The sequence below is a fragment of the Herbaspirillum sp. GCM10030257 genome, assembly GCF_042666555.1.
Lineage (GTDB): Bacteria > Pseudomonadota > Gammaproteobacteria > Burkholderiales > Burkholderiaceae_D > Noviherbaspirillum.
The window spans coordinates 1-115,343 of sequence record NZ_JBHTDH010000013.1 but is presented as its reverse complement, the minus strand read 5'-3'; the positions used below and the strand labels follow the sequence as shown (position 1 = coordinate 115,343).

The following is a 115,343-nucleotide window of genomic DNA, read 5'->3' as shown; positions in this document are numbered from 1 at the left end:
GCCTGTAAAAAATGCCAACAGCAGCATGACCAACGGTCCGCGCAATTCGTAGTCGAAGAAAAAGCGTAATGCGACTTCCTGCGTATTCTTCAGTGCAAAGCCAAAGAAAACGATAAAGAGGATAACCGCGACAATGCGAAAAAGAATTTTCATGCCGCAATGCCTTGTCTGGGCTGTAAAACACGCAATGTAGTCATGGGAGTAAAACTTGCCGAACCGTGTAGAGGAAATTGAAATTGTACGTGAAAAAAAACGGCACCCTAGGATGCCGTTTTGATTTCGTGCGAATTTGCATGACGACTGCAGCGTAGAGCTGCGAACGCGAACTTGATTTCGACGACCCTTCTGGAAATACCACCGAAATTTCCGCCTGGCTGAAGTAAAGCCTGCGAATTTTTAGGATATACCTCACCAGATACGTGCCGTCGCCGCCGGCATGTGCCAGCGACAACGCTGCAAGATCGCGATTCAGTCTTCCTTGATCGGCTGTCCGACCATGGCGTCGACCCGCTCCCGCAATTCCTTGCCCGGTTTGAAGTGCGGAACCCGTTTTTCCGGGACCATCACTTTGTCACCTGACTTGGGATTACGACCAATCCGCGGCGGCCTGCTATTTAAGGCAAAGCTGCCAAATCCGCGAATTTCAATGCGCTGACCGTTCGACAGGGCGTCGGCCATTGCATCAAGTATGGTTTTGACCGCGTAATCCGCATCCTTTGCAACCAGTTGCGGATAACGCTCGGCCAGACGGGCAATCAGCTCCGACTTCGTCATGTATTACTCTCGATGCTTACTGCTTGTTGTCGAGTTTTGCCTTCAGCAGTGCACCCAGGCTGGTAGTGCCGGAAGCCGCGTTGGAGTCAGCAGACATCTTCTGCATGGCTTCTTGCGTTTCGGCATTGTCCTTCGCCTTGATGGACAGCTGGATGCTGCGTGCCTTGCGGTCAATGTTGATGACCAGAGCTTCGACCTTGTCGCCGACCTTCAGGTGCGTACCGGCATCTTCCACGCGATCACGGGAGATTTCGGAAGCGCGCAGGTAGCCTTCAACTTCATCGGACAACTGGATCACAGCGCCCTTCGGCTCAACCGACTTGACGGTACCGGTCACAATCGCGCCCTTGTCGTTCATGGCTGCGTAGTTGTTGAACGGGTCACCTTCCAGCTGCTTGACGCCCAGGGAAACACGCTCACGCTCGACATCGATTGCCAGCACGACAGCTTCGAGTTCGTCGCCCTTCTTGAACTTGCGGACGGCTTCTTCGCCGGCTTCAGTCCAGGACAGGTCGGACAGGTGAACCAGACCATCGATGTTGCCCGGCAGGCCGATGAACACGCCAAAGTCGGTGATCGACTTGATTGCACCACGGACCTTGTCGCCCTTCTTGTGCGACATCGCGAAATCATCCCAAGGATTCGGCTTGCACTGCTTCATGCCGAGGGAGATACGACGACGCTCTTCGTCGATTTCCAGAACCATGACTTCGACTTCGTCGCCCAGCTGGACAACTTTGTTCGGAGCAACGTTCTTGTTGGTCCAGTCCATTTCGGAAACGTGGACCAGGCCTTCGATACCCTGCTCGACTTCAACGAATGCGCCGTAGTCTGTCAGGTTGGTGACCTTGCCGAACAGGCGTGTGCCTTGCGGGTAACGACGGGACAGACCTGTCCACGGATCATCGCCCAGCTGCTTGACGCCCAGCGAAACGCGGTTCTTTTCCTGATCGTACTTGAGAACCTTGGCGGTGATTTCCTGGCCAACGGACAGGACTTCCGACGGGTGACGCACACGACGCCATGCCAGGTCGGTGATGTGCAGCAGGCCGTCGATGCCGCCGAGGTCAACGAACGCACCGTAGTCGGTGATGTTCTTGACGATACCGGTAACGACAGTACCTTCCTTCAGGGTTTCCATCAGCTTGGCGCGCTCTTCGCCCATTGATGCTTCGATGACGGCGCGGCGGGACAGCACAACGTTGTTGCGCTTGCGGTCCAGCTTGATGACCTTGAACTCCATGGTCTTGCCTTCGTACGGCGTAGTGTCCTTGACCGGACGGGTATCGACCAGCGAACCCGGGAGGAAGGCACGGATGCCGTTAGTCAGAACGGTCAGGCCGCCCTTGACCTTGCCGTTGACGGTGCCGGTAACGATCTCGCCAGACTCCATCGCTTTTTCGAGCGAGAGCCACGATGCCAGACGTTTGGCCTTGTCGCGCGACAGGATGGTGTCGCCAAAGCCGTTTTCCAGCGATTCGATCGCAACGGAAATGAAGTCGCCAACCTGGACTTCGAGTTCGCCGTTGTCGTTCTTGAATTCTTCGATGGGGATGAAAGCTTCGGATTTCAGGCCGGCGTTAACGATCACGAAGTTGTGGTCGAGACGAACGACTTCAGCAGAAATCACTTCACCGGAACGCATGTCCTGACGGGAGAGCGACTCCTCGAACAGGGCTGCAAAGCTTTCCATACCGGTTGATTCTTGTTGCGCAGTAGACATAAATTAGAAAAGAGGGGTTAGCCAGTCATAATCGGTTCTAGTCGATTACATACTGGGTTAAGTTCATCAACACCCGCCAAGGCCTTGCGCCAGAACGGGCACCAATCGCACTACAAAAGCAGCGTACGGTTACGCGTGTTTCTTTACCGCTGCGTACCACTGGAGCACTTGATCGACCGCTTGATCTGCAGTCATATCCGACGTATCCAATATGTGCGCCCCTTCCGCCGGTTTCAATGGTGCGATGGCACGACTTGAATCACGCGCGTCTCGCTCCCTCAAATCTTTGAGAAGGTCTTCCATATTAGCAGGAAAACCCTTGTCAATCAATTGCTTATATCGTCGATATGCACGCGCTTCGACACTTGCTGTCAGGAAGATTTTCAGGGTGGCATGGGGGAAGATTACGGTGCCCATGTCGCGTCCGTCGGCCACCAGTCCGGGCGGCGCGCGAAAGCCCAGTTGCAGGCCAACCAAGGCACGGCGCACTGTCGGCAGAACCGCAATTTTAGATGCAGTATTGCCAACTTCTTCCGCTCGAATAGCGGAAGTGACATTTTCATTAGCAAGCCAGACCTGATCGCCAATGAACTTGCATGGCAGCTTTTCCGCGGCCTTGGCCAATGCATGCTCGTCATTCAGGGCGATACTGTGACGCAGCGCGCTCAATGCGGTGAGGCGATAGAGGGCACCCGAATCAAGATAATGAAAACCGAGTTGCTCAGCCGCGCGATGCGCAACAGTGCCTTTGCCGGACGCGGTTGGCCCATCAATGGTGATGACGGGAATCGGGTGGGTTTGCATCGTATGGTGTTCCGATGGCGCGGTCGGCGCTCAGCTCAGTTAAAGGTCAGATGAGTTCGCCGCGGGTAATTGCGGCAAACTCATCAAAGTAGTCTGGAAACGTCTTGGCAACGCATTTCGGGTCATTGATCCGGATTGCCGCACCCTTTCGCGCAGCGCCATCCAGTGACGCGAGTGAAAAGCACATCGCCATTCGATGGTCATCGTACGTATCAATTGCCGCAGCGAGAATCTTGGCCGGCGGCGTAATGCGCAGATAATCCGCACCCTCATCAACAATGGCTCCGACTTTGCGCAATTCTGTTGCCATTGCGGCAATCCTGTCGGTTTCCTTCACGCGCCAGCTACCGATGTTGCGCAATATGCTGGGACCGTCGGCATACAGTGCGGCAACCGCGATTGTCATCGCGGCATCAGGTATATGGTTGAAGTCCGCATCGATCGCCTTCAGGACGCCATTTGATGTGGCTTCAATCCAGTTGTCGCCCATGGTAATCGTCGCCCCCATCTGCTCCAGCGCTTCAACAAACCGTACATCGCCTTGAATGCTGTTGCGGCCGACGCCTTCCACGCGCACCGGACCGCCCGCAATCGCGCCGGCAGCAAGAAAGTACGACGCGGACGATGCATCGCCCTCGACATGGATACTCCCCGGGCTGGCATAGCGCTGGCCGGCAGCAATGGTGAATGACTGCCAGCCCTGGCGCTGCACCTCGACACCGAACCGGCGCATGAGATTGAGCGTGATCTCGATATAAGGCTTCGAGATCAGATCACCGATAACGTCGATCACGACAGGCTCCTCGCGCGCAATCAATGGCGAGGCCATCAGAAGCGCTGTCAGAAACTGGCTGGAAACGTTACCCCTGACCTGCATGCGGCGCGAATGAATCTGGCCGCGGCGGATATGCAACGGCGGATATCCCGGCTGACCGGTGTATTCAATACGCATCCCGACCGCGTTGAGGGCGTCGACCAGATCGCCGATGGGCCGCTCATGCATGCGCGATACGCCATGCAAGGTATAGTCGCCGCCGATCGCGGCAAGAGCCGCTGTCAGTGGCCGGATGGCTGTACCGGCATTGCCCATGAACAGATCCGCCTGATGCACCGGCAACACGCCGTCGACGCCGTGCACAATATATTCCTGCGACTCGCCAACCTGCTCCCAGCGCACGCCTAGTTTTTGCAGCGCCATCAGCATGACATGCGTGTCATCCGACGCCAGCAAGTCGTGGATCCGGGTGGTTCCCCGTGCCAGTGCGGCCAGCAGCAAGGTGCGGTTGGAAATGCTTTTCGAGCCTGGCAGACGAACCGTGCCTTGGGCGCGAATTGCTGGTTGCAAGTCTAAATGATGCGGATGGTTCTTCATTAGTCGCCGCCCTGTTTGTTCTGCTGTTCAGCTGCCTCGATTGTCTTGATCCAGTTATGGCGTGCACGCTGCGCATTGGCATAGACCGATTCAAGCGATTTACCGTCACGCTCCGCGAGTAGAGCGCGCAGGCTTGCCAGTTGTTCCATGTAAGCGTCCAGCTCGCCCAGCAAAGCAGTCTGGTTCGCCAGGGAAATATCGCGCCACATTTCAGGCGACGAACCGGCAATCCGGGTGAAGTCACGAAATCCGCTCGCCGCATACTGAAACAGCAAGTCCGCATGCGGTTTGCGCGCGATGTCGTCGACCAGCGCATAGGCCAGCAGATGCGGCAAGTGGCTGACCGCGGCGAAGACGCGGTCATGCTCTTCGGCGGTCAGTCGATGAATGATGGCGCCGCAACGCTTCCAGGCGCCCGCCACACGCTCGACGTCTTCCGCGATGTTTTCGGGAAGCGGCGCAAGCACCGTCTTTTTGCCGACGTACAAGTCTACAATCGCTGCGTCGGGGCCATTCTGCTCCCTGCCTGCGATTGGATGACCAGGAACGAACTGACCGATTTTGTCGCCGAGCGCTTTGCGGGCAGCGACCACGACGTCGGACTTGGTGCTGCCGGCGTCAGTGACGACCGTTCCAGGCTGCAGGTGCGGCGCAATTGACGCCAGGATCGCTTCCGTTTGCGCCACCGGGGCGGCTATCAGGATCAGGTCCGCCCCGATTACGGCGTCCGCGACGATATCGCAGGCGGTGTCAATGATGCCAAGTTCTTTGGCGCGCGCCAGCGTCTCCATGCGGCGACCGACACCGACTACTTCCTGTACGGCTTCAGCCTTTTTTAACGCAAGCGCAAACGAACCGCCGATCAGGCCGACGCCAAAGATAGAGATTTTTCTAAACACAATGATCCGCCAGCAAAAAAAGTCGCATCAGGACAGAACGCTTTTCAGGGCATCGATAAATGCGGCATTTTCTTCCGGCAAACCGATCGAAATGCGTAACCATTGCGGCAAACCGTAATTGCCGACTGGCCGCACGATGACACCTTTCTTCAGCAACTCAAGATTCACGCGCGCACCTGCGCCATCGTCATTGCCGACACGCACCAATACGAAGTTGCCATACGACTGAACGTACTCGAGATTCATTGCGTCAAACGCCCCTGTCAGCTGCTTGTATCCGTCAGCATTCAGTCGCGCGCTCTTTTGCAGGAAGGCGCTGTCATTCAATGCGGCAATCGCTGCGGCCTGGGCGGCGGAATTGACGTTGAACGGCTGGCGGATACGGTTCAGCAGATCAGTGATCGCCGGTTGGGCAATGCCGAAGCCGATACGCAGTCCGGCCAGACCGTAAGCTTTCGACAGTGTGCGCGATACCAGCAGGTTGGGATACTGACGCACCCACGCGATCGATTCGTATTGCAGTTCAGGTGCGAGATATTCGTTATAGGCTTCGTCGAGGACGACCACGACGTCCTGCGGCACCTTGGCGAGGAAGGCTGCGATATCGGCCGCCGGAATGAAAGTTCCGGTCGGATTGTTGGGATTGGCAATGAAAACCAGGCGCGTATCGGCCGTGATTGCCTTGGCCATTGCATCCAGGTCATGTCCGTAATCCCTGGCGGCGACCACGATCGCGCGTGCGCCTACTGCCTGCGTGGCAAGCGCGTAGACCGCGAAGGAGAATTCCGCATACACCACCGATTGACCGGGCTGCACGAACGCGTGCGCCGCCAGTTCAAGAATGTCATTGCTGCCATTGCCGAGGGTGATCCATTCGGCAGGTACATCGTACTTTTTGGTAATCGCTTGTTTCAGCTCGAATCCGTTGGCATCCGGATAACGACCGAGGTCGGCCATGGCGCCGAGCATCGCCTGCTTTGCCGACTCCGGCATGCCGAGCGGGTTTTCGTTGGAGGCGAGCTTGATGATCTTTGCTTCGTCCAGGCCAAATTCACGCGCCACTTCGGCGATGGGTTTGCCTCCCTGGTAAGGGGCAATGGCACGAACGTAATCGGGACCGAATTGAATAGACATGATGGCTTCCAAAAAAGGCGCCTCGCCGCCGCCACGGAGAATTGTGTTCCCCATGCAGCGAACGGGCAATCAATAAAGACTGAAAGGATAGGAACCGAGCACCTTGAAGAACGCGGCGTTATGCTTGAGTTCGGCGAGCGCGTCAGCGACTTTTTGCTCCTGCGCATGGCCTTCCACATCAACGTAGAAGTAATATTCCCAGGTACCGATCCGGGCCGGTCGCGATTCGAAGCGAGTCATCGACACACCATGCTTTGCCAGCGGCGCCAGCAGGTTGTACACGGCGCCGGCTTTGTTTGGCACGGCGAGCACCAGTGAAGTCTGGTCTTTGCCGCTGGGCGAAGGTTGAAGACGACCGACAACAGCAAAACGTGTGCGGTTGTGCGGATCATCCTGGACATGGGCTTTCACCACGCCAAGGTTGTAGCGCTGACCGGCGATTTCGCCTGCGATTGCAGCGGTCGTCGGGTCTTCGCTGGCCAGCCTTGCCGCTTCACCGTTCGACGCGACAGCCTGCCGCTCAATCTGGGGATAATTCTGGTTAAGCCATGTCTGGCACTGCGCCAGGGCTTGCGAATGCGCGCAGATACGGGTTATACCCGTCATGCTGCCGGTCTTGGTCATCAGACTGTGGTGGACCGGGATTGACAATTCGCCGCTGATCGTCAGTGTGGTTTGCAGCAACAGATCAAGCGTACGGTTGATCGCACCTTCCGAGGAGTTCTCAACCGGGACAACGCCGAAGTCAGCCGTGCCGGCTTCCGCTGCGCGGAATACTTCATCAATCGAGGTACATGGCACGCCTTCGACGGCGTGGCCGAACTGCTGATACACAGCTTGTTCGCTGAAGGTACCTGCCGGCCCGAGATAGGCAACGTTCACACGTCGTTCCAGCGCTCGGCAGGAAGACATGATCTCGCGGAAAATGGTTTGCACATCGCCGCTGTCGAGCGGCCCGGGATTGCGGGTCGCGACTTTCTGCAGGACCTGAGCTTCGCGCTCCGGGCGGAATACCGGGGCGTTGGTTTCCGCCTTGACGTGCCCCACTTCTTGCGCAATACGCGCACGACGATTGAGGAGGTCGAGCAATTGTGCGTCGATCGCATCGATCTGTTCACGCAGGGGTTTGAGTTTGTCGTCCGTCATAGTATCTGTCATCGAGGCGCCGGGCAGTAGCCGGCGGGGTCGCAGGAAGCGTCCGCCTGAGCACGGACGCCTGGCTGCTGCAACGTCATTCCTGGAGTCGCCGCAACGGTTTTAACCGTGCTTCTTTTCGAACTCTTTCAGGTATTCGACCAGTGCCTGCACACCCTCAACTGGCATCGCGTTGTAAATCGATGCGCGCATGCCGCCGACAGACTTGTGGCCCTTCAGCTGCAGCAGGTTGCGTTCCTTCGCACCGGCGAGGAATGCGTCGTTCAGGGACTCGTCCCTCAGGAAGAAAGGCACGTTCATACGTGAACGGCAGTCCTTCGCAATCTTGTTACTGTAAAAATCGGTTGCATCGAGATAGTCGTACAGCAATGCCGCCTTAGCAATATTACGCTGCTCCATGGCCGCAACACCACCCTGCCTCTTCAGCCACTGGAATACCAGGCCAGCGATATAGATCGAGTAGGTCGGCGGCGTGTTGTACATCGAATGATTGTCGGCGACCAGTTTCCAGTCGAATGCCGACGGACAGATCGGCAATGCGTGGCCGATGAGGTCTTCGCGTACCACCACCAGGGTCAGGCCTGCCGGCCCGATGTTCTTCTGCGCGCCACCAAAAATCACGCCGTACTTCGACACATCAATAGCCCGCGACAGGATATGCGAGGACATATCCGCAACGAGCGGTGCATTGTTGGTGTCGGCGCTGACGTCGGGCGTGTACTGAAATTCGACGCCATCAATGGTTTCATTGGTGCAGATGTGCACGTACGCCGCATCCTTCGACAGCTTCCAGCTATCTCTTGGCGGAATAGTGGTGAATTTCTGCGCCTCTGACGATGCAGCCACATTGACGTTGCAGTATTTTTGCGCTTCCTTGATCGATTTGGACGACCACGATCCGGTGTTCACGAAGTCGACTACGGAGGGTTGCGACTTGCGGCCGATGAGGTTCAGCGGGACGATCGCGTTTTCGCCAATGCCGCCACCCTGCAGAAACAGAATCTTGTAATTGGCCGGCACGCCGAGCAGTTCGCGGAAATCACGCTCCGCCGCTTCGTAGATGGAAATGAACTCCTTGCCGCGATGGCTCATTTCCATCACGGACATGCCGCTGCCATGCCAGTCGAGCATTTCTTCGGCCGCCTGCTGCAGCACTTCCTGCGGCAGCACCGCAGGACCTGCGGAGAAGTTATAGACCCGCGTCATTCTTCCTCCGTGCCGCCACCGTTTTCTTCTTCCACATCCGTCTCGAGAATACGCTGCAAGCCGCTCAGCTTGGTACCGTCTTCGACGGCGATCAGCGTCACGCCCTGGGTTGCGCGACCCATTTCGCGGATCTCGGAAACGCGGGTGCGAATCAGCACGCCGCCAGTGGTGATCAGCATGATTTCATCGTTCGGCTCGACCAGGGTCGCAGCAACCACCTTGCCGTTGCGTTCGCTGGTCGAGATCGCGATCATGCCCTTGGTGCCGCGGCCATGGCGAGTGTATTCGGTAATCGGCGTACGTTTGCCGAAGCCGTTTTCGGTCGCGGTGAGCACCGACTGCTGCTCATTCTCCGCCACCAGCAGAGCGATAACCTGCTGCCCTTCTTCCAGGCTCATCCCACGCACACCGCGTGCATTGCGGCCCATTGGTCGCACATCGTTCTCATCGAAGCGAACTGCCTTGCCTGAATCAGAGAACAGCATCACATCATGCTTGCCGTCGGTCAGCGCTGCACCGATCAGGAAGTCACCTTCGTCGAGGTCGACTGCAATGATGCCGGCCTTGCGCGGATTGCTGAACTCGGTCAGCGGCGTTTTCTTGACCGTGCCGAGGCTGGTCGACATGAACACGTAACGATCTTCCGGGAAGGTCCGGTTCTCGCCAGACAGCGGTAGAACCACGGTAATCTTTTCGCCATCCTGCAACGGGAACATATTGACGATCGGCTTGCCGCGCGAATTGCGCGAGCCTTGCGGCACTTCCCAGACCTTCAGCCAGTACAATCGCCCACGGTTGGAGAAGCACAGGATGTAATCATGCGTATTGGCAATGAAGAGCTGATCGATCCAGTCGTCTTCTTTCGTCGCCATCGCTTGCTTGCCACGTCCGCCGCGCTTCTGGGCACGGTATTCGGATACCGGCTGCGACTTCATGTAACCGGTATGCGACAGAGTGACCACCATATCCTGCGGCGTGATGAGGTCTTCCGTGCCAAGGTCGGTGGCATTGAGCTCGATCTGCGAACGGCGCACATCCTTGCTGCCTGCGCCGTATTCGTTCATCGCGGCGTTCAGTTCGTCGGTGATGATGGCTGTGACGCGCTCCGGCTTGGACAAAATGTCCAGCAGGTCGGCGATCTGTGCCATCACTTCCTTGTACTCGTTGACGATCTTGTCCTGCTCGAGACCAGTCAGGCGCTGCAAACGCATCTGCAGGATTTCCTGCGCCTGTTCATCGGACAGCTTGTACAGTCCGTCCGACTGGATACCATAGTGCCTAGGGAGATTCTCTGGACGGAATGCCTCGATGCCGCCGGCGTTTTCCGCGCCGGTACGTGCCAGCATTTCACGCACCAGGGACGAGTCCCAGGCGCGCGCCATTAATTCGGACTTCGCAATCGGCGGTGTCGGCGCGGCCTTGATGATGGCAATGAAGTCATCGATGTTGGCCAGGGCAACCGCCAGACCTTCCAGCACATGGCCGCGCTCGCGTGCCTTGCGCAGTTCGAATACGGTCCGGCGCGTGACAACTTCGCGACGATGCGACAGGAAGCATTCGAGCATCTGCTTCAGGTTCAGCAGCTTCGGCTGGCCGTCGACCAGCGCGACCATGTTCATGCCGAAGGTATCCTGCAACTGGGTCTGCTTGTACAGATTGTTGAGAACCACTTCCGGCACTTCACCGCGCTTGAGTTCGATCACTACCCGCATGCCCGACTTGTCGGACTCGTCGCGAATGTCGGAGATACCTTCCAGCTTCTTGTCTCGCACCAGTTCGGCAATGCGTTCAAGCAGAGACTTCTTGTTGACCTGATAGGGTAATTCGTCAACGATGATTGCAGTGCGACTATCCTTGCCGAATTCTTCGAAATGCGTCTTTGCGCGCATGACGACGCGACCACGACCGGTGCGATAGCCATCGCGCACGCCTGACACGCCGTAGATAATGCCGGCGGTCGGGAAATCCGGTGCCGGAATAATCTCGATCAGTTCATCCACCGTGCAGTCGGGGGTGCGCAACACGTGCAACGCGCCGTTGATCACTTCGGTGATATTGTGGGGCGGGATGTTGGTCGCCATGCCGACCGCGATACCGGACGAACCGTTGATCAGCAGGTTGGGAATGCGTGTCGGCAGGACCGACGGCTCCTTTTCCTTGCCGTCGTAGTTAGGGACGAAATCGACCGTCTCCTTTTCGATATCGGCCAGCAGTTCACTGGAAATCTTGTCCAGCCGGCACTCGGTATAACGCATCGCCGCGGCATTGTCGCCATCGACCGAGCCGAAGTTACCCTGCCCGTCGACCAGCGTGTAGCGCAGCGAAAAATCCTGAGCCATACGGACCAGCGTATCGTAGATTGCCTGGTCGCCGTGCGGGTGGTATTTACCCATGACTTCGCCGACCACACGGGCGCACTTGACGTACGGGCGGTTCCAGACGTTGTTGGTCTCGTGCATGGCGAACAGCACGCGGCGGTGCACCGGCTTCAAGCCGTCGCGCACATCCGGAAGCGCACGACCCACGATCACGCTCATTGCGTAATCGAGATAGCTCTTGCGCATCTCTTCTTCAAGGGAAATCGGGATAGTCTCTTTAGCGAATTGATCCATTGGCGAGTTGGCTTTTCTGTGCTGTCGTTGGCTGAGTGTCTCGGAATGGCGCCGCATGAAAACCACGGCGCCAAACATTGGATTTTAGCATGGAGGACGCCTTCCTCTCGCGCGAGGCCCGCTATATGCAAGCCATTTGCGCTAATACAGGACGTTTTGGCAAAAATGTGTTTAAATTAAATGTTGCAGCAAGTTAATTACCTTCGAATACACGGCTTTTCGGCACCTCATGCGTAAAAATACGGCTTTTGCCATCCTACTCAGCGCCTGCGCGGGCAGCGTCTCTGCGCAAGCCTTCTCGGATATCCAGGCAAAGCAGGGAAACAGCGCTTATCTGCAGGACAGCCGTGGCGTGATCGTCCGCAACCCTTTTGGTTTGTGCTGGCGTACCGGCACCTGGACTCCCGCCGATGCGGTCTCCGGTTGCGATGGCGACCTGATACCGCCGGTCGCCAACCCTATCGCACCACCAATTGCCGGCACGGCGCCTGCTGCACCTGCCGCCATACCGGCACCAAAGCCATGCGATTTTTCCGTCACGCTTGGCAGTGATGAGAGTTTTGCGTTTAACAAATCCGTCTTGAGCAGCGCTGCCAAAAAACGCATTGATGGCGAAGTAATGAGCAAACTGGCCAATTGCACCAAGGTCGACATGATTATAGTGAGCGGGCATGCCGACCGCCTCGGTTCGCAGCAGTACAACCAGAAGCTGTCGGAAAAGCGTGCGGATGCGGTAGCGGCTTATCTGAAGAGCAAAGGGATCCGCGCCGAAGTGAAGACGTCCGGCGCCGGAAAAACGCAGCCACTTAAGGCTTGCGATGAAAAATTAACACGTAAGCAACTGATTGACTGCCTTGCCCCTAACCGCCGGGTAGTCATCGAGGCCCGAGGCTTCGCCCAATAACCACAATAACAGGACCCAATCCTGAGCAAAGGCACTAAATCCACATAAAAACGCTACGAATTTTTGATCATCCGTTGCAAAAACCCAACGGGTGGCTAAAATCGCCATACCATTGATTTGGCAACAATCGATGTATTGCGCGCCTATGGCAAAATGTAGTTAACTAAAGATCATTGCAGGTGAACAACCTTGCAAAAAGATGATCTAATAGCATCCGGAAGTTTGGTTTTTCTATTAGTTCTAAAAAAAGTGGTACTTGTTGCGCAGTTAATCTGCGGATATCTCAACCAAGAGGAAAAATATGAATAAATTAGCACTCGTCTTTGCTGCGTCCGCAGTTGTCTCGTTCTCTGCTTCGGCTCAGCAAGACATTCAGGCCAAGACTCCGAACAGCGCCTACCTGCAAGACAGCCGCGGTGTCATCGCTCGTGACCCGTTTGGTCTGTGCTGGCGTACAGGTACCTGGACACCGGCTGATGCCGTTCCAGGTTGCGATGGCGAGATTGCAAAGCCGGCTGCTGCACCTGCTCCGGCACCCGCCCCTGCTCCGGCACCGGCACCTGCTCCGGCACCTGCCCCGACTTCCGAGAAGGTCACTTTTGCTGCTGACACCTTCTTTGACTTCGACAAGGCAGTCCTGAAGCCGGACGGCAAAGCCAAGCTGGACGACCTGTCCTCGAAGCTGCAAGGCATGAACCTCGAAGTTGTGATCGCTGTTGGCCACACTGACTCCGTCGGTTCCGACTCCTACAACCAGAAACTGTCGGTCCGTCGCGCTGAAGCAGTCAAGGCCTATCTGGTTTCCAAGGGCGTCGAAGCTAACCGCGTCTACACCGAAGGCAAGGGCGAGAAGCAACCAGTTGCTGACAACAAGACAGCCGCTGGCCGCGCCAAGAACCGCCGCGTTGAAATCGAAGTTGTCGGTACACGTAACCGCTAATCGATTGACTGCTGGCAAAGCCCCGCTCCGGCGGGGTTTTTTTATGCCTATTCGCCAAGCAAATCCTCCGAAAACTCGCGGTTTAACAGCAAGTGCCCTCCAATCCCGCTATCATTCTGTTTATGAATGCCGATCCTCTAGAACTACAGAAATTCAGCGATCTTGCCCACCGTTGGTGGGATCCGACGTCCGAATTCCGCCCGCTGCACGAAATCAATCCCTTACGTCTTGAATGGATTAACGCTCGCGCATCCCTGGCCGGCAAGACGGTCGTGGATATCGGTTGTGGCGGCGGCATCCTTGCCGAGTCAATGGCTCGCAAAGGCGCCAAGGTCACTGGTATTGACCTCTCGGAAAAAGCCCTCAAGGTCGCTGACCTGCATAGCCTCGAATCCGGAGTACAGGTCCGCTATGAACTGATCTCCGCCGAGGACCTCGCTGCACGCGAGGCCGGCAGTTATGACATTGTCACCTGCATGGAGATGCTGGAACATGTACCTGATCCTGCGGCCGTGGTGAAAGCTTGCGCAACACTCGTTAAACCGGGCGGCCACGTGTTTTTCTCGACCATTAACCGCAATCCCAAAGCCTATCTGTTCGCAGTCATCGGCGCCGAATACGTCCTTCGTCTGCTGCCAAAAGGAACACATGACTACGCCAAGTTTATTACGCCAGCCGAACTGAGCCAATTTGCGCGCAACGCTGGGCTAGTGGTCAACAAGTTCAAGGGCATGGGTTACAACCCGCTGACAAAGATTTATTCACTGAACCAGGATACCGATGTTAATTACCTGGTTGCCTGCACCCGCCCGGCGTGACCGTTTCGCAGCGGCTGCGCACAATGTCTGCACAGCCGCCCGCCCTCCTGCCGGTCCTATCCTCAGACCAAAATTCACGATTTCCCATGCCTCTAACTTTACCTCGCGCCATCTTATTCGACCTTGATGGGACGCTTGCCGACACTGCTCCAGACCTGGCCGGCGCCATGAACCGTGTACGAGCAGCGCGCGGCTTGGCACCGACCCCGTATGAATTGCTGCGTCCTGTCGCCTCCGCCGGAGCACGCGGATTGATTGGCGCATCCTTCGGCCTCAAACCCGAAGACGAGGGATTCGCCGAACTGCGAACCGCCTTTCTGGACACCTATGAAAGCGCAATCGCCATCGATACGCGCCTATTTGACGGCGTCGAACGACTGCTCGATGAAATGCAGACCCGGAATATTGGCTGGGGTATCGTGACCAATAAGGCGGCCCGCTTTACCGATCTGCTGGTGCCGAAAATCGGCCTTGGTCACGCCGGCTGCATCGTTTCGGGCGACACAACACCGCATTCAAAACCCCATCCCGCACCGCTTCTCGAAGCAGCGCGTCGGCTTGGCTTGCCACCGGAGCAATGTTGGTATGTAGGAGACGATCTACGCGACGTTCAGGCCGGTCGCGCTGCAGGCATGCGGACCGTGGCAGCTTCCTGGGGTTATTGTGGCCATGTAGAGCCTGAGACATGGGAAGCAGATGCGATTGCGGCCTCTCCGCTTGAAGTTTGCGATTTAATTCGCACGGCCTCTTGAAATCCCAAAGTGACGCCTCATCTGGTGAGGTACAATAGCAGTACTGTTTTGGGGACGACCTGGTTTCGACAGGGGTTGCAAAGCAGCGCAGGGCATACCGAGGACTGGCTACCTCGTAAATCCAACCGGAAATGCTTAAATGCAAACGATGAATCTTACGCTCTCGCAGCGTAAACCACTAGAAACCTAAGAACTTTCTAGCTCTACACCATCTCTTCCCTGGGGTGGGCTGGCAACAGCAGTAGAGTCATATACAGGGAATCGCGTTGCGTCGGGTCACTTGGCGTAACGTTAAATTTAGGTGACTCGCCTAGACGAAGCGTGTGCGTCCGCGTCGGCTGGGTTAAAACCAATTGGCAGCACTAAGTATGTAGAACTGTCTGTAGAGTGCTTCTGGACGCGGGTTCGATTCCCGCCGTCTCCACCACCAATACGCTAAACCGTTGAGAAATCAGCGGTTTTGTCGTTTCTAGAGGCTCAGTCTGGCTTGGCACGCTGACTGAATACTTCCCAGGTCGTATATTGCATTAATGCCAGATTTCGATCCGTAGCCGCTGGCATTGCAACTTCGTTCACAGACCCGTATTTTTTCTTACGGAATGCGCGAATTTTTGGCGAGATCCTAATTCTCTAGCTGACTAATTAATCTGGTGATTCCCTCGCCATTGAGGCTCTTCCGGCGGCTCTTCTACACTGTGCCCCGATCCACCGGAGCCATGGCAAATGTAAGCGCCGATAATCAATAAGCGTCGCAACTCATCTGGCGTCAACCTCTCGGCAACAGAGGACAACACCTCTGCATACATCATGGCAACCGTTTCAGGTTCGACATTCTTTGTTTCGAGCCGCATCAGCAGGGACATGATTTGATACTGGTCCATAGCCGTCTCCACAAGGACATGCGTCCTTAAGGCTTATCGGATCAAGATTATTCTGTATGGTTCACTACAATCAGAGTGCAATGAAATTGTGCAACTCGGTCCGGTCGGGTGCGTCAACCTGGATAACGCCCTACTCGCACTTTTCAAGCCATTTCTTTCAGCAAAGATGCCTTGATAGACGGACTGCCCGCTACGCTTGGTATGGCTCAGCTCACCTGCAATTCCACCTCCGATACCACTACACAATTCCTTCCCTCATGCTTTGCGCTATAGAGGGCATTATCCGCGCGCGATAAGGTGTGCTCAATGGTTTCGCGGTTCTGGTATTCGGCAACGCCGACGGAGATGGTGACGCTCCGGCCGTCTGTCAATTCAGGAAAACGCATTGCCTCGATACGCTGCCGAATGCGCTCGACAAAAGATTGCGCTTCGCCGGCATTGGTGCCGACCAACAGCAGGAGAAACTCTTCGCCACCGTAACGTCCGAAGCAATCGGTCTTGCGGATATCTTCCTGAATATTCAATGCAACGCGCTTGAGCACCTGGTCACCGGCCGCATGGCCATATGTATCGTTGATGTTCTTGAAGTGGTCGACGTCAATCAGGCACAGGCTGAATGGTGACCCATGCTGGTCGACGCGCGCCTTTTCACGTTCAGCCACGCGAATCAATTCACGTCGGTTGAACACCCCCGTCAACTCATCGCGAATGGCAAGGTCATGGATGATGCTCAATGCCTGGTCCAGGCGCAGGATGGCGTTTGAGTTGACGCGCTCAAATATCAGAAGGAAGACGGCAACGGTCGCGACTAAACTGAGGGTCGAGACCACGCTGAGCAGGCGCATATCGTTAACCACGACCGGCGGGAACAATGCCATAACATCCATCGTATAAATACCAACGATAGCAAGCAGACTGAGCCCGGACCAGATAACGCCTGAACGAGCGCCAGCGCCTGCCGTAGCGATCAGCGGGCACACGGCAAACCAGATTACCGTCGGCGCACCGACTCCACCAAGACGCGAAGTCAGCGCAATCAACAGCAGATATACAACAACATTAAATGCTTCACACGGAATTGCCGTACTGTGCGTCCATTTGAGCAACATGGGAATGGACAAGACGCCGAGCGCCGCAAGAAAGCAGAAACGCGCATTGATGCCATCACCAAGGAAAAGATAGAACGCCCCGTAAAACGGAATGACAATCGCTGCCAGGAGAACAGAGCTCAACAGGTTTTCAGCGTGTGTCGTGGCAGGGGGGCTTTGCCGCAAGTCTGCAGGAATAAAGCGATGAATGATCGGAATCAGTCGCTGGAATACCAACGAAGTATGTAGTTTCATCTTCAGCTCTCTACAGGGACCTTTAACATCGGCCTCTCGAGACGATTAAACATACGGAGCGCCGTGGTGGCTTCCCAATCACCGATATTCCACAACTCGGCAGGCCAAGTCATCTCATCTCATTACGACCTGCTCCGACGCAAGATAGGAGTAGCCATTCAGACACAGACGGCAACTATTACCATCAGTCAACTCTACCGCAACTTATTGAGAAGAGGTAACAAAATGCCAGAATTGTTGAGGCCAAAACTTAAAGTAAGGGAATTACTGTAAGAAATGCAACGCGAGTCGAATTTTACCGGCGTGCTATGTACGATAGAGTACAGAGGGAAATGTTAATGAGCGGTAAAGTAAGCCGCACAGGAGGCTACTTGCTCGATTACTCAACTTCGGACGAAGCGCAACGTGACCGTTTCTTATCTATCCTGGTGACTTCAGCAGACGCCCGGATGGCAGATACGATCGCCGCTATGCTTACTGCATGTGGACATGCGACGTCACAAATTGCGGGGCACGTAGAAGGCTTGCGCGTCATGGATAGTTTTGTGTTTGACGTCCTTGTGATCGCGGTAGATCACGATGGGTCCACGAGCCTAGCGTTTGCCATTGCAGCGAAAGCCAAGTTGCCGGCGATGCGAATAGTCTGGATCAGCCAGAATGTTAGTACGCCGCCTGCGCTGGCAAAATCGGTTGTCGACGCATTTCTCGGTATTCCATTTACCCTCGATCAATTACAGGACTGTTTGCGAGAACGCTTACCGGTGCCACGCCCGTAATAACTTTATGCGTACGCAGCGGTAAGACATTACCTTGGCATTAGCCGACATTACCTGCCGAGCTTACAAATCTACATGCTCGGCCTTGGGAATTTCTACAATCCTAAAGCCAGGTTGTTCCGGATACGAGCGTTGCAACAAGGGTTTGGCGACGTTATAGACAGGGATGTTATTGACGGTTTTCCCCTCCAGGGTGCCGCGGTGGGCGTGTCCATGAAATACCGCTGTTACCGGATAGCGGAGCAAGGGCTCTTCCAGACGGCTTGTGCCGAGGAAGGCATATATTTCAGTCGGCTCACCTTGTACCGTGCCTTCGATCGGTGAGTAATGAAGGATGGCGATGCGTTGACTGGTACGCAGCTTGGCAAGTGCATGCTCGAGCTTTAATACTTCACGGATGGCCTCGTCAACGAATTGCTTGATGATGCTTTCGCCCCAAGGCCCCAGTGCACGACGCCCAAATCCGCCAGCGAAGCCCTTTACTCCTGCAAAGCCGACGCCATGGATTTCACAGGCGTCACCATCGAGTACGCGCACCCCGGCTTCCGACAGGATCCGTTTAACGTCATCCTGCTGCCCCGATTCGAAATCGTGATTACCCAGCACGGCAATCTTGGGAATACGAACAACATCCAGTTCCTGCGCAAGCACGTGTGCTTCGGCAGGCGTGCCGTAATCGGTTAGATCGCCGCACAGCAACAGGATATCGGCGCTTTCATTTGCCTGTGCGAACAGGGGCCGCAACTGACCGCCCGAGGTTTCGGTGCAATGAAGATCACCTACTGCGGCCAGACGCACTTTATCCTGTGATATCACGTTGAACTCCTTCTCTCACTTTAGGGGGCGATCACCTGCTGTCGGTATTCGCTTCGGTAAATTTCACTTCACGTATCGCGAGCAAAAGCCGTACCGGATGCAATGATTTCTGCTGCTTATCTGTCTTTGCTGCTACTAGGCACAGGTTTTGCTGCTATTCATGACAGGCATGTCCATTCATGCATGCCTGCAACGTGGAAGCGCCGGTCATAGCGATGCGGCCCCACATCGATAAAATTTTGTGGAGCATGCCATGCCCGCAGCCTCATTGAGCTCACCGGTAGATGGAATTAATTGCGATCCAACACTTCACTTTTATCGCCATGTCATGCAAACCTTGCGCGATGCGGATATTCCCTTTCTTGTAGGCGGGGCTTATGCATTAAGTTACTACACGGGCATGGTTCGCCCGACGAAAGACCTCGACCTGTTTATTTGCCGTCAGCACTACGAGCGCGTAAGTGATGCGCTTCAGCAAGTTGGCTACACGACCGAACTGCCTTTTCCGCACTGGCTTGGAAAGGTGCGTACCAATGGCGACCTGGTTGATCTCATCTTTAGTTCCGGCAACGGCGTTGCTGAAGTCGACGACGCTTGGCTGGAGCACGCCCCTACAACAGAAGTGCTTGGCGTATCGGTAAAAATTTGTCCGGTCGAGGAAACCATCTGGTCCAAGGCCTTCATCATGGAGCGGGAGCGTTACGACGGTGCAGACGTTGTGCATCTGATCCGTGCCTGTAGCGAGACTATGGACTGGCATCGCTTGCTACGCCGTTTTTCCTTCCATTGGCGGGTATTGCTCAGTCACCTGACGCTGTTTGGCTTCGTGTATCCTGCGGACCGCGATATGATCCCTTCCTGGATCATGATGGAATTGACAGAACGACTGCAGCAGGAAGTACTCGGCAAGCCGTCCATGCAGCCTGTATGCGCAGGGACCTTGCTGTCACGCGAACAGTATCTCGTCGACGTGGAGGAGCAGGGTTATCAGGACGCACGGTTGCATCCGTTCGGCAATATGACGCCGGGGGAAACGTCAATATGGACAGACGCGATCAAGAACAAGCCTTGATGCAGGCCTGAACAGGCATGTATGGACGCCTGCATGCTCAACGAAAGAATTCTTCGTCGGCTTAGGCAGGCAATTCCGTCGTATGTCTTCAATGCTTACTTCGAGCGCTGGCGCTTCTGTGCTTCGGCATTGATCCGCAAAATCAGCAGGTCGTACTCGACACTGGCCTGATACTCTTGCCTCGCCTTCTGATACGACGCTGCAGCAATTTCGATCAGGCTGGCTAATTCGCCGGCCGTCAGACGATCAGACACGGCTGACAGGGACTTTGCGTGCTCTCTCACCATCGTGGTCCACGATGCATCAACGCTGGCTTCGTAACCCTTGATGACCTTCATTATCTCGGCCGGGGACATGGTTTCCTCTTTACAGTTGGGAGTCATGCCATTAAGCCGCGTTCCATAGATAAGTAGCTTGTCTCGCCTCAAGTCGACATCTATTGGTGCTTGAGATTAATCGGGCTCGGAGCGCATGCTGTCGTTGTACGCATATCTTCCGATGAGCTGTGGAAATTTATTTTCCAGGTGGAAGCTTTAAGGCTGCAAGCAGGTTCTAATTTAAATATGAACCAGTAATGTTGAAACTTTCGGCTAACCCGATCATCGCAGGTGAACGGATCGATGAATCGCGTCGCTCTGGAATTTAAACGGAGAAATACCATGTCGAATCTTAAGAGAACTCGTGAAGAAGATGAAAAGAAGGCGCCCAAAGAACGCTCATCGCACGGCGATAACTCGGTTTCGGAAACCCCGAAGGACGTCGCTCCACAAGATGCGGCATCCCGCGATGTGACCGAAAGGCGGCTGCGGTCCGATGACCCGGAAGAGAAGGAACAGGAGCAGCTGGATGATGCGGTCGAGATGACCTTCCCGGCCAGCGATCCGCTTGCCGTGACGGGTGGCGTAACGCGCATCGAAGTACCGAAGCCTTGATGTGCCGGGTGCATGTCCGTTTCCGGTCACATCGCTGCGGACATCACTGCACAGTTCATTACGCAAAGCGGCGTGCACCTGTGCACGCCGCTTTATTGTGAGCACCAGGCAGAGGTATTTTCCGGACCGCTGCATTGTTTACCGCTTATCCAAACTACCACCACGATCCTTTTCAATAAGCCCTGAAGCACGCCGATGACAGCAATCCCGCGAGACAAAAGCATCGAGAATACGCTTGCATTATTGAACGAAGCGTACACCTTCATTCCAAGCCGTTGCGAGCGACTGCAGTCCGATGTTTTTGAGACCCGGCTCATGCTGCAGAAGGTCATTTGCGCCATGGGTGAAGACGCCGCGGCAATGTTTTATCAACCGGATCGTTTCACTCGAAAAATGGCATTGCCGCCGACCACCCTACTCCTGCTGCAGGATCTCGGAAGTGTGCAATTGCTGGACGGCGAAGCACACAGGCGGCGCAAGGAAATGTTCATGTCATTGATGAAGCCGGAACAGATCAGCGGCTTCAGCGCAATCTTCAAGCGCCACTGGCTTGCCCGGATTCCCGCATGGTCAGCGAAAGAGGAGATCGTTTTTCATCAGGAAGTCGAAAAACTGCTTTGCGCCGCAGTGTGCGAATGGGTCGGCGTGCCGCTCACGCAAGCCGCCGTACGTCAGCGCACCAAGGAATTCTCTGCCATGATTGAAGGCGCCGGCGCTGTCGGGCCGCGTAACTGGAGGGGCTTGCTGCGCCGCTCCCGCACTGAGGATTGGGCACGCAGCATCATCAATAACGTACGTGCCGGCTATATGCGCGTTCCACCCGGCACGGCAACCGAAATCATTGCCATGCATCGCGATGCCGATGGCAGGCTGCTCGACACCAAGGTGGCTGCGGTCGAACTCATTAACGTCATGCGTCCCACTGTCGCCGTGGCGCGATATGTCACTTTTGCCGCTCTTGCGCTGCATCGTTATCCGGAATGCCGGCAGAAGCTGATATCAGGCGACAAGAGCTACCTCGAGGGCTTCGTACAGGAAGTGCGTCGCTTCTATCCCTTCTTTCCAGCGGTAGGCGGACGGGCACTAGTCGATTTTGAATGGCGTGGGATGCGCATCGAAAAAGGGACCTGGGTTTTGCTCGATGTGTATGGCACCAACCATGACGAGCGCATCTGGGGTGATCCCTGGAACTTCCGGCCTGAACGCTTCATCGACTGGAAGCACAGCGACTTTTCCCTGATTCCGCAGGGCGGCGGCGATGTCGATTTCGGCCATCGCTGCGCAGGCGAATGGCTCACTGTCCAGACAATGAAGACCGCAGTGCGTCTGCTTGTCACTGCGATGGAATATGAAATTCCTCGGCAGGACCTTCGCATCAACCTTTATCGCATGCCGGCCATCCCTACTAGCCGCCTTGTGATGCGCCAGGTTCACGCGACGGGTGATGCCGTGAGCAGGGAAAGAAGCCTCGATAGACCTGGGGATGTGGCGGTAACTGCGGCGCAGGCACCGTCGCAGTTACAGAAACCGGCGTCGCGCATCTGACCCGGCATTGCACACGCCGGTGCTCACGGCCACGGCATCGGCGTGACATCGCGATATTGTCCTCGATCAGATTCCTCGGACGCCGGCTTCTCTTCCCCTTCACTAAGTTTGGGCCCCAGAATTTCACTCAGCTCGCGATGCGATGCCGCGAAGTCGGATTCCATCAGCGGGAAATTTTTGTTTGGCCAGTTCGCGATTGCCCACTTCGTATATTCTTCAAATCGCTGTAACAGCATCGCTGCATATTTGTCGCATTCCGCCTTGCTTGCCATCTGCATTCTCCTGTGTCATATGGTTTAAGCCGCACATCGCAATATCACCGTCGGCAAAGCGTGAGTCGTGCCGACACTGGTGACTGATTGCCGTTACTCAAGTGACGTAGACCGGCGTGGTTTGTGTGGCGCATGCATTTCCTGCAAATTAGACGAAGCCCTTATGTGATGGTTCGACATTGCCTGTGGTTACCGTTAACGAACCAATCGTTACGCACGTCGAAACACGGTTGTCCGTCGCGGTGCGTGTTAAGCAGAACTATCCTTTTCTGCCGCCATCATACAAAAAGAATCTTGCCGGCGCCGCTTCTGATGTACGCCAATCTTAGAGGCAAGGAACATAAACAAGGAGGGTTACATGGCACCAGAAACCAAACATTTGCTGGATGAAGCAGACGTCGGCAGCGGTGAAAAGACGCCCGGTCAACGTGACGTCGAACGCGACGAAATGCGCCTGAGCGACGGGCAGCCGACACCGGGGCGGATGCTGCAAAGCGGCACGCACCTGGCGCGCATCCTGGCCGTCAAGCAACCGGACGATACCTATGAGGCACAGGTTTATGTACGTCTGACACGCGAACCGGAGGTCGCCGAAACCTATATCCCCGCCGGCATTTTCGCGACGGAAGACGAGGCGTGGAAAGCCGCCGAAGAACGCGCCAATCGCGCATTCACCGAAAACGAATTCTGACCTACCACGTCCCTGGCCCGTTTCTGCTGCGGGCTTCCCGGTTTTCTCACTCTGCAGGTACTTTCAAGCCTTGAGAGTACCTGCAGAGTGAGAAAACGCACTTCCTGCGCCCTTGCCCCAACTCTTCCCGACCTCCGGGATAGCCTCGAAGGTGCGCTTGTGGTATTGTCAATTGTAAAAATATAAACCGTACCTGCCGAATGGATCGGACAGGCTTTAGTGCTCGGGGATACATCGCCCGGCCATGACTACAGCGTTTGCAGAGACCGCATGAACCGTGGCATTGACCAGGCAGAGTCGACTAACCATGCTGACCCAACAGCAACTACACGCAAACCTCTTTCTCTTCCAGAGGTCAGCCGGGGCATGCTGCCGGTCATACTGTGGCCGGCAATCTCCCTGTTACTGGCCACCTTATTATGGGTCACGACAGCGATCACGCTCACCGATGAGCGGCGCGAGGCCGAGATCAGCGCGCTGGCTGAAGCAAAGGCACTGTCACAAACTTATTCCGAATATATTGCCCGCGCAGTCGAGCAAATTGATCAGCTGACGCTGCTGATCAGATATCAGTGGGAGCGTTCCCGCCAGTCCTTACGTCTGGAAGACCTCAGCAGCCAGGGTGCTTTCCCGATGGCGCACTATGCGCTGACGACAGTCATCAACGCGGAAGGTCGGCCCGTTACCGCAAACCGGCCCATGGGATCGGTCTTGATGCAGTTCAATGACCGTGACTACTTTGTCTACCATCGCGACAATCCATCCCGCGCCTTGCGTATCGGGACGCCGATTGTCGGCCGTGTCTCGCAGGTTCCGGTGATCCAGTTCACCCGACGACTGGAACGTGAAGACGGCAGTTTTGATGGCGTCGTCCTGGTATCGGTCACGCCCGGGTATCTCACCGGATTCTTTGACGGTTCACGCCTTGGGCGGCTTGGCATGCTGGCCGTGGTTGACGCGGATAGCATAATGCTGGCATACAAGATCGGCACGTCCATATCCGAGGATGAATCCTATGCTTCCAGTAACGCCCTGCGCGGCATACCTCCCTTCAGTGCGTCTCAACAGAATGGCAGCCTGATCGGACCAGAATGGTTTCCCGATAAGCGTCCGCGCTATGCGGCGATGATACCGGTTGCCGGTTACCCGCTGATTGGCGTGGCAGGGATCGCCCAGGAAGAATATTTGCTCTCTTACGCGCAGACTCGCCGCAACATCCTGCAAGCGGCGATTGTCGCCAGCGTGATACTGCTGCTGTTCAGTGCACTTGGAAGCGCGTGGTCCTTCCGGCGCGTGCGCCACAAGCAGCAACAGCTTGAAGTTCAAGAAACGTACCGGCTCGCCACAGAAGGGGGCAACGAAGGGTTTTACATGCTGCGTGCCATACGTGACCGCGCCGGCAACGTGGTCGATTTCGAAGTGGTCGATTGCAACGAGCGTGGTGCATGGTTTTATGGGTCGTGCCGCGAACAGTTTGTCGGCGCACGCTTGTCCCAGCTGAATGGACCGGCCTATTTCCCGGTAGTCATGGAGCTATACCGGAGCGCGTTGCAGTCCGGCTTCTATGAAGACGAAGCGAAGATCCCGCCGGGCAGCCCCATCGTCGTCGAGTGGGTACACCGGCGGCTGGTGCGCTCGGGTGCGGGACTAGCAATAACCTTCAGGGATATTTCGCACATCAAGGCGCATGAGCGTGAACTATCGCGCATGGCCAATGAAGACGCCCTCACCTTCCTTCCCAATCGGAACTGGCTCAAGCATCACCTTCCCGGCATGCTTGACGTTGCACGGCAATCGGGCAGCGCGCTTGCACTCATGTTCGTCGACCTCGACAACTTCAAGAACGTCAACGATTCGCATGGACATTCGGCCGGAGACGAACTGCTGCGCTCCGCTGCCGAGCGGCTCAAATCGCTGGTACGCCCAGGCGACCATGTCGTGCGCCTGGGCGGAGATGAATTCACTGTGATCCTGCACCCTGTCGAACACCAGGATGAAATAGCCATCGCCGCGACAAGGATTTCTCAGGCCTTCCATCATCCATTCGACCTCGTGCACGGCAAACATGCGATCGGCGCTTCGATTGGCATCAGTATTTTCCCGCGCGACGGTTATGACGCGGAGGCTTTGCTGAAGAATGCAGACATTGCGATGTATCAGGCAAAGTCCGACGGCAAGGGCCATTTCCGCTATTACGAGCAAAGCCTGGCCGAGCGGCTCAAAGCACGCCTCGACATGGAGCGTTCCCTGCAGCTGGCGCTAAGCCAGAATCAATTCGTTCTGCATTATCAGCCGCGGGTCGATACGCTGACCGGTGAGTTGCGTTCACTCGAAGCACTGGTACGCTGGAAGCATCCTGACCTTGGGCTGGTGCCGCCGCTGGAATTTATCCCGCTGGCGGAAGAAACAGGCATGATCCTGCGACTCGGTGAACTGGTTCTGGAAGAAGCCTGCGCGCAGATCTCCCGCTGGAAAGCCATGTCCTTGAAGCTGGTTCCGGTGTCGATCAATGTCTCGCCTTACCAGTTCAATCACGGCGATATTCATCATACGGTGACCGCCTGCCTGCAAAGGCATCGCGTCGAACCGGGTCTGGTTGAAATCGAGATCACCGAATCATCGATGATGGGCGAACATGCCGAGGTTTCCGCCGAGATGACTGCCCTGCGCGCAATGGGGGTCAAGCTGCTGGTGGATGATTTTGGCACAGGTTTTTCATCGCTGTCCCAGTTGCAACGGCTGGAAATGGATGGGTTGAAGGTCGACCGTGCGTTTACTTCCGAACTCGTCAAGAAACCGGAAGGAGAAGTCTTCTTCCGCGCCATCATGTCCATGGCCCATGCACTAGGCATGAGCGTAGTCGCCGAAGGTGTCGAAACCGAAGAGCAGCTGCAGGCCCTGCGCGCCATGGCGTGTGACGAAGTTCAGGGGTATTTCATTTCCCATCCGGTTCCGGCTGCCGACGCGCAGGCCCTGCTGCAACGGCGTTTTCTGCTGTCTTCGCATGACGAGGCAGCGCTTACGGCAACATAAAGCTCGCTGCCTGGTTTGATTCATTTGTCGATCTGATCGGATTCGTTTCCCTTCGATAAAGAGTGCATAAGTGATGGCCTTGACCGGCATCCATAATGGATTGCCCTCGATCTCGAGATATGTTGCCGTCCGGGCGTTGGTTTTGGCCGCGTCCGTTGCACTTGCTGCCTGTTCAACCCTTGGGCAGACGGATGAAGCACAGATACGCGGCATGTTGCAGGATAAGGGCGTCACCGTCTTCGCGGCCGGCGCGGAACTTGTGGTCGCTTCGCACGATCACGACTATGAGCGCTTTGCCCCGCAGGATGCCGATGGCAATCGCAATGAAGCGACTGGCATCCGGCAGTTTGTTGTCGGTACCGGCGGAGCAACGCTGACGCCATTACTTTTTCGAAAGTTTCATAGCGAGTCAAGCAACAACACAAGCTTTGGCGTGTTGTTGCTGCATCTGAAAAGGTCTGGCTATGAATGGGAATTCCTGCCGGCGGATAAAGACGGTTTCAGCGATCGCGGTGCAGCGCTTTGCCATTAGGAATGGAGCCTGGGATTGCAACGCATGCCGGGTAACGCATTACCGGAACGAACAGAACGAAGAGAGCCGACATGAGCAAACACACGACAGAATCGATGCGCCTGTTTTTTGCGCTGTGGCCGGATGATGCGACCCGGACCTCGCTGATGCAATTGCAAGCCCCGATGCAGGGCCGCAAGGTGCCTTACAACAATCTTCATCTCACGCTGGCCTTTCTTGGACAACAGCCGATTGCTGTATTGCCGCAATTGAAGAACATGCTTGCCCACCTGTCGCCGACAGAATTTATCCTGACGCTGGATAAGGTCGGTTATTTTCCACGTAACCGGATTGCCTGGGTAGGGCCGCATCAAACGCCGGATGGCCTGATGTCGCTTTACCAGACCCTGTGCGCTGCACTAGCGGAAAGCGGGATCGTATTTACGCCGCCCTCATCATTCAAAGCGCATGTGACGCTGGCTCGGGATGCATCGCTGCCGGCGGACATGGTATTTGATCCGATTACCTGGCACGCGGATGAGGTGGCGCTCGTGCAGTCGATTACCGGACCCGGCGGATCCGAGTATCGGGTGCTTGCGTCACGTACTTTGACCGATGCCGTGAGGGTACCGGGGGAAGTGATCGGGGAGCAAATGAGCGGCGCGCCTTTGCGCTAATCAGCACTCACGCAGCCTGCGCGTCCCTCGCACCCGCAGCAGCGTCGGCTGCCAGTTTTTTCAATACCTGTGCTGCGGCCACCAGGCCGAAACTCGCCGTCACCACCATCGCCGATCCGAAACCGGCGCAATTCAATCCGGTGATGCCAGCCCGGTCATCGCCATTATCCACGGCGTCGATCTCGCAGGCTTCACCCGCTTCAGGAAACCGCAACGGTTCCGTGGAGAACACCGCATCGATGCCAAACTTGTTCTTGGTTCCTCGCGGGAACCCATACTCTTGGCGCAGACGCTTGCGCACCTTTGCCAGCAAGGGCTCTTGTTCGGTACGGCAGAGGTCACGGATTTCGATGCGCGTCGGGTCGATCTGCCCGCCAGCGCCGCCGATGGTGATCAGCGGAATCTTCTTTGCGCGGCAATAAGCGATCAACGCGGTCTTTGCCTTGACGCTGTCGATCGCGTCAATAACGTAGTCATAGCCGCTCGTACCGATCAGCTGGTCGAGGTTGTCGGGATCGATAAAATCTTCGATCTCGGTAACTTTGCAATACGGGTTGATCTGCGTAATACGCGCGGCCAGTGCACTCACCTTGGCCATGCCAAGGGTGTCGGTCAGCGCATGGATCTGGCGGTTGATGTTGGACTCGGCGACATTATCCAGATCGATCATGGTGATATGCCCGATGGCGCTTCTTGCCAGTGCTTCAACAATCCAGGAGCCGACGCCGCCTACGCCTACCACGCATACATGCGCATCGCGAAAACGGGCTAGCGCCGCATCACCATACAGGCGCGCAATGCCGCCGAACCGGCGATCGAAGTCGATGTCGTTATCAATATGCCCAGACGGCTGAGGAAAAGAAATAATTGCGTTCATCCCGTTATTTTAACGCGAGGCAACCACGGAAATTTTCCTCTAGAATGATTTTTCCTGCCTTCAGCATCACGCCCATATCACTTCAACACGACGTCACCCTCATTCCCTTACCTCTTTGTCAGTGCTTCCCTCACTTTCCCTTATCAAACTGATTCTGGTGTCGCTGACAGCCCACATTGCGTTGGCCGGCGCGCGCATCACCACCTCACTGTATGCCCTGTCATTGCACGCATCGGCGCTGACGGTAGGCATCCTGATTGCCTTGTTTTCATTATTTCCGATGCTGTTGGCGGTGCCGATGGGTCGCATCATCGACAGGATCGGTATCGTCAGGCCCGTGGTGCTGGGCGCGGCGGCGATGACGCTTGGTTGCATGTTGCCGGGCCTGATCAGTGGGCTCCCGGTTCTATACCTCGCGACGCTGTTAATCGGTACCGGTTTCATGGTGATCCAGGTCGCGGCCCAGCATACGGTAGGAGCCATGAGCAGCAATGAAACGCGCTCCACCAATTTCAGCTGGCTGGCGCTGGGCTTTTCGATTTCCGGTTTCTGCGGACCTGTGGTGGCCGGTCTTGTCATCGACCACGTGAGCTTCCGGATCAGCTTTATGGTCTTCTGCCTGTTTGCCCTCGGCGCATTCGGTATCGGCCTGTTCGGCAGACTTGGACGGATTCATACACCGATCCCTGTCACCACGGACGATCGGCACGTCGGCAGCATACTGGACCTGCTGCGCGAACCCGAGATGCGGCGCATCTATCTGATCGGCACCCTGCTTTCCTCGGCGTGGGACCTGTTCACCTTCGTGCTGCCGATTCATGGGACGCATTCCGGCTTTTCCGCATCGACCATCGGACTCATCCTCGGATGCTTTTCCGTCGCGACCTTTGTGGTTCGCCTTGCCATGCCATGGATTGCACGCCATCGCAGCGAGTGGCAGGTGCTGACCTTCGCGCTGGCCCTGGCGGCGGTCTGCTATGCCTTGTTCCCCTTTACGTACCAACCGCTGTCGATGATGATCGTCGCTGCCATTCTTGGCCTGGCAGTAGGCGCCAGTCAGCCGAACATGCTGGCGCTGCTGCATCATGCCTCACCGCCCGGGCGCGCCGCGGAAGCAGTCGGGATCAGGGTCATGATCGGCAATGCGTGTCAGGTTGCGTTGCCACTGGCGTTTGGTGGCGCCGGTGCGGCGCTGGGACTGACCGTGGTGTTCTGGAGCATGAGCGCGATGATTGGTGCCGGCGTGCCGCTGGCGTGGCGCAAATGCCAAAGCCGTTGAGGTTTCGGGAGAACATTGATTTAGAACAATGAAACTTCGGGTCACGGCGTTATCTTCGATAGTGGTGATCACTGCGTGTACGACGACGCAACCGGGAAGAACCCCCTGGATCGGCGATAATAAATAGACCATATCGGCGCCGCTCCCCAGCACCTTGGCTGCGTCGTAGAGTGATACACCCTTACAGGAAACATGATGTCGATAGCAGATCTGCGTAAAGATTACAGCCGTGCCAGCCTGACCGAACAGGATGTGCATCCGGACCCGATACAACAATTTTCAAAGTGGTTTAGCGAAGCCATTGCCGCCGAGGTGCCGGAAGCGAATGCCATGTCGGTATCGACGGCAGGCGCGAATGGTCGACCGTCGTCGCGCATCCTGCTGATCAAGGACATCGATGCGCGCGGATTCACGTTCTTTACCAATTACGATAGCCGCAAGGGAAGTGAATTAGAGCAAAACAAGTACGCCGCACTGTTGTTTTACTGGATAGAACTGGAGCGGCAGGTCCGCATTGAAGGCCGCGTCGAGCGCATCTCCGCCGCCGAAAGTGATGCCTACTTCCAGAGCCGTCCGTTAAAGAGCCGACTCGGCGCAATCGCGTCGTCGCAGAGCCAGCCGATCGCCAGCCGCGAAGCGATGGAACAGCGCTTCGCGCAGATCGAGCAAGAGGTTGGGGAGCGGCCTGTCCGCCCTGCCCACTGGGGTGGCTACAGGCTGGTTCCGGACTACATTGAATTTTGGCAGGGTCGTCCGTCGCGATTCCACGACCGGATCGCGTATCGCTTGCAAGCAGACGGTACCTGGCAACGGCAAAGGCTGCAGCCGTAGCAGTCCGTACAAGCAGCTACCACGTCGACATCGCATCACCGATTAATCCGTTTGGCACGGAGGACATATCGTGTTTTGGGAAAAGAAACTGGGAAGTTGGGCGGACACCATCCGCAGTCAGGCTGCCATACCTTTGCGGCTGGAATTATGGAACGGTCAACGGCTGGACCTTGGCGCGCCGACGCCGCAAGTCACGGTCAAGGTGCCGCATGTATCGGCGCTAAGCTATCTGTTGACGCCCTCGCTCTTCAACCTCGGCAAAGCTTACGTCGAAGGCAAGATCGAGGTCGAAGGCCGGGCCAATGAAATCATTTCAGTCGCCAATTTGCTGGCACGTCACACGCTGCAACCCGAAGGAAAATTTGCACGCATCGCGCGGTCCTTTCACCATACGAAGAAACGTGACGAGGAAGCGATCCGCTATCACTACGATGTTTCCAATGAGTTCTACAGTACCTGGCTCGATGAAAACATGGTGTACTCCTGTGCCTACTTTGAAAACGGTACGGAAGACTTGGCCACCGCTCAACTCACGAAAATCGATCACATCCTGACCAAGATTCAGGTGCGGCCCGGAGACACACTGCTCGACATCGGTTGTGGCTGGGGAGCCCTGGTCATGCGTGCCGCGGAAAAATTCGGCGCGCGCTGTGTCGGTGTCACGCTCTCGCAAAACCAGTACGACCTGGCGAAGGAGAGGATCGCCCGTGCGGGCTTGTCCGATCGCGTCGAAATCCGCATGCAGGATTATCGCGACGTCAGCGGACGCTTTGACCGCGTCACCAGCGTCGGCATGTTTGAGCATGTCGGTGCGCGACATCTCGCGGAGTACTTCGCGAAAGTAAACGCACTACTCGCAGACGGCGGCCTGGCGATGAATCACGGGATTACCACCACTGACCCCAAGGATGGCGAAACCGCTTATGGTGGCGGCGAGTTTATCGAGCAGTACGTTTTTCCGCATGGGGAACTGGTGCACATCGGTACCGTGCTCAAGGCCATGCAGGAAGGTGGGCTCGAGGCGTACGATGTGGAGAATCTGCGCAAGCATTACGCAAAAACCTGCGGTATCTGGGCAGAAAATTTCGAGAACCACGCAGAGCGCCTGAAGACCATGGTGGAGGACCGACGCTTCCGCATCTGGCGTGTGTATCTTGCGGGCTGCGCCTATGCGTTCGCAAATGACTGGGTTTCGCTCTACCAGGTCATCTGCGCGAAAGCGGGAAGCGATGGATCGGTGCTACCTTGGTCGCGCCGGTACATGTATCAGCACTGACTGGATGTGGCAGATACGTCGCCGGGGCACGACGTCTTGATCAGGAGTGCCTCGGGGAACGCCTGCGGCGCGGTTCTCTTATACCAATTCTGACTTATAACGGTACAAATGAAATCGAGGTTTTTTGACTGGCAAGGCGCAGCCAGGCTGAAAAAGACGCGATGTCCTGTTGCGTTATGGGCAGAGATTGGTATGACTGCTAGGCCGGTGCATTCAGCCTGTCGGTGAACATTTTCCGAAACTTTGCCACCTTGGGCGCGACTACAAACGCGCAGTAGCCCTGCAGCGGGTGCTGGCGGAAATAATTCTGGTGATAGTCTTCCGCCTTGTAATACGTTTCGGCGGAACTCAGTTCGGTGACGATAGGCGCATCCCATACGCTGGCCATGCAGGCAATGACCTGCTTGGCGATGTCATGCTGTTCAGGGGTATGGTAGTAGATGACCGAACGATACTGGGTACCAACATCGTTGCCCTGACGATTCAGCGTGGTTGGATCGTGGATGGTGAAAAATATTTCAAGGATCTCGCGGTAGCTTACCTGTGCCGGATCGAACTCCAGTCGTACGACTTCCGCATGACCGGTATCGCCGTCGCATACCTGCTCATAAGTTGGATTGGCCACATGGCCGCCGGTGTAACCCGACTCCACGTGCAATATCCCTCTTAATTCCTGATAGACCGCTTCCAGACACCAGAAGCATCCCCCGCCCAGTGTTGCTGTTTCCGTCGTCATGATGTGCTCCATGTGTATTCCACGACTTTAACGCAAACGGACAGGAATGCCTATGAGCGCATGTTGACTTGCATCAATTTTGGCACACGGCAGCATGAGGGTGTTTCCACCCAGAATGCAATTTGGCGCCGGTGCTGGTGTATGATTTTTCTTTCCAGTTTCCCGATTACATCATGCTCCAGGCCACTTTCCTTGTCGATGCCCTCAAACGCGAGCTCAAGGCACGCGGAATTACCTATGCCGACCTGGCGACACGCATCGGCATGTCGGAAGCGAGCATCAAGCGGATGTTCTCGCACAAGAACTTTACCTTGCAGCGCCTGGATGAAATCTTGCAGGCAACCGGCATCGATTTCCGTGACATCGCGTTGGGAGCGAACGATGAATCGCGCCTGATATCCGAGCTCACGCATGAGCAGGAAAGGGAAATCATCGGCAACACGCGGCTGTTCGTGGTTGCGGTGTCGGTGCTCAACCAGCTGACCGTGGAGCAAATCCTCGAGACTTACCAGCTGACCGAGGCGGAAGTGGTCAAGCATCTGGTCCGCCTTGACCGCCTCGGGTTTCTTGAACTGCTGCCAAATAACCGGGTCAAGCTGTTAGTGTCGCGGACGTTTCGCTGGATTCCGAACGGTCCTATCCAGACGCACTTCAGGGAACAAGCCTATGGCGATTTCCTTGCGTCGCGTTTTGACCATGAAAACGAAATGCTTCGCCTGGTCAATGTGATGCTGTCGAAGCAATCGATCGCGGCGCTGCTGGAGCGCATGAAGCAAGTGGCGCGTGAGTTTTCACAGCGGCACCAGGAGGATGCGCGACTACCGTTCGAAGAACGTTTTTCCATCAGTTTTCTTCTGGCCGCAAGACCATGGATGCCGGAGACCTTCCAAACCCTGCTGCGGCCGGCCCCTTCGCCCACGGCTTCCACACGTACGGTGCGCCGCAAGTAGGGGCACGGTCGCCATGCCTAGGTATTTTTAGGCATAATGGGCAATATTTAGTGGATTTTCGATGTCTAAACAATCTTCAAGCGCGGGCCCGCCGGAGTTCGATTCGCACCATTTCCGTCAGGCTTTGTCGCAGTTCGCCACCGGTGTCACGGTGATCACCACCCGGCTGGCGGACGGTACTTTTCTCGGCTTGACCGCCAGTTCCTTCAATTCCGTTTCCCTTGATCCGCCGCTGGTATTGTGGAGCCTTGCGCAAGGTGCCAGCAGCATGCCGGTTTTCACGGGCAACTCCCATTATGTGATTAATATCCTGGCTGGCAATCAGGCGGCGCTGGCCGAGCGCTTTGCGATGCGCATCGACAACCGCTTTGAAGGAGTGGACTTCGAGTTGTCCTACACGGGCTTGCCGATTCTCAAAGGCGTATCGGCATGGTTTGAATGTCACAATCGCAGTCGCTACCCGGAGGGCGACCATGTGATCTTCGTTGGTGAGGTCGAGCGCTGCGATGTAACTCCGAAGCCCGCACTGGTTTTCCATGGCGGAAAATTCGTATCGACCGCATCCCGTTAAGGGTTGCTTACCGCAGCCAGCGAGCACTGCTTATTGCTTATTCTCCCGCCGGCATCACACTCACGCTGATCCTGTCGTAATGACCGAAATCGTCCAGCGCAGTGATGTCGTAGCGCCCCGCTTCCGGAAACGCAATGGTTTGCACCGCGGTTCCGGGCAGGCGCCCCAGCAGGCGGCCGTTCAGCATCCACATCAATTCACTGCGCGCACCGCGAATTTCCAGTCTGGCTTTTGGATCGGTCTTGCCAGGCACGCGCCGGATGATTTCCCCATCGCTAAGACCAACGATCCTGATGCCGCCATCAGGGCGATAGGCGTCCCGGCATTCAGGCGCCCATTCGGGCGGCAGCACACGCTGGCGCAGTGCCGGCTCCAGCCACGGTTCCAGCGAAGCAGGCCAACGTGCAGTCTGACGCTGCTCGGCCGGTCCGCGCGCGCAGTCCGGCATGACACGCAGCCGGCTTTGCAAATCCACATGGTAGGTCAATACCGGTGCTGCATTGCGCATCCGATCCGGAAAGCTGGGTGGTGTGGTGCCGCTTAATATCCACGCCGTCCGTTGCACCGCACAGAGCTGTGAATTGGCGGGATCGAATCGCATGCCCAGCGGCCAACAGATTTTTTCCTGGCTGACGCCAGGCGGCGCAGGATTCGGGCTGAGGGTGCGCCCGTCGGGCAACGCGCTGAAGATATCGACCAGCAAAGGCGCTGCGACATTTGCACCGAAGAATCCGGGATTCGGCGTGCCGTCCGGACGCCCCACCCAGACACCAATGGTGTAACGGTTGCTGACGCCGATCGCCCACGCATCGCGAAATCCGAAGCTGGTACCGGTTTTCCAGGCAATGCCGCGGTATGCGCCCAAGCCCTCCACCGCCCTCCCGACCGGACCGCCGGTTTCCAGGATGTCGCGCACAATGAAAGCCGCCCCTTCGCTCATCATGCGTTGCTCGACACGTGGTGCCGCCGGCGTAAAACGTGGCGTACCGGCAAGGCCTTTGCGGGCAAAGGCCGCATAAGCGCCAACCATGTCTTCAAGGCGTGCGGCGGCGCCGCCGAGGATGACGCTGAGGTTGGGCTCGGCGCCACGCGGGAATTCCAGCTTCAGCCCGCCGCGCCTGAGCATGGCGACAAAGCGTGCCGGACCAAGCTGTTCCAGTACCTCTACCGCCGGGACATTGAGCGACTTGACCAGCGCTTCCGAAACACTGACCGGCCCATTGAATGACTGCTGGAAATTCCCCGGCTGGTAACCGGAAAAGGATTGCGGCGTATCGGACAGCAAGGATTCCGAATGGATCAACCCCTCGTCGAGGGCGAATGCATACAGGAAGGGTTTCAGCGTCGATCCGGGCGAACGCGGCGCACGTACCATGTCGACATGGCTGAAGCGTTCCTTGTCGCTGAAGTCAGCCGAACCCGCATAGGCCAGCACCTCGAATGTCGCGTTGTCCATTACCATCGCGGCAAGCGACACGCGCGGCGGCAGCATGCGAACGCGATCCCCTAGCAAGCCTTCCACAGTCGCCTGCGCATTGACGTCGATGGTGGTGTCGATACGGTTGCGGTTGCTATTACGATCGCCGACACTGCGCCTGAGCCGTTGAGCCAGCAGTGGCGCCAGCAGCGGCTCCCTGACGATCTGTGCAACGACGGGTTCCGTGAGTGCATCCGCTACGGCTTCCGCGCTCCAGCGCCCCTGCAGCCTGTGCAACACCTTGTCGCGTGCCGCCTGCGCTTTCTGCGGATAACGGTCGGGCCGCAATACGGACGGCATCTGCGGCAAGACCGTCAGCAACGCCGCTTCCGCATGAGTAAGCCGGTTCGACGGTTTGCCGAGATAGGCGCGGCTGGCGGCTTCAACTCCTTCAAGCACGCCACCCATCGGCGCGTAATTGACATAGAGCCCGAGAATCTCGGACTTCGAATAATGGCATTCAATCTGCAGCGCACGCAGGATCTGCTTGAGTTTGCCGCGCACCGTGCGAGGCGTCGGATCAAGTATGCGTGCCACCTGCATCGTGATTGTCGATCCGCCGGAAATCACGCGTCCATGCACCAACCATTGCCAGCCGGCGCGTACCAGCGCAAACGGATTGACACCGGGGTGCCACCGGAAGGTCCGGTCCTCGTAGGTAATCAATGCCTGCAGGTACAGCGGCGATACCTCGTTGAGGGATACCGGATGTCGCCAGACATGATCCTTGTCCGGAAATGCGCGTAGCGGCGTACCGTCACGGGCAACCACGACCAAGGCATACGGAGAATCCCTGCCGGGTACCGGCAAGGGAAACATCCAGTCGAGGGTGACGAGCAAGCCGGCGATACACAACAACGCTATCCCCCACCCGCGACATGTGCGACCGGCATGCAAGCATATCTTCATTGCTGCTTACTTGCCTCCAGCCTTGGGAGCATCAGTCGGCTTTGCATACGCACCGGCATTCGCATCCACCACGGTCAAGATATCGCTGCCGCCAGTCAAGCCATACAGCTCGGGGCGATACATGTCTTCCGCATAGAGCGCAGGGACAATGAACCTGCCCGGTGTGACAACACGTGCACGGTAGAAAAGATTGAGCGCATTCCTGTCCAGCCTGGCTGCGGCGACAAAACGATCATCGCGGAATTCCACATGCTTGATGCGCGGGTCCGCCATGGCCTGTGCCGGATTCACATTGGCAATGCTGACCGCACCCATTTGCTCACCCTGCACAATGTTCAGGTTTTCGATTTCCAGACCGGCGGGAATGCGGTCGACCACCATGCCGTTGCCGATGGCGGTCTTCGATTTCGCGCTCAGGTGGACCAGCACGCTTTCTCCAACCTTCAGTGCCCGGCCTGCAATCACACTGCCATCCGGCGCATGCAGGGTGCGCGTGAGCTCGATCGGATCCGACTTCGCGGCTGGTTGCCTGACCGGATTGCCACTCAGCGAGAGTTCGACGAACAGGCGATCCTTGTGCGTGTTGGCAATCCTGATGCCGTTCGTCAGTTCCGCCGGAGTCAGTTCTCGGAAATGGCTACTCTTGCTGTTGACCTCTTCCGCCTTGCCGCCAGTGCTCAGGCTTGCTGTCCATGGACCTGTGTCATGGCCATAGGTGCGCCCAACCAGGAACAATGCAAGTTTTTCCTGCGTGCTGTAGTAGCGATACTTTTCCATTTCGCCGGAGACGACGGCGATCAGGTTCTCGCGTCCATCGACGGCGACCTGGTGCTTTTCCAGCAAGGCATAGGACATCGCCGCATCACGCAAGGTACTGCCGTAGTCCCACCACCAGTAACCGTTGTCGCGGTTCTTGCGCACTCCTTCGGCAATGGCGACATTGCTCTTTTCCTGATCGCCCATCAGCTTGAGCGCCAGTCCCAGTTGCACCAGCGGCAAGCCGGAATGTGCCTGCGCCCGCAACTCGTGCAGCTGGCGTACAGTGGACAACGGCGCTTTCTTGTCGCGGGCTAGCACGTAAGCACCGTAGGCAAGTACGCCGTAGCGGCCGTTGTCGCGCTGACGATCTTCCTGCCACAAGCCGCTATTTGCTGTCGCCGGGGTGCTTGCAGGCCCATTTGCCGGAAGACGGGACACGCCTTCCTGCAAACCGCGCAAGAGGAAGTCCATTGCCTTGTTGAACATCGCGTCCGGCACACCGAAGCCTTGTTCGCGCGCATCCTGCAGGAAGCTGGTGACATAAGCTGATAACCAGTACTCGTACTCGGACATGTTGCCCCACAGAGCGAAGCCGCCGTTCGGCGCCTGCATGGCACCAAGTCGGGCAATCGCCTGGTCCAGCATCTCGGCGCGCTTTTCGCGTGTAAAGGGTTTCAGTCCGAAACGGCGGGCGGCTTCTTCATCGATGAAGACATGCGGATAAGCGGTACTGGTGGTCTGTTCCGCGCAACCGTAGGGATAAGTCAGCAAGCCCTGGATGGCGGAACGGATATCGATCGGCGCTTTGTTCGACACGACGACATGCGCCAGCAGCGAGCCGCGATGCAGTCCGGAGAGTTCAGGATCCTTGATATCGAGCGTTTCCCCCGGCTTGATGCTGTAGCGCTGGGTGAACTGCTGTTGCGGCGTGGTCGGCTGCACCATCAGCGCGAAGCTGCGCTCCAGCTTGAGTTGTTCGCCATCAACCTTGACGGTAACCGTGTGCAGTCCGGGCACCGCGCGCGCCTCGACCGGGAAGCGCAGCGTACGTTTTTCCTGGTCTTTCAGGGTCAAGGTACGATCGCCTTCCTGCACGCTGATGCCCTCGCCGCCGCTGACTGCAAGTTTCAATTGCTGCGACGCGCCGGACAGATTGTGCAGGTCGAGTGCGATCACGGCGGTGTCTCCAAAGGACAAAAAGCGCGGCGTTGCCAGCTCGGCGACGAGCGGCGCAGCCACTGTCATTTCCGTATCCTTGCTGCCGAAACGCTCAGGCGCAGCCACCACCGCCATCAGCCGCAGCGTGCCATTGAAGTCAGGCAATGCCAGTGGAATCTCGGCCTCGCCCTGGTCATTCAGCATGACTGGTCCGCTGAAGAGATCAACCAGCCTGACCTTCTTCGGCAGGCTGCGCGTGGTCTTCGGTGTATTGTCGCCGCCAAACTTGAGCTTGCCTTTCTGGCCCTGCATTTTTTCGATCAGCCGACCGTAGATATCGTGCTGGTCGGCACCATAACGCAACTTGCCAAAGAAGTAGCCATGCGGATCGGGTGATGCGAATTTGGTGATGTTGAGAATACCGACATCGACTGCCGACAACGTCACGAACGCCTTCTGGCCCTTGGCATCAGGCGCCTTGACCTTGACCTTGACAGTGGTTTCCGGTCTGACTTTTTGTGGCGCCTCGAGCGCGACATGCATCTTGCGGTCCGCACGTTCCAGCGGCAAATGAATCATGCCCAATGCGCGCGCAGGCGTGACGCGATCACCCTGATTGCCCGGCCTGAGTACCATCACCGAAACGTAGAGATCGTGACGCTTCCAGTCGCGGTTGAGCGGGATATCGACCGTCGTATTGGTACCGGATACCGAGATGCGCTTGAACCAAAAGGTACGATCGCCTTCGACGGATACCAGCGCTTCGCCCGAATGCGGGGGCGTGATGGTGACAGTTGCCGTATCGCCATCACGATAGGCAGCCTTGTCCAGCTTGAGGGCAACGCGGTCGGGACGCACGCCCTGGGTTTCGTCGGTCCGCGCGCTCCATCCGGCATAGAAACGGTAGACGTTCAGCAGCCCTGTTTCCGGGTCTGAGATCTCCACGCGATACCGGCCATAGCGCACCGGAAGGCGCAGCTTGCCACGGCCGCCGGCAGGCACGCCGATCGATGCGGTTTCGACCAGCTCGTCGGTTTCGGTGAAGCCGGAATTCCAGCCGCGCTGGTCATCGAAACGCCAGTAGTAATCGCGGTTTTCGCGGAACAGGCGAACCGGCATCGCGGCTGCCGGCAAGATCTTGCCGTCGCGATCCGCACGCACCACTTCGAATTCCACCGGGCTGTTTTCGGCTGCGTAGTCGCCTGTGAACAAGGGGCGTACGCCAACCAGTGCCGCACCCGGCCAGACCACGCGATCGATACTGCGGACCACCGGGCGGCCACCGGTTTCCAGCAGGCTCATGGTCGCGCGTACCGTGAACGGTGAACGGCGCTTCTCGATCGGCGACAGGTCGACGGTGATCTCGGCAACGCCCTTGTCGTCAAGCGCCTGCTCCTCGATTTCCTTGCGCGTCTTCGCGTCGTCGTCACCAACGTCGCCGAACTCGAATCCCGGGAATTGTTTGGCCAGCGGGTTCTTGTTGCGTTCGAACTGGGCGACGCCGAGCAAGCGGTTCCCTGCGGCCGGCGCGCCATACAGATAACTGCCGCGCACCGCAATGGTCATTGGCTCGTCCGGTGTCAGCGTAGCTTGTGTCGTGTTCAGATCGAGCTTCATGCGCTCGGGTAAAAATTCTTCGACACCGAAACGGAATACCGTGGCCGGCACCTTGTCGGCCGGATCGCTGCGCAGTTCCAGCGTCCAGAATCCGGTCGGCGCATCGGCCGGAAGATCGAGACGTTTGACGTAATAGCCGGCAAACCGGCTGTCGGGCCGCCAGGTCGCGGTGAACTGGCTCTTGCCATCAGGTCGTTTCAGCACGGCCTGGATCGGCTGCGCCGGAACTGCACGTCCATCGGCATCCCGCGCAAGCACAGAGAGGTCAAAACTTTCACCGGGCCGGTACAGGTTGCGGCCGGAGTAGGCGAACAGTCTTGTCGGTTTGAATGGCGCGCCGGTGACCTCGTATTCCGACAGGTCAAGCGCCGGTTCTTTCAAGGCCAGCAGAGACACCTGCCTATCGCTGCGCGCCATGACCACCCTGGCGTTCTTCGGCCGCTCGGCAAATCCAGCATGGCCTTCGCTATCGGTCTCGGCACGCGCCAAAACCTTGCCCTGCTCGTCGATCCAGGTGACTTCGACCGCCTTGACCGGCTTGCCTGTCGCAAGCGAGCTGACGAAGGCGTCGCCGCCCTTGTCGAACATGCGCAAATGAAGGCCGAGGTCACTGACGTAAAAATACGTGGTCTGATACTCATAGCGGAACCTGCCCGGCTGGCTCATCACCGCGACGTACACGCCCGGCTCCTTGAGCTCCTTGATGTCTTCCACGGACAAATAGGTAACGCTGCGCCGGTTGGGTTTCTGTTCGGTCAGGAATCGGCCCATGTAGACGCTTTCCGTCATATTGCGCAAGTCGTCCAGTTGGTAGTTCTGCACTGCGCCGCGTAGCGAACTGCGACGCCAGTCGTCATCATTCTGCTCGCCGTCTTCTTCGTTTGTTTCAGCCACTTCCTTTTTCTTCGGCGCACCACTGATTACGCGGTCGAGGAAGCGCGGAAGCTGGTCGCTTTTCACGCGCAGGAACTGGACATCGACTTCCGGCACATTGACGGTTACCACCGGCACGCCGCCATTCTGCTTCGCCGGCAGGACCATGCCATTGCTGGCGAAGTAATACGCGGGGGAAACCGGCGCGGAAACGATGGAGTAGCGGGATTCGGCTGCAAGCTTCTTGCCGTTGCGGGCCGGCAGGTCGACCAATACCTGCACGACGTAACGTGTTTGCGGTTTGATGTGCGGGAAGTACAGCAGACGGGGATTTTCACCGACGATCCAGGCACCAGGCACGACTTTTCCGTCCTTGGTATCGGTGTCGGCCGGTGCTGTGCTCACCACCGAAGTCTTGCTTCGGGGGTCACGGGATTCTTCGTCTTCGTCGGTATTTTGCTCGGGCGCGCCCTCGACTTTTCCCGGCATTTCAAAAACACGCAGGTACTTGTCGTAGGTCTTTCCACTATCGAGTGGGAGACTGAAGGTCAGTGCGATTGCCGGCGCGCCGTCAAAACTGCGATCTGCGGCATCGACAAGAACGAAGGCGGCATTGGGATCGATGGCCAACTCGCCATCCGCTTGTCGATGCGCGACATACCAATAGACGGCCGCGAAAAATGCAATCAGAACGATGGCGATGCCGGCGATTTTCGCGCGCATGAGCAAATCCTGTGTCGTAAAGTCGTGTAAAGCGGAATAAATTTCCGCCAAACATTATGTCACAGGGAAATGCTTTTATTGCCTGAATTGCAATTGAATTTTTGCAGCGGACTACTGGGCGAATTATCGGCGTTCTGTATTCAGTTCGTTCGGTCCGTGCCGTTCAGTAATCGCGACAGGATGCCGGAAGAGTCGTGTGCGGCACGGCGCAACCGATCATTGACGCCTTGCCATGCCTGTTCAACTGGCGGTGCCTCCACCAGGATGATGTCGGCGTGTACCGTGTCGGCGGAACGCATTGCCGCGTACAGGTCATGCGCATAGCCGTCGGGCGTCGCGGGCAAGCGCAATGTGGCCTTGAGATTGGCCGCGTCAAATGCACTGTGGCAGATGAGGGAAACTGATTTTCCGTGTGCGGACAGATTGACTACCGTATCGGCGAGAACTTTCGACAGAACCAGGGCGACCGGCGTACTCGGTGCGTAGTGCGCTTCCAGCGTGCCGGAAGCACGCGGAGCCGCGGCATCGGGCTGCTTCGGTTCGATGCCGATGACATGCGCAATATCCGAAGCGCTGATGTGACCCGGGCGCAGCAGCACAGGTCCATGCGTGCTCATGCGGGTCAGGTCGACGATGGTCGACTCGATGCCGACATCGCTCTGGCCGCCATCGAGTACGCAGGCCAGCGGACCGACCTCAGCCTGATCTTCATTGCTGCCGAATTCATCGCGCACATGCTGTGCGGTGGTCGGGCTGACGTGGCCGAACTTGTTGGCCGAAGGCGCAGCAATACCACCTTTGCCGCCCTTGAATTGGCGCAACAGTGCCTGTGCGACGGGATGCGAAGGACAGCGCAAACCAACCGAATCCTGCCCCCCGGAGACAGCGTCGGGAATGTGCGCTGCGCGTTTGAGAATCAGTGTCAATGGCCCGGGCCAGAACGCGTCAATGAGCCGGTGCGCCTGTTCAGGAACTTCTGTCGTCCAGTAGCCGATATCGGCGCCGGGAGCCAGGTGCACAATCACCGGATGGTTGGATGGGCGTCCCTTGGCGGCATAGATCTTTGCTACCGCAGCGGGGTTTTCCGCGTCCGCTCCCAGACCGTAGACGGTCTCTGTTGGAAAAGCGACCAGCTCGCCCGCTTCCAGCTGGCGAGCGGCGTAACCAATAGCGGACAGATCGAGTTCGGACATGTGGCAACCAGCTTCTTCAGAGCGCGATGCCGAGGATCGCGCAGGCGGCGCGCAAGCTTTCCTGAGCCGCTGCGAGCGTCGGCGCGACAAACGTCACGTGACCCATCTTGCGGCCACGGCGCGGATCATCCTTGCCATAGAGGTGCAGGTTTGAGCCCGGTAATGCCAGCACCTTGTCCCACGCCGGTTCACGCGGCGCATCGCTGCCGCCGTCAAACCAGACATCGCCAAGGATGTTGAGCATCACCGCCGGCGAATGCTGACGCACATCGCCCAGCGGCAAACGCGCCATCGCCCTTACCTGCTGCGCGAACTGGCTGGTGACGCAGGCATCGATCGTGTAGTGGCCGCTGTTATGCGGGCGCGGCGCCATTTCATTGACCACCAGCGAACCGTCCTGCAGCACGAAGAATTCTATGCACAGCACCCCGACATAGCCGAGTTGCGCAATGATGGACAGCGCCGCCTGTTGCGCCTTGTCTGCCGACTGGGCGGAGACGTTCGGACCCGGCACCGTGGTGGTGAACAGGATGCCGTCGCGATGGACGTTTTCGGCGATCGGATACACCACCGATTTACCATCGGCACCGCGCGCGGTGAGAACGGAAATTTCGTACGCCAGCGGCAGCATCTTTTCCAGCACGCAGCTGACGCCGTTCAGTGCGGCGAAAGCCTGGCGCACCTCGTCTTGCGATTTGACGCGGACCTGACCCTTGCCGTCATAGCCCATGCGGACCGTCTTCAAAATGCCGGGGAAGAGCGTGTCGGGAATCGTGGCGATATCCTGCTCGGAGTCGATGACGTGATATGGCGCGGGCAACACGCCCGAGTTGGGCGCGCACTGCGTGAAGAACTGCTTTTCCGCGATGCGGTCCTGCGCAATCGACACGCAGGACGCCGCCGGTGCGACGAAGCTGCGATCGGCCAGAAAGGACAGGCTGCGCGCGGGAACGTTTTCGAATTCGGTGGTAATGGCGGCGCATTGCAAGGCCATTTCAGCCAGCGCCGCCTCATCGCCGTAGTCAGCGGACAGCAGATGGTCTGCCGCATGCCCGGCCGGACAGTCTTTGGCCGGTTCCAGCACTGCCACCTTGAAGCCCATCATTTGCGCCGCGTGGACGAACATGCGTCCCAGCTGGCCACCGCCCATCACGCCCAGCCAGGCAGGTGGTGTGGCTGAAGGCAGCAAGGGTTTAAATGGGTCACTCATGCGGGCAAGGTCATGTCGAGTGCCGTTTGCGTCTGCCTGGCGCGGAACTCCTGCAGACGTGCGGCAAGTTGATCATCCGTTGCGGCGAGAATCGCAATCGCGGTCAGTGCGGCATTCGCGGCACCGGCTTCGCCGATGGCGAAGGTCGACACCGGGATACCTTTCGGCATCTGCACGATGGACAGCAAGGAATCTTCGCCGCGCAGGTATTTGGAGGGAACAGGCACGCCGAGCACCGGCACGATGGTCTTTGCCGCTACCATGCCCGGCAAATGCGCGGCACCGCCGGCGCCGGCAATGATGGCACGCAGACCGCGTCCGCGCGCTGCCTCGGCATAAGCAAACATCTGATCCGGCATGCGATGCGCGGAGATGACCTTGGCCTCGTGCGGAATGCCGAAATCCTTGAGCATGGCAACCGCATGCTGCATCACTTCCCAGTCGGAAGATGATCCCATGATGACGCCGACCAGCGGCGCGGCAGACGGTGTGCTCATCTCAGTCCTTCAGCGTGGTACCGGTCAGGCGCTCAAGCGCTTCACGATATTTCGCACCGGTTTTTTCGATCACGTCGGCCGGCAAGGCGGGCGCGGGGGCAGTCTTGTTCCAGTCCTTCAGCGTCTCGAGATAATCACGCACGAACTGCTTGTCGAAGGATGGCGGCGACATGCCCGGCGCATACGAATCGGCAGGCCAGAAACGCGAGGAGTCAGCGGTCAGCACTTCATCCATCAGGTGCAGGGTGCCGTTGTCATCGAGGCCGAATTCAAACTTGGTGTCGGCGATGATGATGCCGCGTGTCGCCGCATAGTCGGCGGCGGTCTGGTACAGCTTGATGCTGACGTCGCGCATCTTGGCGGCGAGTTCCTTGCCGATGCGCTTTTCCATTTCTTCGAAACTGATGTTCTCATCGTGCTCGCCGAGATCGGCCTTGGCCGCTGGCGTAAAGATCGGCGACGCCAGCTTGTCTGCCTGGCGCAGGCCGCTGGGCAGCGCGATGCCGCAGACGGTGCCGGTCGCCTGGTAATCCTTCCAGCCGGAGCCGATGATGTAGCCGCGCACGACGGCTTCAACCAGGATGGGCTTGAGGCGCTTGGCGACCACTGCACGTCCGCGCACCTGGTCAGCTTCGTCTTCCCGCACCACCGATTCCGGCGCGATGCCCGTCAGGTGATTCGGCACGATGTCGCCGAGCTTCTCGAACCAGAAATCGGACATCTGGTTCAGTACCCTGCCCTTGCCGGGAATGGGCTCGTTCATCACGACGTCGAAGGCCGACAGGCGGTCACTGGTGACGATGAGGATCTTGTCATCGCCGACCGCATAGTTGTCGCGCACTTTGCCGCGGCCGAGGAGCGGCAGCGACGAGATGGTGGATTGGTAGAGACTGTTCATGAGGTTCTCAAAAAGCTAAACCGGCGGGTGCTCGCTGCACGCCGCCGGTTGATTTATTGCGAAAGTCGAATTTTACTGCACGATCTGCGACAACTCGCCTTTTTTGTACATTTCTGCAATTTTTTCGAGCGGCAAAGGCTTGATCTTGGCAGCCTGACCTTCACAGCCAAAGGCGATCATGCGCGACTTGACGACCTTCTTGGCAGCTTCACGGGCCGGCTTCAGGTATTCGCGCGGGTCGAACTTGGACGGGTTTTCGATGAAGAAACGACGGATCGCACCGGTCATTGCCAGACGGATATCAGTATCGATATTGATCTTGCGTACGCCGTGCTTGATGCCTTCCTGGATTTCTTCGACCGGGACACCATAGGTTTCCTTCATGTCACCGCCGAACTGACGGATCTCGGCCAGCAATTCCTGCGGCACCGATGAGGAACCGTGCATCACCAGGTGAGTGTTGGGGATGCGCGCGTGGATCTCCTTGATGCGGTCGATCGCGAGGATGTCGCCGGTCGGCTTGCGGGAAAACTTGTAGGCGCCATGCGAGGTGCCGATCGCGATAGCGAGCGCGTCGCACTGGGTCAGCTTGACGAAGTCGGCTGCCTGGTTGACGTCGGTCAGCAACTGTTCGCGGGTCATTGTGCCTTCCGCGCCGTGGCCGTCTTCCTTGTCGCCCTTCATGGTCTCGAGCGAACCAAGCACACCGAGTTCAGCCTCGACAGTGACACCGATGGAGTGCGAAAACTCGACGACCTTGCGTGACACTTCGACGTTGTACTCATAGCTGGCAACCGACTTGCCGTCTTCCATCAGCGAGCCGTCCATCATTACCGAGGTGAAACCGGATTTGATCGCGGCCATGCAGACTGCCGGCGACTGGCCGTGATCCTGGTGCATGACGACAGGGATATGCGGATAGGCTTCGACCGCAGCTTCGATCAGGTGGCGCAGGAAGGCTTCTCCGGCGTACTTGCGCGCGCCTGCGGAAGCTTGCATGATCACCGGCGCGCCGACTTCATTGGCGGCTTCCATGATCGCAGTCACCTGCTCCAGGTTGTTGACGTTGAATGCGGGCAGACCGTAGCCGTTTTCGGCAGCGTGGTCGAGCAATTGACGCATGGATACGAGAGGCATGATGTTCTCCAAACAATAAAATTAGTTTCGCCGATCTTTTAGTATTCGCCGATCTTCATGATCTTCAGGGCGTTGGTACCACCGACCTGACCCATCGGTTCTCCCCAGGTAAGGACAATCATGTCACCTTTATGAACAACACCTTTGGCGAGAAGCAAATCCTGCGCGCCTTTCAGTACCGCTTCGCGGTCGGTTGAGTGCGCCAGCTCAAAGGTGGTCACGTTGCGGTACAGCGCGGCCTTGCGCTGCGTGGCGAGAATTGGCGTGATCGCGTAGATCGGGATGTCGATGTTGTGGCGGCTCATCCATAGCGCGGTCGAACCGGATTCGGTGAGCGCGGCAATCGCCTTCACCCGCAGATGATAGGCGGTGAACAAGGCACCATAAGCAATCGACTGGTCGATACGGGTAAATGTTGCATTCAGGAAGTCCGCATCGAGTTTGACGACATCGGATTTCTCGGCTTCCTGGCAGACGGCGGCCATGATCTCGACAGTTTCCACCGGGTATTTACCGGACGCGGTTTCGGCGGAAGTCATCACGGCGTCGGTGCCATCCAGCACTGCGTTCGCGACGTCGGATACTTCGGCGCGGGTCGGCACCGCATTGACAATCATCGACTCCATCATCTGGGTTGCCGTGATTGCCAGCTTGTTGGATGCGCGTGCCATCTTGATCATGCGCTTTTGCAGCGCCGGGACCGCAGCATTGCCGACTTCCACTGCGAGATCACCGCGCGCCACCATGATGCCGTCGGATGCGTCGAGGATTTCCTGCAGTGCTGGAATCGCTTCGGCACGCTCGATCTTGGCGATCATCTGCGGCTTGTGACGGCTGCCCTCGCCGGCGATGTTAGCCAGCTGGCGCGCCATGACCATGTCGGTTGCGCTCTTCGGAAAGGACACGGCGATATAGTCGGCCTGGAAGCTCATCGCGGTCTTGATGTCTTCCATGTCCTTGGCGGTCAGCGCAGGCGCCGACAAGCCGCCGCCGAGACGGTTGATGCCCTTGTTGTTGGACAGTTCGCCGCCGATCCTGACGGTCGTATGGATCGCGCTGCCGACAATCTTGTCGACGACGAGTACGATCAGGCCGTCATTGAGCAACAGCACATCGGCCGGCTTGAGATCGCGCGGCAATTCCTTGTAATCCAGCCCGGCGCGTGCCTGATCGCCCATTTCGCAATCGGCATCCAGAATGAACTTGCTGCCGTTTTCCAGGAAGATCTTGCCGTTCTCGAACTTGCCGACACGTATCTTCGGCCCCTGCAGGTCGGCCATGATCGCGATTTCGCGTCCGCATTCGGCAGCCACCTTGCGCACCAGGCTGGCGCGGTCGATATGGTCCTGCGCCTTGCCGTGCGAGAAATTGAGCCGCACGACGTTGACACCGGCCTTGATCATCCGGAGCAGCGTTTCCGGATCGCTCGAAGCAGGTCCGATGGTGGCGACAATTTTAGTAGCTCTGATCATGGTGAAACCTTCTGTAACTTACAGTGGGCGATGTTGTACATGACACTAACGTAAAGCAACGGTGACGGCGCGCGGTTTGCACGCGTTTTGCGCGCCGCGACTGTCCGGCTTACTTCGCCCGTTGCAACAGGATGTCGACCGCTGGCAGGGTCTTCCCTTCCAGGAATTCGAGGAAGGCGCCGCCGCCGGTCGAGATATAGCCAACCTTGTCGGCGATGTTGTACTTTGCAATGGCTGCCAGCGTGTCGCCGCCGCCTGCGATGGAAAAGCCCTTCGATTCCGCGATGGCCATCGCCAGCGTCCTGGTGCCTTCGGCGAACTGATCGAACTCAAACACGCCGACCGGACCGTTCCAGACAATGGTGCCCGCCTTCGCGATCTGTTCCGCCAGCTGCTTCGCTGTCTTCGGACCGATATCGAGAATCATGTCGTCGTCGGTCACGTCCTTCACATCCTTGACCGTGGCTGCGGCCGTCGGCGAAAACTCCTTCGCACAGACGACATCGACCGGAATCGGCACCGAGGCACCGCGTGCTGCCAGCATATCGATAATGGCTTTCGCCTCGCTGACAAGATCCGCTTCGGCCAGCGACTTGCCGATCTTGAGACCGGAGGCCAGCATGAAGGTATTGGCGATGCCGCCGCCGACGATCAGGTTATCGACCTTGTCGGCCAGGGACTTGAGAATGGTGAGCTTGGTGGAGACCTTGGAGCCGGCAACGATGGCGACCAGCGGGCGTGCCGGCTGGCCAAGTGCCTTGCCGAGCGCATCGAGTTCGGCGGCGAGCAGCGGGCCTGCGCAGGCAATCGGTGCAAATTTGGCAATGCCGTGTGTGGTCGCTTCGGCGCGATGCGCGGTGCCGAATGCATCATTGACATAGACGTCGCACAGCTTCGCCATCTTTTGTGCCAGTTCGTCGTTGTTTTTCTTTTCGCCTTTGTTGACGCGGCAATTTTCGAGCAGGACTACCTGGCCCGGTGCGACATCGACGCCGTCGACCCAGTTCTGCTTCAGGTCGACCGGCTTGCCGAGCAACTCGGACAGGCGCTTGGCGATCGGCGCAAGCGAATCTTGCGGCTTGAATTCGCCCTCGGTCGGTCGGCCAAGATGGGAGGTCACCATCACGGCGGCGCCCGCCTGGAGTGCCTGCTGGATGGCTGGAACCGAGGCGCGGATGCGGGTATCTTCAGTAATATTGCCGGCATCGTCCTGCGGGACGTTGAGATCGGCACGGATGAAAACGCGTTTGCCCTGGAGTTGATTGCTTGCGGTGAGATCGCTCAAACGGTTGAATTGCATGGCAGGCAGACAATTATTGAAAGAATGGAAAAACGCGTATTTTACTCCACCGCACCCTGCCAAAGAACCCTTATCGGCTTATAAGATGACGCGGAGCAAACTGTAAGCCGCCATTCCGACGATGATCGTCCCGAGCATATGTCGCTTGTACAGGAAGAACAAGGTGGCGGCGATCCCGGCCATCAGTTTCGGGTTCATCCAGCTGACTTGTATCGCGCCATTCACCAATACCAGGTCGGGTACGACAATCGCAGCCAGCGCGGCCGCAGGCGCATAGCGCAGGGCGTGCTGCACCTTGGGCGGCATCTTGACCGCATGTCCAAGCAGGAAGAAAGACCCGCGTGTGATCAATGTGGCAAGCGTCAGCAGGCCGATGGCGAGCCAGGTATCGAGGTCACTCATCACCCGCCTCCTTGTTCCGATCAAGCACGGTATCGACCGCCATCGCCGCCATCATCCCGACGATTACCGCAACCAGCAGTCCGAGGCGGTACGGCAGCTCGGCAGCGGCCACCGCGACCGCGCCGGCCACGACGACGCCAGCCAGCGCTGCCATATTGATAGTGAGTGGAATGGCAACCGCCAAGAGTGCCAGGGTGCCGGCAAAACCGATGCCCCAGCTTTGCGGAATCTGGCTGGCCAGCAGGATGCCGGTCACCGAGCCAGCCTGCCAGGTACACCAGTTAGGGTAGCCAATGCCATTGAAGAAACCGACCTTGCCCGCGGTATGCGGCGCGGTCTCCGCCGGAAAGCGCTGCGGGAACAAGCCCATGGTCACATCGGCATTGAAATACCCGTGCCAGAGCCGCTTGTACCAGGGAAGGTGGGCGAAATGCGGCGCCAGGGCAGCAGCGAAAATCACGAAGCGAAGGTTGACAACCAGTGCCGTCAGGAACACCACGCCCAGTGGAACATTGGCCGCCATTAAAGGCAAGGATGCCAACTGCGCCGAACCGGCAAACACCAGAAAGGTCATGCCCAGGGACTGGGTGATGGAAAGGTCGCTTTTGACCATGGCCATTCCGGCCACCAATCCCCACGCAAAAATACCGGGAATGGTCGGCGCGCATGCCTTGAAGCCCTCGCGAAACGCGCGTTTTTCGACGTCGGCGGATGCGGACTCCGCCGTGCCTGTTTGTGTATTGCTCATAGTGTTGAATTTGCGGAGGAGAGACGCTCGTCACGCTCCCCGCCAACCCGGCGTCATCCCGTGTTCGCGATGGCGAAACACGGATCGGCGCGGCAATTGAATCCGGAAAAAATCAAAGCGCCATTCTACAGACGAATTTTCTCCCCCGTTGGGATGGGCTAAAATCGAGGTTTTGGCACATTCCTGGAGACCCATTATGTCCATGTCCGACCGCGACGGAAAAATCTGGAAAGACGGTGAACTCATTGACTGGCGTGACGCGACGGTACATCTGCTGACCCATACACTGCACTATGGCATGGGCGTTTTTGAAGGTGTGCGTGCCTACAAGACCGACAAGGGCACGGCGATCTTCCGCCTGAAGGAACATACGCAACGACTGTTCAACTCCGCCAAGATTTTCCAGATGAAGATTCCGTTTGACATGGAAACCATCATGGAAGCGCAGCGCCAGGTCGTGCGCGAGAACCAGCTCGAATCCTGCTACCTGCGTCCGCTGGTCTGGATCGGTTCCGAAAAGCTCGGCATCTCGGCCAAGGGCAATACCATTCACGTCGCCGTCGCGGCATGGCCATGGGGCGCTTATCTTGGTGAAGATGGACTCGCGAAGGGTATTCGCGTCAAGACTTCTTCCTTCACACGCCATCATGTGAATGTTTCGCTGGTGCGCGCAAAGGCCTGCGGTTATTACATCAACTCCATCCTGGCCAACCAGGAAGCACTGACCGACGGTTACGACGAAGCGCTGCTGCTCGACACCGAGGGCTACGTGTCCGAAGGCTCGGGCGAGAACGTCTTCATCGTCAAGAACGGCAAGATCTATACGCCTGATCTTGCATCCTGCCTCGACGGCATTACGCGTGATGCGGTATTGACCATGGCGCGCGACCTCGGCATTGAAGTCATTGAAAAGCGCATTACACGCGACGAAATGTACTGCTGCGACGAAGCCTTCTTTACTGGCACCGCGGCGGAAATCACGCCGATTCGCGAACTCGACAACCGCCAGATCGGCGAAGGCAAGCGCGGCCCGATCACCGAAAAACTGCAATCGCTGTTCTTCGATGTCGTCGCCGGCAAAGCACCGCAATACCAGCACTGGCTGACCCTGGTTTAACTAACCACTTAGAGCAAAATCCATGACCCAAGCACAGCAACAGAACAACATGAGTTACGTCGAACTCGACGGCGACGACCTGCCGGCTTATTGCCCGAATCCGGCAATGCCGATCTGGTCCTCGCATCCGCGCATCTTCATTCCGCTCGACCATAATAACGAAGGCAAATGCTCGTATTGCGGGACCGTCTACCGCCTCAAGCCGGGCGCAGTCGTCAAGGGCCACTAAGCCCGTCACCTGATCTTCCATGGGGCGGCAGGCACTTTCTCACATTCTGCCGCTCTCTTCCTTGTTCGCCCATTGCCACGGTGTTGCAGTGTCGCACTATTGCAGTACTACAGTGTTATGCCGCGGCACCTCGTGCCGACGCAAGCCATTGCTCTATACTGTTCTGTTCCGGCTCATGCTCTTTCACATCGATCGCAGTCCATCATTCCGACCGGAAAGGACAACGACATACCATGTCTAATTTCAATAAGATTCTGGAAACACCCGAAGAAACCGAAGCGGCATTTTATGAAGCCATCAGCCGTGCCGACGTCGATGCTGTCATGGCGTTGTGGGCAGATGAGGAAGACATCGTCTGCATCCATCCCGGCGCGCCGCGATTGGTCGGTCATGCCTCGATCCGTGCCGCGTGGGAATCGATTTTTGAACAGGGCGGCGTCCATATTCGCCCGGTGCAATTGCATGTGACACAAAACATGATGACCTCGGTACACAACATCATCGAGGAAGTGCATCGCACTGTATCGCGGCAACAGGACATCCATATTCTCGCGACCAATGTTTACGTCAAGACGCATGCGGGATGGCGTATCGTGACCCATCATGCATCGGTCGTGCCTGGCGAGGCGCCAAGCGATATTTCCGTGAGCGCGTTGCTGCACTGATTTGACATGCACTACACCGCTCCTTCGTGGCTTCCCGGCGGCCACCTGCAAACCATCTATCCGGCGAAATGCATACCCAAGCCGCAGGTTGCGTACCGACGCGAACGCTGGCCGACGCCGGATGGCGATTTTATCGATATCGACTTCGTCGACGGCAAACCGGGACAGCCCTTCGTCGTACTGTTTCATGGCTTGGAAGGCTCATCGGATAGCCACTACGCCCGCGCACTGATGGCGCAAGTTGCCGCACTGGGCTGGTCCGGGGCGGTGCCGCATTTTCGTGGTTGTTCGGGCGAGTTGAACCATGCGCCCCGCTTCTATCATTCCGGCGATGCGAGAGAAGTCGAGTGGATCATCCGGCGCCTGCACGCCATGCGCAGTACAGCGCATCCAGAGGCAAAATTCTATGCGGCCGGTGTATCGCTCGGCGGCAATGCGCTGTTGCGCTGGCTGGGCGAATCGCAACAGCAGGCCGGGATTGTCGATGCGGCCTGCGCTGTCTCGGCGCCACTCGACCTGGCTGGCGGTGGTGCTGCGTTGTCGCGTGGATTTAACATGATTTACACCCGCGTATTCCTTGAAACGCTCAAGCCGAAATGCGTGCAAAAGCTGCAGCAGTTTCCCGGTCTGTTTGATAAAGATACGATGCTTCGCGCACGCAACCTGTACGAGTTCGACAATATCGTGACGGCACCATTGCATGGCTTTCGTGATACCGATGACTACTGGCATCGTGCCAGCGCCAAACACGTATTGTCGGACATTACCGTGCCGACCCTGGTACTGAATGCAAAGAACGATCCCTTCCTTCCCGCACATCATTTGCCGCAATCGGCATCGCCCCGTGTCACACTCGAGTATCCTGAACATGGCGGCCACGTCGGCTTTGCTGTTGGCGGGCCGCCCGGCAAGCTTGATTGGCTGCCCCGGCGCGTGATCGACTTTTTGCAAGCAGCCTAGCTTGACCACCGCACTGGCATCGAAAGGAGTGAAACATGGATGAAATCGTCAAACAGGCAATGGCGAAATGGCCGAACGTGCCGCATTGCTATGGCTGGCTCGGCCTGGATGCTCGTGGCGTATGGCGCATGCGGGATGAACGCGCCCAGACTTTACAACTTCCTGGCGACAAGATTGCCAATGCGGCGTTGCTGGGTTTTATCAATCGCAATTACACGCATGACGACAAGGGACGCTGGTATTTCCAGAACGGACCGCAACGCGTCTATGTGAATCTTGAAGCAACTCCCTATATCGCCCGTACCGATCCGACGCGAGGCTTCCTGCTGCAAACAGGGGATCCGCTCGCGGCGATTGACGAAGCCTGGCTTACCGAAGGCGGCCAGCTGGTACTTCGAAGCGGAGAAAAGATTGCGCTGGTGGATGATCGCGACATGGCGCAATGTCTGCCGCAATTGCAGCTGGATGGCGGCCCCGTCGGCGATGAGCAATTGCTTGCCTGGATCGAAGGCGAAGGCAAGTCTGGCAAACTTCATTTCGACTATGCTGGCGGCCGTATCGACGTTGGTTATATCAAGCGGGGAGCGCTCGCCGATCGTTTCCGTTTCGTGACCGCGCCGCAGCCCGATCCGGCATCGGTTTGATTGCAGGTATCAGATATCCGAATTGAATCAGTCCTACATCGCGAGCGTCCCTAGCGCTCGCGGGCTTCCTTCATTTCCTCCATCCACCGTGCTTTTAATTCCCGTTCACGCGCATCGATGACAGCCTGATCGTAGAACGAGGCGTCCGGCGAACGGCGCGCGATACCAAGCTGGTCAATTGCCGCCGGCATGGCGCCATTGATTGCATAGGCTTCGGCAAGAGCCAGATGCTGCAGTGCCTGCCTGCCTTGTGCGGCATATGCCTGGGCGAGCTTGTCCTGCAGCTTGGCATCGGTACGGTAGAGCTGAACTTGATCGCGCAGGTAGTCCACCGCATCGTTATTGCGCCCCGCACGCATCAACGCGTCAGCATATTGCCGGGCTATGCCGCGTGATATGGGGAACTTAGACCGTGCCGCATCCGCTTCCTTCAACGCGCCATTGACATCGTTGGCGACCAGTTTGACATCAATGGCGAAACTGGCGAGCACCGGGCTTTGGACCGGCGCTCCTGCGCCCTGCGCAGCTGCGTAGGTTTCCTGCAGCAGACTCTGCGCCTTGGGCACGTTGCCTTGTCGCAGTGCGATCACCGCCTGACCATATTTTGCGCCCATGACTTGCATACGCGTCTTCAACTGCAACTGGTTATCAAACGCTTCCGATGCAATGCGCAAACCTTGCGGGGATAGATCTTGCAGGACACGCAAGCGTGCGCGGATCAGATGGAAATCGATACTGTCTGCACGTTGCTTGTAGCGTTGACCACGCGTGCGGGCTTCAATGTCAGCCATCCGCTCGGTGGTCAACGGATGCGATCGCAGATAAGCAGGCGCGGAGTCCGTATAGGACCGCGTGGCATTCTGCATCCGCCCAAAAAAGGCGATCATGCCCGATGTATCGTAGCCGGCATCACGCATGATCTGCAGACCGACGCGGTCGGCTTCGCGTTCTGCATCTCGGCTGAAATTGAGCTGCCGTTGCATCGCAATGCCCTGCCCACCCATCATCAAGGCAGCCGAGGTATCGGGGCTGGATCGCGCGGCCAACGCAGCGAGCAACACCGCTGCCAGCGGAATCAAGGCATCCTGCTTCTGCTTGCCCAGCATCCGCGCGATATGCCGCTGCGCCACGTGGCCGACTTCGTGCGCCATGACGGATGCCAGCTCCGATTCATTCTGCGCTGCAAGTACCAGGGCGGAATGCACGCCGATAAAACCACCAGGCAAGGCGAACGCATTCAACATCGGGTCCCGTACTGCGAAAAACTCAAAGTCGTACACGGCTTCACCGCGCGCCTCCGGCTGAACAGCCAGCAAGGTCGCGCCGAAATTGTTCAGGTACTCCGATACCGGATCATCATCCAGGAAGTCGCGGTCACGCCGGATTTCCCGCATGATTTGCTCACCCAGCTTACGCTCCATCAGCGGCGACAGCGCTTCCCGCTCGGTATCGCCAAGGCTGGGCAGATTCTGGGCATGTGAGGCAACAGGAAACCAGGCCGCCGGCATGCCAATGGATGCCGCCAGAGTCACTGCCATCACCGAGCGTGCTACCTGGTATCGTTTTGGAAAGAAGAATTTCGATTTCACGGTGCTATGATACCTCGACAGGAATCCTCTTCACTATGGAATCGAGTTTGTTACCTATGGACACAAAAGAACACAAAGATGGCACGAACGACAACGGCGGACTGACCCACTTCGATGCAACCGGGCAGGCGCATATGGTCGATGTCGGCGCAAAGGACGAAACGCATCGGGTGGCTGTTGCGACCGGGACGATACGGATGAAGCCGGAGACGCTGGCGATTATTCAGTCGGGGACGGCGAAGAAGGGAGACGTGCTCGGGATTGCGCGGATCGCGGCGATTATGGGAGCGAAGAAGACGAGTGATTTGATTCCGTTATGTCATCCGTTGGCGCTGACGAAGGTGTCGGTGGAGTTCGTTATCAATGACCAGAATTCATCAATAAGCTGCACGGCCTGCGTCGAGACGCACGGCAAGACTGGAGTCGAAATCGAAGCGCTGACGGCTATACAGGTAGGTCTGTTAACCATTTACGATATGTGCAAAGCCGTGGACCGTGGAATGGTAATTCATGACGTAAGATTATTGGAAAAGCGTGGTGGGAAATCTGGAAAATGGGTATCCGAATAAATGCGTTGAAGCGAAACTGTTTTCTCGTTTGCGCCGCCAATCTAAATTATCTCTGTTTAATTTCTCATTTGGCAGCAGACGACCACATATGATAAGAGCATAATCGACCGGAACTTTGAACGGTTAAAGCAAGTCGATCTCTACGCTCGTCGATTACCGAGGACCGAATACCCATAATGAGGTGTTAATGCAAATGCCGGAACCACTGTGGAACTATGGTGCGATCCCGGCCCCAAATAAGAAACGCCCCGTTCTAGGGGCGTTTCTATTTTCAACTTAACTAGATATTATTTGCAGGAACCTGGCATCCATTTCGCCGGTGTGCCTGCGCATGCCCATGTCGAGATTGTGTTGGAGGCTGCAACAATAGTAGGGGTCATTACGACTTGAACCGCAGTGCCACTCACAGTGCCGTCAACGGTGATCACGCCAGTAGTGGCGTTTACCGCCATCGCTGTAGCATATTGTGTAGCAACAAAGCCCGCACCGCAGCTATCAAGGCCAGTTGCGCCTTTTGTCTGTACAGTTTCGGTAACGCAGGTACGGGCGCTGCTAGCAGCCAGCATCAGTTCAGATGCCTTAGCACGTGCGGTGTAGTCTTGGTAAGCTGGCAATGCGACTGCAGCCAGAATACCAATAATCGCTACAACGATCATCAATTCGATCAGCGTAAAGCCGCGCTGAGCTGTCTGCACCATTTTCATAGAATTCATTTTCATCGATTTCATAATTTTCTCTCCCTTTGAAAGTAGACAGAACATCTGCCATGTCTTTCATATCGCAAGGGCTGTGCCAGCAGGAAACCTTGCTGAAAATGATCAAAAAGAACAAAAATTGTCACATTCAACATGCGCCAGGTCACTCCCGTTGACGATTTTTGTCAGTCCTTATTTAGATGTGCCAGTTTTAGGCATTTGGAATAAAGCTTAGTGACTCCAGACTTCAGATGAGGATAAGGGAGCACCACCTTAAGCCAGACAAAACCGCATTGCAATATTGCAAACATTAATCAAGTCACCATGTCTTAATATTTCCGGCTGCGGGCCAATTTGTCGTCCGTTGATCGAGGGTGCTTGGCTACCTTCTACTCGACTAACCAGGTACCCGGCCGAGCACTGTTTGATGACGACGATATAAGCACCGGGCAAGCCGATCGTAGTTAGCGGTTTGGTAAGGGGAATTTCCTTTTTCCTAGACTGATCATGCAGAATCTCGACTTTGGCTATCAGTCCCTCATTGAGTCGATCACCAATATTTCGCGACGAGTTTACAGTAGGCTGGACGTTGTCTTCGCCGACAAAATAGCGGATCTGGTACTTGGCAAGATTGATAACATCCCAGTCTTGCAAGAAATGCTTTCGGATCGGTTGACCGTTGATCTGAGTGCCGTTGGTACTATTCAGATCTTCCAGAAAAGTACCGTCTTGTCCAAGAGTGATCACTGCGTGCTCGGCGCTGATGGCCGGATGATCAATAACGACGTCATTGTGCGGTGCACGTCCAATAGTCGTGCGCTGTTGTACGAGATTGAGTTCCCGCAGGACCTTTTTACCTAATGACAGAATGATTCTTGGCACAATTTCTCCGGCTGCAATGCAAATACCTTATTAGCAGGTTACGACTTCCAGTTCAGCAGTCGATCTAGGATTCCAATTTTTAGCTGAGGAAGTTTTTCGACCTTCGCCAGGATGACGGAGATGTTGTCATGACCCCCGTTGGCGTTTGCCTGTTGAATCAGGGCTTCGCATAAAGTGGGCAGTTTGGCGCCAGACTGCTCGATAATTTCATGAAATTCGTTTGCGCCTAACATGTCGGACAGCCCATCGGAACAAATAAGGTAGAGATCGCCCTCTTCCACCTGGTGCTCGTGGAGTTCCACCTGCATTCCCGGATCGACGCCAACGGCGCGCGTCACCAGGTTGCGGTTCTGTGCGTAAGGCGCCCACGCTGGGTCAATCAGTCCGGCATCGATCTGCTCCTGGACCAGGGAATGGTCACGGGTAATCTGGACCAATTCGCCTTGTCGCATTCGGTAGGCACGCGAATCGCCTACATGGGCGACAGTCAATTTATTGCCATGGAAGACCACAACGACGATGGTGGTGCCCATGCCGTCATATTGGACATTATCGTTAGCCGCAGTGATGACGGCGGTATTCGCATGCTGGATGGCCTCGGTAATCAACTGGTGTAAGCGCTGATCACGCTTGCGGCCAGAGAGTTGACTGAGCCCGGCTTCAAGCGTCTGTCGTGTTACCTCAACAGCCATCGAGCTTGCCACTTCTCCGGCGTTATATCCCCCCATCCCGTCCGCCAGAATGGCAAAGCCGTATTCCGGACTGATATGGATCGCGTCTTCATTATGCGATCGCACCATTCCGGTATCGGTCTTTCCAGCGAATTCGAGTTCGAGCTTGTATGCCATGGGGCGATTATACGTGGGCGACAATATATTGGCGGTAATGCAAGGTGCTGATCAACTCATACCAATCCCAAGCTGTAACGTGACAAATGAGATCGATGGATTTTTTTGACTGGCAAGGCGCAGGAGGAGTCAATAGCGGGCTATTGACGACGAGTGCAACGCAGGCAGGCGGCTCGGCGCCCCCGGAAAAAGACGCGATCTCATGTTGCGTTATGGGTTGGGATTGGTATCGGTAGTCTGCGGAGATCGATGGTATATCCACCCGGCAAATAAAAACGGGGAGCCGAAGCTCCCCGCAGGTACCTGATCTACTTTACCGGCCTCAACCGGAAGTTTGAGTCTTACTGTATTACAGCGCAGCTTTCAACAGCTTCGCCATTTCCGACGGATTCTTGGTCACGGTGATACCGCACGCTGCCATGATGTCGAGCTTGGCTTGCGCAGTGTCGTCACCACCGGAAATCAACGCACCGGCGTGGCCCATGCGCTTGCCCGGAGGAGCGGTGACGCCGGCGATGAAGCCAATCACTGGCTTCTTCATGTTGTCCTTGATCCAGCGTGCTGCATTGGCTTCGTCAGGGCCGCCGATTTCGCCGATCATGATGACGGCGTCGGTGTCCGGATCGTCGTTGAACATGCGCATGACATCAATGTGCTTCAGACCGTTGATCGGGTCACCGCCGATACCGACTGCGGAAGACTGGCCCAGGCCCAGTGCGGTCAGCTGGCCGACTGCTTCATAGGTCAGTGTGCCGGAACGGGATACCACGCCGATACGGCCCTTCTTGTGGATGTGGCCTGGCATGATGCCGATCTTGATTTCGTCCGGCGTGATGAGGCCCGGGCAGTTCGGTCCGAGCAGCAGGGTTTTGCTGCCGGCTTTTGCCATGCGGTCCTTCAGGGCCAGCATGTCGCGGACCGGGATGCCTTCGGTGATGCAGATGGCGAGATCGAGTTCGGCTTCGACCGCTTCCCAGATCGCGGCAGCGGCGCCTGCGGGTGGAACGTAGATCACCGAGACGGTTGCGCCAGTCTGGTCTTTTGCTTCCTTGACGTTGGCGAAAATGGGGATGCCTTCGAAATCTTCGCCAGCCTTTTTCGGGTTCACGCCAGCGACGAACGCGTTCTTGCCGTTCGCATAGTCGCGGCACATGCGGGTGTGGAACTGGCCGGTCTTGCCTGTGATGCCTTGCGTGATGACTTTGGTGTCTTTATTGATCAGAATCGACATTTATCTTCCCTCGATTATTTACCGTTGGCCGCAGCAACGACTTTCTGCGCGGCTTCTTCCATCGTGTCAGCCGAGATGATCGGCAGGCCGGAGTCGGCCAGCATCTTCTTGCCGAGGTCTTCGTTGGTACCCTTCATGCGCACGACGAGCGGCACCTTGAGGGAAACGGCCTTGGATGCGGTGATCACGCCTTCGGCGATCACGTCGCAGCGCATAATGCCGCCGAAGATGTTGACCAGGATGGCCTTGAGGCCGGGGTTCTTCAGCATGATCTTGAACGCTTCGGTCACTTTCTCTGCCGTGGCGCCACCGCCGACGTCGAGGAAGTTGGCCGGCTCGCCGCCGAACAGTTTGATGGTGTCCATGGTGGCCATTGCCAGGCCTGCGCCGTTCACCAGGCAGCCGATGTTGCCGTCGAGGGAGATGTAGGCGAGGTCGAACTTCGATGCTTCGACTTCCGCTGGATCTTCTTCGTCGAGGTCACGCATGGCGACGATCTCGGGTTGACGGAACAGCGCGTTGGAGTCGAAGTTGAACTTGGCGTCGAGTGCGATGACCTTGCCGTCGCCGGTCAGGATCAGCGGGTTGATTTCGGCCAGCGAGGAATCGGTTTCCCAGTATGCCTTGTACAGGCCTTGCAGCTGCTTGCGTGCGTCGGCGATCGAGCCGGGCGGCACGCCGATCTTGGCGGCGATGGAGTCGGCATCGGCGTCAGTCAGGCCGGTTGCCGGATCGATGACGACCTTGTGGATGAGTTCAGGGTGCTTTTCGGCGACTTCTTCAATGTCCATGCCGCCTTCGCTGGAGGCCATCAGCACGACGCGCTGGCTGAGACGATCGGTCACCATACTGACGTACAGTTCCTTCTTGATGTCCGCGCCTTCTTCGATCAGCAGGCGGCGAACCTTCTGGCCTTCCGGACCGGTCTGGTGCGTAACGAGCTGCATGCCCATGATCGCTTCCGCGTATTCCTTGACCTGCTCGAGCGACTTGGCAACCTTGACGCCGCCGCCCTTGCCGCGGCCACCGGCGTGGATTTGCGCCTTGACGACCCACACCGGGCCTCCAAGAGTTTCGGCCGCCTTGACCGCTTCTTCAACGGAAAAGCACGGGATACCGCGCGGAACCGTCACTCCGTACTTACGGAGGATTTCTTTGCCCTGATACTCATGGATTTTCATGCGAGCTTCCCTTCAGACGCTTAGTAAAAATAACCTTGTTGGAATTAACTTGATTTGGATACTGCTTGTGGTTTTACCGCCCAGCGCGGGTAATACTTGGCAACCGCCTCGCCGTCAGTGCGCAGTGCATGGCAGCGGTCAAGTTGGAATGGCTTGTGTGTCTGTTCATCGGTCGCGGCACCGTCGCGGGTATCGAAGACGTCGCCTGCGAAGGCCTGGATCGCAGCAGTCGGCAAGACCTGCGCCAGTTCGGTGAGATGCGTGCAACCGCTGGTGCCGGACAAACGTCGTTTGACGCCGTCACGAAAACCTTTCATCAGGTTCAGGCCGATCAGTTTTTTATAGTCGGGGCCAATGGTGTCGCAGTGTCCGGGATACGGTACCGCGTCCGACACCGCTTCGGCGTCAACGACATTTAACTGGAGATCAATGGTAAGACGCAGCCAGAGACTGTGGATTGGCTCACCCGCCGGGCGGATGCCTGAAGCCAGTTTGCTATCGCGTGTCTTGGTGTCTGTAATTTGCGCGTCGATGTCCCACAAACCGTCGTCGCGTGCGAACGCTTCGATCTGGATTGCGCGCGTGTGCTTGAGAGCACGGCGTGAGGACGGCGGAGATAAGGGCATAAAGACCAATGCCTGTGAAGCGGCAATATAAAAAGCCGCATTTGCGTGTCGCTGTCGCAGTTTCTACGACAGCAGCCGCTCATGCGGCGCTGCAAAAACCACGAAAGTGTAGCACAGGTCATTGGAGCATAGCCATCGCGACATTTCTATCCATGAAAAAGGAAGAAAATGCTTGTATGGCAAGAAATCTATGAGTCCCCGAAGACACCCTCCGAAGATATTCAAGAATTGAATTTCTTGATCTTCTGTTTTGTTATAACGGAACGGAATCAAAAACCGTATTCAGGATGGGTCTTCATCGGCTTCGGCCCGACGGATCGCTGTCTGAATCGCTGAGTGCGAAAAACCACGCTGCTGGAGGAATCGCATTTGTTTGACCCGCTCGGCAGCGTCAACCGGGGGTTGCTTGAACCGCTTGCGCCAGACTTCGGTGGCACGTGATGCTTCGTCTTGAGACAGTGTCGCCTTGATGTCGCTGAGCGCTTCGCCAGCTATGCCGTGGGTCTGCAATTCGGAAAGGATACGTGTATTGCCAAAGCGGGAGGCTCGGCGATGCACCAGGGATTCGGAAAAACGGGTTTGGGAAAGGAATTTGGAAGCTTCAAGCCAGTCGAGCAATGCTTCGACGTCGTCGCCTTCCTGCGCGTAGCGGGACAATTTGCGGCCAAGCTCAAGCCGACTGTGCTCACGTGTGGATAAATACTTCAGAGCCCGCGCCTTCAGGCTCATTTGCAGCTTTGCCATGGTGTGTCACTTGAAAATTATCACCAGCCTCCGTAAAACCGGAGTCCGGGAACGTACTGTCCTGCGGCTCGCGACCCACAGGGCGTGCATACATGTCGCCGAGTATTCGATGAAGGCGTGTCACTCTCACGTGACATTCTTATCCTGCGATGCCCTCACACTAATCCTGGTGAAATATTCCGGCTTCCGGCGCGGGCTCTTTCACGTGAAGTAAGCTAATACAAAACTAGACCATGGTGCGCGAGACAGACAAACGACACCTGTCCCGCTTATACCGATGTTGCGCGGACTTTACTCGGAATCGGCTGCGGAGGCCGCCGCTGCCGGCACCGCCTGTCCGGGTGGCAATTCAGGAACGCCAAGCGATGCACGTACCTTGTTTTCGATTTCACGCGCCAATTGCGGATGCTCTTTCAGGAAGTTACGCGCATTGTCCTTGCCTTGACCGATACGTTCGCCGTTATAGCTGTACCATGCACCGGCCTTTTCCACGATCTTCGCTTCCGAACCGAGGTCGAGGATTTCACCCTCACGGGATGTGCCTTCGCCATAAAGGATGTCGAAGTGCGCTTCGCGGAACGGAGGGGCAACTTTGTTCTTGACGACTTTGACCTTGGTTTCGTTACCGATGACTTCATCGCCGGACTTGATCGAGCCGGTACGGCGAATATCCAGACGCACGGACGCGTAGAACTTCAGCGCATTACCACCGGTAGTCGTTTCCGGGTTGCCGAACATAACGCCGATTTTCATACGGATCTGGTTAATGAAGATCACCAGCGTATTGGTGCGGTTGATGCTGCCGGTCAGTTTGCGCAGCGCCTGGGACATCAGACGTGCCTGCAAACCTGGCAGGGAGTCACCCATGTCGCCTTCGATTTCGGCACGTGGAGTCAGGGCTGCGACGGAGTCGACGACCACCAGGTCCACACTGCCGGAACGAACCAGCGCATCGCAGATTTCCAGTGCCTGTTCGCCGGTATCCGGCTGCGAAATCAGCAATTCGGACAGGTTCACGCCGAGCTTCTGTGCATACACGACGTCCAGTGCGTGCTCGGCATCGATAAATGCGCAGGTGCCGCCGATTTTTTGCATTTCTGCGATGGCTTGCAGGGTCAGTGTCGTTTTACCCGAGGATTCCGGACCGTAGATTTCAACTACACGGCCACGCGGCAGGCCACCAACGCCGAGAGCGATATCCAGGCCCAGAGAACCCGTCGACACAACCTGCACTTCTTCCGCAACCGCGCCGTCCACCATACGCATCACGGAGCCCTTGCCAAACTGCTTTTCAATCTGCGCCAGTGCCGCCGCGAGTGCCTTGCTCTTTTCGGGATTTTGCGCTGTTTTCTTTTCGTCCATAACGGTATTCTTTCGACGGTTGGTTATTAAGTGATTGGCGAGTCTTCCATCTGGAGGTGCCTTTCAACGTCACAAGGCATACTGTATAAAAAAACAGTGATTGATGCAAGCATCATTTTCCATTGACTCCAATTTTTATTAAGATGGTACTAAAGTGCCAAGTATCGGGCTGGGCAGGCTTCAAAATTCGGTCGATGTAGAGCGTGTATCAATTCAGTAGCGGTTGCACGGTTGCGTGGCCGTTGCCTTGCTGCTATTGACAAAAGGCAATAGACTTACTTATCACCCTGACTGTGGTTTAACTCCTATGCGCATCCTCCTTGCCGAAGACGACAGTGTACTAGCCGATGGCCTTACCCGTTCGCTGCGGCAGTCTGGTTACGCGACGGATTGCGTGAAGAACGGGTTAGAAGCAGACTCTGCCCTGTCGACTCAGGATTTCGACCTGCTGATCCTCGATCTTGGCTTGCCAAAGATGCCGGGACTGGAAGTGCTACGACGCCTACGCGCCCGCAATTCCCGCCTGCCTGTTCTGATTTTGACCGCCGGCGACTCCGTCGAGCAGCGCGTGAAGGGACTGGATCTTGGCGCCGACGACTTTATGGCAAAACCGTTCGCCTTGTCGGAACTGGAAGCGCGCGTACGGGCGCTGACGCGACGCGGTGCCGGGGGAGGTCCGACGGTCATCAAGCATGGCCCGTTGTCGTATGACCAGGTTGGACGAATTGCTTATATGAATGAACAGATGCTGGATCTGTCTGCGCGTGAACTCGGCCTGCTGGAGGTACTGCTGCAACGTACCGGCCGGCTGGTATCCAAAGAACAGCTGGTCGACCACCTGTGCGAATGGGGGGAAGAAGTCAGCAACAACGCCATCGAAGTCTACGTCCATCGTCTGCGCAAGAAAATAGAAGTCGGCGGTGTCCGGATTGCCACAGTCCGTGGCCTGGGCTATTGCCTTGAAAAATTTTCCGATGCCGCAGCACAGGGGGCGCCAGCATCAAGCTGACTTCGCTCATGACCGACTCCCGTCGTGAGGCCGGCTCCGCGCCCGCCTCGGAATCACCCCCATCCACCGCTTACGGAGCAGTCGCTACCCAACCGGAGGAACGCATACAGCGCTCGCTGTTCGGTGAAATCCTGGACTGGATGCTGGTACCGCTCCTGCTTCTATGGCCAATGAGTATCGCCATTACCTATCTGGTTGCCAAATCGATTGCCAACCATCCTTTCGATCGCGCACTTGACGACAATGTGATTGTGGTTGCCCAGCAGGTCAAGGAAGTCAACGGCAAGATCGTGACCCACCTGCCAGGGCCGGCACGCGATATTTTACGCGCCGACGACATCGACAATATCTATTTCCAGGTCACCGGGCCGCTGGGCGAATTCATCGACGGCGACGACGACTTGCCCCTGCCGGTTGAGGAGGAAAAGCCGCCTGCCGGTTCGGTCAAGTTCCGCAATGACGTCGTTCGCGGTGTCGACGTCCGGGTCGCTTATGTCTATATCGACCTGCGTCGTTCGCGCAACAGCAATCCCAAAACAAAAGAATCCAATGTCGTCCTCATACAGGTTGCGGAAACGCTGGATAAGCGCACGCAGCTGGCCAATGAAATCATCAAGGGTGTGATTCTTCCGCAGTTCATCATTCTGCCGATTGCGCTTGCGCTGGTGTGGTTTGCTCTGTCTCGTGGTTTGTCGCCACTGGTCGAATTGCAGCAAAAGATTCGTGCGCGTCGCCCGGATGACTTGAGCCCGATCGATTCGGGCCAGGTACCGGAAGAAATCTCGCCGCTCGTTCGTTCGCTCAACGAGATGCTGGCCCGCCTTTCACAAAGCATCGAAATGCAAAAGCGCTTCATTGCCGATGCCGCCCATCAGATGAAAACACCGCTGGCGGGAATGCGCATGCAGTCTGAATTGGCGCTGCGTGAAACCCGTCAGGAGGAAATTCACCGCTCGCTCGAACAGCTGTCGAAAAGCTCGGAAAGTGCCACCCGGCTTGTGAACCAGTTGCTGGCGCTGGCTCGCGCGGAAAACCAGACGCCGGAAACCAAGCCTTTTGTCCCGCTCGAATTATCGGAACTGGCGCGAAATGTCGTGCATGACTGGGTGCAGCAATCCTTTTCAGAAAGGATAGACCTCGGTTTCGAACAGCCAGGACACCCTGTGATGGTGATGGGAAATCCGATGATGCTGCGGGAATTACTCAACAACCTGATCGACAATGCGCTGCGTTATACGCCACACGACGGCCACGTCACCGTGCGGGTGCGCACCAATGTGACGGAAGAACAGGCGATCCTGGAAGTCGAAGATACCGGCCCCGGCATTCCTTCGGCGGAGCGGGGGCATGTTTTCGAACGCTTTTATCGGATCCTGGGAAGCAACGTGGAAGGAAGCGGCCTGGGTCTCGCCATCGTGCGCGAAATCGCGCAGCAACACGGGGCGGCAGTCGACATTTTCAACAATCCGCATTCTCAGGATCCCAAGCATCCCGGCAGCCTGTTCCGTGTCACGCTGCGTATGGAGCAGCGCCCGGATTTTATCGAGGACATAGGCTGATGGATTCTCAACAACTCCTGCAACGCCGCAAATTGTACTGGCGCCGCGTACAGCGCTTCACCCTGGTGCTGCTTGGCCTCTGGTTTTTCATGACCTTCGGGATGATTTTCTTCGCGCGCGAACTATCCGGATTCACCATTCTCGGCTGGCCGTTTTCGTTTTACATGGCGGGGCAAGGCCTGACCGTTTTCTATCTCCTTATTGTCTTCGTCTACATGCAGTACATGAACCGACTGGACAGACTGCTCAACGACGAGCCTCCCCATGCCGAATAAGCCGTTCTTTCGCCGCCTCATCAGGTATTACAGCTGGTACACAGTGGGCTTCATCGTTTTTCTGATTTCCTTGTCCATCCTGGAAAAAGAAGGCTTTCCGCGCGCATGGATCGGCTACATGTTCATGTTTTCAACGATCGTGCTGTATGCGGGCATCGGTGTACTCAGTCGCACCTCCGATGTGTCCGAATATTACGTCGCGGGACGACGCGTGCCGGCGATGTTCAATGGCATGGCGACCGCGGCTGACTGGATGTCGGCAGCAAGCTTCATCAGTCTTGCGGGCGGCCTGTATGTATTGGGTTTCGACGGCCTGGCCTACATTCTTGGCTGGACCGGCGGCTATTGTCTGGTTGCACTGCTGATTGCTCCGTTCATCAACAAGTTTGGGCAATACACCATTCCGGATTTTCTGGCAGCCCGCTATGCCGGCAGCTACAGCGGAAATATCGTGCGCGTGCTGGCCGTCATCGCAACCGTGATGGTGTCCTTCACCTACGTAGTCGCGCAGATCTATGGGGTCGGACTCATTACTTCCCGCTTTACCGGCGTCGATTTTTCGGTCGGTATTTTTCTTGGGCTGGCCAGCATCCTGGTGTGCTCCTTCCTTGGCGGGATGCGGGCGATCACATGGACGCAGGTCGCGCAGTACATCATCATCATCATCGCTTACATGATTCCGGTCATATGGCTGTCGGTGAAACATACAAACGTCCCGGTTCCGCAACTGGCCTACGGCTCGGCCCTATCCAAGCTCAGCGAACGCGAAAAGGAGCTTAACGCCGATCCGATGGAACAGCAGGTTCGCGATATTTTTCAGCGCCGTGCGGAAAAGTACGATGACATGCTGAAGAACCTGCCCAAGTCCTGGGAAGAGGGCCTGGTCGACATGCAGCACCATGTCGAAGATCTCAAGCGCAGTAATGCGTCGCTGATTGAAATCAAGGCAGCAAGCAGGATGCTCGCCGCCTATCCGAAGGATCCGATAGAGGCCGACCGCAAATGGCGCGAGGCGAAAGCCCAAAACCTCGCGCGGGCGGAACCTGTCGTTGCGCATGAAACCCCTTTTCCAGGAAAGACCAAGGAAGCGTCCGACACCAAACGCAATAACTTTCTCGCCCTTGTCCTTTGCCTGATGATGGGAACCGCTGCCCTGCCCCATATCCTGGTCCGTTTCTACACGACGCCCTCTGTACCTCAGGCGCGGCGCTCGGTATTCTGGACCTTATTCTTCATCATGTTGCTGTACATCACCGTGCCGGCCCTCGCGGTTCTTGTGAAGTACGACATCTACAGTTCTCTGGTCGGCACGCCATTCTCAAAACTGCCGTCCTGGGTCTCGTATTGGGCCAGCGTGGACAAGATCAATCCGCTGGTGTCGATCACCGACTTGAATCGCGACGGCATAGTGCAGCTAGCCGAAATCGTCATGGATGGCGATATCGTCGTACTTGCGACGCCGGAGATCGCTGGCTTGCCCTATGTGATTTCCGGGCTGGTGGCGGCAGGCGGACTGGCGGCGGCATTGTCCACCGCGGATGGACTGCTACTCACTATTTCCAATGCGCTGTCTCATGATATTTACTACAAGACCGTGGATCCCATGGCGTCGACGCAGAAGCGCGTGACGATTTCCAAGTTGCTGTTGCTGGTTGTCGCCCTAGTTGCGGCCTACGCGGCATCCCTGAAACCGGGCGATATTCTTTCGATGGTCGGCGCCGCATTCTCGCTCGCAGCATCGACACTGTTTCCCGCTCTTGTTTTGGGCGTTTTCTGGAAGCGGGCGAACCAGCAAGGTGCCATTGCCGGCATCCTGATCGGTTTTGCCGTATGTGTGTTTTACATGCTCCGCACCTATCCTGCACTCGGCGGTTCCTCGCTGAATCAGTGGTTCAGCATCGCGCCGATCTCGGCAGGTGTGTTCGGTGTTCCTGCGGGTTTCATCTCTATCGCACTGGTCAGCCTGTTGACCAGTGCACCGGATCGGGGCACTGACGCCCTGGTAGAGCATATCCGCACACCTTGACACCCTTTTGCCATTGGATTGGGAAACTGCCGGCGCCTGCCCAGAGGCAACAACGGTATCGTTCCCTGCTGGCACGCTTCTGGCATAAAGCATGACGAAGCGCAGCGACCGGCGGTGGCCGTAGCGTTATGCTATCCGGATAACCATACAAAACAAGCCATGCCCAACTTTTTTGATGAAATGTATGTGGACGGCCCCTCTTCTGTCCGCGCTCACTATCGGCAATTTCAGCAGTGGCTGTCACACCAGCCTCCGGAAATCATTGAGCGCAAACGAACGGAAGCCGACTTCATTTTTCGCCGGGTAGGCATCACCTTCGCGGTCTACGGCAACGATGCCGGTACCGAACGCCTGATTCCCTTCGACATTATTCCACGCATCATTCCAGCCAAGGAATGGGAACGACTGGAGACGGGTCTGGTACAGCGCGTGAAAGCGCTGAACATGTTCATTCACGATATCTATCACGACCAGCATATCGTCAAGGCCGGTGTCGTACCTGCCGAGCAGATATTCCGGAATGCGCAGTATCGGCCTGAGATGCAGGGCATCTCCGTAGCTTCTGATATCTATGCGCATATCGCAGGCGTCGATATCGTCCGCGCGGGTGAAGGAGAGTTCTACGTTCTTGAAGACAACCTGCGCGTGCCCTCCGGTGTATCGTACATGCTTGAAGACCGCAAGATGATGATGCGGCTGTTTCCAGAACTCTTCGCGCACTACAAGGTTGCGCCGGTGGCCCACTATCCCGACATGCTGCTGGATAATCTGCGTTCGGTGGCACCGCTCGGCGTCGTCGATCCGACAGTCGTCGTCATGACGCCAGGCATGTACAACTCGGCCTATTTCGAGCATGCGTTCCTGGCACAGCAGATGGGCGTGGAATTAGTTGAAGGCAAGGACTTGTTCGTCGATGACAATGCGGTCTACATGCGCACCACGCGCGGACCGAAGCGCATTGATGTCATCTACCGACGCATCGACGACGACTTCCTTGATCCGCTGGCCTTCCGCCCGGATTCTTCGCTGGGCGTGCCCGGATTGCTGTCGGTGTACCGCGCCGGTCGCGTTACGCTGGCCAATGCCATCGGTACCGGTGTCGCGGACGACAAATCGATCTATCCGTATGTGCCGAACATGATCAAGTTCTACCTGTCGGAAGACCCGATCCTGAATAACGTCCCGACTTACCAGTGCCGCAAGACGGAAGATCTTCAGTACACGCTGGACAAGCTACCGGAGCTGGTTGTCAAGGAAGTGCACGGTGCCGGGGGGTACGGCATGCTGGTGGGTCCGGCATCAACCAAGGCCGAGATCGAAGCTTTCCGCCAGCGTCTGATCGCCAGGCCCGACAGTTACATTGCACAACCGACCCTCGCCCTGTCGGCGTGCCCGACCTACGTCGAATCGGGGATCGCTCCCCGCCATATTGACCTGCGTCCTTTCGTCCTGTCCGGAGAAACGGTTTCCATGGTCAAGGGCGGCCTGACCCGCGTTGCATTGAAAGAAGGCTCGCTGGTCGTGAATTCGTCGCAGGGAGGTGGCACCAAGGACACCTGGGTTTTGGAGAAATAAGATGCTGAGTCGAACCGCAGACCACTTGTTCTGGATGGCACGCTATACCGAGCGTGCCGAAAACACCGCACGCATGCTGGACGTGAATGTCCAGACCGCCCTGCTGCCCCAGTCGGCGGAAGCCGCCGAGCAGGGATGGCGTGCGATGCTTGGCATTTCCGAATTGCTGAGCGCTTTCGATGACAAACATGGGCTGCTCACCGCGAAGGACGTACTCGACTTCATGGTGCGCGATCCGGACAATCCTTCATCCATCGTATCCTGCCTGACGCAGGCTCGCGAAAATGCGCGTGCCGTGCGCGGCACGCTAACCACGGAAGTGTGGGAAACCCAGAACGCCACCTATCTCGACCTGCAGGTTAAGCTGCGCAGCGGCATGCTGGAGCGCGACCCAAGCGCGTTTTTCGAATGGGTCAAATACCGGTCCCACCTGTCACGCGGCGTTACCATTGGCACGATGCTCAAGGATGAAGCTTTCTATTTCATCCGTCTCGGCACCTTTCTCGAGCGAGCGGACAACACTGCCCGCATTCTCGACGTGAAGTTTCACGGAGCAAACCCGGATGCATATGCGGACGCGCACCCCAATGAAGAGGCGCAGCGCGACTTCTATTACTGGGCAGCGATCCTGCGCTCGGTATCTGCTTTTGAAATTTATCGCAAGGTCTATCGCGATGTAATCACGCCCGAACGCGTGGCCGAGCTGCTGATGCTGCGGGGAGATATGCCGCGGTCACTGCTGGCGTGTCTCGAAGAGGTGGTCAACAATCTGCAGCATGTGCGCAATGACGTGTCCGCTGGGACCGAACGCTTTGCCGGGCGCCTGCATGCGGAACTGAAATTCGGCAATATCGAAGAGATCCTGAAAGACGGTTTGCACGACTACCTGACACAGTTTCTGGAACGTATCTACGAACTTGGCAATCGCGTCAGTCGCGATTTCCTGGTTCCTCTGGCAGCCTGAGGCTGGAGCCCTGAGAATGCGACACTTCATTCGCCATGAAACGGTATATCGCTATACGGCACCGTTGAACTATACGATCCAGCAACTGCGCCTGTCGCCCCGTAGCGAACCGCACCAGCGCACCGTTTCCTGGAACATCAGCAGCAGCGGGAGACAACATGCTTTTGTCGATGCGTTCGGCAATCTTTGCCACATGCTGACGATCTGCGGTCAACATGACGAAGTACGCATCGTTGCATCCGGCGTCGTGGAGATCACAGCGCTGGACCGGGGCCGCCTCACCACGCCCAACGAGTTCTCTCCGCTGGTATTCACCATGCCGACTCGTTTGACGGAGTCGGACGAGAGCATTGCCGAGTTCGCCCATGCGCATTTGTCCGCTGGCGCCGATAGTTCGCGGCTGCTCGGATTGGCTGAAGCGATCCAGGGCACGGTGGCCTACCAGACCGGCGCCACGGTGGTCACTTCGACGGCCGCCGAGGCACTACGTCTTGCGCGTGGCGTTTGCCAGGACCATGCCCATCTGTTCCTCGCCTGCTGCCATGTCCTCGGTATCCCGGCCCGTTATGTATCCGGCTACATTGATCCGGGCGATACGGCGCACGCTGAAAGCCATGCCTGGGTTGACATCTGGGTGGAAGAATCCGGTTTTTCCGGTTGGGTCAGCGTCGATGTGACGCACGCTCGTTTTACGGACGCCTCGCATTGCCGTCTTGCCATTGGACGGGACTACGACTCGGCTGCCCCGATTCGCGGTGTCCGGCGCGGTGGCGGAAACGAGACGCTCAGCGTCAGGGTCGATGTTTCACCGACAACGCCCGCATCGTTGTAAGTAGACACAATCGGAAAGCGAAAAGGCTATTCCGCAGGGGAGCATGCAGGCTTCCTGTAAAATTCCCATTTTGCGTTCTGTGTTGCAACCATGACTTATTGCGTCGCCATGCGCCTCGAAGCGGGGCTGGTTTTCCTGTCGGATTCGCGTACCAACGCGGGGGTCGATCAGGTCAGCACGTTTCGCAAGATGACGGTCTTTGAAAATCCCGGCGATCGCATGATGGTGCTGATGAGCGCGGGGAACTTGTCAATTTCCCAATCCATACGCCAAATTATCGCCGAGCGCAAAAGCGCTTCCGGCAAAAGTATCTGGACGGCTGCCACCATGGATGAAGCAGCCCAGATTGTCGGTGAGGCGGTCCGTACCGTGTATGAACGCGATGCCAAATCGCTGCGTGAATTCGGTATCGACTTCAACGTCAGCCTGATTTTCGGCGGACAGATCAAGGGCGAGCGTTGCCGCTTGTTCCAGGTTTATTCGGCCGGCAACTTCATCGAATCCCACAACGAAAACACCTATTTCCAGATCGGCGAGGCGAAATACGGCAAGCCGATCATTGACCGTGTCGTCACGCCGGCCACACCGCTTGATGAAGCGGCGAAGTGTGCGCTTATCTCCATGGATTCGACTTTGCGCTCGAATGTCTCGGTCGGCTTGCCGCTGGACTTGCTGATTTATCAAACCGATACGCTGTCGGTAACGCGTTTTGTCACGATCGATGAAAAAAACCAGTACTTCCGGACGATTCGCGATACCTGGGGCAAGCAGCTGAAAGCCATTTTCGAAGGCATTGCAGACCCGATATGGAATGCCACGTCCGAAACTGATCCGAATGTCCTGTCGACCAGCGCGACGCGCAACCAGCCGGTACGTGTGCCGCCGCCAGAGGGCGTGGCGACGTCAAATACGCCTGGCCCGTTGCAAACCCTGGCCCAGGATGGTCGAAACCGGCAGCAGCATTAGAGATGAGAAAGCGCTGTCAAGCTTCTTGAAATAGCATGCAAAGCAAACAAGGCGCCCGCGGGCGCCTTGTTTGCTTTGCATTACTTGCGTTGTTTGCTTCGTACCGGATCGGTACGAAGGCTTTTCATAATGCCGGGTCAGACTACCTGGGTAGGTGCTTCGTCACCCTGGCGTTCGCGGATTTCGCCAATACGGCTGACGTTCTCGCCGGCAGCCTTCAGTTGTGCAATCGCGGCATCCGCATTTTCTTTCGATACGATCACGACCATGCCGATACCGCAGTTGAAGACGCGATGCATTTCAGCGTCCGCCACATTGCCGTGCTGTTGCAGCCAGGTGAACAGCGGCGGCATGGTCCATGCATCACGATGCAAGACCGCGGTCAGCTTGTCACGCAGTACACGGGGCACGTTTTCCACCAGACCACCGCCGGTGATGTGCGCCATGCCCTTGACTTCCAGTGTCTCCATCAGCGCCAGCAACGGCTTGACGTAGATATGGGTCGGTTCGAGCAGCACGTCGGCAAGGCGACGGCCATGGAAGTCGGCATTCAAGTCCGGTTGCGCCACCGAAATGATCTTGCGGACGAGCGAATAACCGTTGGAGTGCGCGCCGGAAGAGGCCAGGCCCAGCACCACGTCACCCGGGATAATCTTGCTTCCGTCGATGATTTTGGATTTTTCCACCGCACCGACCGCAAAACCAGCCAGGTCGTACTCGCCATCAGGATACATGCTCGGCATTTCAGCGGTTTCGCCGCCAATCAGTGCGCAGCCGGCCAGTTCGCAACCCCGGGCGATGCCCTTGATCACATCGGTCGCCGACGGCACGTCGAGCTTGCCGCAAGCAAAATAATCCAGGAAGAACAAGGGTTCTGCGCCCTGCACCAGGATATCGTTGACGCTCATCGCGACCAGATCGATGCCAACCGTGTCGTGCTTGTTGAGGTGGAACGCCAGCTTCAGCTTGGTGCCAACGCCGTCGGTACCGGACACCAGCACCGGTTCCTTATATTTTTTGCTGATTTCGAACAATGCGCCAAAGCCGCCAATGCCGCCAAGCACTCCTTCCCGCATGGTGCGTTTGGCAAAGGGCTTGATGGCTTCGACCAGGGCATCGCCCGCGTCAATGTCGACACCGGCGTCGCGGTAGGAGAGGGAAACGTTGGAAGTGGAACTCATGATAAGAATGGGTGCAGAGGCGGTAAAATAGGCGGTTAGGGGCCAAAATCCGGCGACCAAACCGCTATTTTAACAAACCGATCCGTCCAAGCTTCCAGTTTCATGCCATTTTCTTTCCATCCCGAGCAGAAACCCGGCCAACGCGGCAGCACACGGCTACCGTCATGAGGCAATTAGTGCTCGACCTGGGTGCGGAAAAACCGCCAACCCTGGAATCCTTCGTTGTAGGTCAAAACGCAGAGCTGGCGCAGCTTCTGCGGCTTTTTGCACGGCGCGCACAGCCTGGGCCATCGGACCGTTTTGTCTATCTCTGGGGCGAGCCCGGGGCCGGCAAGACACATCTGCTGCATGCCCTGGCGGCGGAAGGTAATGGCCGCTATATCCCGGCCGGCTCGCCCGAAAGCGACTACCTGTACGATCCGGCCGTTTCCCTATACCTGATGGACGATTGCCACTTGCTGCCAGCCGACGCACAGATCTCCGCCTTTGCCCTGTTCAACCAGGTCAAGGAAAATGGCGGCCTGCTGGTCAGCGCCGGCGACAAGCCGCCAGTCGGACTGGCCCTGCGCGAGGATCTCCGTACCCGTCTTGGCTGGGGATTGATTTATAAGGTGCACGGCCTCACCGACGAGGAAAAAATCTCCGCGCTGACCCAAGCCGCACAGGCGCGCGGCATCAACCTGTCGCCTGGCGTGTTACCCTATCTGATCACCCATTTCCGTCGGGACATGCGTTCCCTGTCGGCGATGCTCGATGCCCTGGACCAATACTCCCTGGAGACCCAGCGCCCGATCACGCTGCCGCTGTTACGCAGCCTGTTGCAACTCGAAGGTGAACCAAAAGCATAATGAATCTTGCCCTATTCGATCTAGACCATACCCTGATACCGCTGGACTCCGATTACGAGTGGGGCCAATTCCTGGTACGCATCGGCGCCGTCGATGCCGACGAATTCGCCCGCCGCAATGCCGCCTTTTATGCCCAATATGAAGCCGGCACCCTCGACCCCGTCGAGTACCTTGAGTTTGCACTGGGCACACTGGCACAGTTCCCTCGTCGCGAACTTGATGCCTGGCACCGCCAGTTCATGGCTGAAGTCATCGAGCCTGGGATCAAACCGGCGGCGCTTGAACTGCTGGCACGCCACCGTGATGCCGGTGACGAGATTGCCATCATCACGGCGACCAACCGCTTTGTGACCGCACCGATCGCACAGGCGCTCGGCGTCAATAACCTGATCGCCGCGGAACCCGAAGTTAACGCGGAAGGTGAAATCACCGGCAAGCTGCTCGGCATTCCGACCTCCGGTCCCGGGAAGGTCATCCATACCAATGCATGGCTGGCCGCGCAAGGCAAGACCTTGTCGAGCTACGAGCGCAGCTATTTCTACAGCGATTCCCAGAACGATATACCGTTGCTATCCGCCGTTTCCAATCCGATTGCCACCAACCCGAACGCCTTGCTGAAAGCGCATGCACAAGCACAAGGCTGGCCCATCCTTTCCCTGTTCGAATGATTAAAAAGTTTATCAAGCGCATACTCGGCGTAAAGAATAAAGCGGCCGCCCACCAGCCAGTGATACTCGGCCCGAATGAACATGGCATCAATCCGCAGTTGCTGTCGCCGAATGCGGTACGCGTAACGCAGACGTTGCAGGAAGCGGGTTTCAAGGCCTTTGTCGTCGGCGGTGCGGTGCGCGACCTGCTGCTTGGGGTAAAGCCCAAGGATTTCGACGTCGCCACCAATGCGACACCCGAGCAGGTCAAGCGCCTGTTCCGGCGCGCCTTCATCATCGGCAAGCGCTTCCAGATCGTGCATGTCATGTTCGGCCAGGACATCATCGAGGTGACCACCTTCCGTGGCGCGTCGGCGGAGAGCGCGGTCAAGGATGAACATGGCCGCGTGCTGCGCGACAACACCTTCGGTGAACAGCATGAAGATGCGGTGCGCCGTGACTTCACCATCAATGCGATGTACTACGATCCGGCGAATCAGCAGGTGCTCGATTACCACAACGGCATCGCCGATATCCGCAACAAGACGCTGCGCATCATTGGCGTGCCGGAAGCACGCTACCGTGAAGATCCGGTGCGCCTGCTGCGGGTGGTGCGCTTTGCCGCAAAGCTTGGGTTCGAAATCGATCCGGAGACGCGTGAACCGATCAAGGTGATGGCGCCGCTGATCAACAACGTGCCGGCCGCACGCGTGTTCGATGAAATGCTCAAGTTGCTGATGAGCGGACAAGCCCTCGCCTGCCTGCAGCAGTTGCGCAAGGAAGGTTTGCATCACGGCCTGCTGCCACTGCTTGACGTCGTGCTGGAACAACCGCTCGGCGAAAAGTTTGTCACACTGGCGCTGGCCGGTACCGACCAGCGCATACGCGAAGGCAAGCCGGTTTCCCCGGGCTTCCTGTTTGCATCGCTACTATGGCATCAAGTCGTTGAAAAGTGGACCGCCTACCAGGCGGCAGGCGAGTATCCGATCCCGGCCCTCCATCTTGCCGCTGACGATGTGCTCAATACCCAGACCGAAAAGCTGGCCCTGCAGCGCAAGATTGCCACCGATATGCGGGACATCTGGGCCATGCAGCCACGCTTTGAGCGCCGCGTCGGCAAGTCACCGTACAAGATGCTCGAACACACGCGTCTGCGTGCCGGTTATGACTTCCTGCTGCTGCGCTGTGCATCGGGTGAAATCGATGCGGAGATCGGTGACTGGTGGACCGCCTTCATGGCTGCCGATGGGCCGGGGCGTGAAGAGTTACTGGCGCGAAAACCGAAATCCGAAGGTGACAGCCAGGCACCGAAAAAGCGTCGCCGTCGCGGCGGACGCAGCAAGCCGAAAGGCGCGCCGGCGGAAGGCAGCGCGCAATGAGCATGACGAATGAGGCGCGGACCGCCTGCTACATCGGCATTGGCGCCAACCTTGGCGATGCGCGGGACCAGGTGGAGCGGGCAATTGCCCGCATCGGGGAGTTGCCGTCGAGTTCGCTTACTGCGCAGTCCAGCTTGTTCCGAACCGCTCCGATGGATGCCGGCGGCGATGATTACATCAATGCGGTCGTCAAGCTCGAAACCAGCCTGACCGCATCCGCGCTACTCGATCACTTGCAGGCGATAGAACAGGATTTCGGGCGCGAACGCCCCTATGTCAATGCCCCGCGCACAATGGATCTTGACCTGCTGCTTTATGGACAATCGACAATAAGGAGCGACAAGCTGACGGTACCGCACCCACGCATGACACAGCGCGCGTTCGTGCTGATTCCGTTGCTTCAAATCGATCCCTTTATCCAGATTCCAGGCAAAGGGGCAGCACACAGTTTTGTGCCGGCTGTCGCTGGCCAGGCTATCCAGAAAATCTAAAGATGCAAATTCCTGTTTCCGTCCAGACGGTCGGTCTGCTGGCCTTGTCGAACGTATTCATGACCGTCGCCTGGTATGGCCACCTGAAAAACCTGGCAAGCAAACCCTGGTGGATCGCGGCGCTGATCAGCTGGTCAATTGCGCTGTTCGAGTACCTGTTGCAGGTACCGGCCAACCGCATCGGCTACACTGAATTCAGCCTGGCGCAGCTCAAGATCATGCAAGAGGCGATTACGCTTTCGATCTTCGTTCCGTTCGCCATACTATACATGAACGAGCCATTCAAACTCGATTACGTGTGGGCAGCCCTGTGCCTGGTCGGTGCCGTCTATTTCATTTTCCGTTCATGAGTCTCGATCGCTACAAGTACATTGTCGTCGAAGGCCCCATCGGGGTCGGCAAAACCAGCCTCGCGCGCAAGCTGGCGGAAGCCTTTCACGCGCAGACGCTGCTTGAGCACCCGCAGGAAAATCCTTTCCTCGAAAAGTTTTATCGTGACCCGACACACTACGCGCTGTCCGCACAGATGTTTTTCCTGTTCCAGCGCATGAATCAGCTGCGCGAACTGGCGCAAACTGACCTGTTCAACGTACGCATGATCTCGGACTTTCTGCTCGACAAGGATCCGATTTTTGCCAGGCTCACACTCGACGACGACGAACTCAAGCTGTACCAGCAACTGTACGACCATCTGCGACCGCAGGCACCCGTGCCGGACCTGGTTGTCTACCTGCAGGCGCAGCCCGAAACCCTGGTTGAACGTGTGCGCAAGCGCGGGATTGCGATGGAAGCCGGTATCTCGGAAATGTACCTGTACCGGCTCTGTGAAAGTTACAGCCGTTTCTTTTATCATTACGACGCCGCGCCGCTGCTCATCGTCAATACGGAACACCTGAATCCGATCGAGCGCGACGACGACTTCAACCTGCTCCTTCAACGCATCGATACCATGCGCGGCAAGCGGGAGTTTTTCAACCTCGGGGAATAATCATGGCAGGATATCTGCAAGAAGGCGAACCGGTCGGCCGCACCAAGGCGGTGACTGTGCCGGCGCTGCTGGCAATGCGCAACGCGGGCGAAAAGATCGCGATGCTAACCTGTTATGACGCCAGCTTTGCGTCACTGATGGATCGCTGCGGCGTGGATGTGCTGCTGGTCGGTGATTCACTCGGCAATGTGTGCCAGGGGCATACTTCTACCCTGCCCGTTACCTTGACCGACATCGCCTATCACACTGCTTCGGTGGCACGCGGCAACAAGAACGCCCTGCTGATCGCGGATATGCCTTTCGGCACCTACGCGACACCGGAATCGGCGTTTGAGAATGCGGTCAAGCTGATGCAGGCCGGTGCGCAGATGGTCAAGCTCGAAGGTGGCGCGTGGCTGGTCGAGACGGTGCGTTTTCTGACCGAGCGCGCGGTGCCGGTGTGTGCGCACCTCGGACTGACGCCGCAATCGGTGCATCAGCTGGGCGGATTCAAGGTGCAGGGCAAGACCGCGGAAGGCGCTGAAAAGTTAAAGGCTGACGCTCTCGCCTTGCAGGAAGCCGGCGCATCGATCCTCGTGCTCGAAGCCATCCCGAGCGCACTTGGCAAGGAAGTTACCGAGATGCTGGCAATGCCGACTATCGGTATTGGCGCGGGTGTGGATTGCTCGGGACAGGTTCTTGTGATGCACGATATGCTGGGCGTGTTCCCCGGCCGCAAGGCGCGTTTCGTGAAAAACTTCATGGAGGGGCAGACCAGTATTGATGCTGCGGTGCGTGCCTATATCGCAGCGGTCAAGGACAAGTCTTTCCCGGCGGCTGAACACTGTTTCTAGTATTTCTCCGGCGGCGCTTATGCGCCGTCGGCACCGCGTTCAGCGCTGCTCCTCTTCGTAGCGCGCCATGGTCTCGGGTAGCTTCGCCGCGAGTTCTTCGGCGCTGCTCACGCTTAGTCCCAGGTTGCGCAACAGACCATCTTGCAAGCCATAGATAAAGCTATGCACGGTCAATGACTGGCCACGTTCCCAGGCATCCTGCACGATGGTCGTCTGGCAGACATTGACCACCTGTTCCAGCACGTTGAGTTCGCACAGGCGGTCCTGCCTGACCTTGCTCGGCAAGGTTTCGCCGAGATAGCGCTCATGTTTCTGGTGCACGTCCTGTACGTGCCGCAGCCAGTTGTCGGCCAACCCGATACGACGACGCGCAAGCGCGGCATGCACACCGGAACAACCGTAATGCCCGTTGACAATCACATGCTTCACACCAAGCACATCAATGGCAAACTGCAGGACCGACAGGCAATTCAGGTCGGTATGCACTACCACGTTAGCCACATTGCGATGCACGAACAGTTCACCAGGCAAGAGGCCGACGATTTCGTTGGCCGGTACACGGCTGTCGGCACAGCCAATCCACAGGTATTCGGGTGACTGCTGGGAAGCGAGTTTTTTGAAGAAATCCGGGTCCTTGGCCACGATCGCGGCCGCCCAGTTGCGATTGTTCCGAAACAGATGTTCCAGGGTCTTGTTGTCGTTCGTCGGTGTCATCATGATGCCTTGCCAGATAATTCGGTTACGCGGACGTCCATGGTGATCCGGGTGGGATCGTCACGAAACGACTGGACGCAGATATGGCGCGAAGGTCGCGTGCAAAGCGAATTATACAGATGGAAAGTTGGGGGCCGAAGAAGGCCGGCCATGCGCGGGAACGCATGGATGCAGGATGTGGCGACGGTGATCGCCTACGATGATGATGCAAGCGGAATGCGATTCACCCGTAGCGAGTCTGTGATGCGCGTTATGGACGCTTCGGGTTTAGTAGAAACTTGACACACTCAACCCCATCCCAGCCATCCCCCTACCAAGGGGATGGGGCCGTGTCGCCGTCCGGCCAAGGTGGGAAGCCAAAAGTATCACCATGCTCCCGGTTACTTATTTAATGCATGCGCAGAGGTTACAGATAGGGTGTCAGGTGTTGCCACGCGGTTGCTCTTCCGGTTTTTCACCCAGCATCGCCGGTTTGAGTTTGGTATCGACCGGCTTGTCACCTATCCAGATCTTGAGCAAGGCGTTGTAGAAAGTCGGATCGGGAAGAGCGTCCGACACCTTCTTTCCATTGACGTGAATGATGGTACCAGTGTCAGGTATCCAGTCTGTCGTGAGGATATCGCCCTTTTTCAACTCAGGAATGGATGCAAAAATTTCACCGAACTTCTGCAGCTGGTTGATGTACTTCACTTTTTCGTTACGATCACTGTTCTGGTTGATGCCAGCCATGAAGCCGCGCCCCAGTTCTTCATTACTCACATCGCGCAGCATTACGATGGTCACCCTTTTGGCACCCGGCGCAGCGAGCACATCCGGCACGGTGTTTTTCTTTTCCGCGAGGTAAAGGCCTGCTACGTACACTTTAAAAATCGCTTTGTAGCGAATGCCGGCACCATTGAGCTTCAGGTCCTGGTTGGCAAGGCGAACCGTGTCGTCCAGCTTGATGCCAGCCACCTCGGCAGCCTGCGCCGAACCGGTAGCCATGGCAGCAGTCATGCAGGCTGCAATAAATGCATGGGTAGTGCGAAAGCCAGGTTTCATATTGTCTCCGTGAGTGAGGCCACCACGCTGATGGAATCAAATAGTTATTATTTATAGAACGACCGTTTTATTATGCGGAGATTAACTAGAGGTGTAACTCTAATTTCCATGCTTGCAAGTACTATTTCCACGAAAAAAGCCGCCTGATCGAGATGATCAGGCGGCTTTTTGATTTGCCGCAAACGACAGTAGGTGCCTGGATTGGCAAGGTGTTGCGCTCCTTCGCTTCAGCTTTTCTGGCTAAAGCGAAGAACTAAGCCTTATTCAAAGAACTCCTTGACCTTGTCTTTCCAGGACTTGCTTTGTGGGCTGTGCTTGGAACCACCGGCATTGGTCAACTGCTCGAATTCCTGCAGCAGTTCTTTCTGGCGGTCAGTCAGCTTCACAGGTGTTTCGACAACAACATGACAGAACAGGTCGCCCGCATAACCGGAACGCACGCCCTTGATACCCTTGCTACGCAAGCGGAACGTCTTGCCCGACTGCGTGCCTTCCGGCAGTGTGAACGACGCCTTGCCATTCAAAGTCGGCACTTCCACTTCGCCGCCGAGCGCAGCCTTCGCAAACGACACCGGAATTTCGCAATGCAGGTCGTCGCCGTCACGCTGGAACACCGGATGCGGCTTGATGCGGATTTCCACATACAGGTCGCCCGGCGGACCACCATTCATGCCCGGTTCTCCGTTGCCCGATGAGCGGATACGCATGCCGTCGTCGATACCGGCAGGGATCTTCACTTCCAGTGTCTTGTTGCGTTTGATGCGTCCGGCACCGCTGCAGGTGGGGCATGGCGTCGGAATGATCTTGCCGGTGCCGTGGCACTTGGGGCAAGTCTGCTGGATGCTGAAGAAGCCTTGCTGCATGCGTACCTGGCCCTGGCCACCGCAGGTGGTACAGGTGGTCGGCGAGGTGCCCGGCTTGGCGCCCGAACCGTGACAGGTGTCGCACTCGTCCCAGGACGGCACGCGAATCGTCGTGTCGTAGCCATGAGCCGCTTGTTCCAGTGTAATTTCGAGGTTGTAGCGCAGATCGGCACCGCGATAAACCTGCGGACCGGCGCTGCGTCCGCCGCGTGCGCCCTGGCCAAAAATATCGCCAAAGATATCGCCGAACGCATCGCCGAAACCACCAAAGCCAGGCCCGCCTGCGCCGCCACCCATATTGGGATCCACCCCGGCGTGACCATACCGGTCATACGCTTCGCGCTTGCCGCCATCGGAAAGCATCTCGTAGGCTTCTTTCGCCTCCTTGAATTTCTCTTCTGCGCCCTTGCTGTCCGGATTGCGGTCCGGATGGTACTTCATCGCGAGCTTGCGGTACGCCTTCTTGATCTCTTCTTCCGAGGCGTTTTTCGCTACACCCAGTATTTCGTAATAATCACGCTTTGCCATGTTTTCGGCATCCTGAATTTAAGCAAAAACGCCGAGCCGACGATCGCTAGACGATCTTCGGCTCGGCGGGTCATCACGGCGCGAGCCGTATGACTGGATTATTTATCTTTGACTTCCTTGAAGTCAGCGTCGACAACATCTTCTTCCTTGGCACCGGACTCGGATGCACCGCCTGCCGCACCGGCTGCGCCGGCCGCACCAGCCTGCTCAGCTTGCGCATCGGCGTACATCTTTTCACCCAGCTTCTGGGCCGAAGTCGACAGCGCTGCGACCTTGGCATCGATGTCGGCCTTGTCGTTACCCTTGAGGGCTTCTTCCAGGTCCTTGATCGCTGCTTCGATCTTCTCTTTCTCGGAGCCGTCCAGCTTGTCGCCGTACTCGGTCAATGCCTTCTTGGTCGAGTGTACCAGTGCATCGCCCTGGTTACGCGCGTCAGCCAGTTCCTTCAGCTTCTTGTCTTCATCGGCATAGAGCTCGGCGTCCTTCACCATCTTCTGGATTTCGTCTTCGGTCAGACCGGAGTTCGCCTTGATGGTGATCTTGTTTTCCTTGCCCGAAGCCTTGTCTTTCGCACCGACATGCAGGATGCCGTTGGCGTCGATGTCGAAAGTCACTTCTACCTGCGGGACACCGCGCGGTGCCGGCGGGATGCCTTCGAGGTTGAACTCGCCCAGCAACTTGTTGCCGGTCGCGATTTCGCGCTCGCCCTGATACACCTTGATCGTCACCGCCGGCTGGTTGTCGTCGGCGGTCGAGAACACCTGGCTGAACTTGGTCGGGATCGTGGTGTTCTTCTGGATCATCTTGGTCATCACGCCACCGAGTGTCTCGATACCGAGCGACAGCGGCGTCACGTCGAGCAGCAACAGGTCCTTGCGGTCGCCGGACAACACGGAACCCTGGATCGCAGCACCCACAGCAACCGCTTCATCCGGATTGACGTCCTTGCGCGGATCCTTGCCGAAGAATTCCTTGACCTTTTCCTGCACCTTCGGCATACGCGTCATACCGCCGACCAGGATTACGTCCTGGATGTCGGAAACCTTGACGCCCGCATCCTTGATGGCAACGCGGCATGGCTCGATGGTACGGGTGATCAGTTCCTCAACCAGGGACTCCAGCTTGGCGCGGGTAACCTTCATGTTGAGGTGAACCGGTGCGCCATTGACCATGGCGATGTACGGCTCGTTGATCTCGGTCTGCTGCGATGAGGACAGCTCGATCTTTGCGCGCTCGGCCGATGCCTTGATGCGCTGCAGTGCGATCGCGTCCTTCGACAGGTCGAGGCCGTTGATCTTCTTGAATTCATCGATGATGTAATCGATGACGCGCTGGTCGAAGTCTTCACCGCCGAGGAAAGTATCGCCGTTGGTGGACAGCACTTCAAACTGCATTTCGCCGTCAACGTCCGCGATCTCGATGATGGAGATATCGAAGGTACCGCCGCCGAGGTCATACACGGCGATCTTGCGGTCACCCTTGCCGCTCTTGTCGAGGCCGAATGCCAGCGCAGCCGCGGTCGGCTCATTGATGATGCGCTTGACGTCCAGACCAGCGATACGACCGGCATCCTTGGTTGCCTGACGCTGTGCGTCATTGAAGTAAGCCGGTACGGTGATCACGGCTTCGGTGACTTCTTCGCCGAGGTAGTCTTCAGCGGTTTTCTTCATCTTGCGCAGCACTTCTGCCGAAACCTGCTGTGCGGCGAGCTTCTTGTCGCGCACTTGTACCCAGGCGTCGCCGTTGTCGGCCTTGACGATCTGGTACGGCATCAGGTTGATGTCCTTCTGGACTTCTTTTTCGTCAAATTTGCGGCCGATCAGGCGCTTGACTGCATAAAGGGTGTTTTTAGGGTTGGTCACAGCCTGACGCTTGGCAGGTGCACCGACCAGAATTTCGCCGTCTTCCTGATATGCGACCACGGAAGGCGTGGTGCGCGAACCTTCGGAGTTCTCGATGACTTTCGGCTGACCGCCTTCCATGATGGCGACACAGGAGTTGGTCGTGCCCAAGTCAATACCAATGATCTTGCCCATAATGTGTTCCTTTAAAAAAGCTGGATTTCTAATGTGTTGAATATGTGGAATAAAGTGTCTGTTTCAAGTCTTTTTGAAGCCCGTTTTTTCAATTTTTTGCGGGTTACAGACAATTTTTCCATTTTCAGCAAACTTATTGCGCTACCGTCACGAGTGCCGGGCGCAAAAGGCGGTCGGCAATCATGTAACCCTTCTGAAGCACGCTGACAATGGTGTTGGCTTCCTGCTCGGCCGGCACCATGGAAATTGCCTGATGCTTCATCGGATCGAGCTTTTCGCCGGGCATCGGATTGATTTCCATCAGCCGGTTACGCTCAAAGGCGGCAGTCAGCTGCTTCAGGGTCATTTCGACACCTTCCTTCAGTGATTCCACTGCCGGCGTTTCCAGCTTCAGTGCCATTTCCAGGCTGTCCTTGACCGGAACCAGCGCCTCGGCAAAATTTTCAATGGCAAATTTATGTGCCTTGGCGATGTCTTCCTGTGCGCGACGACGGATGTTTTCCGTATCGGCCTTGGCCCGCAAGAATGCATCCTGCAGTTCATTCGCCTTGGCTTCAGCGGCGGCCAGTTTTTCTTCAACAGAAGGTCCGGCTGGTGCCGGTTGCGGTGGCGCGCTTTCGGCAGATGCCGTTTGTTCAGGCTGAACCACTTGTTCGACCTGTTCCTGAGTTTTCTCTTGATCTTGCATCACAAAAAGTCTCCAACAATCAATGACTTACCGTTAATTGCCTTACTACATGAGGGTAATCCATACTTTTTCAAGGGGATTTTTGAAACTTCCGAAGGAGTAATAAGCATCTGAGCTACCTGCGGATAAAGCTTGTTACACACTTTACCGAGCGGATGGCTTCCATTCGGTGTCATACGTATTACCATGAGATATAAACATTGCAACGCACCATGCGTCGCAAGGATCATCGAGCCATGATAAAACTTCATCTGATATCGGCAGCGATCGTCGCCTACTCGTTAATGGCGACGGCATGGATCTGCCAGGCAGAACTCTTGCCGCTACTATAGAAAATGCGACAACCGTAACGATTGTCGGGATCGCGTTTGGAGACGCTCAGTCGGATCCAATGCCTTATTCCCGCGCTCCAAGCAGGCTTGCCTGCTGTCGCGATACTTCAGCCTCTTTCCGCACCTCTTCTCGCATCATGGGCGTCAGGACGGTAGGCCAGCCGATCATATGCTGTTCCGCGATCTCGGCTAGGCCGGAAATCCAGGCGTGATCCTCATTGAGGCAGGGAACATAATGAAATTCCTTGCCGCCGGCGGTCAGGAAATCCTGCTTGGCCTCCATGGCGATTTCTTCCAGGGTTTCCAGGCAATCGCTGATAAAGCCGGGACAGATCACATCCACGCGACGCGTACCTTCCCTTGCCAGTTTTTGCAGCGTCGGCGCGGTATAGGGCTGCAGCCATTCGGCCTTGCCAAAGCGCGACTGGAAGGTCACGACATACTGTTCCGGACCGAGCTGCAATTGCTGGGCAAGCAGACGGCCGGTCTTCTGGCATTCGCAATGGTAAGGGTCGCCGAGCATGAGGGTACGCTTGGGAACGCCATGAAAGCTCATCACCAGCTTTTCCGGTTTGCCATGGTTGTCCCAATGGGCGAGGACACTTTTTTTGAGTGCCTGGATATAGCCTTCGTTATCGTGGTAATGCTTGACGAGGCGGAGTTCGGGAACGTTGCGCACCGTGCTGTAATGCTTGAAAACCGCATCGAAGATCGACGCCGTGGTAGTGCCGGAATATTGCGGATAGGCCGGTACGATCAGGATACGGTCGCAGCCGTCGGCCTTTAGTTTTTCCAGTACTTCCGGCAGGCCTGGCCGGCCATAGCGCATTGCATGCACCACTTGCACATCATGTCCGCGCTCACCAAGATAGCCGCGCAGCAAACTGGTCTGGCGCTCGGTATGCACGCGTAGCGGAGAACCATCGTTGGTCCAGATAGATGCATATTTCGCCGCTGATTTTGACGAGCGGAAGGGCAAAATGATGCCATTCAGAATGAACCACCACACCGCCTTCGGGATTTCGACCACCCGTGGATCTGACAGAAATTGCCGCAGGTAGCGGCGCACCGCCGGTGTGGTCGGTGCATCGGGCGTGCCGAGATTGACCAGCACGATGGCGGTCCTGGCGATGGTGCCGTGCTTGTAGGGCGGTTCTTTGTTGGGGCGCATTGTTTTTCTGGTCCAGTAATCGATGGCAATCGGTGCCGGCTTTGCCTGGCCTGACTCAGCTTAGTTCGAGCTGTTTAAGAGGCAAGCAGTTCACGCGCATGCTTGCGCGTGGTCGCGGTGATTTCGATTCCACCCAGCATGCGGGCAATTTCTTCAATTCGCGCCTTGGCGTCGAGTGCATCGATGCGCGACATGGTGCGCCCGTCGGTGCTGCGCTTGCTGACCTGGAAATGCTGGTTGGCCTGGCTGGCTACTTGTGGCAAGTGCGTCACGCAAAGTACCTGCCTGTCCTGGCCGAGGCGCTTGAGCAGACGCCCCACCACTTCGGCCACGCCGCCGCCGATGCCACTGTCGACCTCGTCGAAAATCAGGGTCGGCGTCGCGGTGGCGCTTGAGGTAATCACCGAAATCGCCAGCGAGATACGAGCGAGTTCGCCACCCGATGCCACTTTCGCCAACGGGCGAGCCGAGGTTCCTGCGTGGGCAGCCACCAGGAATTCGATTTGCTCGATGCCATAGGCAGCCGGCTCGCACGGATTCAGCGCGACTTCGAAACGTCCTCCCGCCATGCTCAGTTCCTGCATGGCCGCGGTAACTGCCTGGCTGAGAGCCGTGGCTGCCTTGGCGCGTGACTTCGACAGCTTTTGGGCAACCGCCATATAGGCTGCCTTCAGCTTTTCTTCCTGCGCCCGCATGGCGTCAAGGTCGGTGGCATCTGCTAGTTGTTTAAGCTGCGTCGACAGGCTTTCGTACTCCTGGGGCAGATCTTCCGGTGCAACACGGAACTTGCGTGCGGTCGAATGGATGGCATCCAGCCTGGCTTCCACGGTATGCAGGCGCACCGGATCAAGTTCGACGCGGCCAAGATAATCGTTGAGGCTGTATACCGCTTCCTGCAACTGGATGCGTGCGGGTTCAAGGGCTTCCACGACCGGCTTGAGGGCGTTATCGATATCGGCCAGCTTGCTCAGCTTCAGCGTCAGCGAGGTAAGCTGCGACAGCATCGGGCTGGTGTCGGATTCGGAAATGATCCCGAGTGCCTCCTGTGCGCCCTCGATCAGGCTCGCCGCATGCGAGAGACGGCTGTGCTCGGTACTGATGTCGCCCCATTCGCCCGGTTTGACGGCCAGCTTTTCGAGTTCGCCGACTTGCCACTCCAGGCGTTCGCGTTCCAGCAGCACGCTCTTGGCATTGGCTTCGAATTCTTCGCGCTGCCTGGCCAGTGCGCGCCAGGTCTTGTACGCTGCCGCGACCGCCTTGGCGTCCTCCAGCAAACCGGCCTGGCTGTCGAGCAGGACGCGCTGTGCGTCGTTCTTCAGCAGCGACTGGTGCGCATGCTGTCCGTGGATGTCGACCAGCATTTCGCCAAGTTCGCGCAATTGCGATGCGGTCGCCGAGACGCCGTTGATATATGCCTTGGACCGGCCTGCATTGTCGATCACACGGCGCAGCAGCACACCGCCATCATCGTCATTGCTGAAGTCATGTTCGGACAACCAGGCGTCGATGTCGCCGGCACTGCTGAATTCGGCAGTGATGTCGGTTTTGCCGGCGCCTTCGCGTACGACGCTGGCATCGCCTCGCCCGCCAAGGGCCAGGGCCAGCGCGTCGATCAGAATGGATTTACCGGCGCCGGTCTCGCCAGTGAATACGGTAAAGCCGGGGGCAAATTCCAGTTCGATCGAATCGACAATGACAAAATCGCGTATCGAAAGTGTACGAAGCATGGTTATTTCTAATATAAGAGTCGCGGCAATACAAAACCTGAGAACAATGGCAGCTGCACCGCAGTTGGCAAGTGTGGCGCCGTTCCCAGGTCTGGTTCACCGTGGTTGATTGGTCCCGTGGCAAGGCGCTATTTTAACTTCCCCGTGACCGAGGGATATTCGTTCCAGTGCAGCTTTTCGCGCAGGGTGTCGTAATAACTCCAACCCTGCGGATGCAGGAAGGTAATGGTGTGGGCAGAGCGTCGGATCACAATCCGGTCGTGATGCTGCAGACTGGCCAGGGATTGCATGTCGAAATTCACACTCACTTCGCGCCCGCCCATGATTTCAATCACGATATTGCTGGAATCGGGCACAACGATGGGCCGGTTGGACAAGGCATGCGGCGCAATCGGCACCAGCGCCAGGCCGGAAAGGCTGGGATGCAGCAAGGGCCCGCCCGCCGACAGTGAGTAAGCGGTGGAACCGGTTGGAGTGGAAACAATCAGACCGTCTGAACGCTGGTTGTACATGAAGCGCCCATCCACCTCGACCTTTAACTCAACCATGCCCGTTGTCGGTCCGCGCGCCACGACAATGTCGTTAAATGCCAGTGCATGAAAAATCTGCTGTCCGTCGCGGAACACCGTTCCTTCGAGCAGGCTGCGCTGTTCCGACTCGAGATTACCGCGCAACATTTCCGACAGGACCGCGATCATGCTGTCCTGGGAAATATCGGTCATGAAACCAAGGCGCCCCTGGTTGATACCGATCAGGGGGACGTGGTAAGGCGCGAGCTGGCGCGCTATCCCCAGCATGGTGCCGTCGCCCCCGACGACGATGGCAACATCGGCCTTCTGGCCGATCTCCTGAGCGGTCATGGATTCCACTGCCGGCATGCCGACGTTGCGGGCGGTTTCGGCTTCGAGAACGACATGGTGCCCCTTGTCAAGAAGGAAGTTTGCGATGTCAGACAAGGACTGCTCGATTCCGGCGGCCATGTATTTGCCGATGACGGCAATGGTCCGGAAGGCAAGCGGTCTGGTAGGAGGCGTGATCGGCAACATGCTGGAGATTAGACCATAATTTCGTGAGCTGAGACAGGAAGCGCCATCAGGCCCCCTGGTCAATTTTTGTAAAACCCTGTTGAAACCTGGATCCCGGACGCCATATGTCAGTTATTAAAGCCGTGCTGTTTGACCTGGACGATACCCTGTGGCCTATTGTGCCTGTCATCAAGCGCGCGGAAAACCTGTTATTTGAATGGTTGCAGGCCAACGTGCCGACAGTGGCCGCCCGCGTGTCGATTGATGGCATGCGCGCGCGCCGGCAGGTCTTGATGGAAACCGATCCGGTTTATCAGCTGGACTTGCGGGCATTGCGGCATGCAGTGTTGAAAGAGGCATTCATGGACGCTGGTGAGGAGCTTTCGCTGGTTGACGAGGCAATGCATGTATTTTCCCGGGCGCGCAACGAAGTGCCGTTGTTTCCGGATGTCGAGCCAGCCTTGCGCGGATTGCGCGAACACTATGCCTTGGCATCGGTATCGAATGGTGTGTCGGATCTGGAGGCCATCGGTATTGCGCACTTGTTTGACGCTACCATTGCCGCGCACAGTTTCGGTTTGGCCAAGCCGGACGCTGCAATTTTTCATGCGGCCTGTGAAGCACTCAATGTTGCGCCTGGTGAAGCCGTTTATGTTGGCGACGATCCACGGCTTGACGTTGATGGTGCACAAAAAGCCGGACTGCGCGCCGTGTGGATGAATCGCAAGGAATTGCAGCCGTTACGGCCGCTGCCGGAAGGCATTACGCCCGATGCGGTGTGTTCCGATCTGGTCGAATTAGACTGCTGGCTGCAACAACTGCGGTAAAACTCTGATAACAATCAAGTTTTTCTGACTCTGGATGGCAACAGAAAGTGGCACTGGCCGTCTGGCGTCGTTAGAATAACTGTATGCAACTCGATACTCGCGCACAAACTTTACTGAAAGCACTGGTCGAACGGTATATCGCCGACGGTCAACCGGTCGGTTCACGCGCGCTTTCCAAGATCTCGGGACTCGACCTGTCACCGGCGACTATCCGCAACATCATGGCGGACCTGGAAGAAATGGGTTTCGTGGCCAGTCCGCATACCTCCGCCGGTCGCATTCCGACTCCCCGCGGTTACCGGATGTTCGTTGACACCCTGCTGACCGTGCAAGCGATCGACGAATCGACAGTCGAAGCGAGGATGCAAAAACAGCTGCAGCTGAAGTCGCCGCAAAAGATCATTTCCAACGCGGCGCAGATCCTCTCATCGCTGTCGCAGTTCGCCGGCGTCGTGATGACACCACGTCATGAATCGATTTTTCAGCAGATCGAGTTTCTTCGGCTGTCCGAGAAGCGCATCCTGCTGGTGATCGTGGCTCCGAATGGCGAAGTGCAGAATCGACTGCTGCTGACCGATGTCGATTACACACCGTCCCAGCTCATCCAGGCCGGCAATTATATTAACCAGCATTTCGCCGGCTTGAGTTTCGACGACATTCGCAACCGAATTCAAAACGAGCTGCGCCAGCTGCGCGACGACATGACGCGCCTGATGCAGGCTGCCGTAGAAGCCGGTAGCGACGCCATGTCGGACAATGGCGAAGATGTGGTGATTTCCGGTGAGCGCAATCTGCTCAGCGTCACCGATCTTGCCTCGAACATGACTTCATTGCGCAAGTTGTTTGACTTGTTCGAACAAAAGACCAGCCTGATGCAGTTGCTTGACGTGTCGAGCAAGGCGGCCGGCGTACAGATTTTCATTGGCGGCGACTCGCAGTTGCTGCCGGTCGACGACATGAGCGTGGTTACCGCGCCATATGAAGTGAATGGCAAGATTGTCGGCACACTGGGCGTGATCGGACCGACACGCATGGCGTATGAACGAGTGATTCCGCTGGTCGACATTACGGCAAAGCTACTGTCCAACGCGCTCAGTCACACCTGAATTAAAACCATGAATCAGGTAGCCGGTCAGACAACTGCCCGCCGCGGAGGTCAGCTCTGCAACGGGATTCAGCCCATCATCAATTCCGCTACTGACTTGCTGTTGGCCAGGTCGAGTTTGACAAACTGCAGACCGACGCGAAAGCCGTCATTGCCGCTCAGGATGCTGTAAATAACTTTCGCCAAGCCCATCACGCGAACGGTTTTCCCGTTCAGCGGCGCTTCGAATCCCACCGTACATTCCTGACCTGGCCGCAGCTGCTCCCCAAGCATCAGGCTTAAACCACCAAGGGAAATATCGAGCGTACGTGCGCGCATGGGGCGGGCGGCGGAAGTGGCGTGGCCGGAACGCATTTGTAGCGCAGACGGGATATCGTTCATGAAAGCGCGAAGCCTTGGTAACTGCGGCGACGCGCCAAAAAAGTGTTAGCAACGACAAGGCTTTACCAATTCTTTATCGATTCCGGTGCGGACAGTCGGTCTTGGTGCAATGGCCGTATAGCGCAAGCGCGTGCTCGGCGATGTTGAAACCACGGTCCCGGGCAACGCTTTGCTGGCGCTTTTCGATTTCCTCGTCAAAGAACTCTTCGACCCGGCCGCAATCCAGACAGACCAGATGGTCATGGTGCGAGCCTTCGTTCAGTTCAAAAACGGCCTTGCCGGTCTCGAAATGATTACGGTGCAACAAGCCGGCTTGTTCGAACTGGGTCAGCACGCGGTAAACCGTTGCCAAACCGACATCCATGTTCTCTGTCAGCAAAATTTTGTACACATCTTCAGCACTGAGGTGCCTCACCGTGCTGTTCTGGAAAATATCGAGGATCTTGAGCCGCGGCAGGGTTGCTTTGAGGCCGCTTGCTTTCAACTCGTTAGGATTGCTTGGCATGTTGTTAGTCGGAATCGGGTTATCTGCTTTATCATATAGCGTTTCGGCCCAATTGCTCAATGAATTGAGACCTACTATGCGAATGTTGTTTGCTTTACCCGATCGTACACCAGCCTTAGGCAGTGCGTTGCTTTTGACGCTCGCCGCCTGCCTGGCCGGATGCGCATCCAAGAACCCCCTGATGGAAGAACCAGCAGCGCCCGTCGCAGCCCGCAAGCCTGTTGAAGCAACGCCACAGAAGGCAGAAACAAAGCCGGCAGAAGCCGCGCCCGCGGCAGCGAGCACCGCTCCAGTGGTCGCCCCTGCTCCTGCACCGGTGGCGACAACCGCAGCGTCCACCGTCGAAACTCCGATTTCCGGCGTGAAGACAACCGCCCCGACCGGCGCCCAGCGCTTTCTCGGCATTTTTTCGCCTTACCGGGTTGACGTTCAACAGGGCAATTTCGTTTCCCGCGAAATGGTGGCGCAGCTCAAAGAAGGCATGCAGCGCCCCGAAGGCGTTACACGCGAACAGGTCAGGTTCGTTCTCGGTACGCCGCTTCTGACCGACATTTTCCATGCCGACCGCTGGGATTATGTATTTCGCCTCAAGAAGCGTACCGGCGAAGTCCTCTCGAGCCGCGTCAGTGTTTTCTTCAAGGACAACCGCCTGGTCGAGATCGATGGTGGCATGTTGCCAACGGAAGAAGAGTATCTTGAATTCATCGCCGGCACCAAATCGGCCAAATAATCCAATTCAATCATGAGCCAACTTAAAATCGCCGTTGCAGGCGCGTCCGGCCGCATGGGCCGCATGCTGATTGAAACCATACAGAATGCGGACGATGCCATTCTTGCCGGTGCGCTCGATGTGCCATCGTCGCCCGGCATCGGGACCGACGCAGCCGCCTTCCTTGGCAAGCCGGCCAATGTGGCAATTCAGTCAGATCTCGAATCGGGCCTGGCAAATGCGGAATTCCTGATCGACTTTACCCGTCCGGAAGGCACGCTGAAGCACCTGGAATATTGCGCCGAACATGGCATCAAGCTCATCATCGGCACCACCGGCTTTGACGAAGCCGGGAAGGCAGCGATCGCGGCGGCCGCAGAAAAGACCGCCATCGTGTTCGCGCCCAACATGAGCGTCGGGGTCAATGTCACGCTCAAGTTGCTGCAAATGGCCGCCAAGAGTTTTTCCCACGGCTATGACATTGAAATCATTGAAGCGCATCACCGCCACAAGGTTGACGCACCGTCCGGCACGGCACTCAAGATGGGCGAAGTGATTGCCGAGTCGCTTGGCCGCAATCTCGACGATGTTGCCGTCTATGCACGAGAAGGCGTGACTGGCGAACGCGATCCTTCATCGATCGGGTTTGCGACCATCCGTGGCGGCGATATTGTCGGCGATCATACGGTACTGTTTGCCGGTACCGGCGAACGTATCGAAATCACGCACAAGTCATCGAGCCGCATGAGCTATGCGCATGGCAGCCTGCGTGCCGCACGCTTTTTGGCGGACAAGAAGACCGGCTTGTACGACATGCAGGCTGTGCTCGGGCTCTGACCAATCTTTAAATCATTCCCGCAGATGGACACCGGTACCCGAAAACGATCGGCATCGGTGCTCCCTGCGGTTGCCACCCTGCTGCTCCATGTCGCTCTGATCGGTGTCGTGGTAACCGGACTGGGCAACAAGTCCCAGCCCAAACCGGATACGCCGCCCAAACCGATCGAGGTAGCGCTGCTGCAGGCGCCAACACCACCAGCGCCGCTACCCGTGACGGCGGAGCCTGCGCCAACGGTATCGCCTGCACCACCGCCCTCCCCGCCACCAGAAAAACCGCCCGAAAAGCGACGCCCAGACCCCAAGCCCCGTGTCGAACGCAAACCGGCACCGAAACCTTTACCGCCGCCACGCGAAGTACCGCGTACGCAGGCACCGGATGTCACCTTCGATGCCAGGCCGACACCGTCCAGTTCCAGTGCCGTCACAACTCCGCCTGCCCCTCCGCCGCCGCCCGCTCCGGTCGCCGCCGCCACGCCAGTCGCCAGGACACCCGTGTCGATACCGGCGCGCTATGCCGCCAGCAACCGCAAGCCGGAATACCCGCGTATGTCACGGCAGATGGAGGAGGAAGGGACGGTGGTGCTCAGGGTCTTCGTCCAGGCCGACGGCAGTGCCGGCACGGTTGAGATCCGAACATCAAGCGGCTTTCCCCTGCTCGACCAGTCAGCCAGAAACGCGGTCCAGTCATGGCGCTTTGAACCGGCCACAAGCGACGGCAAGCCAGTCGGCGAATGGTTTCTGATCCCTATTCCGTTTAAACTCCAGAACTAGTTTGAAACTGACTTCAAACTGGCTTCAATTTCACACATACATAATTATCATGAACCAAACTCTCGGATTCGCGCACTACTGGGCTCAAGGCGACGCGGTCACGCATTCGGTAGCCTACCTGCTCCTGCTGATGTCGGTGATCAGCTGGTACTACATTTTTTCGAAGGCCTGGAGTTCATGGCGGATACGCAGGAGCGCCGGTGCGCTCGACGGCTTCTGGAAAGCGCCCACCCTGCCCGACGCGATTGCGATCGTGAAGAACGCCGACAGCGAAGACGTCTATGCGCCGCTCGCGGTGCAAAGCGCCGAGGCTGCGAATGTGACGGCCCAGGCCGGCTCGCTAAATGCGACCGTTGATCCCAGCGAACTGATCACGCGCACCTTGCGACAGGAGATCAACCGCGTCTCGGCCCGACTGGAAAGCGGCTTGACTCTGCTTGCATCGGTGGGCTCCACGGCGCCTTTTGTCGGTCTGTTCGGCACGGTGTGGGGCATCTACCATGCGCTGGTGGCGGTATCGACGGCCGGCACGGTACAGATCGACAAGGTGGCCGGACCGGTCGGCGAAGCGCTGATCATGACGGCGCTCGGGCTGGTCGTGGCGATCCCGGCTGTGCTTGCGTATAACGCCTTCACCCGCGTCAATCGTGTTACCCTCGCAGAACTTGATGCCTTCGCACATGACCTGCACGCCTACCTGACCACCGGCGCGCGCGTCGGCAAGTAACCGCTAGCGGAGCAAAACCCATGGCATTCGGCGGATTCAACGACGACAAAAAACAGGCTCCAATGGCCGACATCAACGTTACCCCGATGGTCGACGTGATGCTGGTGCTGTTGGTGATTTTCATTATTACGGCGCCGCTGTTCACGCATTCAATCAAGCTGGATTTGCCGAATGCGCAGTCGACCGCCGCCCCGGAAAAGCCCGAAACGATTTCCCTATCCATCGACGGTGAAGGAAAGATTTTCTGGAACAACGACCCGATCGAGCAACAGGAACTCGGCAACCGGCTCGCTGTCGCAGCAAAGAAGCAGCCGCAACCGGAATTGCAGCTGCGCGCCGACAAATCCACCCGGTACGAAATCATCGCGCAAGTCATGTCCACGGCTCAGACCAACGGCATGACCAAGATGGGTTTCGTCACCGACTCCAAAGAGAAACCTTAGCCAGATGCCAGCCGTACAGCTCGATGGTCGCACACTTACCGATTGGGCGGGCTTTCACCAGACCTGCAAGCAAGCCCTCGGATTTCCCGCTTTTTACGGCGGCAACATGGATGCCTGGATTGATTGTCTGAGCGGATTGCGTGACGACGACGGCATGTCGGCGTTCCGCCTTGCGCCGGATGAAATGCTGCAGATCCAGGTGTTGCACTCCGATGTCTTACGCCGGGAGGCCCCGGAAATCCTCTCGGCGCTCGAGGAATGTGCCGCCGAAGTCAACCAGCTATACCTCGAAAACGGTAAAAAACCGGCGGTCGGCCTCGTTCTGCGCTGAATTGTTGCCTGTTTTGCCCTGATTTCACGGCGAAATTCCTGACATCCCCAACGGCAATAGCCCCCGGCGAGCAAGTATAATGACGGGTTCAATTCCACTTTCAGCTTCATCCGTCATGCAAGAAAAATATCTCCCCGGCGACGTCGAAAAAGCGGCGCAAGACCACTGGAAGGCGATCGACGCCTACAAGACTGTCGAACACGCGAAGGACAAGAACGGCCAGGACAAGAAGAAATTCTACGCCTGCTCGATGCTTCCCTACCCGTCCGGCAAGCTGCACATGGGTCATGTGCGCAACTACACCATCAATGACGTGATGTACCGCTATCTGCGGATGAACGGCTACAACGTGCTGATGCCGATGGGCTGGGACGCCTTCGGCATGCCCGCCGAAAATGCGGCGATGGCCAACGGCGTGCCGCCTGCGCAGTGGACGTACTCGAACATCGAGTACATGAAGCAGCAGATGCAATCGATGGGCCTTGCGATCGACTGGTCGCGCGAGATGACTGCCTGCAAGCCGGACTACTACAAGTGGAACCAGTGGATGTTCCTCAAGATGCTCGAAAAGGGCATCATCTACAAGAAGACCGGTACCGTGAACTGGGACCCGATCGATCAGACCGTGCTCGCCAATGAGCAGGTAATCGACGGCCGTGGCTGGCGTTCGGGTGCGCTGATCGAGAAGCGCGAAATTCCGATGTACTACGCAAAGATCACGTCCTACGCGGAAGAACTGCTCGATTTTGTCGACAACAAGTTGCCCGGCTGGCCGGAACGCGTGCGCATCATGCAGTCCAACTGGATCGGCAAATCGACCGGTGTGCGCTTCGCCTTCCCGCATGACATCAAGGATGCCGAAGGCAAGGCCATCAACGACGGCAAGATGTGGGTTTTCACCACCCGCGCCGATACCATCATGGGCGTGACCTTCTGCGCCGTCGCACCGGAACATGCGCTGGCTACACACGCTGCACAGAATAATCCGGCACTCGCCGACTTCATCGCCGAATGCAAAAAAGGCAGTGTCATCGAAGCCGACATGGCGACGATGGAAAAGAAAGGCATGCCCACCGGCCTGTTCGTCACCCACCCGCTGACCGGTGACAAGGTCGAAGTCTGGGTCGGCAACTACGTGCTGATCACCTACGGCGATGGCGCGGTGATGGGTGTCCCCGCGCATGATGAACGTGATTTTGCGTTTGCGAAGAAGTACAACCTGCCGATCAAGCAGGTGGTCGCTGTTGAAGGCAAGACCTACTCCACCGACGCCTGGGAAGAATGGTATGCGGACAAGGAGCATGGGGTCTGCATCCACTCCGGCAAGTACGACGGCCTCAATTACTCCGCTGCTGTCGACGCCGTTGCAACCGATCTCGCGGCCAAGGGCATCGGCGAGAAAAAGATTACCTATCGCCTGCGTGACTGGGGCATTTCACGCCAGCGCTACTGGGGCACGCCGATCCCGATCATCCATTGCAGCAGCTGTGGCGACGTACCGGTGCCGGAAAAGGACTTGCCGGTCGTGCTGCCGGAAGACTGCGTGCCGGATGGCAGCGGCAACCCGCTCAACAAGCATGAGCAGTTCCTGCACGTCGATTGCCCGAAGTGCGGCAAGCCGGCGCGTCGCGAAACCGACACCATGGACACCTTCGTGGACTCGTCGTGGTACTACATGCGCTATTGCTCGCCGGGCAGCAACGACGCGATGGTCGACGCACGCAACGATTACTGGATGCCGATGGACCAGTACATCGGCGGCATCGAGCACGCGGTGCTGCACCTGTTGTACGCACGCTTCTGGACCAAGGTGATGCGCGACTTCGGCCTGATCAAGTTCGACGAGCCTTTCGTCAACCTGCTCACCCAAGGCATGGTGCTCAACGAAACCTATTACCGCGAAGACGCCAGCGGCAAGAAGACCTGGTTCAATCCGGCCGATGTCGAACTCAGCTTTGACGACAAGGGCCGCCCGGTGTCGGCGCTGCTCAAGTCCGACGGCAAGCCGGTCGAACTCGGCGGCACCGAAAAGATGTCGAAGTCCAAGAACAACGGCATCGACCCGCAGGCACAGATCGACCAGTACGGCGCCGATACCGCCCGCCTGTTCACCATGTTCGCATCGCCACCGGAACAGACTCTCGAATGGTCGGGTGCCGGCGTAGAAGGCGCCAATCGCTTCCTGCGCCGCGTCTGGGCATTTGCTCACGCGCAGGCAGGACGCATTGCGGATGCGGGTACAGGCACTGTTGACTTCAGCACGCTGCCGGAAACGCACAAGACCTTGCGCCGCGAGATCCACAAGATCCTGCAGCAGGCAGACCATGACTTCAAGCGTATCCAGTACAACACCGTGGTGTCGGCTTGCATGAAGATGCTCAACACGCTGGAAGCCGCCAAGCTCGATGATTCCGCTGCCTCCAACGCGGTGATCGCCGAAGGTTTCTCGATTTTCCTGCGCGTTCTGTACCCGGTCGCGCCACACGTGACGCATGTGCTGTGGCAGGAACTCGGCCTGGCCAAGGCCCATGGCGACATGCTTGATGCGCCATGGCCACAGGTCGATGCCGGTGCCCTGGAACAGGCCGAAATCGAACTCATGGTGCAGGTCAACGGCAAGCTGCGCGGCAGCGTGAAGGTACCGAAGGAAGCCGACAAGGCAGCCATCGAAGCTGCAGCACTGGCCAATGAGAACGTGAAGAAGTTTGTCGAAGGTGCGCCAAAGAAAGTCATCATCGTGCCCGGCAAACTGGTCAACATCGTCGCCTGACAACGGGAGAGTCCATGAATCGACGCGCCGCACTGCTCCTCGCTCTGGCCGCCGCCACGACATTGTCGGCGTGCGGGTTCCAGTTGCGTGGATCCGATGGCAAGTCCAGCCTGCCGTTCAGGAGCGTATACATCGGCGTGCCGGAAACATCGCCGCTGGGTGTCGAACTCAAGCGCTACGTTCGCGCAAGCGGCAACACGGAAATCGCGACCAACCCAAGCCAGGCCGATGCGATCATCGACGTGCTTGGCGAATCCCGGGAAAAGGCGACGCTGTCCTTGAATACGCAGGGGCGCATCCGCGAGTACTCGCTGTATTACCGGATGCGTTTTCGGGTGAAGGATCGCACCGACAAGGAATTGCTGCCGCCAACCGAAATCGTGCTCAAGCGCGACATCAGCTTCAATGAATCGCAAGTGATCGCGAAGGAAAAGGAAGAAGACCTGCTCTATCGCGACATGCAATCGGATGCCGTGCAGCAGATTCTGCGCCGGATGGCAGCGCTGAAGCCGGCCTGACTGGCACCATACGCAACACACGCAATATACGCACCATACGGGACAAGCAATGCAACTACGGCTCGACGCACTCGATACGCATCTGGCGAAATCGCTTGCGCCACTGTATGTGATCACGAGCGATGAGCACCTGCTCGCGCTGGAAGCAGCCGACAAGATCCGCAAGACGGCACGCGCGCAGGGTTATTCCGAACGTGAAGTGCTGGTCGTCGAGCGCAGCTTCAAGTGGGGTGCCCTGCTTGCGGCCAATCAGTCGCAATCGCTGTTCGGCGACCGCAAGCTGATCGAATTGCGCATCCCCACCGGCAAGCCCGGCAAGGATGGCGGCCAGGCACTGCAGGAATACGTTGGCGCACTCAGCCCGGACAACGTCACGCTGATCACCCTGCCGAAGCTGGACTGGCAGACACAAAAGGCCGCCTGGGTAGGTGCGCTGCAGCAAGCCGGCGTGTATATCGATATCCCGCTGGTCGAACGCGCGCAACTGCCCAACTGGATCGGCATGCGCCTTGCTGCCCAGAAGCAAAGCGCTGACCGGCAAAGCATTGATTTCATCGCCGATCGGGTTGAAGGCAACCTGCTCGCCGCGCATCAGGAATTGCAGAAGCTGGCTCTGCTGCATCCGGAAGGCAAGCTGAGTTTTGAACAGGTGCACGACGCGGTACTGAATGTCGCCCGCTACGACGTATTCAAGCTGAATGAAGCGATGCTGTCTGGCGATGTGGCCCGCCTGGTGCGCATGATCGAGGGTTTGAAAGGCGAAGGCGAAGCGCTACCGCTGGTGCTGTGGGCGATGGCCGAGGAAATCCGAACTTTGCTCAAGGTAAAGGCGGGTGCGGCGCAGGGAAAATCGGTTGGCATGCTGCTGAAGGAATACCGGATCTGGGGTCCACGCGAGAAGCTGATGGAACCGGCACTGCGCAGGCTGAAGCTGTCGACGCTGGAAGCAGCGCTGCAAGAAGCGGCGCAAATCGATAAGATGGTTAAGGGTTTGAGGGCAAAAGCGTTTGCTGGTGATGCGTGGGATGCGTTGCTGCAGCTGGGGTTGAAGGTGGCGCGGGGGTAGGTGTTGTATGGATCGGCACATCGAATCGGGCACTGCATTCGCCAACTAAAGAACAGACCCCTTCCCCCTCGTAGGGGGAAAGTTGGGATGGAGGTGTGGAGGTTGAACACAAGACTGCGACAGCTCGACCGCACTACCCCCATCCCAGCCTTCCCCCTGCAAGGGGGAAGGGGCAGGCCAGCGTAGCGCTAATCACCCTGATTCCAGCCTAACCATAGTCCTGCACACAAACAAGAATTCTGCATTTACAAGAGCCAACAACATGGACATCAAGCATTACATGAACGAAGTCGGCCAGCGCGCCCGCAAGGCGTCGCGTGCCATGGCCAAGGCCGACACCGGCGCCAAGAACAAGGCGCTGTCGCTGATCGCCACAGCCATCCGCGCGCAGGCGGACGACCTGCGCGCGGCCAACCAGAAAGACCTGGAAGCCGCCCGCGCCAATGGCCTCGCTCCCGCATTGCTTGATCGCCTGACCTTGTCGGACAAGGCCATCGCCACCATGGCTGAAGGCCTGGAACAGATCGTCGCCCTGCCCGATCCGATTGGCGAAATCTCCAACATGAAATACCGTCCGACCGGCATCCAGGTCGGCCAGATGCGCGTGCCGCTGGGCGTCATCGGCATCATCTATGAAGCTCGTCCCAACGTCACCGTCGATGCCGCGGGCCTCTGCATCAAGAGCGGCAACGCCACCATCCTGCGCGGCGGCTCGGAAGCGATTCATTGCAATCAGGCATTGGCCAAGCTAGTCAAGGCCGGACTCGCCGGCGCCGGCTTGCCTGAAGACGCGGTCCAGATCGTCGAAACCACCGATCGTGCCGCGGTCGGCGAACTGATCACGATGCCGCAGTACGTCGATGTCATCGTGCCACGCGGCGGCAAGGGCCTGATCGAGCGCCTGATGAAAGAATCCAAGGTGCCGATGATCAAGCACCTCGACGGCATCTGCCATGTCTATATCGATGACAAGGCGGACATCGACAAGGCACTGAAGGTCGCGTTCAACGCAAAATGCCAGCGCTATTCGCCCTGCAACACCATGGAAACCTTGCTGGTAGCACGCAGCATTGCACCGCAGGTATTGCCCAAGCTCGCCGAATTGTATGGCAGCAAGGAGGTGGAACTGCGTACTGACGAAGAAGCCGGCAAGCTCCTTGTCGGCTATCCGAAACTGGTGGCCGCGACCGACGAAGACTGGCGCACCGAATACCTCGCCGCGATCCTGTCGGTAAAGATCGTTGCCAACGTTGACGAGGCGATCGACCACATCAATACCTACTCGTCGCAGCACACCGACTCCATCATCACCGAAGACTATACCAACGGCATGCGCTTCCTGCGCGAGGTCGATTCGGCTTCCGTGATGATCAATGCCTCCACCCGTTTTGCCGACGGTTTTGAATACGGTCTCGGCGCCGAAATCGGGATCTCCAACGACAAGCTGCATGCACGCGGCCCAGTCGGCCTTGAGGGACTGACATCGCTGAAGTACGTGGTGTTTGGCCACGGCGAAATCCGGGAGTAAGCATGCTCTGGGTAAAATCGCTGCACATCGTCTTTGTCGCGTCCTGGTTTGCCGGCCTGTTTTACCTGCCGCGCATCTTCGTGAACCTGGCGATGGAAACCGATGCGACAGCCACTACGCGACTACTGACGATGGCGCGCAAGCTCTATCGCTTCATGTCGATACTGGGAATTTTCGCCTTGCTATTCGGCCTCTGGCTGTGGCTGGGATACGGCATCGGCAAGGGTCCCGGCAACGGCTGGCTGCATGCAAAGCTGGCGATCGTGGTGCTGCTGATCGGCTATCACCATGCCTGCGGTTCGCTGCTGAAGAAATTCGAAAACGGCCGTAATGTGCGCGCTCATACCTGGTACCGCTGGTTCAACGAAGTTCCCGTGCTCGGCTTGCTGCTTGTCACTATCCTGGTCGTGGTCAAACCTTTTTGATCCGGTCGGGACTAATACCAATCTTGACCCATAACGTGACAAATGACATCGATGGATTTTTTTGACTGGCAAGGCGCAGGAGGAGTCAATAGCAGGCTATTGACGACGAGTGCAACGCGGCCAGGCGGAAAAAGGCGCGATGTCATGTCACGTTATGGGTTGGGATTGGTATAACCACTTTGTGAGGAGGATGGGATGGCAAAGGTCTGTGAATATTATCTGGCGCCGCAATCGCCGTGGACCTACCTGGGTCATGAGCGGTTTGTCGCACTTGCGAAACAGTACGGCGTACAGGTGGACATCAGGCCGTTCGATCTCGGCAAGGTCTTCAATGTGTCGGGCGGCTTGCCGCTTGCCAAGCGCGCACCGCAACGCCAGGCGTATCGCCTGGTCGAACTCAAGCGCTGGAGCGAACATCTTCAGATGCCGATGACCCTGCAGCCGAAGTTTTTCCCGGTACCGGGCGATCCGGCAGCGAAGCTCATTATCGCGACCCGTTTTGCGCATGGTACTGACGCCGCATTGACGATCGCCGGTGCGATCATGCGCGCAGTGTGGGCGGAAGAGCGCAACATCGGCGACATGGATACGCTGGCCGCAATTGCGCTGGAGTGCGGACACGATGGCAAGGCCTTGCTGAAGTCGTCGGAGACGGCGAGTGTGCAGACCGAGTATGACCGGTACACGGAAGAGGCGATTGCCGCCAACGTATTTGGATCGCCGTGGTATGTCGTGGATGGCGAAGGGTACTGGGGTCAGGACAGGCTGGATTTTGTGGAGCGGGCGTTTCAGAAGCATTAAGTTGTTGCTGCGTTGTTGATGCGCTGTTGCTGGGCTATTCACAAACGCAATTGCAATTATTGATTAACTACGGATAAAGGGTTCCCCATGGCATATTCTTATTTTTGTCCCTGTCCGCGCGGGCTTGAAGCCGCGCTGGCAGAGGAAATCGGCGAAATCGCCCAACACAGCAAAACGCTGAAAGTCCACAACCAGGTGCCGGGTGGCGTGCACTGCTCGGGTTCGCTGTCGGACAGTTACCGCATCAACCTGCATTCGCGCATTGCGTCGCGCGTGCTGCTGCGCATGGCGCAGGCTGGTTATACGAACGAAAATGATATCTACGACTTGACCCTGGCCCAGCCCTGGGAAGAGTGGTTCGACGTCGACCACACCATCCGCGTTGACCTCACCGCGATCAAGTCGCCGCTGAAAAGCCTGGAATTCACAACGCTCAAGATCAAGGACGCGGTATGCGACCGTTTCCGCGACCTGTACCAGAAGCGTCCTTCGGTCAACACCCGTACGCCGGACATGCGTATTGTCGGTTTCCTCGACGCGCACAGCTATACCGTCTACCTCGACACCTCGGGCGAAGCGCTATTCAAGCGCGGCTGGCGCCAGGAAACCGGAGATGCGCCCTTGCGCGAAAACCTCGCGGCCGGCTTGCTGCGCGTATCCGGCTGGACACCCGGCACCGTGCTGTTCGACCCGATGTGCGGCTCCGGCACCATCCTGATCGAAGCGGCGCAAATCCTGGCAGGCATTCCGCCGGGTTCGCGCCGCAACTTCGGCTTTGAAAAATTCCTTGGCTTCAAGGCTGCCGAATGGCAGTCCATCAAGGACGAAGTCAAGCCGAATCCCCTGCCGCGCACGCCGACGCTGTTTGGCAGCGATATCTCCGGCGACATGATCGTCATGGCGCGCAATAACCTGCAGAGCGCCGGCATCCAGTTCGATGTACCGCTCAAGCAGATCGAGGCGCAGGAAGTCAAACCGCCAAGCGGCATTCCCGGCATCATCCTGACCAATCCACCGTACGGCGAACGTATCGGTGTGCGCGGCGACAGCACCCAACCGCCCGATGAAATGGCGACCGCGTTCTACAGTTCCTTCAGCACGACGCTCAAGCAGCGTTTCCCCGGCTGGAAGGTGTTCCTGTTCACCGCCGACCTGGGCTTGCCCAAACTGCTGCGCCTCAAGGAATCGCGCAAGACGCCATTCTTCAACGGCGCGCTGGAATGCCGACTGTTCCGCTTCGACATGGTGGCCGGGTTCAACCGCCGCGAAGAAGCCAAGCCAAAAACTTCCTGACAAACCCTCCTGACACAATGCTGTCAGGAGCCCTCCCGCATGATGCGTCCTGTGCCGACCGGCATTCAACCGTTCAACGGTCCAACAACAAGGAGCGCATCATGCAAACAAAAATCAACTGGTTTGAAATCCCGTCCATCGACTTCCAGCGCGCAGTCGGCTTCTATGAAACCATCTTCGATACCAAGCTGAAGGTCGAAGATATGGGCAGTCTGCCGATGGGCATCTTCAGTGACGAGAACGGCGAAAGCGTGGGCTGTGTGGCACATGGCGAATACCTGGTGCCGCATACCGACGGCGCCGTGCTGTATCTCGATGCGACGCCCGGCCTGGACGCCGTGCTCGGCCGGGTGGAAGCCGCTGGCGGACGCATCCTGATGGGCAAGATGGCTTTGCCAAAGGAACTTGGCTTCATTGCCCACCTGGTGGATACGGAAGGCAATCGCATCGCGCTGCACGCAGCGCATTAGAGCCAATTACTTTTAATGGATTGCTGGACGCATGCCACTGCCTTTGCCAAAATGCACGCATGTCAGCGATATTTCTCATCGAACCCGATTTCCCGGACTCTCTCGTCCGGGAAATGCGTGCACTAATTGCTTAAAGGCTGAGCATGCGCCGAGCCGACCGCCTTTTTCAGATCGCACAATATCTGCGCGCCCGAAAGCTGACCACGGCAAGGCAACTGGCCGACTGGCTGGCGGTCTCCGAGCGCACTGTCTACCGCGACATTCGTGATCTTTCCTTGTCCGGCGTTCCCGTGGAAGGTGAAGCGGGCGTCGGTTACCGGATCAAGGCAGGATTCGACCTTCAGCCGCTGATGTTTTCGCCCGATGAGATCGACGCTCTTGTGATCGGCATGCGCATGGTGCAAGCATGGGGAGGCCCCCAGCTTGCCGCATCGGCGGTGGCCGCCTTGTCCAAGGTTACGCTTGCCCTTCCACGCGAAAAACGCGATTTTGTCGAAGCCACGGCGATGTATGCCCCCACCTTCCATCTAGATCCGCAACACGGTCAGCGCCTGGAAACGATCCGACAAGCGATCAGTAAGCATTGCAAACTGCAACTGGAATATGCAGATGCGGGTTCGACTGTGTCGGATCGCATCGTCTGGCCACTGGGCTTGTATTTTTTTGGTGGCACCTGGCTGATCGCCGCATGGTGCGAACTGCGCAGCGATTTCCGGTCCTTCCGGCTGGATCGGGTGCAGTCGCTGGAAACGCTCGACACCTATCCCAGCCATGAAGGCCGACGCCTTGCAGACTTTGTGCGCGCGGTGCAGCGCAGCGCCGGCAACAGGCCCGCATCTGCAGGCAATCAGGCAAGCCGCTAAGCTTTGGGTTATTCTACTTTTTTCAGAATAAGACAGGAGACACCCCATGCTGCAACAGGTCAAGGGCTTGCCCAAACTGAACGACGGCGCCCTGCTGCGCAATCAGGCTTACTTGAACGGAAACTGGGTTGGCGCGTCGGCGACCTTTGATGTCACCAACCCGGCCGATGGCGTCACGATCGCATCGGTACCCAACATGGGTGCGGACGAAGCGAAGACTGCCATCGACGCGGCGCAGGCAGCCTTCCCTGGCTGGTCTGCAAAAACCGCGAAAGAACGTGCTGGCGTCTTGCGTAAATGGTTCGACCTGATGATCGCGCATGTCGATGACCTCGGCGCCCTGATGACCGCCGAACAAGGCAAGCCGCTGGCCGAAGCCAAGGGCGAGGTCGCCTATGGCGCCAGTTTCGTGGAATGGTTTGCGGAAGAAGCGAAACGGGTATCCGGCGATGTGATGGCATCGACCTGGAGCGACAAGCGCATGGTGGTGCTGAAGCAACCGATCGGTGTCTGCGCGGCGATCACGCCCTGGAATTTCCCGATTGCGATGATCACCCGCAAGGTTGCGCCCGCCATTGCAGCCGGCTGCACCATTGTCATCAAGCCGGCCGAACAGACCCCACTGTCAGCGCTGGCACTGGCCGAACTGGCGCACCGCGCCGGCATACCGCCCGGTGTCATCAACATCATCACTGCCGATTCGCAGCGCTCGATTGAAGTCGGCAAGGTCCTGTGCGACAGTCCCATCGTACGCCACCTTTCCTTTACCGGATCGACGCCGGTCGGACGCATTCTGATGCAGCAAAGTGCGCCGACCGTCAAGAAGCTGGCGCTCGAACTTGGCGGCCATGCACCCTTCATCGTTTTCGACGATGCGGATATCGATGCCGCCGTCGAAGGCGCGCTCGCCTCCAAGTACCGTAATGCCGGCCAGACCTGTGTCTGCACCAACCGCTTTTATGTCCATGAAGCAGTCTATGACGCCTTCGTTGCGAAACTTGCGGCCGGCGCTGCAGGCATCAAGGTCGGCAACGGTTTTGAACAAGGCGTCGCACAAGGCCCGCTGATCGATGATCAGGCTATCGCCAAGGTCGAGGAGCATGTCGCCGATGCGCTGGCCAAAGGTGCAAACGTGATCACTGGCGGCAAGCTGCATGCGCTGGGCGGACACTTCTATGAACCGACGGTGCTGGGCAACGTTACCGCCGACATGAAGATCATGCGCGAGGAAACCTTCGGTCCGGTTGCGGCGGTAGCGAAGTTCAAGACCGAGGAAGAAGCGATTGCCGCGGCCAACGACACGGACTTCGGCCTTGCCAGCTATTTCTATTCACGCGACATTGGCCGCGTCTGGCGCGTTGCCGAGAAGCTGGAATACGGTATGGTCGGCATCAATACCGGCCTGATTTCCAATGAAGTCGCACCATTTGGCGGCGTCAAGCAGTCGGGCCTGGGACGCGAAGGCTCAAGTTACGGCATCGACGAATACCTGGAAATGAAATACCTCTGCATGGGTGGTATCTGATCGAACCAAGCTGAACCTGGTTTGCCCAGATCCGGCCTACGGGTCGGCGCCCTGCCCTGGGCTTTTCGGCACCATCATTTCTTCGTGGAAATTTTGAACACATATTGCTATAGTTCCCATTCGGATGGAATAGCACCGTGTCAGAACTTGATCCACGCTCGTTGATCTTTGTTGCCGGACTGCTCGGCCTGCTGTGCTCGGCTATTCTCTTCATGCTGCGGCGCAGTTTCCCGCCGACCATTGGCGGCCTCGCTTACTGGAGCTGGGGCCTGACCGGCATGGTGGTCGCCAGCGGCCTGTTCGGCCTGACCGGCGTCATCCCGCAATTCTTCTCCGTGATCGTCGCCAATGCCATGCTGGTGTGCGGCATCATGTGTTTCTACACCGGCTTCCGGCATTTTGCCGGCCTGCGCGCGCATGGCCGGCTGCTTGGTGCCGTTCTCTTCTTCGTGACGGCCTACGTCGCGTGGTTCACCTACGTAAGCGATCACTATCCGACGCGCTCACTGCTGGTCACGGCAACCAACACCATCTTGTTCTTTGCCTGCGCCGTTCTCGTTTATCGAACGACAGAATCAACCCTTGCCGGACGCTTTACCTGCCTGATCTTCACTGCCATCGGCACCATCTCGGCAGTACGCGTTTCGACCCTGTTGCTGCAAATCGATGTACCGACCGATGTACTTAGCGCGACCATGACACAGAAGATCTATCTGGCTTCTCTCGCGTTTTCGGTGCTTGCCATCACCTTGGGCGCCATGCTGATGGCCAATGAGCGCTTGCGCACTGCACTGGAGTTCATCGCCTCGCACGACCAGTTAACCGAAGCGTATTCGCGCAGGGCCTTCATCGGTCTGCTGACCAAGGAAATGGCACGTAGCCAACGTCATGACAGGCCACTCGCACTGCTCATGTGCGACCTCGATAACTTCAAGTCCATCAACGACCGCTTCGGTCATTTGGTTGGTGACCGCGTGATTATCAACTTTGTTGAACGCAGCAAGGGCCTTCTGCGTGACATCGATTCGCTTGGCCGCTACGGGGGCGAGGAATTTATCGTCCTGTTACCCGAGACCTCGCTGCAAGATGCAAAAGCGATTGCAGAACGCATCTGCTTCCATATCTCCGAAGTGACCGTGAGCGAACTACCACGCTATACGGTGAGCATCGGCGTCGCTGTTGCGCAGGGAGCCGGTATGGCGGTCGATGCGCTGCTGATGGAAGCTGACCGTGCGTTGTATTGTGCGAAGGAGAATGGCCGGAATCAGGTGCATCTGGCGGAGAGCTTGGTGAAGGTGGCGTAGGCTTGCCGAGCGAATAGATCAGGTCTTCTACGAATCCCCCTAGTTGTTTCGCTTCGGAAAGCCGTCTTTCCGAATTTCATTGGCACAAGACTAAAACATTCACTAACCATCGCGTTTTAGAAAAAGCATCGATAACGTTTTCCAGCACACTTCCCATTCCGTCGGTTTTGCCAGCCGCCCCCAAACCCGCGTAAAATGCTGGTTCCGCGGGTGTAGCTCAATGGTAGAGCAGAAGCTTCCCAAGCTTACGACGAGGGTTCGATTCCCTTCACCCGCTCCAGAATGCCGGCACCGAATGGTGCCTTTTTTATTTGCCTAGCTCTTAGTTCCTATCATCTAGCATGTCCGACAATCACTCTGATGACGCCGTACCGCGGCAGATGCTGTACGACCCGACCGAACATCGCATTCGCAGTTTTGTAACGCGTGCCGGCCGGCTTTCGACCGCGCAGGCCCGGGCGATCGATACGCTGGGTCCGCAGTTCTGCATTCCTTATGTCAAGGCACCTTTCGATTTCAATCAGGCCTTTGGCCGCACCGCGCCATTGATTCTTGAGATTGGTTTCGGCATGGGCGATACGACCGCGAAGATCGCCGCTGGCATGCCGGACAAGAACTTTGTCGGGGTGGAAGTACACACACCCGGCGTTGGCAGTCTGCTCAAACTGATCGGCGAACAGAATCTGAACAACCTTCGCATCCTGCAACACGATGCGGTGGAAGTCGTTACGCACATGATTGCACCGGATTCCCTCGCAGGCGTGCATGTGTTCTTTCCTGACCCATGGCACAAGGCGCGCCACAACAAGCGACGCCTGATACAGGGACCGTTTGTGGAATTGCTGGCGTCACGCCTCGCACCGGGAGGTTACCTGCATTGCGCAACCGACTGGCAGGAATATGCGGAACAGATGCTGCAGGTATTGAGCGATGAACCAAGCCTGCAAAATACCGCTGACGACTATGCGCCGCGCCCCGACTACCGGCCGGTGACGAAGTTTGAAAACCGTGGCCTCAAGCTGGGGCACGGTGTGTGGGACCTGGTGTTTGTAAAAAAGTAAGTTCCGCATATCGACGGGGACAATATCTGACCATTCCCGCGAATTGATATTGCTACCCAAAAGAAAAGGGACGATCCTGTAAAGATCGTCCCTTTTTGCTTCAATAACATTTCGTCAATGTTTCATCTCGTGTTGTAACTGCTTTTTAACGAAACGGTATGAAAGTGCACACAGCGACTAAGTAAGCATCAGCACTTACTTTACTTGCGTACCTTTGCAATCTCGCCCTGCAATTCCTTGATCAGGTCCGCACCGCCTTCGGACGCAAACTTGTCGAATGCCGGTTTGGCTTTCTCACGCATGCGGCCCAGTTCAGTATCGCTGACCACAGTCACCTGCATGCCCTTCTGCTTCAGGAAATCGACAGCCTTGGTAGCGGCTTCGCGGCTGTCCTTTCGCTCGAAATCGCGTGATGCAGCGGCGGATTCCTGAATCACTTTTTTCTCGTCGGCAGACAAACCATCCCACCACTTTTTGCTCACGAGGACAATCCATGGGCTATAGACGTGCTTGGTGAGCGACAGGTATTTCTGCACTTCGTAGAACTTGCTCGACTGGATGGTGTTGACCGGATTTTCCTGGCCATCGACCGTCTTGGTCTCGAGGGCGGTGAACAACTCGGAGAATGGCAGCGGTACCGCATTGGCACCAAAGCTGTTGAACATGTCGATGTAGACAGGGTTTTGCATCACGCGCAGCTTGATGCCCTGGAGGTCTTCCAGCTTTGCGACCGGGTGCTTGGTATTGGTCAGGTTACGGAATCCGTTTTCCCAGTATACGAGGCCGACCAGTCCCTTGTCCTGCAGCTTGCCAATGAGCTTCTGGCCAAACGGTCCATCGAGTACCGCATCGGCTTCCTTCTCGTTATTGAACAGGAAAGGCAAGTCGTAGACACCAAAGTCTTTGACGATACCGACCAGCGTCGCTGTTGATCCCACCATCATTTCCTGTGCGCCGCCGATCAGTGCATTCTGCATTTGCGTATCGCTGCCGAGGCTGGCATTGGCAAAGCCTTTTGCCTTCATCTTGCCGCCGGTGCGCTTGGCGAGATCATCGGCAAAAAATTTCACCGCGCGTCCCTGGTTGCTGTCCTCGGCCAGTCCATAGCCGAAGCGGATGATACGTGGTTTGTAATCGGCTGCCTGCACGCTGGCTGACAATCCGGCCAGCGCCAGCGCGATGGCCAATGCATTGACGATTTTTTTCATGATGTCTCCTTTGGTTGATTTGATCGGTGTTAGCGGAACCAGGTCATCGGCAGTGTGATGATCCCGGGAAAAACGGTGAACAGTCCCAGCAACAGCGTATAAGCCAACAAGAATGGCCAGACACCGCGTGTGGCGCTTTCCATAGAAATTTTGGCGACACCGCAGACCACATTCAGCACGGTGCATACCGGCGGCGTAATCAATCCGATGGTGCCGACCAGCACAAACATCACGCCGAAATAAGTCGGATCGATGCCGGCCTTGACAGCGACCGGCATCATGACGGGTGCCATCACAAGAATGGTTGGCGTCAAGTCCATCACAATGCCGACCGCCAGCAACAGCAGCATCATTGCGCCCATCAGCAATCGCGGATCGTTCATCAATGGCGCCAGCATGTCGATGACCTGTGCCGGCAGGTCGGCCAATGTCACCATGTAGGAAGATACCAGTGCCCCTGCGCACAGGAACAGAACAATGCTGGTGGTGCGCGACGCTTCGATCAGGAGCTTGATCAGTGTTTGGAAGTTCACTTCACGATAGACGAATACGCTGACTAGCAGTGAATACACGGCAGCGACTACCGCTGCTTCGGTTGGAGTAAAAATGCCGCCGCGCAGGCCACCGATGATAATTACCGGCAGCAGCAACGCCCACAGGCCATCGATCAGCGCATGCTTGCGCTGCGCCCAGCTTGCTTTGGGCTGCGCGACCACAGTCATGCGTCGCGTCATTGCCATCCAGACGCCGACCAGCACGACGCCCATCAGCACACCGGGAACGATGCCCGCGAGGAATAAAGCACTGATCGAGGTATTGGTCGCAACGCCGAAAATAATGAATGACATCGACGGTGGAATGATGGGGGCAATGATGCCACCCGACGCGATCAGGCCGGCACTTTCGGGCACAGGGTATCCATTGTCACGCATCATCGGAATCAGCAGCGTCGCCAGTGCCGCCGTATCGGCAATCGCCGAGCCGGAAAGGCTGGCAAGCAATACGGCTGCGGCAATCGCGACATAGCCAAGCCCACCACGGATGTGGCCGACAAAACTGACCGCGAGATTGATGATGCGACGTGAAATGCCGCCCGCGTTCATCAGTTCGCCGGCGAGAATGAAGAAAGGCACTGCCATCAGCGGGAAGTTGTCCGCACCGGAAAGCATATTTTGCGCAACCAGCTGGGCATCGAAAAAATCCAGATGGAACATCAGCACGACGCCCGTCAGCAGCAACGCGAAAGCGATCGGCATGCCCAGCGCCATCAGCACGGTCAGCGATGCCAGGAAAATACCCATCGTCATTCTATTACTCCTTGCGGCTGGCCTGCAGGCATTTGCGGCGCATCGTTTTCAGTTGGGGTGGGGTTTCCCGGAATGACCGCACGCGGATCGTTGCGGACAATGCGCCAGAGGTTGGCAGCAACGATCAGCATCATCGTTCCTGCGCACAGCAGGCCTGAGCCCGCCATCAATGCGGTCGGATAACCCAGTACCGTGGAATACGTCGTCATGCCGATTTCTGTCTGTGTCCAGCTGCCGCTAAAGAAGAGCCAGAGACCATACAAGACCAGCAGGTGGCTAATGACGGCACATACACGCCGCAGCTTCGGCGGTAGCTTTGCCTGCACCATCTCCACGCCCAGATGCGCATGGTGACGCAGGGCCAGGACCGCGCCAAGGAAGATCAGCCACACGAACATCAGGCGCGCAATCTCTTCAGCCCATGCAATACCGGAGCCGAAGCCATAACGTAAGACCACATTGCCGAAGACCAGCACCACCATGATCGTCAATGCCAGGGCCATCAGGTATTCGGCAAACCGTTCCGCACGCGGTAAAAGATATTTCATGTCTTGTCCTTCGTGTCTTCGAAATCAAAGTGCGCCAGCACGCTATCGACTAGTTCGTCCGGCGGCAAGCGGATATCGGCCCGCATGCCAGCCTCGTCCGCTTGCAATGGCTCCAGATCGCGAAACTGGCTATCGAGCAGAGTCACTGGCATGAAATGACCGGCCCTTGCCTGCATGCGTTGTGCGATCAGTTCACGAGTGCCATCGAGATGCACGAAGTACAAGTCCGGATCGCCGCCACGGAGCAGGTCGCGGTAACGACGTTTGAGCGCGGAACAGGACAGCACGAGGCCGGAATCGCGGTCCGCCGCTTCGCGGATTTGCTGTTGCAGGATGAGGAGCCATCCTTGGCGGTCATGGTCGTCAAGCGGCTGACCCGCCGCCATCTTGGCAATATTGGCTTGCGGATGATGCTCGTCGCCCTCGACATGGGTAAAGCCAAGACGCTCGCCGAGCAGACGCCCTATTTCGCTTTTGCCGCAGCCGCTGACGCCCATCACGATCCAGCGCTTGGGCGGCTTGCTACGGTGGTTGTTTGTTGGTTCCGACATGCGAGACAGGCGCCCGGGAAAGTTAAAGAGTTGTGCAGACCTTGGTTTTGCGCTACTGTTAGCGCTAACAGTAAGCCGGATTTTAATGCGCGATCGCAGTTTGTAAAGGAATTTCGATGCGGCAGTGCAGCAAATAACAGTCTAATTATTTCGGTCGACAAACTCTTCTGCACCGGGCATGGTTTGCCAAGTCTTTTGACGACGCGGCATGCCTTGCGAGCATAGGTTGATTACGGTAAAAAGCTTTTTTATGGCAACTCGAAAACCTCGTCCCACTCAAACCGGCCGCGTCACCCTGAGCGAGATCGCCGAACGCGTCGGCACTAGTTCGATCACCGTCTCGCGCGTACTCAATGCACCGCACCTGGTGTCGGCAGAGCTGCGCACTCAGATCGAAAGCGTGATCGCTGAACTGGGCTATATGCCCAACCGCGCCGCGCGCGCATTGGCGCGTGCCCGCTCGGAAAGCGTTGCGGTACTCATCCCTTCCCTGTCCAATACCGTGTTCACACAGCTATTGGAGGGCGTACGCGACGTTCTACATACGGCGGGTTACCGGACACTGATTGGAGACACCCGCTACTCACCGGACGAAGAAGAAAGCCTGCTGCGCGCGTATCTCGAACATTCGCCGGACGGCATCCTGATAACCGGCTTCGACCAGACCAGCGCGACGCGGGAGCTGCTCAAACGCAGTCGTATTCCCGTCGTGCACATGATGGAATTGACCGATACCGATGCTTATTCGGTCGGATTGGAACAATTCGATGCGGGACGCACCATCACCAGACACCTGCTGGAACGTGGTTACCGTCGGATCGGCTTTCTGGGTGCGCAGCTTGACCCGCGCGTGATGGAACGCCTTGCCGGATATCGTGCGGCGTTGCACGGCGCTGGACTCAATTATCCAATCGGCGAACTGCTCGACCCGACGCCTTCGTCAATCGGCCTCGGCGCTAACCTGCTCGGCCGCTTGCTCGATCAGGCACCGCAGACCGACGCGCTGTTTTGTTGCAACGACGACCTTGCGCTGGGCGTGCTTTTCGAATGCCAGCGGCGCGGCATTCCGGTTCCACAAAAGCTGGCTGTAGCCGGATTTAACGACCTTGCAGCCGCAGCCTGGGTGCATCCCACACTGACGACGATCGCGACGCCACGCTACGACATCGGCCATACGGCGGCGAGCATGCTGCTGCAGCTGATGAACGGTGAGAAACCCTCGCCGGAAAAGAAAGACCTGGGGTTTTCGCTGGTGGTGAGAGAAAGCACTTGATGTGTGGTTCGTCCGTGTTTGAAGTTTGATCATACGGTCAACATAACTGTGGCGGCTGAATCGTTTGCTTATCGATGCCCTGTACGATCGCTAGCTGGCGGGGTAAGCAGCATGAGATGCGCTGACAAACTCAAGCAACGAAAAGCATAGCCCTGTCTCGCGCATCATCCGTGTCCATGGAGATTTTCTAGCGTCCACCTGAAGTGGAAGTGGCGAAGTGCTTGTGCCCGGACGAAATGTTGATGTATTGTTAACATATCTGTTTGACAATACTTTCCATGCCTCCTCCGCCTGCCCGCTCATCCGCCCCTGTTTCCCCCGACTTCGTGCTGCGCGAACTCCTCGACAAGTACCACCGGGCCAGCGATTCCGTTAAGGCCCAGATCCACCACCGCATCGGCCACTACACCCACCAGGTTTCCGACGCCTATGACGACCTGGCCAGGCGCGTCGCCGCCCTGCCCGGCATCCACCATGGCGCCTGCGTGCGCTCCGCCTTTGCCGCCAGCACCCCGCGCGCCGCTGACATGATCCGCGAAGCGCTGCCGGCATTTGATGCCTCCACGCTCGCCCAGGCTGCATTGCGCAGCATGCAGGCGATTGCCGAGGAAGTGGCGA

At 57.3% G+C, this 115,343-nt stretch carries 112 protein-coding genes, 1 tRNA gene and 1 other RNA gene (1 of these 114 running past the window's edge); 62 read left to right on the top strand and 52 right to left on the bottom strand.

Going from position 1 to position 115,343, the window contains the following annotated elements; genetic code table 11:
- The 10 genes from ACFQUU_RS19165 to gyrA all read right to left on the bottom strand — a co-directional run.
- Positions 1-153, bottom strand: the beginning of a protein-coding gene (locus ACFQUU_RS19165) for a lipopolysaccharide assembly LapA domain-containing protein (RefSeq protein WP_057289649.1). Its footprint begins 195 nt before the window's first position; the window shows 153 of its 348 coding nt (coding positions 1-153); it begins with the start codon at positions 151-153; the stop codon falls past the left edge of the window.
- Between the two features lie 315 nt (positions 154-468).
- A complete protein-coding gene (locus ACFQUU_RS19160) occupies positions 469-774 on the bottom strand; it encodes an integration host factor subunit beta (RefSeq protein WP_057289648.1) in 306 nt (101 codons plus the stop codon).
- A gap of 16 nt (positions 775-790) precedes the next feature.
- A complete protein-coding gene (gene rpsA / locus ACFQUU_RS19155) occupies positions 791-2,497 on the bottom strand; it encodes a 30S ribosomal protein S1 (RefSeq protein WP_382249718.1) in 1,707 nt (568 codons plus the stop codon).
- Positions 2,498-2,626: 129 nt separating this feature from the next.
- Entirely contained in the window at positions 2,627-3,301 is a 675-nt protein-coding gene (gene cmk, locus ACFQUU_RS19150; protein WP_382249717.1) for a (d)CMP kinase, read from the bottom strand.
- 46 nt (positions 3,302-3,347) lie between these two features.
- Complete coding sequence (gene aroA, locus ACFQUU_RS19145) at positions 3,348-4,673, bottom strand: 3-phosphoshikimate 1-carboxyvinyltransferase (protein ID WP_382249716.1); 1,326 nt, start codon at positions 4,671-4,673, stop codon at positions 3,348-3,350.
- Complete coding sequence (locus ACFQUU_RS19140; RefSeq protein WP_382249715.1) at positions 4,673-5,572, bottom strand: prephenate dehydrogenase; 900 nt, start codon at positions 5,570-5,572, stop codon at positions 4,673-4,675. The genes aroA and ACFQUU_RS19140 overlap by 1 nt, the downstream gene beginning before the upstream one ends.
- A gap of 27 nt (positions 5,573-5,599) precedes the next feature.
- The gene (gene hisC, locus ACFQUU_RS19135) at positions 5,600-6,706 is read right to left on the bottom strand and encodes a histidinol-phosphate transaminase (RefSeq protein ID WP_382249714.1); all 1,107 of its coding nucleotides are present in this window, start codon (positions 6,704-6,706) and stop codon (positions 5,600-5,602) included.
- 69 nt (positions 6,707-6,775) lie between these two features.
- Positions 6,776-7,852, bottom strand: a complete 1,077-nt coding sequence (pheA, locus tag ACFQUU_RS19130) for a prephenate dehydratase (RefSeq protein WP_382249761.1) — start codon at positions 7,850-7,852, stop codon at positions 6,776-6,778.
- Between the two features lie 111 nt (positions 7,853-7,963).
- Positions 7,964-9,067, bottom strand: coding sequence for a 3-phosphoserine/phosphohydroxythreonine transaminase (gene serC / locus ACFQUU_RS19125; RefSeq protein WP_382249713.1), 1,104 nt, complete (start codon positions 9,065-9,067; stop codon positions 7,964-7,966).
- A complete protein-coding gene (gene gyrA / locus ACFQUU_RS19120) occupies positions 9,064-11,679 on the bottom strand; it encodes a DNA gyrase subunit A (protein ID WP_382249712.1) in 2,616 nt (871 codons plus the stop codon). The genes serC and gyrA overlap by 4 nt, the downstream gene beginning before the upstream one ends.
- Before the next feature lie 229 nt (positions 11,680-11,908).
- Between gyrA and ACFQUU_RS19115 the strand changes: the two genes are divergently transcribed.
- The 5 genes from ACFQUU_RS19115 (at position 11,909) to ssrA (ending at position 15,520) form a co-directional block, all read left to right on the top strand.
- Positions 11,909-12,583 carry an OmpA family protein gene (locus tag ACFQUU_RS19115; RefSeq protein WP_382249711.1) on the top strand — a complete coding sequence of 225 codons (675 nt, stop codon included), beginning with the start codon at positions 11,909-11,911 and terminating at the stop codon, positions 12,581-12,583.
- Between the two features lie 301 nt (positions 12,584-12,884).
- The gene (gene ompA, locus ACFQUU_RS19110; protein ID WP_382249710.1) at positions 12,885-13,523 is read left to right on the top strand and encodes an outer membrane protein OmpA; all 639 of its coding nucleotides are present in this window, start codon (positions 12,885-12,887) and stop codon (positions 13,521-13,523) included.
- A gap of 122 nt (positions 13,524-13,645) precedes the next feature.
- The gene (gene ubiG, locus ACFQUU_RS19105) at positions 13,646-14,341 is read left to right on the top strand and encodes a bifunctional 2-polyprenyl-6-hydroxyphenol methylase/3-demethylubiquinol 3-O-methyltransferase UbiG (RefSeq protein WP_382249709.1); all 696 of its coding nucleotides are present in this window, start codon (positions 13,646-13,648) and stop codon (positions 14,339-14,341) included.
- 86 nt (positions 14,342-14,427) lie between these two features.
- A complete protein-coding gene (locus tag ACFQUU_RS19100; protein WP_382249708.1) occupies positions 14,428-15,093 on the top strand; it encodes an HAD family hydrolase in 666 nt (221 codons plus the stop codon).
- 50 nt (positions 15,094-15,143) lie between these two features.
- Positions 15,144-15,520, top strand: a transfer-messenger RNA (tmRNA) gene (gene ssrA / locus ACFQUU_RS19095).
- A 211-nt stretch (positions 15,521-15,731) separates the two neighbouring features.
- Here the strand turns inward: ssrA and ACFQUU_RS19090 are convergent.
- On the bottom strand, positions 15,732-15,974 hold the full coding sequence (locus tag ACFQUU_RS19090; protein WP_382249707.1) for a hypothetical protein: 243 nt from the start codon (positions 15,972-15,974) through the stop codon (positions 15,732-15,734).
- Positions 15,975-16,180: 206 nt separating this feature from the next.
- Positions 16,181-17,317: a GGDEF domain-containing protein gene (locus ACFQUU_RS19085; RefSeq protein WP_382249706.1), complete on the bottom strand. Its 1,137-nt coding sequence runs from the start codon at positions 17,315-17,317 to the stop codon at positions 16,181-16,183.
- Positions 17,318-17,655: 338 nt separating this feature from the next.
- On the opposite strand from ACFQUU_RS19085, the gene ACFQUU_RS19080 reads away from it, so the two are divergent.
- A complete protein-coding gene (locus ACFQUU_RS19080; RefSeq protein WP_382249705.1) occupies positions 17,656-18,093 on the top strand; it encodes a hypothetical protein in 438 nt (145 codons plus the stop codon).
- A 63-nt stretch (positions 18,094-18,156) separates the two neighbouring features.
- Here ACFQUU_RS19080 and ACFQUU_RS19075 read toward each other — a convergent pair whose 3' ends face one another.
- Positions 18,157-18,909: a metallophosphoesterase gene (locus tag ACFQUU_RS19075; protein WP_382249704.1), complete on the bottom strand. Its 753-nt coding sequence runs from the start codon at positions 18,907-18,909 to the stop codon at positions 18,157-18,159.
- A 253-nt stretch (positions 18,910-19,162) separates the two neighbouring features.
- Here ACFQUU_RS19075 and ACFQUU_RS19070 point away from each other — a divergent pair, with 253 nt between their 5' ends.
- Complete coding sequence (locus ACFQUU_RS19070) at positions 19,163-19,981, top strand: nucleotidyltransferase (protein WP_382249703.1); 819 nt, start codon at positions 19,163-19,165, stop codon at positions 19,979-19,981.
- 95 nt (positions 19,982-20,076) lie between these two features.
- On the opposite strand, the gene ACFQUU_RS19065 is transcribed toward ACFQUU_RS19070, so the two are convergent.
- Positions 20,077-20,364, bottom strand: a complete 288-nt coding sequence (locus tag ACFQUU_RS19065) for a hypothetical protein (RefSeq protein WP_382249702.1) — start codon at positions 20,362-20,364, stop codon at positions 20,077-20,079.
- Between the two features lie 276 nt (positions 20,365-20,640).
- Here ACFQUU_RS19065 and ACFQUU_RS19060 point away from each other — a divergent pair, with 276 nt between their 5' ends.
- Both ACFQUU_RS19060 and ACFQUU_RS19055 read left to right on the top strand, forming a co-directional pair.
- Positions 20,641-20,913, top strand: a complete 273-nt coding sequence (locus tag ACFQUU_RS19060) for a hypothetical protein (RefSeq protein WP_382249701.1) — start codon at positions 20,641-20,643, stop codon at positions 20,911-20,913.
- Between the two features lie 195 nt (positions 20,914-21,108).
- A complete protein-coding gene (locus ACFQUU_RS19055; protein WP_382249700.1) occupies positions 21,109-22,458 on the top strand; it encodes a cytochrome P450 in 1,350 nt (449 codons plus the stop codon).
- 23 nt (positions 22,459-22,481) lie between these two features.
- On the opposite strand, the gene ACFQUU_RS19050 is transcribed toward ACFQUU_RS19055, so the two are convergent.
- A complete protein-coding gene (locus ACFQUU_RS19050) occupies positions 22,482-22,730 on the bottom strand; it encodes a hypothetical protein (protein WP_382249699.1) in 249 nt (82 codons plus the stop codon).
- 358 nt (positions 22,731-23,088) lie between these two features.
- Here ACFQUU_RS19050 and ACFQUU_RS19045 point away from each other — a divergent pair, with 358 nt between their 5' ends.
- The 4 genes from ACFQUU_RS19045 to thpR all read left to right on the top strand — a co-directional run bounded on the left by ACFQUU_RS19045 (position 23,089) and on the right by thpR (position 27,642).
- Positions 23,089-23,421 (top strand): hypothetical protein, encoded by a 333-nt coding sequence (locus tag ACFQUU_RS19045; RefSeq protein ID WP_382249698.1) that lies wholly within the window; start codon positions 23,089-23,091, stop codon positions 23,419-23,421.
- Positions 23,422-23,691: 270 nt separating this feature from the next.
- Positions 23,692-26,454, top strand: coding sequence for an EAL domain-containing protein (locus tag ACFQUU_RS19040; protein WP_382249697.1), 2,763 nt, complete (start codon positions 23,692-23,694; stop codon positions 26,452-26,454).
- 70 nt (positions 26,455-26,524) lie between these two features.
- A complete protein-coding gene (locus ACFQUU_RS19035) occupies positions 26,525-26,986 on the top strand; it encodes a hypothetical protein (RefSeq protein ID WP_382249696.1) in 462 nt (153 codons plus the stop codon).
- A 71-nt stretch (positions 26,987-27,057) separates the two neighbouring features.
- Positions 27,058-27,642 (top strand): RNA 2',3'-cyclic phosphodiesterase, encoded by a 585-nt coding sequence (thpR, locus tag ACFQUU_RS19030; protein WP_382249695.1) that lies wholly within the window; start codon positions 27,058-27,060, stop codon positions 27,640-27,642.
- Between the two features lie 7 nt (positions 27,643-27,649).
- Here the strand turns inward: thpR and tcdA are convergent, their stop codons facing one another.
- Positions 27,650-28,519: a tRNA cyclic N6-threonylcarbamoyladenosine(37) synthase TcdA gene (tcdA, locus tag ACFQUU_RS19025; protein WP_382249694.1), complete on the bottom strand. Its 870-nt coding sequence runs from the start codon at positions 28,517-28,519 to the stop codon at positions 27,650-27,652.
- A 121-nt stretch (positions 28,520-28,640) separates the two neighbouring features.
- On the opposite strand from tcdA, the gene ACFQUU_RS19020 reads away from it, so the two are divergent.
- From ACFQUU_RS19020 to ACFQUU_RS19010, 3 genes are all read left to right on the top strand, one after another.
- Positions 28,641-29,798 (top strand): MFS transporter, encoded by a 1,158-nt coding sequence (locus tag ACFQUU_RS19020; RefSeq protein ID WP_382249760.1) that lies wholly within the window; start codon positions 28,641-28,643, stop codon positions 29,796-29,798.
- Between the two features lie 195 nt (positions 29,799-29,993).
- Positions 29,994-30,629: a pyridoxamine 5'-phosphate oxidase gene (gene pdxH / locus ACFQUU_RS19015; RefSeq protein WP_382249759.1), complete on the top strand. Its 636-nt coding sequence runs from the start codon at positions 29,994-29,996 to the stop codon at positions 30,627-30,629.
- Between the two features lie 70 nt (positions 30,630-30,699).
- Entirely contained in the window at positions 30,700-31,905 is a 1,206-nt protein-coding gene (locus ACFQUU_RS19010; RefSeq protein WP_382249693.1) for a class I SAM-dependent methyltransferase, read from the top strand.
- Positions 31,906-32,104: 199 nt separating this feature from the next.
- On the opposite strand, the gene msrA is transcribed toward ACFQUU_RS19010, so the two are convergent.
- On the bottom strand, positions 32,105-32,641 hold the full coding sequence (msrA, locus tag ACFQUU_RS19005; RefSeq protein ID WP_382249692.1) for a peptide-methionine (S)-S-oxide reductase MsrA: 537 nt from the start codon (positions 32,639-32,641) through the stop codon (positions 32,105-32,107).
- Between the two features lie 137 nt (positions 32,642-32,778).
- On the opposite strand from msrA, the gene ACFQUU_RS19000 reads away from it, so the two are divergent.
- Positions 32,779-33,591, top strand: coding sequence for a helix-turn-helix domain-containing protein (locus tag ACFQUU_RS19000; RefSeq protein ID WP_382249691.1), 813 nt, complete (start codon positions 32,779-32,781; stop codon positions 33,589-33,591).
- A gap of 61 nt (positions 33,592-33,652) precedes the next feature.
- Entirely contained in the window at positions 33,653-34,162 is a 510-nt protein-coding gene (locus tag ACFQUU_RS18995; protein WP_382249690.1) for a flavin reductase family protein, read from the top strand.
- Between the two features lie 37 nt (positions 34,163-34,199).
- On the opposite strand, the gene pbpC is transcribed toward ACFQUU_RS18995, so the two are convergent.
- From pbpC to ACFQUU_RS18940, 11 genes are all read right to left on the bottom strand, one after another.
- Positions 34,200-36,548, bottom strand: coding sequence for a penicillin-binding protein 1C (gene pbpC, locus ACFQUU_RS18990; protein ID WP_382249689.1), 2,349 nt, complete (start codon positions 36,546-36,548; stop codon positions 34,200-34,202).
- 6 nt (positions 36,549-36,554) lie between these two features.
- Entirely contained in the window at positions 36,555-41,678 is a 5,124-nt protein-coding gene (locus ACFQUU_RS18985; protein ID WP_382249688.1) for an MG2 domain-containing protein, read from the bottom strand.
- Between the two features lie 140 nt (positions 41,679-41,818).
- Positions 41,819-42,871, bottom strand: coding sequence for an L-threonylcarbamoyladenylate synthase (locus tag ACFQUU_RS18980; protein ID WP_382249687.1), 1,053 nt, complete (start codon positions 42,869-42,871; stop codon positions 41,819-41,821).
- A gap of 16 nt (positions 42,872-42,887) precedes the next feature.
- Complete coding sequence (locus ACFQUU_RS18975) at positions 42,888-44,081, bottom strand: 5-(carboxyamino)imidazole ribonucleotide synthase (protein WP_382249686.1); 1,194 nt, start codon at positions 44,079-44,081, stop codon at positions 42,888-42,890.
- Positions 44,078-44,578: a 5-(carboxyamino)imidazole ribonucleotide mutase gene (gene purE / locus ACFQUU_RS18970; RefSeq protein ID WP_382249685.1), complete on the bottom strand. Its 501-nt coding sequence runs from the start codon at positions 44,576-44,578 to the stop codon at positions 44,078-44,080. Before purE ends, ACFQUU_RS18975 begins: the two co-directional genes overlap by 4 nt.
- 1 nt (position 44,579) lies before the next feature.
- Positions 44,580-45,476, bottom strand: a complete 897-nt coding sequence (locus tag ACFQUU_RS18965; RefSeq protein WP_382249684.1) for a phosphoribosylaminoimidazolesuccinocarboxamide synthase — start codon at positions 45,474-45,476, stop codon at positions 44,580-44,582.
- A gap of 72 nt (positions 45,477-45,548) precedes the next feature.
- On the bottom strand, positions 45,549-46,613 hold the full coding sequence (fba, locus tag ACFQUU_RS18960; RefSeq protein ID WP_382249683.1) for a class II fructose-bisphosphate aldolase: 1,065 nt from the start codon (positions 46,611-46,613) through the stop codon (positions 45,549-45,551).
- Positions 46,614-46,651: 38 nt separating this feature from the next.
- Positions 46,652-48,085 (bottom strand): pyruvate kinase, encoded by a 1,434-nt coding sequence (gene pyk, locus ACFQUU_RS18955; protein ID WP_382249682.1) that lies wholly within the window; start codon positions 48,083-48,085, stop codon positions 46,652-46,654.
- A gap of 109 nt (positions 48,086-48,194) precedes the next feature.
- Positions 48,195-49,385, bottom strand: a complete 1,191-nt coding sequence (locus ACFQUU_RS18950) for a phosphoglycerate kinase (protein ID WP_382249681.1) — start codon at positions 49,383-49,385, stop codon at positions 48,195-48,197.
- Positions 49,386-49,463: 78 nt separating this feature from the next.
- Entirely contained in the window at positions 49,464-49,787 is a 324-nt protein-coding gene (locus tag ACFQUU_RS18945; protein WP_382249680.1) for an AzlD domain-containing protein, read from the bottom strand.
- Positions 49,780-50,535: an AzlC family ABC transporter permease gene (locus ACFQUU_RS18940; protein ID WP_382249679.1), complete on the bottom strand. Its 756-nt coding sequence runs from the start codon at positions 50,533-50,535 to the stop codon at positions 49,780-49,782. Before ACFQUU_RS18940 ends, ACFQUU_RS18945 begins: the two co-directional genes overlap by 8 nt.
- 196 nt (positions 50,536-50,731) lie before the next feature.
- On the opposite strand from ACFQUU_RS18940, the gene ACFQUU_RS18935 reads away from it, so the two are divergent.
- The 5 genes from ACFQUU_RS18935 to ACFQUU_RS18915 all read left to right on the top strand — a co-directional run bounded on the left by ACFQUU_RS18935 (position 50,732) and on the right by ACFQUU_RS18915 (position 54,150).
- Entirely contained in the window at positions 50,732-51,652 is a 921-nt protein-coding gene (locus ACFQUU_RS18935) for a branched-chain amino acid transaminase (protein WP_382249678.1), read from the top strand.
- A 22-nt stretch (positions 51,653-51,674) separates the two neighbouring features.
- A complete protein-coding gene (locus ACFQUU_RS18930) occupies positions 51,675-51,881 on the top strand; it encodes a zinc-finger domain-containing protein (RefSeq protein ID WP_382249677.1) in 207 nt (68 codons plus the stop codon).
- A 233-nt stretch (positions 51,882-52,114) separates the two neighbouring features.
- Entirely contained in the window at positions 52,115-52,546 is a 432-nt protein-coding gene (locus ACFQUU_RS18925) for a nuclear transport factor 2 family protein (protein WP_057291864.1), read from the top strand.
- A 6-nt stretch (positions 52,547-52,552) separates the two neighbouring features.
- Positions 52,553-53,506, top strand: coding sequence for a YheT family hydrolase (locus ACFQUU_RS18920; RefSeq protein WP_382249676.1), 954 nt, complete (start codon positions 52,553-52,555; stop codon positions 53,504-53,506).
- Between the two features lie 35 nt (positions 53,507-53,541).
- Positions 53,542-54,150, top strand: coding sequence for a DUF2946 family protein (locus tag ACFQUU_RS18915; protein ID WP_382249675.1), 609 nt, complete (start codon positions 53,542-53,544; stop codon positions 54,148-54,150).
- A 50-nt stretch (positions 54,151-54,200) separates the two neighbouring features.
- Here the strand turns inward: ACFQUU_RS18915 and ACFQUU_RS18910 are convergent, their stop codons facing one another.
- Entirely contained in the window at positions 54,201-55,658 is a 1,458-nt protein-coding gene (locus tag ACFQUU_RS18910; protein WP_382249758.1) for a M48 family metalloprotease, read from the bottom strand.
- 137 nt (positions 55,659-55,795) lie between these two features.
- Here ACFQUU_RS18910 and moaC point away from each other — a divergent pair, with 137 nt between their 5' ends.
- Positions 55,796-56,308 (top strand): cyclic pyranopterin monophosphate synthase MoaC, encoded by a 513-nt coding sequence (gene moaC / locus ACFQUU_RS18905; protein WP_382249674.1) that lies wholly within the window; start codon positions 55,796-55,798, stop codon positions 56,306-56,308.
- A 287-nt stretch (positions 56,309-56,595) separates the two neighbouring features.
- Here the strand turns inward: moaC and ACFQUU_RS18900 are convergent, their stop codons facing one another.
- The 8 genes from ACFQUU_RS18900 to recA all read right to left on the bottom strand — a co-directional run bounded on the left by ACFQUU_RS18900 (position 56,596) and on the right by recA (position 63,877).
- On the bottom strand, positions 56,596-57,036 hold the full coding sequence (locus ACFQUU_RS18900) for a prepilin-type N-terminal cleavage/methylation domain-containing protein (RefSeq protein WP_382249673.1): 441 nt from the start codon (positions 57,034-57,036) through the stop codon (positions 56,596-56,598).
- Between the two features lie 240 nt (positions 57,037-57,276).
- Complete coding sequence (locus tag ACFQUU_RS18895) at positions 57,277-57,885, bottom strand: FHA domain-containing protein (protein ID WP_382249672.1); 609 nt, start codon at positions 57,883-57,885, stop codon at positions 57,277-57,279.
- 38 nt (positions 57,886-57,923) lie between these two features.
- Positions 57,924-58,733 (bottom strand): Stp1/IreP family PP2C-type Ser/Thr phosphatase, encoded by an 810-nt coding sequence (locus ACFQUU_RS18890; protein WP_382249671.1) that lies wholly within the window; start codon positions 58,731-58,733, stop codon positions 57,924-57,926.
- 349 nt (positions 58,734-59,082) lie between these two features.
- Positions 59,083-59,964 carry a succinate--CoA ligase subunit alpha gene (gene sucD / locus ACFQUU_RS18885; protein ID WP_057291873.1) on the bottom strand — a complete coding sequence of 294 codons (882 nt, stop codon included), beginning with the start codon at positions 59,962-59,964 and terminating at the stop codon, positions 59,083-59,085.
- Positions 59,965-59,978: 14 nt separating this feature from the next.
- On the bottom strand, positions 59,979-61,145 hold the full coding sequence (gene sucC, locus ACFQUU_RS18880; protein WP_382249670.1) for an ADP-forming succinate--CoA ligase subunit beta: 1,167 nt from the start codon (positions 61,143-61,145) through the stop codon (positions 59,979-59,981).
- 44 nt (positions 61,146-61,189) lie between these two features.
- The gene (locus ACFQUU_RS18875; protein ID WP_382249669.1) at positions 61,190-61,771 is read right to left on the bottom strand and encodes a DUF2889 domain-containing protein; all 582 of its coding nucleotides are present in this window, start codon (positions 61,769-61,771) and stop codon (positions 61,190-61,192) included.
- A gap of 282 nt (positions 61,772-62,053) precedes the next feature.
- Complete coding sequence (recX, locus tag ACFQUU_RS18870; protein ID WP_382249668.1) at positions 62,054-62,515, bottom strand: recombination regulator RecX; 462 nt, start codon at positions 62,513-62,515, stop codon at positions 62,054-62,056.
- A gap of 291 nt (positions 62,516-62,806) precedes the next feature.
- Positions 62,807-63,877, bottom strand: coding sequence for a recombinase RecA (gene recA / locus ACFQUU_RS18865; RefSeq protein WP_382249667.1), 1,071 nt, complete (start codon positions 63,875-63,877; stop codon positions 62,807-62,809).
- A 307-nt stretch (positions 63,878-64,184) separates the two neighbouring features.
- On the opposite strand from recA, the gene ACFQUU_RS18860 reads away from it, so the two are divergent.
- The 8 genes from ACFQUU_RS18860 (at position 64,185) to ACFQUU_RS18825 (ending at position 73,083) form a co-directional block, all read left to right on the top strand.
- The gene (locus ACFQUU_RS18860) at positions 64,185-64,886 is read left to right on the top strand and encodes a response regulator transcription factor (RefSeq protein WP_057291878.1); all 702 of its coding nucleotides are present in this window, start codon (positions 64,185-64,187) and stop codon (positions 64,884-64,886) included.
- An 8-nt stretch (positions 64,887-64,894) separates the two neighbouring features.
- Complete coding sequence (locus tag ACFQUU_RS18855) at positions 64,895-66,445, top strand: sensor histidine kinase N-terminal domain-containing protein (protein ID WP_382249666.1); 1,551 nt, start codon at positions 64,895-64,897, stop codon at positions 66,443-66,445.
- A complete protein-coding gene (locus ACFQUU_RS18850) occupies positions 66,445-66,720 on the top strand; it encodes a DUF4212 domain-containing protein (protein ID WP_382249665.1) in 276 nt (91 codons plus the stop codon). The genes ACFQUU_RS18855 and ACFQUU_RS18850 overlap by 1 nt, the downstream gene beginning before the upstream one ends.
- The gene (locus tag ACFQUU_RS18845; protein WP_382249664.1) at positions 66,710-68,746 is read left to right on the top strand and encodes a sodium:solute symporter family protein; all 2,037 of its coding nucleotides are present in this window, start codon (positions 66,710-66,712) and stop codon (positions 68,744-68,746) included. The genes ACFQUU_RS18850 and ACFQUU_RS18845 overlap by 11 nt, the downstream gene beginning before the upstream one ends.
- 159 nt (positions 68,747-68,905) lie before the next feature.
- The gene (locus tag ACFQUU_RS18840; RefSeq protein WP_382249663.1) at positions 68,906-70,321 is read left to right on the top strand and encodes a circularly permuted type 2 ATP-grasp protein; all 1,416 of its coding nucleotides are present in this window, start codon (positions 68,906-68,908) and stop codon (positions 70,319-70,321) included.
- A gap of 1 nt (position 70,322) precedes the next feature.
- Positions 70,323-71,285, top strand: coding sequence for an alpha-E domain-containing protein (locus ACFQUU_RS18835; RefSeq protein WP_382249662.1), 963 nt, complete (start codon positions 70,323-70,325; stop codon positions 71,283-71,285).
- Between the two features lie 16 nt (positions 71,286-71,301).
- The gene (locus tag ACFQUU_RS18830; protein ID WP_382249661.1) at positions 71,302-72,117 is read left to right on the top strand and encodes a transglutaminase N-terminal domain-containing protein; all 816 of its coding nucleotides are present in this window, start codon (positions 71,302-71,304) and stop codon (positions 72,115-72,117) included.
- 90 nt (positions 72,118-72,207) lie between these two features.
- Positions 72,208-73,083 carry a peptidase gene (locus ACFQUU_RS18825; protein ID WP_382249660.1) on the top strand — a complete coding sequence of 292 codons (876 nt, stop codon included), beginning with the start codon at positions 72,208-72,210 and terminating at the stop codon, positions 73,081-73,083.
- 137 nt (positions 73,084-73,220) lie between these two features.
- Here the strand turns inward: ACFQUU_RS18825 and purM are convergent, their stop codons facing one another.
- A complete protein-coding gene (purM, locus tag ACFQUU_RS18820) occupies positions 73,221-74,264 on the bottom strand; it encodes a phosphoribosylformylglycinamidine cyclo-ligase (protein WP_382249659.1) in 1,044 nt (347 codons plus the stop codon).
- Between the two features lie 164 nt (positions 74,265-74,428).
- Between purM and hda the strand changes: the two genes are divergently transcribed.
- From hda to panB, 7 genes are read left to right on the top strand one after another with little or no spacing between them, the layout of a single operon-like run.
- Positions 74,429-75,112, top strand: a complete 684-nt coding sequence (gene hda, locus ACFQUU_RS18815; RefSeq protein ID WP_382249658.1) for a DnaA regulatory inactivator Hda — start codon at positions 74,429-74,431, stop codon at positions 75,110-75,112.
- Complete coding sequence (locus ACFQUU_RS18810; protein WP_382249657.1) at positions 75,112-75,780, top strand: HAD family hydrolase; 669 nt, start codon at positions 75,112-75,114, stop codon at positions 75,778-75,780. Before hda ends, ACFQUU_RS18810 begins: the two co-directional genes overlap by 1 nt.
- Positions 75,777-77,138, top strand: a complete 1,362-nt coding sequence (gene pcnB, locus ACFQUU_RS18805) for a polynucleotide adenylyltransferase PcnB (protein ID WP_382249656.1) — start codon at positions 75,777-75,779, stop codon at positions 77,136-77,138. Before ACFQUU_RS18810 ends, pcnB begins: the two co-directional genes overlap by 4 nt.
- On the top strand, positions 77,135-77,629 hold the full coding sequence (folK, locus tag ACFQUU_RS18800) for a 2-amino-4-hydroxy-6-hydroxymethyldihydropteridine diphosphokinase (RefSeq protein WP_382249655.1): 495 nt from the start codon (positions 77,135-77,137) through the stop codon (positions 77,627-77,629). The genes pcnB and folK overlap by 4 nt, the downstream gene beginning before the upstream one ends.
- Before the next feature lie 2 nt (positions 77,630-77,631).
- Complete coding sequence (locus ACFQUU_RS18795; protein WP_382249654.1) at positions 77,632-77,979, top strand: DMT family protein; 348 nt, start codon at positions 77,632-77,634, stop codon at positions 77,977-77,979.
- A complete protein-coding gene (locus ACFQUU_RS18790) occupies positions 77,976-78,617 on the top strand; it encodes a deoxynucleoside kinase (RefSeq protein ID WP_382249653.1) in 642 nt (213 codons plus the stop codon). The genes ACFQUU_RS18795 and ACFQUU_RS18790 overlap by 4 nt, the downstream gene beginning before the upstream one ends.
- Before the next feature lie 2 nt (positions 78,618-78,619).
- Positions 78,620-79,450 carry a 3-methyl-2-oxobutanoate hydroxymethyltransferase gene (gene panB, locus ACFQUU_RS18785; protein ID WP_382249652.1) on the top strand — a complete coding sequence of 277 codons (831 nt, stop codon included), beginning with the start codon at positions 78,620-78,622 and terminating at the stop codon, positions 79,448-79,450.
- Between the two features lie 39 nt (positions 79,451-79,489).
- Here the strand turns inward: panB and can are convergent, their stop codons facing one another.
- From can to ACFQUU_RS18745, 8 genes are all read right to left on the bottom strand, one after another.
- Positions 79,490-80,164 carry a carbonate dehydratase gene (can, locus tag ACFQUU_RS18780; RefSeq protein WP_382249757.1) on the bottom strand — a complete coding sequence of 225 codons (675 nt, stop codon included), beginning with the start codon at positions 80,162-80,164 and terminating at the stop codon, positions 79,490-79,492.
- A gap of 420 nt (positions 80,165-80,584) precedes the next feature.
- On the bottom strand, positions 80,585-81,205 hold the full coding sequence (locus tag ACFQUU_RS18775; protein WP_382249651.1) for a chalcone isomerase family protein: 621 nt from the start codon (positions 81,203-81,205) through the stop codon (positions 80,585-80,587).
- 260 nt (positions 81,206-81,465) lie between these two features.
- On the bottom strand, positions 81,466-82,596 hold the full coding sequence (gene dnaJ / locus ACFQUU_RS18770; RefSeq protein WP_382249650.1) for a molecular chaperone DnaJ: 1,131 nt from the start codon (positions 82,594-82,596) through the stop codon (positions 81,466-81,468).
- A gap of 98 nt (positions 82,597-82,694) precedes the next feature.
- Complete coding sequence (gene dnaK, locus ACFQUU_RS18765; RefSeq protein WP_382249649.1) at positions 82,695-84,632, bottom strand: molecular chaperone DnaK; 1,938 nt, start codon at positions 84,630-84,632, stop codon at positions 82,695-82,697.
- A 133-nt stretch (positions 84,633-84,765) separates the two neighbouring features.
- Positions 84,766-85,320, bottom strand: a complete 555-nt coding sequence (grpE, locus tag ACFQUU_RS18760; protein ID WP_382249756.1) for a nucleotide exchange factor GrpE — start codon at positions 85,318-85,320, stop codon at positions 84,766-84,768.
- A gap of 396 nt (positions 85,321-85,716) precedes the next feature.
- On the bottom strand, positions 85,717-86,823 hold the full coding sequence (gene hemH / locus ACFQUU_RS18755; RefSeq protein WP_382249648.1) for a ferrochelatase: 1,107 nt from the start codon (positions 86,821-86,823) through the stop codon (positions 85,717-85,719).
- A 74-nt stretch (positions 86,824-86,897) separates the two neighbouring features.
- The gene (recN, locus tag ACFQUU_RS18750) at positions 86,898-88,550 is read right to left on the bottom strand and encodes a DNA repair protein RecN (protein ID WP_382249647.1); all 1,653 of its coding nucleotides are present in this window, start codon (positions 88,548-88,550) and stop codon (positions 86,898-86,900) included.
- 128 nt (positions 88,551-88,678) lie between these two features.
- Positions 88,679-89,506, bottom strand: a complete 828-nt coding sequence (locus ACFQUU_RS18745) for an NAD kinase (RefSeq protein ID WP_382249646.1) — start codon at positions 89,504-89,506, stop codon at positions 88,679-88,681.
- A 194-nt stretch (positions 89,507-89,700) separates the two neighbouring features.
- Between ACFQUU_RS18745 and ACFQUU_RS18740 the strand changes: the two genes are divergently transcribed.
- Both ACFQUU_RS18740 and hrcA read left to right on the top strand, forming a co-directional pair.
- On the top strand, positions 89,701-90,402 hold the full coding sequence (locus tag ACFQUU_RS18740) for an HAD family hydrolase (RefSeq protein WP_382249645.1): 702 nt from the start codon (positions 89,701-89,703) through the stop codon (positions 90,400-90,402).
- Between the two features lie 83 nt (positions 90,403-90,485).
- Complete coding sequence (gene hrcA / locus ACFQUU_RS18735; RefSeq protein WP_382249644.1) at positions 90,486-91,508, top strand: heat-inducible transcriptional repressor HrcA; 1,023 nt, start codon at positions 90,486-90,488, stop codon at positions 91,506-91,508.
- 68 nt (positions 91,509-91,576) lie between these two features.
- Here hrcA and ACFQUU_RS18730 read toward each other — a convergent pair whose 3' ends face one another.
- Positions 91,577-91,888 carry a PilZ domain-containing protein gene (locus tag ACFQUU_RS18730; RefSeq protein WP_382249643.1) on the bottom strand — a complete coding sequence of 104 codons (312 nt, stop codon included), beginning with the start codon at positions 91,886-91,888 and terminating at the stop codon, positions 91,577-91,579.
- A gap of 73 nt (positions 91,889-91,961) precedes the next feature.
- Positions 91,962-92,393 (bottom strand): ferric iron uptake transcriptional regulator, encoded by a 432-nt coding sequence (gene fur, locus ACFQUU_RS18725; protein ID WP_057291903.1) that lies wholly within the window; start codon positions 92,391-92,393, stop codon positions 91,962-91,964.
- Between the two features lie 181 nt (positions 92,394-92,574).
- Between fur and ACFQUU_RS18720 the strand changes: the two genes are divergently transcribed.
- The 19 genes from ACFQUU_RS18720 (at position 92,575) to trmB (ending at position 109,838) form a co-directional block, all read left to right on the top strand.
- On the top strand, positions 92,575-93,123 hold the full coding sequence (locus tag ACFQUU_RS18720) for an outer membrane protein assembly factor BamE (protein ID WP_382249642.1): 549 nt from the start codon (positions 92,575-92,577) through the stop codon (positions 93,121-93,123).
- Between the two features lie 12 nt (positions 93,124-93,135).
- Positions 93,136-93,939, top strand: a complete 804-nt coding sequence (dapB, locus tag ACFQUU_RS18715; RefSeq protein ID WP_382249641.1) for a 4-hydroxy-tetrahydrodipicolinate reductase — start codon at positions 93,136-93,138, stop codon at positions 93,937-93,939.
- Between the two features lie 24 nt (positions 93,940-93,963).
- A complete protein-coding gene (locus ACFQUU_RS18710) occupies positions 93,964-94,713 on the top strand; it encodes an energy transducer TonB (RefSeq protein ID WP_382249640.1) in 750 nt (249 codons plus the stop codon).
- A 49-nt stretch (positions 94,714-94,762) separates the two neighbouring features.
- Positions 94,763-95,440, top strand: a complete 678-nt coding sequence (locus ACFQUU_RS18705) for a MotA/TolQ/ExbB proton channel family protein (protein ID WP_382249639.1) — start codon at positions 94,763-94,765, stop codon at positions 95,438-95,440.
- 20 nt (positions 95,441-95,460) lie between these two features.
- Positions 95,461-95,883: a biopolymer transporter ExbD gene (locus ACFQUU_RS18700; RefSeq protein WP_057291908.1), complete on the top strand. Its 423-nt coding sequence runs from the start codon at positions 95,461-95,463 to the stop codon at positions 95,881-95,883.
- A 4-nt stretch (positions 95,884-95,887) separates the two neighbouring features.
- Positions 95,888-96,214, top strand: coding sequence for a barstar family protein (locus ACFQUU_RS18695; RefSeq protein WP_382249638.1), 327 nt, complete (start codon positions 95,888-95,890; stop codon positions 96,212-96,214).
- 115 nt (positions 96,215-96,329) lie between these two features.
- A complete protein-coding gene (gene leuS / locus ACFQUU_RS18690) occupies positions 96,330-98,984 on the top strand; it encodes a leucine--tRNA ligase (protein WP_382249755.1) in 2,655 nt (884 codons plus the stop codon).
- 14 nt (positions 98,985-98,998) lie between these two features.
- Positions 98,999-99,502, top strand: a complete 504-nt coding sequence (gene lptE, locus ACFQUU_RS18685) for an LPS assembly lipoprotein LptE (protein WP_382249637.1) — start codon at positions 98,999-99,001, stop codon at positions 99,500-99,502.
- Between the two features lie 49 nt (positions 99,503-99,551).
- Positions 99,552-100,568, top strand: coding sequence for a DNA polymerase III subunit delta (gene holA / locus ACFQUU_RS18680; protein ID WP_382249636.1), 1,017 nt, complete (start codon positions 99,552-99,554; stop codon positions 100,566-100,568).
- Positions 100,569-100,830: 262 nt separating this feature from the next.
- Positions 100,831-102,096, top strand: coding sequence for a glutamate-5-semialdehyde dehydrogenase (locus ACFQUU_RS18675; RefSeq protein ID WP_382249635.1), 1,266 nt, complete (start codon positions 100,831-100,833; stop codon positions 102,094-102,096).
- A gap of 2 nt (positions 102,097-102,098) precedes the next feature.
- Entirely contained in the window at positions 102,099-102,521 is a 423-nt protein-coding gene (locus ACFQUU_RS18670; RefSeq protein WP_382249634.1) for a CopD family protein, read from the top strand.
- 195 nt (positions 102,522-102,716) lie between these two features.
- Entirely contained in the window at positions 102,717-103,322 is a 606-nt protein-coding gene (locus tag ACFQUU_RS18665) for a 2-hydroxychromene-2-carboxylate isomerase (RefSeq protein ID WP_382249633.1), read from the top strand.
- 87 nt (positions 103,323-103,409) lie between these two features.
- Positions 103,410-104,615, top strand: coding sequence for a class I SAM-dependent RNA methyltransferase (locus ACFQUU_RS18660; protein WP_382249632.1), 1,206 nt, complete (start codon positions 103,410-103,412; stop codon positions 104,613-104,615).
- A 101-nt stretch (positions 104,616-104,716) separates the two neighbouring features.
- Positions 104,717-105,085 (top strand): VOC family protein, encoded by a 369-nt coding sequence (locus ACFQUU_RS18655; protein ID WP_382249631.1) that lies wholly within the window; start codon positions 104,717-104,719, stop codon positions 105,083-105,085.
- A gap of 143 nt (positions 105,086-105,228) precedes the next feature.
- The gene (locus ACFQUU_RS18650; protein ID WP_382249630.1) at positions 105,229-105,948 is read left to right on the top strand and encodes a helix-turn-helix transcriptional regulator; all 720 of its coding nucleotides are present in this window, start codon (positions 105,229-105,231) and stop codon (positions 105,946-105,948) included.
- Positions 105,949-105,994: 46 nt separating this feature from the next.
- Positions 105,995-107,473: an NAD-dependent succinate-semialdehyde dehydrogenase gene (locus ACFQUU_RS18645; protein WP_382249629.1), complete on the top strand. Its 1,479-nt coding sequence runs from the start codon at positions 105,995-105,997 to the stop codon at positions 107,471-107,473.
- A 137-nt stretch (positions 107,474-107,610) separates the two neighbouring features.
- Positions 107,611-108,777, top strand: a complete 1,167-nt coding sequence (locus ACFQUU_RS18640) for a diguanylate cyclase (RefSeq protein WP_382249628.1) — start codon at positions 107,611-107,613, stop codon at positions 108,775-108,777.
- 206 nt (positions 108,778-108,983) lie between these two features.
- Positions 108,984-109,057, top strand: a tRNA-Gly gene (locus ACFQUU_RS18635).
- 61 nt (positions 109,058-109,118) lie between these two features.
- Complete coding sequence (trmB, locus tag ACFQUU_RS18630) at positions 109,119-109,838, top strand: tRNA (guanosine(46)-N7)-methyltransferase TrmB (RefSeq protein WP_382249627.1); 720 nt, start codon at positions 109,119-109,121, stop codon at positions 109,836-109,838.
- Between the two features lie 200 nt (positions 109,839-110,038).
- On the opposite strand, the gene ACFQUU_RS18625 is transcribed toward trmB, so the two are convergent.
- The 4 genes from ACFQUU_RS18625 to ACFQUU_RS18610 are packed head-to-tail and all read right to left on the bottom strand — an operon-like array spanning position 110,039 to position 113,452.
- Positions 110,039-111,046: a TRAP transporter substrate-binding protein gene (locus tag ACFQUU_RS18625; RefSeq protein WP_382249626.1), complete on the bottom strand. Its 1,008-nt coding sequence runs from the start codon at positions 111,044-111,046 to the stop codon at positions 110,039-110,041.
- Between the two features lie 29 nt (positions 111,047-111,075).
- A complete protein-coding gene (locus ACFQUU_RS18620) occupies positions 111,076-112,353 on the bottom strand; it encodes a TRAP transporter large permease subunit (RefSeq protein WP_382249625.1) in 1,278 nt (425 codons plus the stop codon).
- A complete protein-coding gene (locus ACFQUU_RS18615; RefSeq protein WP_382249624.1) occupies positions 112,350-112,901 on the bottom strand; it encodes a TRAP transporter small permease in 552 nt (183 codons plus the stop codon). Before ACFQUU_RS18615 ends, ACFQUU_RS18620 begins: the two co-directional genes overlap by 4 nt.
- Complete coding sequence (locus tag ACFQUU_RS18610; protein WP_382249623.1) at positions 112,898-113,452, bottom strand: gluconokinase; 555 nt, start codon at positions 113,450-113,452, stop codon at positions 112,898-112,900. Before ACFQUU_RS18610 ends, ACFQUU_RS18615 begins: the two co-directional genes overlap by 4 nt.
- Positions 113,453-113,702: 250 nt before the next feature.
- Here ACFQUU_RS18610 and ACFQUU_RS18605 point away from each other — a divergent pair, with 250 nt between their 5' ends.
- Positions 113,703-114,725 (top strand): LacI family DNA-binding transcriptional regulator, encoded by a 1,023-nt coding sequence (locus ACFQUU_RS18605; RefSeq protein WP_382249622.1) that lies wholly within the window; start codon positions 113,703-113,705, stop codon positions 114,723-114,725.
- A 326-nt stretch (positions 114,726-115,051) separates the two neighbouring features.
- Positions 115,052-115,343: hypothetical protein (locus tag ACFQUU_RS18600; RefSeq protein ID WP_382249621.1), on the top strand; the 292-nt coding region annotated here is incomplete at its 3' end.

Coding starts and splice junctions, on each gene's coding strand:
- ACFQUU_RS19160 (WP_057289648.1), bottom strand. CDS start 774: ATGACGAAGTCGGAGCTGATTGCCCGTCTGGCCGAGCGTTATCCGCAA.
- rpsA (WP_382249718.1), bottom strand. CDS start 2,497: ATGTCTACTGCGCAACAAGAATCAACCGGTATGGAAAGCTTTGCAGCC.
- cmk (WP_382249717.1), bottom strand. CDS start 3,301: ATGCAAACCCACCCGATTCCCGTCATCACCATTGATGGGCCAACCGCG.
- aroA (WP_382249716.1), bottom strand. CDS start 4,673: ATGAAGAACCATCCGCATCATTTAGACTTGCAACCAGCAATTCGCGCC.
- hisC (WP_382249714.1), bottom strand. CDS start 6,706: ATGTCTATTCAATTCGGTCCCGATTACGTTCGTGCCATTGCCCCTTAC.
- pheA (WP_382249761.1), bottom strand. CDS start 7,852: ATGACGGACGACAAACTCAAACCCCTGCGTGAACAGATCGATGCGATC.
- serC (WP_382249713.1), bottom strand. CDS start 9,067: ATGACGCGGGTCTATAACTTCTCCGCAGGTCCTGCGGTGCTGCCGCAG.
- gyrA (WP_382249712.1), bottom strand. CDS start 11,679: ATGGATCAATTCGCTAAAGAGACTATCCCGATTTCCCTTGAAGAAGAG.
- ACFQUU_RS19115 (WP_382249711.1), top strand. CDS start 11,909: ATGCGTAAAAATACGGCTTTTGCCATCCTACTCAGCGCCTGCGCGGGC.
- ompA (WP_382249710.1), top strand. CDS start 12,885: ATGAATAAATTAGCACTCGTCTTTGCTGCGTCCGCAGTTGTCTCGTTC.
- ubiG (WP_382249709.1), top strand. CDS start 13,646: ATGAATGCCGATCCTCTAGAACTACAGAAATTCAGCGATCTTGCCCAC.
- ACFQUU_RS19100 (WP_382249708.1), top strand. CDS start 14,428: ATGCCTCTAACTTTACCTCGCGCCATCTTATTCGACCTTGATGGGACG.
- ACFQUU_RS19090 (WP_382249707.1), bottom strand. CDS start 15,974: ATGGACCAGTATCAAATCATGTCCCTGCTGATGCGGCTCGAAACAAAG.
- ACFQUU_RS19085 (WP_382249706.1), bottom strand. CDS start 17,317: ATGAAACTACATACTTCGTTGGTATTCCAGCGACTGATTCCGATCATT.
- ACFQUU_RS19080 (WP_382249705.1), top strand. CDS start 17,656: ATGAGCGGTAAAGTAAGCCGCACAGGAGGCTACTTGCTCGATTACTCA.
- ACFQUU_RS19070 (WP_382249703.1), top strand. CDS start 19,163: ATGCCCGCAGCCTCATTGAGCTCACCGGTAGATGGAATTAATTGCGAT.
- ACFQUU_RS19065 (WP_382249702.1), bottom strand. CDS start 20,364: ATGACTCCCAACTGTAAAGAGGAAACCATGTCCCCGGCCGAGATAATG.
- ACFQUU_RS19060 (WP_382249701.1), top strand. CDS start 20,641: ATGTCGAATCTTAAGAGAACTCGTGAAGAAGATGAAAAGAAGGCGCCC.
- ACFQUU_RS19055 (WP_382249700.1), top strand. CDS start 21,109: ATGACAGCAATCCCGCGAGACAAAAGCATCGAGAATACGCTTGCATTA.
- ACFQUU_RS19050 (WP_382249699.1), bottom strand. CDS start 22,730: ATGGCAAGCAAGGCGGAATGCGACAAATATGCAGCGATGCTGTTACAG.
- ACFQUU_RS19045 (WP_382249698.1), top strand. CDS start 23,089: ATGGCACCAGAAACCAAACATTTGCTGGATGAAGCAGACGTCGGCAGC.
- ACFQUU_RS19040 (WP_382249697.1), top strand. CDS start 23,692: ATGAACCGTGGCATTGACCAGGCAGAGTCGACTAACCATGCTGACCCA.
- thpR (WP_382249695.1), top strand. CDS start 27,058: ATGAGCAAACACACGACAGAATCGATGCGCCTGTTTTTTGCGCTGTGG.
- tcdA (WP_382249694.1), bottom strand. CDS start 28,519: ATGAACGCAATTATTTCTTTTCCTCAGCCGTCTGGGCATATTGATAAC.
- pdxH (WP_382249759.1), top strand. CDS start 29,994: ATGTCGATAGCAGATCTGCGTAAAGATTACAGCCGTGCCAGCCTGACC.
- msrA (WP_382249692.1), bottom strand. CDS start 32,641: ATGACGACGGAAACAGCAACACTGGGCGGGGGATGCTTCTGGTGTCTG.
- ACFQUU_RS18995 (WP_382249690.1), top strand. CDS start 33,653: ATGTCTAAACAATCTTCAAGCGCGGGCCCGCCGGAGTTCGATTCGCAC.
- pbpC (WP_382249689.1), bottom strand. CDS start 36,548: ATGAAGATATGCTTGCATGCCGGTCGCACATGTCGCGGGTGGGGGATA.
- ACFQUU_RS18985 (WP_382249688.1), bottom strand. CDS start 41,678: ATGCGCGCGAAAATCGCCGGCATCGCCATCGTTCTGATTGCATTTTTC.
- ACFQUU_RS18980 (WP_382249687.1), bottom strand. CDS start 42,871: ATGTCCGAACTCGATCTGTCCGCTATTGGTTACGCCGCTCGCCAGCTG.
- ACFQUU_RS18975 (WP_382249686.1), bottom strand. CDS start 44,081: ATGAGTGACCCATTTAAACCCTTGCTGCCTTCAGCCACACCACCTGCC.
- purE (WP_382249685.1), bottom strand. CDS start 44,578: ATGAGCACACCGTCTGCCGCGCCGCTGGTCGGCGTCATCATGGGATCA.
- ACFQUU_RS18965 (WP_382249684.1), bottom strand. CDS start 45,476: ATGAACAGTCTCTACCAATCCACCATCTCGTCGCTGCCGCTCCTCGGC.
- fba (WP_382249683.1), bottom strand. CDS start 46,613: ATGCCTCTCGTATCCATGCGTCAATTGCTCGACCACGCTGCCGAAAAC.
- pyk (WP_382249682.1), bottom strand. CDS start 48,085: ATGATCAGAGCTACTAAAATTGTCGCCACCATCGGACCTGCTTCGAGC.
- ACFQUU_RS18950 (WP_382249681.1), bottom strand. CDS start 49,385: ATGCAATTCAACCGTTTGAGCGATCTCACCGCAAGCAATCAACTCCAG.
- ACFQUU_RS18945 (WP_382249680.1), bottom strand. CDS start 49,787: ATGAGTGACCTCGATACCTGGCTCGCCATCGGCCTGCTGACGCTTGCC.
- ACFQUU_RS18940 (WP_382249679.1), bottom strand. CDS start 50,535: ATGAGCAATACACAAACAGGCACGGCGGAGTCCGCATCCGCCGACGTC.
- ACFQUU_RS18935 (WP_382249678.1), top strand. CDS start 50,732: ATGTCCATGTCCGACCGCGACGGAAAAATCTGGAAAGACGGTGAACTC.
- ACFQUU_RS18930 (WP_382249677.1), top strand. CDS start 51,675: ATGACCCAAGCACAGCAACAGAACAACATGAGTTACGTCGAACTCGAC.
- ACFQUU_RS18925 (WP_057291864.1), top strand. CDS start 52,115: ATGTCTAATTTCAATAAGATTCTGGAAACACCCGAAGAAACCGAAGCG.
- ACFQUU_RS18920 (WP_382249676.1), top strand. CDS start 52,553: ATGCACTACACCGCTCCTTCGTGGCTTCCCGGCGGCCACCTGCAAACC.
- ACFQUU_RS18915 (WP_382249675.1), top strand. CDS start 53,542: ATGGATGAAATCGTCAAACAGGCAATGGCGAAATGGCCGAACGTGCCG.
- ACFQUU_RS18910 (WP_382249758.1), bottom strand. CDS start 55,658: ATGCCGGCGGCCTGGTTTCCTGTTGCCTCACATGCCCAGAATCTGCCC.
- moaC (WP_382249674.1), top strand. CDS start 55,796: ATGGACACAAAAGAACACAAAGATGGCACGAACGACAACGGCGGACTG.
- ACFQUU_RS18900 (WP_382249673.1), bottom strand. CDS start 57,036: ATGAAATCGATGAAAATGAATTCTATGAAAATGGTGCAGACAGCTCAG.
- ACFQUU_RS18890 (WP_382249671.1), bottom strand. CDS start 58,733: ATGGCATACAAGCTCGAACTCGAATTCGCTGGAAAGACCGATACCGGA.
- sucD (WP_057291873.1), bottom strand. CDS start 59,964: ATGTCGATTCTGATCAATAAAGACACCAAAGTCATCACGCAAGGCATC.
- sucC (WP_382249670.1), bottom strand. CDS start 61,145: ATGAAAATCCATGAGTATCAGGGCAAAGAAATCCTCCGTAAGTACGGA.
- ACFQUU_RS18875 (WP_382249669.1), bottom strand. CDS start 61,771: ATGCCCTTATCTCCGCCGTCCTCACGCCGTGCTCTCAAGCACACGCGC.
- recX (WP_382249668.1), bottom strand. CDS start 62,515: ATGGCAAAGCTGCAAATGAGCCTGAAGGCGCGGGCTCTGAAGTATTTA.
- recA (WP_382249667.1), bottom strand. CDS start 63,877: ATGGACGAAAAGAAAACAGCGCAAAATCCCGAAAAGAGCAAGGCACTC.
- ACFQUU_RS18860 (WP_057291878.1), top strand. CDS start 64,185: ATGCGCATCCTCCTTGCCGAAGACGACAGTGTACTAGCCGATGGCCTT.
- ACFQUU_RS18855 (WP_382249666.1), top strand. CDS start 64,895: ATGACCGACTCCCGTCGTGAGGCCGGCTCCGCGCCCGCCTCGGAATCA.
- ACFQUU_RS18850 (WP_382249665.1), top strand. CDS start 66,445: ATGGATTCTCAACAACTCCTGCAACGCCGCAAATTGTACTGGCGCCGC.
- ACFQUU_RS18845 (WP_382249664.1), top strand. CDS start 66,710: ATGCCGAATAAGCCGTTCTTTCGCCGCCTCATCAGGTATTACAGCTGG.
- ACFQUU_RS18840 (WP_382249663.1), top strand. CDS start 68,906: ATGCCCAACTTTTTTGATGAAATGTATGTGGACGGCCCCTCTTCTGTC.
- ACFQUU_RS18835 (WP_382249662.1), top strand. CDS start 70,323: ATGCTGAGTCGAACCGCAGACCACTTGTTCTGGATGGCACGCTATACC.
- ACFQUU_RS18830 (WP_382249661.1), top strand. CDS start 71,302: ATGCGACACTTCATTCGCCATGAAACGGTATATCGCTATACGGCACCG.
- ACFQUU_RS18825 (WP_382249660.1), top strand. CDS start 72,208: ATGACTTATTGCGTCGCCATGCGCCTCGAAGCGGGGCTGGTTTTCCTG.
- purM (WP_382249659.1), bottom strand. CDS start 74,264: ATGAGTTCCACTTCCAACGTTTCCCTCTCCTACCGCGACGCCGGTGTC.
- hda (WP_382249658.1), top strand. CDS start 74,429: ATGAGGCAATTAGTGCTCGACCTGGGTGCGGAAAAACCGCCAACCCTG.
- ACFQUU_RS18810 (WP_382249657.1), top strand. CDS start 75,112: ATGAATCTTGCCCTATTCGATCTAGACCATACCCTGATACCGCTGGAC.
- pcnB (WP_382249656.1), top strand. CDS start 75,777: ATGATTAAAAAGTTTATCAAGCGCATACTCGGCGTAAAGAATAAAGCG.
- folK (WP_382249655.1), top strand. CDS start 77,135: ATGAGCATGACGAATGAGGCGCGGACCGCCTGCTACATCGGCATTGGC.
- ACFQUU_RS18795 (WP_382249654.1), top strand. CDS start 77,632: ATGCAAATTCCTGTTTCCGTCCAGACGGTCGGTCTGCTGGCCTTGTCG.
- ACFQUU_RS18790 (WP_382249653.1), top strand. CDS start 77,976: ATGAGTCTCGATCGCTACAAGTACATTGTCGTCGAAGGCCCCATCGGG.
- panB (WP_382249652.1), top strand. CDS start 78,620: ATGGCAGGATATCTGCAAGAAGGCGAACCGGTCGGCCGCACCAAGGCG.
- can (WP_382249757.1), bottom strand. CDS start 80,164: ATGACACCGACGAACGACAACAAGACCCTGGAACATCTGTTTCGGAAC.
- ACFQUU_RS18775 (WP_382249651.1), bottom strand. CDS start 81,205: ATGAAACCTGGCTTTCGCACTACCCATGCATTTATTGCAGCCTGCATG.
- dnaJ (WP_382249650.1), bottom strand. CDS start 82,596: ATGGCAAAGCGTGATTATTACGAAATACTGGGTGTAGCGAAAAACGCC.
- dnaK (WP_382249649.1), bottom strand. CDS start 84,632: ATGGGCAAGATCATTGGTATTGACTTGGGCACGACCAACTCCTGTGTC.
- grpE (WP_382249756.1), bottom strand. CDS start 85,320: ATGCAAGATCAAGAGAAAACTCAGGAACAGGTCGAACAAGTGGTTCAG.
- hemH (WP_382249648.1), bottom strand. CDS start 86,823: ATGCGCCCCAACAAAGAACCGCCCTACAAGCACGGCACCATCGCCAGG.
- recN (WP_382249647.1), bottom strand. CDS start 88,550: ATGCTTCGTACACTTTCGATACGCGATTTTGTCATTGTCGATTCGATC.
- ACFQUU_RS18740 (WP_382249645.1), top strand. CDS start 89,701: ATGTCAGTTATTAAAGCCGTGCTGTTTGACCTGGACGATACCCTGTGG.
- hrcA (WP_382249644.1), top strand. CDS start 90,486: ATGCAACTCGATACTCGCGCACAAACTTTACTGAAAGCACTGGTCGAA.
- ACFQUU_RS18730 (WP_382249643.1), bottom strand. CDS start 91,888: ATGAACGATATCCCGTCTGCGCTACAAATGCGTTCCGGCCACGCCACT.
- fur (WP_057291903.1), bottom strand. CDS start 92,393: ATGCCAAGCAATCCTAACGAGTTGAAAGCAAGCGGCCTCAAAGCAACC.
- ACFQUU_RS18720 (WP_382249642.1), top strand. CDS start 92,575: ATGGAAGAACCAGCAGCGCCCGTCGCAGCCCGCAAGCCTGTTGAAGCA.
- dapB (WP_382249641.1), top strand. CDS start 93,136: ATGAGCCAACTTAAAATCGCCGTTGCAGGCGCGTCCGGCCGCATGGGC.
- ACFQUU_RS18710 (WP_382249640.1), top strand. CDS start 93,964: ATGGACACCGGTACCCGAAAACGATCGGCATCGGTGCTCCCTGCGGTT.
- ACFQUU_RS18705 (WP_382249639.1), top strand. CDS start 94,763: ATGAACCAAACTCTCGGATTCGCGCACTACTGGGCTCAAGGCGACGCG.
- ACFQUU_RS18700 (WP_057291908.1), top strand. CDS start 95,461: ATGGCATTCGGCGGATTCAACGACGACAAAAAACAGGCTCCAATGGCC.
- ACFQUU_RS18695 (WP_382249638.1), top strand. CDS start 95,888: ATGCCAGCCGTACAGCTCGATGGTCGCACACTTACCGATTGGGCGGGC.
- leuS (WP_382249755.1), top strand. CDS start 96,330: ATGCAAGAAAAATATCTCCCCGGCGACGTCGAAAAAGCGGCGCAAGAC.
- lptE (WP_382249637.1), top strand. CDS start 98,999: ATGAATCGACGCGCCGCACTGCTCCTCGCTCTGGCCGCCGCCACGACA.
- holA (WP_382249636.1), top strand. CDS start 99,552: ATGCAACTACGGCTCGACGCACTCGATACGCATCTGGCGAAATCGCTT.
- ACFQUU_RS18675 (WP_382249635.1), top strand. CDS start 100,831: ATGGACATCAAGCATTACATGAACGAAGTCGGCCAGCGCGCCCGCAAG.
- ACFQUU_RS18670 (WP_382249634.1), top strand. CDS start 102,099: ATGCTCTGGGTAAAATCGCTGCACATCGTCTTTGTCGCGTCCTGGTTT.
- ACFQUU_RS18665 (WP_382249633.1), top strand. CDS start 102,717: ATGGCAAAGGTCTGTGAATATTATCTGGCGCCGCAATCGCCGTGGACC.
- ACFQUU_RS18660 (WP_382249632.1), top strand. CDS start 103,410: ATGGCATATTCTTATTTTTGTCCCTGTCCGCGCGGGCTTGAAGCCGCG.
- ACFQUU_RS18655 (WP_382249631.1), top strand. CDS start 104,717: ATGCAAACAAAAATCAACTGGTTTGAAATCCCGTCCATCGACTTCCAG.
- ACFQUU_RS18650 (WP_382249630.1), top strand. CDS start 105,229: ATGCGCCGAGCCGACCGCCTTTTTCAGATCGCACAATATCTGCGCGCC.
- ACFQUU_RS18645 (WP_382249629.1), top strand. CDS start 105,995: ATGCTGCAACAGGTCAAGGGCTTGCCCAAACTGAACGACGGCGCCCTG.
- trmB (WP_382249627.1), top strand. CDS start 109,119: ATGTCCGACAATCACTCTGATGACGCCGTACCGCGGCAGATGCTGTAC.
- ACFQUU_RS18625 (WP_382249626.1), bottom strand. CDS start 111,046: ATGAAAAAAATCGTCAATGCATTGGCCATCGCGCTGGCGCTGGCCGGA.
- ACFQUU_RS18620 (WP_382249625.1), bottom strand. CDS start 112,353: ATGACGATGGGTATTTTCCTGGCATCGCTGACCGTGCTGATGGCGCTG.
- ACFQUU_RS18615 (WP_382249624.1), bottom strand. CDS start 112,901: ATGAAATATCTTTTACCGCGTGCGGAACGGTTTGCCGAATACCTGATG.
- ACFQUU_RS18610 (WP_382249623.1), bottom strand. CDS start 113,452: ATGTCGGAACCAACAAACAACCACCGTAGCAAGCCGCCCAAGCGCTGG.
- ACFQUU_RS18605 (WP_382249622.1), top strand. CDS start 113,703: ATGGCAACTCGAAAACCTCGTCCCACTCAAACCGGCCGCGTCACCCTG.